The sequence below is a fragment of the Candidatus Paceibacterota bacterium genome (assembly GCA_035452965.1).
GTDB lineage: Bacteria > Verrucomicrobiota > Verrucomicrobiia > Limisphaerales > UBA8199 > UBA8199.
Genome location: DAOTCE010000005.1, coordinates 226865 through 314913, shown reverse-complemented (window position 1 = coordinate 314913; position 88049 = coordinate 226865). Strand labels below are relative to the sequence as shown.

66 protein-coding genes, 1 tRNA gene and 1 pseudogene are annotated in these 88049 nt (G+C 61.1%); 28 read left to right on the top strand and 40 right to left on the bottom strand.

All coding sequences use genetic code 11. From position 1 onward, the window contains the following. Positions 1–98: 98 nt before the first annotated feature. Positions 99–695, top strand: a complete 597-nt coding sequence (locus P5205_07555; protein ID HSA10213.1) for a hypothetical protein — start codon at positions 99–101, stop codon at positions 693–695. Positions 696–728: 33 nt separating this feature from the next. Here the strand turns inward: P5205_07555 and P5205_07550 are convergent, their stop codons facing one another. Beyond that, complete coding sequence (locus tag P5205_07550; protein ID HSA10212.1) at positions 729–1049, bottom strand: hypothetical protein; 321 nt, start codon at positions 1047–1049, stop codon at positions 729–731. Between the two features lie 441 nt (positions 1050–1490). Continuing rightward, positions 1491–2255 (bottom strand): DUF1638 domain-containing protein, encoded by a 765-nt coding sequence (locus P5205_07545; protein HSA10211.1) that lies wholly within the window; start codon positions 2253–2255, stop codon positions 1491–1493. Positions 2256–2640: 385 nt separating this feature from the next. Here P5205_07545 and P5205_07540 point away from each other — a divergent pair, with 385 nt between their 5' ends. After that, on the top strand, positions 2641–4029 hold the full coding sequence (locus tag P5205_07540) for a Gfo/Idh/MocA family oxidoreductase (protein HSA10210.1): 1389 nt from the start codon (positions 2641–2643) through the stop codon (positions 4027–4029). 61 nt (positions 4030–4090) lie between these two features. Here the strand turns inward: P5205_07540 and P5205_07535 are convergent, their stop codons facing one another. Next, the gene (locus P5205_07535) at positions 4091–5368 is read right to left on the bottom strand and encodes an MFS transporter (GenBank protein ID HSA10209.1); all 1278 of its coding nucleotides are present in this window, start codon (positions 5366–5368) and stop codon (positions 4091–4093) included. A gap of 491 nt (positions 5369–5859) precedes the next feature. Between P5205_07535 and P5205_07530 the strand changes: the two genes are divergently transcribed. After that, a complete protein-coding gene (locus tag P5205_07530) occupies positions 5860–6546 on the top strand; it encodes a response regulator transcription factor (GenBank protein HSA10208.1) in 687 nt (228 codons plus the stop codon). Positions 6547–6993: 447 nt separating this feature from the next. On the opposite strand, the gene P5205_07525 is transcribed toward P5205_07530, so the two are convergent. Then, positions 6994–7644, bottom strand: a complete 651-nt coding sequence (locus P5205_07525) for an OmpH family outer membrane protein (GenBank protein HSA10207.1) — start codon at positions 7642–7644, stop codon at positions 6994–6996. A gap of 117 nt (positions 7645–7761) precedes the next feature. Then, a tRNA-Glu gene (locus P5205_07520) sits at positions 7762–7836 on the bottom strand. 491 nt (positions 7837–8327) lie between these two features. Between P5205_07520 and ilvE the strand changes: the two genes are divergently transcribed. From ilvE to P5205_07475, 9 genes are all read left to right on the top strand, one after another. Then, entirely contained in the window at positions 8328–9200 is an 873-nt protein-coding gene (gene ilvE, locus P5205_07515; protein ID HSA10206.1) for a branched-chain-amino-acid transaminase, read from the top strand. A 7-nt stretch (positions 9201–9207) separates the two neighbouring features. After that, on the top strand, positions 9208–9717 hold the full coding sequence (locus P5205_07510; protein HSA10205.1) for a UvrB/UvrC motif-containing protein: 510 nt from the start codon (positions 9208–9210) through the stop codon (positions 9715–9717). A 5-nt stretch (positions 9718–9722) separates the two neighbouring features. Further along, on the top strand, positions 9723–10835 hold the full coding sequence (locus P5205_07505; GenBank protein HSA10204.1) for a protein arginine kinase: 1113 nt from the start codon (positions 9723–9725) through the stop codon (positions 10833–10835). 41 nt (positions 10836–10876) lie between these two features. After that, positions 10877–13357: an ATP-dependent Clp protease ATP-binding subunit gene (locus P5205_07500; GenBank protein HSA10203.1), complete on the top strand. Its 2481-nt coding sequence runs from the start codon at positions 10877–10879 to the stop codon at positions 13355–13357. 266 nt (positions 13358–13623) lie between these two features. Continuing rightward, on the top strand, positions 13624–13836 hold the full coding sequence (locus P5205_07495; GenBank protein HSA10202.1) for a hypothetical protein: 213 nt from the start codon (positions 13624–13626) through the stop codon (positions 13834–13836). 19 nt (positions 13837–13855) lie between these two features. Beyond that, positions 13856–14986, top strand: coding sequence for a class I SAM-dependent RNA methyltransferase (locus P5205_07490; protein ID HSA10201.1), 1131 nt, complete (start codon positions 13856–13858; stop codon positions 14984–14986). A 41-nt stretch (positions 14987–15027) separates the two neighbouring features. After that, on the top strand, positions 15028–17979 hold the full coding sequence (locus tag P5205_07485) for a tetratricopeptide repeat protein (protein HSA10200.1): 2952 nt from the start codon (positions 15028–15030) through the stop codon (positions 17977–17979). Between the two features lie 9 nt (positions 17980–17988). Further along, positions 17989–19149, top strand: a complete 1161-nt coding sequence (locus P5205_07480) for a glycosyltransferase family 4 protein (protein ID HSA10199.1) — start codon at positions 17989–17991, stop codon at positions 19147–19149. Continuing rightward, entirely contained in the window at positions 19146–20195 is a 1050-nt protein-coding gene (locus tag P5205_07475) for an MraY family glycosyltransferase (GenBank protein HSA10198.1), read from the top strand. Before P5205_07480 ends, P5205_07475 begins: the two co-directional genes overlap by 4 nt. A gap of 23 nt (positions 20196–20218) precedes the next feature. On the opposite strand, the gene P5205_07470 is transcribed toward P5205_07475, so the two are convergent. Continuing rightward, complete coding sequence (locus P5205_07470) at positions 20219–22402, bottom strand: chloride channel protein (GenBank protein HSA10197.1); 2184 nt, start codon at positions 22400–22402, stop codon at positions 20219–20221. Positions 22403–22588: 186 nt separating this feature from the next. Here P5205_07470 and lnt point away from each other — a divergent pair, with 186 nt between their 5' ends. Then, positions 22589–24331, top strand: a complete 1743-nt coding sequence (gene lnt, locus P5205_07465; protein HSA10196.1) for an apolipoprotein N-acyltransferase — start codon at positions 22589–22591, stop codon at positions 24329–24331. 456 nt (positions 24332–24787) lie between these two features. Here lnt and amrS read toward each other — a convergent pair whose 3' ends face one another. Both amrS and P5205_07455 read right to left on the bottom strand, forming a co-directional pair. Further along, the gene (gene amrS / locus P5205_07460; protein HSA10195.1) at positions 24788–26056 is read right to left on the bottom strand and encodes an AmmeMemoRadiSam system radical SAM enzyme; all 1269 of its coding nucleotides are present in this window, start codon (positions 26054–26056) and stop codon (positions 24788–24790) included. Positions 26057–26115: 59 nt separating this feature from the next. Further along, positions 26116–26379 (bottom strand): hypothetical protein, encoded by a 264-nt coding sequence (locus P5205_07455; protein HSA10194.1) that lies wholly within the window; start codon positions 26377–26379, stop codon positions 26116–26118. 170 nt (positions 26380–26549) lie between these two features. Here P5205_07455 and P5205_07450 point away from each other — a divergent pair, with 170 nt between their 5' ends. The 4 genes from P5205_07450 (at position 26550) to P5205_07435 (ending at position 31136) form a co-directional block, all read left to right on the top strand. Beyond that, positions 26550–27836 carry a citrate synthase gene (locus tag P5205_07450; protein ID HSA10193.1) on the top strand — a complete coding sequence of 429 codons (1287 nt, stop codon included), beginning with the start codon at positions 26550–26552 and terminating at the stop codon, positions 27834–27836. 58 nt (positions 27837–27894) lie between these two features. Then, positions 27895–29103: an ADP-forming succinate--CoA ligase subunit beta gene (gene sucC / locus P5205_07445; protein HSA10192.1), complete on the top strand. Its 1209-nt coding sequence runs from the start codon at positions 27895–27897 to the stop codon at positions 29101–29103. Positions 29104–29172: 69 nt separating this feature from the next. Then, positions 29173–30063, top strand: a complete 891-nt coding sequence (gene sucD / locus P5205_07440; protein HSA10191.1) for a succinate--CoA ligase subunit alpha — start codon at positions 29173–29175, stop codon at positions 30061–30063. Between the two features lie 215 nt (positions 30064–30278). Beyond that, entirely contained in the window at positions 30279–31136 is an 858-nt protein-coding gene (locus P5205_07435; GenBank protein HSA10190.1) for a hypothetical protein, read from the top strand. Positions 31137–31158: 22 nt separating this feature from the next. Here P5205_07435 and P5205_07430 read toward each other — a convergent pair whose 3' ends face one another. From P5205_07430 to P5205_07395, 8 genes are all read right to left on the bottom strand, one after another. Further along, a complete protein-coding gene (locus P5205_07430; GenBank protein HSA10189.1) occupies positions 31159–32259 on the bottom strand; it encodes a hybrid sensor histidine kinase/response regulator in 1101 nt (366 codons plus the stop codon). A 195-nt stretch (positions 32260–32454) separates the two neighbouring features. Continuing rightward, on the bottom strand, positions 32455–33396 hold the full coding sequence (locus P5205_07425) for a glycosyltransferase family 9 protein (GenBank protein ID HSA10188.1): 942 nt from the start codon (positions 33394–33396) through the stop codon (positions 32455–32457). A gap of 31 nt (positions 33397–33427) precedes the next feature. Beyond that, a complete protein-coding gene (locus P5205_07420; GenBank protein ID HSA10187.1) occupies positions 33428–33991 on the bottom strand; it encodes a hypothetical protein in 564 nt (187 codons plus the stop codon). A gap of 255 nt (positions 33992–34246) precedes the next feature. Beyond that, positions 34247–35599, bottom strand: coding sequence for a tRNA (N6-isopentenyl adenosine(37)-C2)-methylthiotransferase MiaB (gene miaB / locus P5205_07415; GenBank protein ID HSA10186.1), 1353 nt, complete (start codon positions 35597–35599; stop codon positions 34247–34249). A gap of 217 nt (positions 35600–35816) precedes the next feature. Beyond that, a complete protein-coding gene (locus P5205_07410; protein HSA10185.1) occupies positions 35817–36206 on the bottom strand; it encodes a hypothetical protein in 390 nt (129 codons plus the stop codon). Between the two features lie 6 nt (positions 36207–36212). Then, a complete protein-coding gene (locus tag P5205_07405) occupies positions 36213–37025 on the bottom strand; it encodes a type II secretion system protein (GenBank protein ID HSA10184.1) in 813 nt (270 codons plus the stop codon). Further along, positions 37022–38134: a hypothetical protein gene (locus tag P5205_07400; GenBank protein HSA10183.1), complete on the bottom strand. Its 1113-nt coding sequence runs from the start codon at positions 38132–38134 to the stop codon at positions 37022–37024. Before P5205_07400 ends, P5205_07405 begins: the two co-directional genes overlap by 4 nt. Positions 38135–38162: 28 nt before the next feature. Continuing rightward, positions 38163–38915, bottom strand: coding sequence for a methyltransferase domain-containing protein (locus P5205_07395; GenBank protein ID HSA10182.1), 753 nt, complete (start codon positions 38913–38915; stop codon positions 38163–38165). Positions 38916–39754: 839 nt separating this feature from the next. Between P5205_07395 and P5205_07390 the strand changes: the two genes are divergently transcribed. After that, complete coding sequence (locus tag P5205_07390) at positions 39755–40363, top strand: AraC family transcriptional regulator (GenBank protein HSA10181.1); 609 nt, start codon at positions 39755–39757, stop codon at positions 40361–40363. A 38-nt stretch (positions 40364–40401) separates the two neighbouring features. Here the strand turns inward: P5205_07390 and P5205_07385 are convergent, their stop codons facing one another. From P5205_07385 to P5205_07355, 7 genes are all read right to left on the bottom strand, one after another. Continuing rightward, on the bottom strand, positions 40402–42909 hold the full coding sequence (locus P5205_07385; protein ID HSA10180.1) for a hypothetical protein: 2508 nt from the start codon (positions 42907–42909) through the stop codon (positions 40402–40404). A gap of 287 nt (positions 42910–43196) precedes the next feature. Next, positions 43197–45026, bottom strand: coding sequence for a cell wall anchor protein (locus P5205_07380; protein HSA10179.1), 1830 nt, complete (start codon positions 45024–45026; stop codon positions 43197–43199). A 192-nt stretch (positions 45027–45218) separates the two neighbouring features. Next, on the bottom strand, positions 45219–46250 hold the full coding sequence (locus tag P5205_07375; GenBank protein ID HSA10178.1) for a uroporphyrinogen decarboxylase family protein: 1032 nt from the start codon (positions 46248–46250) through the stop codon (positions 45219–45221). A 34-nt stretch (positions 46251–46284) separates the two neighbouring features. Further along, positions 46285–47154: a homocysteine S-methyltransferase family protein gene (locus P5205_07370; protein HSA10177.1), complete on the bottom strand. Its 870-nt coding sequence runs from the start codon at positions 47152–47154 to the stop codon at positions 46285–46287. A gap of 28 nt (positions 47155–47182) precedes the next feature. After that, positions 47183–47821 carry a corrinoid protein gene (locus P5205_07365; GenBank protein ID HSA10176.1) on the bottom strand — a complete coding sequence of 213 codons (639 nt, stop codon included), beginning with the start codon at positions 47819–47821 and terminating at the stop codon, positions 47183–47185. 64 nt (positions 47822–47885) lie between these two features. Next, a complete protein-coding gene (locus tag P5205_07360) occupies positions 47886–49328 on the bottom strand; it encodes a sugar porter family MFS transporter (GenBank protein ID HSA10175.1) in 1443 nt (480 codons plus the stop codon). A 658-nt stretch (positions 49329–49986) separates the two neighbouring features. After that, the gene (locus P5205_07355) at positions 49987–51162 is read right to left on the bottom strand and encodes a uroporphyrinogen decarboxylase family protein (protein ID HSA10174.1); all 1176 of its coding nucleotides are present in this window, start codon (positions 51160–51162) and stop codon (positions 49987–49989) included. 264 nt (positions 51163–51426) lie between these two features. On the opposite strand from P5205_07355, the pseudogene P5205_07350 reads away from it, so the two are divergent. Continuing rightward, a pseudogene (locus P5205_07350) lies at positions 51427–52083 on the top strand (ThuA domain-containing protein). A 42-nt stretch (positions 52084–52125) separates the two neighbouring features. Here the strand turns inward: P5205_07350 and P5205_07345 are convergent. The 4 genes from P5205_07345 to rpsB all read right to left on the bottom strand — a co-directional run bounded on the left by P5205_07345 (position 52126) and on the right by rpsB (position 58283). Then, positions 52126–54030, bottom strand: a complete 1905-nt coding sequence (locus P5205_07345) for a hypothetical protein (protein HSA10173.1) — start codon at positions 54028–54030, stop codon at positions 52126–52128. Between the two features lie 234 nt (positions 54031–54264). Beyond that, entirely contained in the window at positions 54265–56208 is a 1944-nt protein-coding gene (locus P5205_07340) for a putative Ig domain-containing protein (protein HSA10172.1), read from the bottom strand. A 310-nt stretch (positions 56209–56518) separates the two neighbouring features. Beyond that, positions 56519–57358, bottom strand: coding sequence for a translation elongation factor Ts (tsf, locus tag P5205_07335; protein HSA10171.1), 840 nt, complete (start codon positions 57356–57358; stop codon positions 56519–56521). Between the two features lie 103 nt (positions 57359–57461). Then, positions 57462–58283: a 30S ribosomal protein S2 gene (rpsB, locus tag P5205_07330; protein ID HSA10170.1), complete on the bottom strand. Its 822-nt coding sequence runs from the start codon at positions 58281–58283 to the stop codon at positions 57462–57464. A gap of 549 nt (positions 58284–58832) precedes the next feature. On the opposite strand from rpsB, the gene P5205_07325 reads away from it, so the two are divergent. Beyond that, complete coding sequence (locus P5205_07325) at positions 58833–59801, top strand: trypsin-like peptidase domain-containing protein (GenBank protein ID HSA10169.1); 969 nt, start codon at positions 58833–58835, stop codon at positions 59799–59801. A 20-nt stretch (positions 59802–59821) separates the two neighbouring features. Beyond that, positions 59822–61855, top strand: a complete 2034-nt coding sequence (locus P5205_07320) for a hypothetical protein (protein ID HSA10168.1) — start codon at positions 59822–59824, stop codon at positions 61853–61855. A 108-nt stretch (positions 61856–61963) separates the two neighbouring features. Here the strand turns inward: P5205_07320 and P5205_07315 are convergent, their stop codons facing one another. Together P5205_07315 and P5205_07310 are read right to left on the bottom strand one after the other, a co-directional pair. Next, a complete protein-coding gene (locus P5205_07315) occupies positions 61964–63238 on the bottom strand; it encodes an MFS transporter (GenBank protein HSA10167.1) in 1275 nt (424 codons plus the stop codon). Further along, positions 63235–65292, bottom strand: coding sequence for a VCBS repeat-containing protein (locus P5205_07310; protein ID HSA10166.1), 2058 nt, complete (start codon positions 65290–65292; stop codon positions 63235–63237). The genes P5205_07315 and P5205_07310 overlap by 4 nt, the downstream gene beginning before the upstream one ends. 247 nt (positions 65293–65539) lie before the next feature. On the opposite strand from P5205_07310, the gene P5205_07305 reads away from it, so the two are divergent. Together P5205_07305 and P5205_07300 are read left to right on the top strand one after the other, a co-directional pair. Beyond that, the gene (locus tag P5205_07305) at positions 65540–66442 is read left to right on the top strand and encodes a D-hexose-6-phosphate mutarotase (GenBank protein ID HSA10165.1); all 903 of its coding nucleotides are present in this window, start codon (positions 65540–65542) and stop codon (positions 66440–66442) included. Positions 66443–66539: 97 nt separating this feature from the next. Further along, positions 66540–67304 carry a hypothetical protein gene (locus tag P5205_07300; protein HSA10164.1) on the top strand — a complete coding sequence of 255 codons (765 nt, stop codon included), beginning with the start codon at positions 66540–66542 and terminating at the stop codon, positions 67302–67304. A gap of 123 nt (positions 67305–67427) precedes the next feature. Here the strand turns inward: P5205_07300 and mnmE are convergent, their stop codons facing one another. Beyond that, the gene (gene mnmE / locus P5205_07295; protein HSA10163.1) at positions 67428–68798 is read right to left on the bottom strand and encodes a tRNA uridine-5-carboxymethylaminomethyl(34) synthesis GTPase MnmE; all 1371 of its coding nucleotides are present in this window, start codon (positions 68796–68798) and stop codon (positions 67428–67430) included. A 164-nt stretch (positions 68799–68962) separates the two neighbouring features. Here mnmE and P5205_07290 point away from each other — a divergent pair, with 164 nt between their 5' ends. Then, on the top strand, positions 68963–69751 hold the full coding sequence (locus P5205_07290; GenBank protein HSA10162.1) for an N-acetylmuramic acid 6-phosphate etherase: 789 nt from the start codon (positions 68963–68965) through the stop codon (positions 69749–69751). Here P5205_07290 and P5205_07285 read toward each other — a convergent pair. Then, positions 69714–70337, bottom strand: a complete 624-nt coding sequence (locus P5205_07285; GenBank protein ID HSA10161.1) for a YIP1 family protein — start codon at positions 70335–70337, stop codon at positions 69714–69716. The genes P5205_07290 and P5205_07285 overlap by 38 nt on opposite strands. Before the next feature lie 151 nt (positions 70338–70488). Here P5205_07285 and P5205_07280 point away from each other — a divergent pair, with 151 nt between their 5' ends. Next, positions 70489–70812, top strand: coding sequence for a septum formation initiator family protein (locus P5205_07280; protein ID HSA10160.1), 324 nt, complete (start codon positions 70489–70491; stop codon positions 70810–70812). Between the two features lie 65 nt (positions 70813–70877). On the opposite strand, the gene frr is transcribed toward P5205_07280, so the two are convergent. The 6 genes from frr to P5205_07250 form a co-directional block, all read right to left on the bottom strand. Further along, positions 70878–71438 carry a ribosome recycling factor gene (frr, locus tag P5205_07275; protein HSA10159.1) on the bottom strand — a complete coding sequence of 187 codons (561 nt, stop codon included), beginning with the start codon at positions 71436–71438 and terminating at the stop codon, positions 70878–70880. A gap of 47 nt (positions 71439–71485) precedes the next feature. Then, on the bottom strand, positions 71486–73345 hold the full coding sequence (locus P5205_07270) for a hypothetical protein (GenBank protein HSA10158.1): 1860 nt from the start codon (positions 73343–73345) through the stop codon (positions 71486–71488). 196 nt (positions 73346–73541) lie between these two features. Next, positions 73542–74153 carry an RNA 2',3'-cyclic phosphodiesterase gene (gene thpR, locus P5205_07265; protein ID HSA10157.1) on the bottom strand — a complete coding sequence of 204 codons (612 nt, stop codon included), beginning with the start codon at positions 74151–74153 and terminating at the stop codon, positions 73542–73544. An 8-nt stretch (positions 74154–74161) separates the two neighbouring features. After that, positions 74162–75106 carry an aldo/keto reductase gene (locus P5205_07260; protein HSA10156.1) on the bottom strand — a complete coding sequence of 315 codons (945 nt, stop codon included), beginning with the start codon at positions 75104–75106 and terminating at the stop codon, positions 74162–74164. A 244-nt stretch (positions 75107–75350) separates the two neighbouring features. Then, positions 75351–75992: a hypothetical protein gene (locus P5205_07255; protein HSA10155.1), complete on the bottom strand. Its 642-nt coding sequence runs from the start codon at positions 75990–75992 to the stop codon at positions 75351–75353. Further along, entirely contained in the window at positions 75989–76804 is an 816-nt protein-coding gene (locus tag P5205_07250) for an AAA family ATPase (GenBank protein HSA10154.1), read from the bottom strand. The genes P5205_07255 and P5205_07250 overlap by 4 nt, the downstream gene beginning before the upstream one ends. Before the next feature lie 327 nt (positions 76805–77131). Between P5205_07250 and P5205_07245 the strand changes: the two genes are divergently transcribed. The 3 genes from P5205_07245 (at position 77132) to P5205_07235 (ending at position 82785) form a co-directional block, all read left to right on the top strand. Continuing rightward, positions 77132–80365, top strand: coding sequence for a serine/threonine-protein kinase (locus P5205_07245; GenBank protein ID HSA10153.1), 3234 nt, complete (start codon positions 77132–77134; stop codon positions 80363–80365). Further along, entirely contained in the window at positions 80362–81129 is a 768-nt protein-coding gene (locus P5205_07240) for a sigma-70 family RNA polymerase sigma factor (GenBank protein HSA10152.1), read from the top strand. Before P5205_07245 ends, P5205_07240 begins: the two co-directional genes overlap by 4 nt. A gap of 279 nt (positions 81130–81408) precedes the next feature. After that, entirely contained in the window at positions 81409–82785 is a 1377-nt protein-coding gene (locus tag P5205_07235; protein HSA10151.1) for an alpha-L-fucosidase, read from the top strand. 519 nt (positions 82786–83304) lie between these two features. On the opposite strand, the gene P5205_07230 is transcribed toward P5205_07235, so the two are convergent. The 3 genes from P5205_07230 to P5205_07220 all read right to left on the bottom strand — a co-directional run bounded on the left by P5205_07230 (position 83305) and on the right by P5205_07220 (position 87826). Beyond that, positions 83305–84108, bottom strand: coding sequence for a prepilin-type N-terminal cleavage/methylation domain-containing protein (locus P5205_07230; GenBank protein ID HSA10150.1), 804 nt, complete (start codon positions 84106–84108; stop codon positions 83305–83307). A 52-nt stretch (positions 84109–84160) separates the two neighbouring features. Then, positions 84161–87466 (bottom strand): autotransporter-associated beta strand repeat-containing protein, encoded by a 3306-nt coding sequence (locus P5205_07225; protein ID HSA10149.1) that lies wholly within the window; start codon positions 87464–87466, stop codon positions 84161–84163. 99 nt (positions 87467–87565) lie between these two features. Then, entirely contained in the window at positions 87566–87826 is a 261-nt protein-coding gene (locus P5205_07220) for a hypothetical protein (GenBank protein HSA10148.1), read from the bottom strand. Positions 87827–88049 lie beyond the last annotated feature (223 nt).

The window sequence follows — 88049 nt, the reverse complement described above, 5'->3', positions numbered from 1 at the left end:
CGGGTGTGCATTGGACTCTAACCAACTAGTCAGTGCGCCCTGCCGGGCGCACCCAGAAGAGCGCCGCGGCGGGCACGCCGTCGCGCGCCGGCAGCTATATGCATACCCTTCAGGCAATGGCACCGGGCGAGGGATTCGGAGTCGTTTGCACCGCCTGCAACGACGGGGTTGGCTCGGTTTATGAGGTCGCGGTGACTCAGCCCAATTTCCAGGTCGCCGAGGACAGCATCTTCGGTGTCTGTTCCACCAACTGCGCCATCGGCGGCCTGTCGGGCGGCGGCGGTTCCGAAACCAACACCACTGCATTCCAGGCGGCCAACTCAGTGGACAAGTGGGGCGTTGTCTGCTGGCTCACCAACACTGCCGGCGTCCTCAACCCGCAAATCGAGTTCCATTACGTCAGCGGCACTGATCCAGCCAACTCCCTGAAACAATACGCGGATTGTGTGAAGTTCACCCTGATCTCGGCATCCACAAACCCGGCGCCGGTGCGGATCACCGATTTCCGTGGCACCTCGTTAACCTATACCGGCGGCGTGGGAGCGCGGTTTGTCTTGCGCCAGTCCACCAGCCTCAGCGACGCACCGGGTAGCTGGCCGCGCGTCGCAACCAACTTTGTCACTCCCGGCACGTTCGACCCGCTCCCGGTCGCAAACACGCCCGCCCCCTGCTTCTACTGCATCCAGAGCGAATAGCCCGGGATCGGAACGCCGCACTGGAGGTGCAAATCACCTGTCGGTGCACTCGGTTGTGTCGAAATAGACCTTCTTTGACTGGCCCTCGGCCGTGGCAAATTCAACCACGTCATACTTCCTGCTGGCCGTATTCAGCGCCGTTTGGCTCGCCTCGCGGTATCCCGGATAGTTCCTCGTCAGCCACAGCATCTCTGCCAGGGTGCCCGCCTCTCGGCAGTCCATATCGCTGATGACGACCGCCTGCTCGCGCGACGACCCGTCGCCTCCTGAATACGCAATAGGACGCGGGGTAGTTTGGGGCGTTTGACAACCGACCGCCAGCAGTGCGAAGAAGACTATTACTATCAGTTTCATATTTACTTCCGCGCTCGTATTTGTGAGAAATGCATAACCTATGCCACCTGCCTTCAGGTGCAGAATTGCGAGTATTCCGGCCTGTTTCCCCCTCCAATAAGGCAAAGTCACGTGATAATGCCCCGCCTGAACAAGACGGCTGTTCCACCCCAGCCAGGTCAAATCCGGGCAGCCGCCCCGGTGTGACAACGCTGTGACACCCGTTATACCCCGGTGTGGTTCCCATGGGGACCGACCCCCATGGGAACCACACCGTAGTCCCGCCGCATTGGCACCGTCTCATAGCCGTAATTGGCTTGGGCGCGGGGGACGGGCGGAGCCAATGGGGGTGGGGCGGCAGTCCGTGGGTGTGGCCGGTTATACCCGGCTGGCGGCGAGTGTCCTCAGCCCACCAGCCAGGCGAGACAATTCCAGCCGAACCTGGTCAGGTTGGATTCCGCGCTATGGGCCGGCGGATTGAACGCCGATCACCCGCTCGTCGTTGGCGGCAATCACCTTCTGCCCAGGGCGCACGATTAGGAAGTCCGCTTCCGGCCACTCTCCCTCCAGCAGCTTATGGAACAAGCCCAAATCGCCCTGGATTTCCTCGTAATCCCAGCCGCGCTCCCGGCAGATCTCCTGCACCTGCTCGCACAGCCTGAGGTGCTTGACGAAGTCGAAGTCAATCAGGATCCCGTGCGAATAGGATTCCGTCCACCGGTTCATCTCCTCCATGAGGTAACTGGCCTGGTCCTCGCCATATTTCTTCACCCACTCTTCGTAGGCCGCCTTGATGCCGGTGTTGGCGCCGGCCGGCAGGGATGCGCCGCCCCAGATCGGCCCTTGCTGCCCGCGGCGCCTGGCGCACTCGAGCCAGCCGGAGGTGTAATAATAGGTGCCAGGCTTCGAATCAAAGCACTCCCGGTAGCGCTCCTTCGATCCGAGGAAGAAGGTGATGCAGTCATGCGCGCGAGGAATCACCAGCGGGGTATGCGCCGTGGTCAGCCCCGTGAGGATGTTGCTGCATAGCCCGTAGCCGAGCAGGATGGCGTCGTATCGGCCGGCAGGAGCTGCGTCTATTCGCTTCTGAATCTCCGTCCGCCCGGTGCCGGGTATGTCGTGGTAGCCTTGCGTCAGGAAATCGAAGTCAATGAGGTTCTTCGACCGCGCCGCGGCGTGGCACAGTTCGCGGAAGGCGATTTCGCAGGCAATGACTTTGTAGAACATAAGAGCAGCAACCGTTTGGGCAGGGCCCGCAGTCACCTGCGAGCCGCGGCGCGCCTCGGAGTGCGCGCTACCGCAAGCACCGCAGCGAACACCGCAAGCGTCATTTTCATACCTAACCATATATCAAGCACGGACCGGCCGCTCAAACCAATTTGCCGGCAGGAACGGCGCCTCCGTGCAAGCCCTCCGTCCTGCTGGGTGGGGCCGCCTCGCCGAAGCGGCCAAACGGTGGCGCTTTCGGCGAAAGCGCCCTGCCAGACTCAGGGATTACGCCCCCGTCAATTTTGCCCTTCCCACTACTTTGCCTCTCTGCCAATCTCCGTGAGCAGCAAGCGTAGTTCGTCGCCAAATGACCCGCGAGTATAGCCTTTAGACTCCAGTTCTCATGCAAACCAACTCCTCCACCCGACGCCAATTCCTCAAGCAAACCACCACCCTCGCCTTCTCCGCCGCCGCCCTCCCCGTGCTCGCGCCCGCTTCTGCCCTCGGCCGGGCCGGCAAAGTTGCGCCTGGCGGTCGCATAACCGTCGGCTGCATCGGGGTCGGACCGCAAGGCCAAGGGGACATGACCAACTTCCTGAACCAGAAAGACGCCCAGGTCGTCGCGGTCTGTGATGTCTTCCAAACCCACCTCAACCAGGCCCGCGACCGGGTAAACCAGCACTACCAGAATAATAACTGCGCCACCTACGGTGACTTCCGCGAGCTGCTCGCCCGCAAAGACGTTGACGCCGTCCTCATTGCCACGCCCGACCACTGGCATGTGCTCAACGCGCTCGCAGCCGTGCGCGCTGGAAAGGACGTCTATCTCGAAAAGCCCCTGGGCCTCAACCTCACCGAAGACTGGGCCCTGCGCAAAGCCGTCCACCGGACCAGGCGCGTCTTTCAATTCGGCACCCAGCAACGCTCCTCTCGCATCTTCCGCCTCGCCTGCGCGCTGGTCCGCAACGGCCGCATCGGCCGGCTCCGCCACATCAACGCCTGGGGGCCCGCGAGCGCCTCGGGCGGCTCAACCAAAGTCGTCCCGGTTCTGCCCGGGCTCGACTACGAATTCTGGCTCGGCCCGGCGCCATCTCGCCCGCACACGGAGAATCTCGTTGCCGGCCCGGGCGCGAAGAAGACCTGGTGGCATGTTCGTGACTTTGCCGTCGGATTTATCGCCGGGTGGGGCATTCATCCGATGGACATCGCCGCCTGGGGCGGCGGCGGGTTGCTCCACGGACCGATCGAGGTGGAGGGGCGCGGCACCTTCCGCGCGGAAGGCATCTGCGACACCGCCACCGCCTGGAACGTGAACATGAAATTCGGCAGCGGCGTAACTTTGCGCTTCGAGGGCTCGCCCCATCATCCTAATCCAGAGGCGCCGGCATGCGACATCTGGGAGCACGAGCAGGAGTGGAAGCAGCGCTACCGCCGCATCACCGATCACGGCACCGCCTTCGAGGGCACCGACGGCTGGGTCCACGTTGACCGTGCCGGCATCAATCTCCAACCCGAGAACCTCATTGACGAAAATGAAGACGCCTTCCAGGTCCAACTCGCCCGCAGCCCCGACCACGTCCGCAACTTCCTGGATTGCATCAAGAGCCGCGCCCAAACTGTTTGCCCGATAGACGAGGCAGTTCAATCCGACACGCTCTGCCACCTCAGCGAGATCGCCCTGCACTTCAACCGCAAGCTCGTTTGGGACCCGATGAAAGAGCGCTTTCCCTGCGACGAGGAGGCCAACTTTCGTCTCCTCGGCCGCGAGATGCGCGAGCCGTGGGCGATGTAGCAGCCGCGTTGGCGGGCTTGCACCGCACAATTGCGCGCAGGCACGCAGACAGGCATCCCGTTCAGCATCGATCGCTTCCGCCGGATGCCTTGGGGCCGGCACCGCACAACCGCCGGAGGATCGGGACGGTTGTGGCCAGCAGCACCCCGGCGCAGATCAGATAGGGCAGCGGAGGCGAATACGCCAGCAGCGCCGTCGCGAACACAGGCCCAAATATGCGCGCCAGGCTGCCTGCGGCCTGGGCCACGCCTATGGTCGCGCCCTGCTCGTGATCGGGTGTGAGGTTCGAGAGCAGGCCGAACAACGGCGGGCGTGTGAGACTTGTGCCAACCGACAGCAAACCAAGCACCAGCAGGAGCCACACCCAGGGCAAGCCGTCCTTCTGGATGAGCACCTGCCAGGTCAGTTGTGAGCCACCCCCGAGAAACGGAATCAACATGAAGCTGCCCGCGGTCAGCACCAGGCTCAACGCAATGAGCCGGGGCTCGCCCATCTTCTCGACCAACCGCCCGATGACCCCGCCCTGCACCACCGCACCGATCAGCCCGCAATACACGAACAGGTAGGCGACCGTGCTGGCCGAAGTTGCATCGTTCTTGAAGTCCAGGTGGAAATTGGCGCCGACGAGCAAGGGGAGCGTGCTCTCAAAACAGCTGAAGCAGAAGGTCGCGAGAAAAAACACAACCACCAGCAACCCCACCTTCGGATGACGAAGCGTATGCGCCCACTGGTCAAGGTGTGGACGCACAGCCGCCTGCGCCGCACCGGGCCGATGGCTCTCCGCAAGAATGAAGAAGGCCAGCAGGAAGTTGACCGCGCACAGCGCCGCCGCCACCCAGCCAGGACCGGTGTCGCCCAGATGGCGCAGGCTCACTCCCCCGATAAAGGGTCCGAGGATGAATCCCAGCCCGAACGCCATGCCGATGAGGCCCATCTGCTTCGAGCGTTCCGCCGACGTCGTGATATCCGCGATATAAGCCTGCGCCACGGTGATGTTGCCGCCACAAACACCGGCAAGCATCCGCGACACCACCATCAGCCACAAGGCGGCGGTATGGTTCGCAAGGCCGGTGCTGCGCGCGAATAGCACGTAAGAGGCGGCCGCGCCCGCGGTGCTAATGAGCAGTATGGGCCGGCGGCCATGCCGGTCAGACAGTCTGCCCCAGATCGGCGAGAAGATGAACTGCATGATTGAAAACGAGGCGAAGATGACGCCGATCACGATCCCGCGAGCGCCTAGGTGCTCGCTGTAGGACGGGATTAGAGGCACGATGATCCCGAAGCCGATGAGGTCAATAAAGACCGTGAGAAAGATGACCAGTATAGATGGCTTCCTCACGTGGTTACGTCAAATAATCGCCGCGCGGCGTCCGGTGGAACCTCGAAAGACATGGCGAGAATCTAGGGGCAGATTCGCGCCAGTCAAGTGAGTCGGACACCGCGCTTCCCGGAGACCACAATCCCAAGTAAGGCACGGACAACAATTTGTCCCGGCCAAAAAGCAGGCGGCCCCTTCGACCTCTGACGATGGCGTAAAGGCGCCAACATCGGAAAGCGGCATAATCAGATTGACCCAGCCTCTGCCAACATCTGTCCAGAATTGAGGCAACGCAGCGGAATCCAAGCCGGCCTAACTCTGGCAAAGGCGGCTTTATGGCAAAACCGCGAGATTGGCCCATAACCTGCATGGTTTGCTAATGAAATTGCACGCCGTCCACGCCGGTTGCAGAAAGGGCGGGGCGGATGAGGCACTTGGGTGGAGAGGCTTGCTCGCGGTTTCGTTGATGCCCGATGCGAGAACCTTCGCCTTGAACACACTGATAGATGACCATGGCCCACGCCAAACAGAATCAAGTAAAGGACACCCGCAGACGGATACTGCTGGTAGATGATCACGCGGTAGTCCGCTACGGCATCGCCCAGCTCGTGAACCAGCAGAGCGACCTGGTAGTTTGCGGGGAAGAGGAAGACGCTGCCAATGCGCTCAGCGCCATCGGAAAGCTCAAACCGGACCTCGTCATCGCCGATATCTCCCTCAAGGAAAGCAGCGGGCTGGAGTTAATGCGCAACATCAAGGCTCAGCACGCCGGATTGCCGGTGCTGGTAGTGAGCGCGCATGATGAGTCCATATACGCGGAAATCGCGTTTCGCGCGGGGGCGCTCGGGTACCTGATGAAGGGGGATGCGCTGGACCGGGTGGTTACAGCCATCCGCCGGGTGCTAAGTGGGAACATCTACGTGAGCGACACGCTTGCCGCCAAGATGCTGCAGCAGCAGGTCCGAGGGCCAAGAAACATCCAACAGTCCCCCGTTGAGGGCCTCAGCGATCGGGAGTTGGAAGTCTTTCAACTCATCGGACAATGGAAGAAGACGAAGGAAATCGCACACGTGCTGAAATTGAGCGTCAAGACCATCGAGTATTACCGCGAGCAGATTAAACAAAAGCTCAACCTGGCCAGCGCGGCAGAACTCACCCATTGCGCCACGACGTGGGTGAAGCAGGAAAACCCCACATAGATCGGTAAGAAACCTGATCTTCTTCTTGGCCGGGCTTTGGCCCAGCCTTAGCCTTGGGCCACGGCATCGATGAGCATGTTCGCGCCCTTGAACACTACGACTGCATCGCCGGGACGATTGCGCCAATCGAGACGCGCTTAAGGGAACAGATGCAAGAAGTGCTGGGCGCCGAATGGTGCGATCGCTGGCCGGAAGGTTTGCCACCATACGTGGATGTGCCCGGCCAGGTGAATGTGCTGGAAATCCTGCGCCTGTGGACTTTCGCCAAGTCGCTCGACCTGGTCGCATGGGGCAAGATGCGCTACAATCGGCTCGGTCAGGCGGACCATTGGTTTCCCGGCGAGAACGCGGCCAAGGTGGCGGATCTGAAGCTGGACCAATGCGTGGTGCGCAGCCCTTTCGCCGGGCGGGCTCAGCCAAAGCTGAGCTGTTGGAAAAGCAGCGCCGTTACTTCTTATCCTTCTTCTTGTCGTCCTTCAAGTTCAGGCCGCTTGCCTTTTCATCCGACTTCGGCGCTTCAGCGGCCGGCGCTCCAATATTGATCTGGGCAAGGACAGCATCGGTAATGTCGTTCTCGTTGTTCGTATAGAGCACAATCGGGGTGCCATTGGCGCCCTCCGACGCGGTGTCGAGCACCAGCGCATAACCGGCGTCTGTCGCCTTGCCCTTGATCGCGGTGCGGATTTCCTCGACCAGGCTGCCGCGCATGCGCTTGGTTTGTTCGTCCAGCGTGGTGCGTGCCCGGCGGTCATACTGCGTAATGGCATCCTCCTCCTCTTTGATTCGCTTAAGCTTGTCCTCGGCTGTCTTCTTCCGCCTCTCGCGTTCATCGAGGGAGTAAGTCTGGTTGTTCGCCTCTGCCAACAGCGTTTGATAGTCCTCTTTGGACTTCTTCAAATCGTCGAGCATGGTCTTGAACTCCTTCTCGACGTCAGCAGCCTGGTTCTTCAGCACCGCGTCCGCCTGCTTGGTCTTCCAGTAGTTGTCGAAGAGCTTGCGCAGATCAACTGTGGCAATGCGGCCCTGGGCATAAGCGGGGGCGCTCAACAACGAAACCAAGAACAAGCCCGCCACCAATTTGCAAATGAGACTCTTCATAACAATGCCAAAAAATCAGAATTCACTGGCGTGGCCAACTCAAAACTGCACCTGCATAAGTCGCACACGCCCCCTCGTTCGCCGGCCTGCCGTGGCACCAGCACTCCCGGACACAAATGGCGACCCTAACGGGACTCGAACCCGTGCCGCCGCCGTGAAAGGGCGGTGTCCTAACCGCTAGACGATAGGGTCGTCCAAGGGATTCGAAATATAGCTGAGCCAGCTCCCTTGTCACGCAAATAGCACAGAAAAGTGAAGCTTCTCACTCTCTTCTGAAAAGTGCCAACCGTGGTATTCGCCCGCACAACCCGGATGGCCGAGGCACAGGGAATGCAAGGTCATCATTGCTCCCCAGCCGGCACCTGACAGACCCCACCAAGCTCAAACCTGCGCACTGTCCATATTTTGGACAGTAGTGCTGACTGCCTCCTTTCTCTACTCCCCACTCATTTCGGCACCTTTGGCTTGGCTTTACGGTGACGGCACGGTGCTGCTACGGTGTGTATCCCATGGGGATCGCTCCCCATGGGATACACACCGTAGCCTGACCGCACTAACAAGCCATCACCCAGCTATCCTCAAAGCCAACAACGGCGTCTTTGCTCATCGGCGAGGAGGTTTGGGAGAGGGGAGAAGTCTTGCTTTGGCGGCGTGGTTTGCGTAGTGTGCTTCTGATACGAGTCATGAAAATCTACATTGACGGAAAATACCTCCACGAGCGAGACGCCAAGATCTCGGTTTTCGATCATGGCCTGCTCTACGGGGATGGCATTTTCGAGGGCATCCGTGCATACAACGGCCGGGTGTTCAGGCTGAAGGAGCACATTGACCGGCTCTTCTGTTCGGCAAAGGCCATTCTGCTGAAGGTTCCGATGAACCGCGCCGAGATGATGAAGGCAATCGTCGAGACCGTCCGCCGCAACCGGCTTCGTGACGCATATATCCGCCTGGTCGTAACCCGAGGCGTCGGAACATTGGGGCTGAATCCGAATAAGTGCAAGCGCCCTTCCGTTATCATTATTGCCGGGAAGATAACGCTCTATCCGCCGGAGTTGTACGAACGGGGCATGGAGATTATTACTGTGCCTACGACGCGAAACCTGCACAGCGCGCTCAACCCGGCCATTAAGTCCCTAAACTACCTGAACAACATCCTGGCCAAGATCGAGGCGCACAACGGGGGCGCCGAGGAGGCAATCATGCTGAATTCCGAGGGGTTCGTAGCGGAATGCACCGGGGACAATGTGTTCATCGTGAAGGACAGAGAATTGCTCACCCCGCCGCTATCGGCCGGCGCGTTGCATGGCATTACCCGACAGGTGGTGATGGAACTGGCGGCAGAAGCGGGTCTGAAGGTGAGTGAACCCAACCTGACCCGCTACAGCATGTTCAACGCAGACGAGTGTTTCTTGACCGGGACAGCCGCCGAAGTGGTGCCAGTGGTCAAGCTTGACGGACGGGTCATTGGAACCGGCAAGCCCGGGCGCATCACAAAGGATCTGGTAACGCGATACCATGCCTTGACGAAAGCGTCCGGCGAGCCGATATACGGTTAGGCCATTTATGTTGTGCAACATCTGCAAGGAACGAGAAGCCACCGTCCACTATACGAACATCTCGGGGGACAAGAAGCACAACGTGGACCTGTGCGAAGAATGTGCCAAGGGCACGGGAATGAACGACCCTACGGCGTTCAGTTTCGTGGACGAGCTGTTTGGATTGGGCGCCACGCAGGAGATTGAGCAAGCCGGTGGCGAGACCGGGCTGAAATGCCCCGTGTGTGGTTTTACCCAGGCAGATTTCAAGAAGGCGGGCCGGTTGGGCTGCGCGGAATGTTACGTGGCCTTTGCGGAGCCACTGGAAGGCTTGCTGAAGACAATGCACAAAGGCACAAGGCACGTGGGAAAGGTGCCTGAATCGTTGCGCAAGACCCGCGACCTGTCCGACCGCGTAAACAGCCTCCAAAAGAAGCTCGCCAAAGCCATCGAAGCGGAGGATTTCGAGCAGGCGGCCATCCTGCGGGACGAGATTAAGCAAATCACGGCCCGGGCCGCTGAGAAGACCGCTAGTTGACGCACATGGACCTCCACGCCTTCCTTATCCCGCCGGCCGAAAGCGCTCGTCGCAAAGGCCCCCATGACCGGATTGTGATGTCCAGCCGCGTCCGCCTGGCCCGCAACCTCAAGAATGCCGCTTTCCCGGGCTGGGCGAAGAAGCCGGAACGAATGCGCGTGCTGGATCTCATTCAGCCCACGATTGAGGCTCTCCCGGAAATGAAAGGCGCTTTCTCCGGGACCATGGACCGGCTATCCGTCCTGGACAAGCAGATCCTCGTGGAACGCCATCTCATCAGCCGCGAACATGCGGCCAAGAGCGCCGGCAGCGGGTTGGTGCTTAACCGGGACGAAACGCTTTGTTTCATGATCAACGAGGAAGACCACCTGCGCATGCAGGCCCTGTGCCTCGGCCTCCAACTGCGCCGCGCGTGGGCCACTATTGATGCGGCGGATTCCGCATTGGAGAAGAAGCTCTCCTTTGCGTTCGATCCCAACCTCGGCTACTTGACCGCCTGCCCGACGAACCTCGGCACCGGCATCCGGGTCAGCGCCATGCTTCACTTGCCCGGGCTTGTGCTGGCCGAACAAATCAACCCGATTATCCAGTCGGTGAACAAGCTTGGCTTGGCCGTTCGCGGCCTCTACGGCGAAGGCACTGAGGCGCTGGGCAATGTCTTTCAGGTGTCCAACCAGATGACTTTGGGCGAGCCCGAAAGCGCCATCGTCGAGCGCCTCGAAAAAGTCCTCAGCCAGATCATCGAGCACGAGGAAAACGCCCGCGCCAACCTATTGGAGAAGAAACCCAAAATGGTATTCAACCACATCGGGCGCGCGTACGGAATTCTGGCAAACGCCCACAGCATCTCTTCCAAGGAAACCATGAACCTGCTGTCGCTGCTTCGCCTGGGCGTGGACGCGCAACAGTTCCCCGGTGTGGACCGGTCCCTGGTGGACGAATTGTTCATTTTGACCCAGCCAGCACACCTGCAGAAGCAGCATTCAGAGAAGCTCTCCGCCGAGGACCGTGACTTGCTGCGCGCTGATATGCTGCGCGACCGCCTGCGGCCAGTCAGCCGCCCCATCGCCCAGCCGCCCGCACCACCGGCAACGGGATTGGACAAACCGACAGAGTGACTGCATTTTGAGATGAGTAATATATGAGCGATCAGGAAGCCATGAACAACTTCACCCCGCGCGCACAACAGGTGCTCGCACTGGCCCGCAAGGAAGCCGACCGGTTCAACCACAACTTCGTTGGTACCGAACATCTTCTCCTCGGACTAATCAAGCTGAATCAGGGGGTGGCGGTCAACGTCCTCCAGAAACTCGGCCTGGATCTGGACACGGTCCGCCTGGAAGTCGAGAAGCAGGTTGGCACGGGACCCGACCAGAAGATGATGGGCAATATTCCCTACACTCCGCGGGTTAAGAAAGTGCTCGCGCTTGCGCAGAAGGAGGCCAAGGCCCTCAATCATACTTACGTTGGCACGGAGCACATTCTGCTTGGCCTGCTCCGCGAGGGCGACGGCGTCGCCGCCCGTGTCCTCAAGAACCTCGATGTTGATATCGAACAAACCCGGCAGGAGATCCTGAAGGAACTCGATCCCAACTTCGCAGCCCAGGATGAAGGAACGCCGAGCGAGGCTCCAGAGAAGCCAGCGCCTGAGAAGAAGGGCGAAATCAAAACCCCCGCTCTCAAGGCATTCGGCCGCGATTTGACAGAGATCGCGCGGAAAGGGGAAATGGACCCCGTCATCGGCCGCAAGAGCGAGATCGAGCGGGTCATTCAGATCCTGTGTCGGCGCACCAAGAACAACCCGGTGCTGCTCGGCGAGGCGGGTGTCGGCAAGACGGCCATTGTGGAGGGTTTGGCACAGGAAGTCGCCGCCGGCAACGTCCCGGAACTGCTTCGCGACCGGCGCGTCATTACACTCGACCTGGCCCTGATGGTCGCCGGCACCAAATACCGCGGCCAGTTCGAAGAGCGCATTAAGGCGGTCATGGACGAGATTCGGCGCTCCAAGAACATCATTCTGTTCATTGACGAACTGCACACCATCGTCGGCGCCGGCTCCGCTGAAGGCACAATGGACGCCTCGAATATAATCAAGCCAGCCCTTAGCCGGGGTGAACTCCAGTGCATTGGCGCCACCACGCTTAACGAGTACCGCAAGTACATCGAGAAGGACGCCGCGTTGGAGCGTCGCTTCCAGGCCGTCAAAGTCGAAGCACCCTCAATCGAAGAGGCAATCCTGATCCTTAAGGGCCTGCGCCCCAAGTACGAAGACCACCACAAGGCCGAGTTCACCGACAAGGCGATTGAAGCCTCGGTCAGACTCTCCGACCGATACATCACTGATCGCTACCTGCCCGACAAAGCCATAGATGTGATGGACGAGGCCGGCTCCCGGGCTCGCATCAGCACGATGACCCGCCCTCCGGAGGTTAAAGCGCTCGAGACCGAGATTGAGGAGATCAAGGCCAAAAAGGAACGGGCGATAAAAAACCAGGACTTCGAAGGTGCCGCGTCCATGCGTGACAACGAGAAGCAGGCAAAAGAGAAGCTTGAGGCTCTGCTGAAAGGGTGGCGCACAACGCGCGAAGAAAAACGCATCAAGGTGGACGAGGAAGACATCTTACACGTGGTTTCCAAATGGACTGGCATTCCACTCCAACGAATGGAGCAGGGCGAAATGCAACGGCTGCTGCAAGTCGAAAACGAAATGGGCAAAGTTGTTATCGGCCAGCGTGAGGCTGTTTCATCTTTATGCAAAGCCCTGCGCCGCTCCCGCGCCGACCTGAAGGATCCCCGCCGGCCCATCGGCACCTTCGCGTTGCTCGGCCCGACGGGCGTCGGCAAGACCCTGCTCGCCAAGACCCTCGCGGAGCAGCTATTTGGCGACTCCAAGGCCCTCGTCCAGCTCGACATGAGCGAATACATGGAGAAGTTCAACGTCTCCCGCTTGATTGGGTCTCCCCCCGGTTATGTTGGTTATGAAGAAGGGGGCCAGCTGACAGAACAGGTGCGCCGCAAGCCCTACTCGGTGGTGCTCTTCGATGAAATTGAGAAAGCACACCCTGACGTCTGGAACATGCTGTTGCAGATCCTCGAGGAAGGCAAGTTGACCGACAATGTGGGCCGCGTGGTCAACTTCCGGAATACGATTATCCTCATGACCTCAAACGTTGGCTCTGACACGATCCGAAAACAGTCCACGCTCGGCTTCTCGCCGATAACCGACGAGAACAGCTACGAGAAGATGCGTGAGAAGATCTTGGACGAGGCCAAGAAGACTTTCCGGCCGGAGTTCCTGAATCGGCTGGACGACATCATCGTCTTCCGGGCGCTCACCAAGCCGGATTTAATCCAAATCCTCGATTTGGAGATCACAAAAGTGATGCAGCGGCTCAAAGCCAAGAACATTGTGCTGCAACTGGATGACAAGGCGAAGGAGTTCCTGGTCACCAAAGGCTACGATCCGCTGTACGGCGCGCGCCCCATGCGCCGCGCAGTCGAACGCTCTCTCGAAGACCCGCTGGCCGAGGAGATCCTCCGAGGCATATTCCACGAGGGTGAACCAATCCTCGTGACCGTGGACAATGACCACCTGGTCTTCTCGCAGAACGCCGCCCCCGCAGGCGCGCTTTCAAGCTGAGTCATCGCAGGGAATTCGCAGAACAGATCGGCGTCTTGTTCAGGAGGAACACTGGGAAGCGCGATATCATCGTCCTCAAGATAGCCTTAGCAACACAGGGTAGCGTGCCTGCTCCGTATTGCGACAAGGCATCAACGAGAGGTGGAGACAGCCTCGCTCTGAGGCTTCTACTTGCACCGGATGCACTGAACCATTACCGTCTCCGGGCTTGCCGCAAGGCCGCAACTGCGTCGGCGCAGTGACGTTGACCAGACGAAGGATGAACTATGACTTATGAGGAATCGGCGATTGTGACCTTTCTCGCGGGGAGTGCCGACTGTTACGTGGCGCGTAGAGAGATTGCACGGAAGGCCCTTAAACGCAAGGTCTTCGAAGAGAATCCGCACTGGGTGGACGCGCCGTTGGCTTCACTGGTGGAACACGGGTTGGTTGAGCAGGACGACAGCGGACATTACAGGATCAAGAGGGACGAAGGTTAATCCGTTGTCCTCCTTCGGTGTGAGCCTTTCTCTCGGTGACAGGTTAAGCCTAACGGTTGAGGACATCGCCTTCGGTGGCGAAGGGGTGGCCCGCGCGCAAGGTTTTGTCGTATTCGTTGGCTTCGCGGCTCCCGGCGAGGTGGTGGAGGTGGAAGTAACGGAATTGAGGAAGCGCTTTGCGCGGGCGAAGTTGCTGCGCGTGGTGAGGCGTTCCCCGCACAGGGTTGAGCCTATCTGCCCGCTCTTCGGCCAGTGTGGCGGCTGCCAGTATCAACATCTGGCCTACCCCGTCCAGTTGCTGCTCAAGCATAAGCAGATTGCCAACTTGTTCGAACGCGTTGGCCGGCTTGATCCCGGATTGATCGCGCCTGTCATCCCGTGCCCAAAGCCGCACGGCTACCGCAACCGCATTATGGTACGCAGCCAGTGGGACAAGCCAAACCAGCGTCTCAATCTCGGCTTCATCCGTGCGGACAGCCGGTTGGTGGTGGATCTCGAAGAGTGTAAGATTGCCGAGCCAGCGCTTAACGATCAAATCAAGTATGTTCGCGCGCATCCTCCGCCTAGAGGAGGGATTAAAGTAGTCCTCCGCATTCCCCCGGTGGGTTGGGAAGTCCCGCCAGATTCCTTCTTCCAGAACAACTCCTTTTTGCTGCCCACCATGGTTCACGTAGTACGCGAACTCCTGCGAAAGAGCGGCGCGCGTCACCTGCTGGACATCTTCTGCGGCGTCGGCTTCTTCAGCATCGAACTCGGTGACTTGGTCGAGTCATTCATCGGCTTGGAACTGGACCGCCTGGCGGTTCGCGCGGCGCATCGAAATGCGATCGCCCACAGGCTGACCAATGGCGAATTCGTGACTGGGGCCGCCGAAGATGTTCTGCCTGCGCTGCTTGTGCGGTTTGCCGCCCAGACAACCACAGTATTGCTGGATCCCCCGCGCAAAGGTTGCCAAGCAGAGATGTTGCAGGTGCTGCGCCAAGTTCGGCCGGCCCAAGTTGTCTACGTCTCCTGTCACCCGGCCACGATGGCGCGTGACTTGAACGTTTTGTGCGCTGGAGGTGTCTTTGAAGTAGCGCAAGTCGTGCCTCTGGATATGTTTCCGAATACTCAGCATGTGGAATGTGTGGCGGACGTGCGAAGCCGATAGGCGGCATCCGGATCGAAACTAGGCTTGCCAATGTTGTGGGTATGGATTCAACTTTGACCCGCCGCATGATGATGGAATCTGAAGCCAGTCGGAAAGACAAGTTCGTCCCCGCACTCCTGCCTTGGCTGGTAGCGGCGGGTGCCTTGGTTGTTTACCTCATCACGCTGAATCGCTGGGTATCGCTGAGCAGTCTGCAACAGGTGGCCAGCGTTTCCGGTTGGACCTGGCAGCCGGAAGTATATGGACCTCTATTCTGGTTGGTCACTTACCCGTTCCGTTGGCTGCCGGCGCAAGTCATTCCGCTGGCGCTGAATTCCTTCGCCGCTGTTTGCGCAGCTTTATCCTTGGCACTGCTGGCCCGCTCCGTTGCCTTGCTCCCCCATGACCGCACCGACGAACAGCGACGACAGGGATCCGGCCAATCCGGCATCCTTACGATCCCTGCCGCCTGGTTGCCCCCCGTGTTGGCGGCACTAGTGTGCGGTTTACAACTAACGTTCTGGGAATACGCAACCGCCGTCTCCTCCCCGCCCCCTCCATGGGGCTCAGGCTGCGAAATGCTCGACTTGTTGTTTTTCTCGTACGTCCTTCGCTGCTTGCTGGAGTTCCGCGTCGCAGAGCGTGAGTCGTGGTTGCTGCGCGCCTGCCTGGCTTTCGGCGCGGCGATCACAAACAACTGGGCCATGATTGGCTTCTTTCCAGCCTTCCTGTTGGCGCTGGTTTGGATCAAAGGTCTGGGTTTCTTCAACCTGCGCTTTCTCACGCGGGCTTCCCTTTGCGGGGCAGTTGGCCTGTTGCTTTACTTGCTGCTGCCGATTCTGCAGGGCCTAAGCGACTCCGCCCTGCCATTCTGGCCCACATTGAAAGCCAACCTCAATTCCCAAAGAGGCATTCTCATGATGTTTTACAAGTACGGCAGGCAGGAGGTCGCATTGTTGGCCCTGACTTCCCTGGTGCCGGTTTTCATCATGGGCATTCGTTGGGCCTCATACTTCGGCGACACGAGCAAATTGGGAGTCGCACTGGCCACATTCATGTTCCATGTGGTGCACGCCCTGTTCCTGGTCGCCTGCATCTGGGTGGCGCTTGACCCGCCATTCAGTCCCCGGAACAAGGGTTTCGGATCTCCATTCCTCACTTTCTACTACCTGGGCGCGCTGGTCGTGGGTTATTGCAGCGGCTACTTTCTCCTTGTGTTTGGGGGAGAATCCGATCGCCCCCGCCGAGTGACACCTCCGAAGCGCCTGATTAAGAACCTCGTGACCTTCGCCGTCTGGCTGTTGCTGGTGTTGCCGCCAGGGATTCTGATTTACAGGAACCTGCCTCAAATCCGGGCAACCAACGGCCCTATGCTCAAGCACTACACGGCGCAAATGGCGGAGGCGCTTCCCGCCAAGCATGCCGTGTTGCTGTCTGACGACCCTCGCCGCTTATACCTGCTCCATGCCTACACCGCCCTCAGCAAAAAGGATAGGGATTACCTTTTCCTCGACACTAGCTCGCTTGTATATCCTGATTATCACCGCTTCCTCAAGCGACAGTACCCACAAGTATGGGAGAGTAATCCTCCCAAGGGGCTTGCGCAGCGTGCTGAGCCCTTTCTGTTAGTCCAGTTGATTTCCCGATTGGCACAAACCAATAGCATTTACTACCTCCACCCCAGCTTTGGGTATTACTTCGAATTCTTCTACCCTGAATCTCATGGCTTGGTCTACAAGCTTGTTCCGTATCCAACCAATTCACTCCTTGCGCCGCTGCCGGGTAATGCCCTGATCGCCCAGAACGAGAGCTTTTGGGAACGGGCCGATGCACGCGCACTGCAACCGCTGCTTTCTGTCGTCGAGGCGTCCACTCAAAGCAACCAGCCGGGCTTCATGGATATTCTGATCAAACAACTGCATCTTGCTCCGCAGTCAAACCGCGACGCCATCACCCTCGCTGCGTTCTATTCGCGTGCACTTGACTACTGGGGGGTCGAATTGCAGAAGTGCGGTCAGTTGACGAATGCCGCAGCACATTTCGAGCGTGCTCTCGCGTTAAACCCCGACAATCTGGTAGCGCAGGTTAACCTGGAGTGCAACAGGAACCTCCAAGCTGGCCGACGGGCTTCCGTTCAGGTTTCCAAGTCTATCGAAGATGAATTTGGCAAGTACCGAAACTGGGATCAAATCATGGGCGATAACGGGCCGTTTGACGAACCGAACTTTTGCTTTGAACAGGGACGGGTTTTTGTGAACAACAACCTCTATCGCCAGGCGGCGGCGCAGTTCGACCGCGTCAGAGTCCTGGGTCCTGAAAATCTGATCGCCCGCATTTGGCTGGCCCAATTGTATGTGATCAGCCAGCTACCCGGCGAGGCGCTCAAACTGATCGAGCGGATCCGGGCGCAGCCCGACTTGCTCGATGCCGCCCGCACCAATCGGACGGAATTGCTCTATGTCGAAACCTCCGCGCATCTGGCTCAAGGCGACCTGCGGGGCGCGGAGGCAACCGTGCAGTCGGCGTTGGCAAAATATCCCAACGACACAAATGTGCTGGCCACCGCGACGCAGGTATTTATGAACTCCGGGCGCTATTCCAACGCACTGAACATCATCGAGCAGGAACTCAAATTCGCTCCCACCAACATGAACGCGCTCGTGAACAAGGGCTACGCCTGCATCCAGGTCGGCGCTTTTGAGCAAGCGATTCCACCGCTCACCAAAGTGCTGACCATGGACACCAACAATTACTCTGCGCTGCTTAATCGCGCCATCGCCTCCCTGCGCGCCGACCAACTTGAACCAGCCCGCCGCGATTATGAGGTCTTGCAGAAGGCTTTCCCTACCGCCTTCCAAATCTACTTCGGGCTGGGTGAAATCGCCTGGCGCATGCGGGATACCAATGCCGCGGTGCGTTACTACCAACTCTACCTGGTCAATGCTCCGACGAACATCGCCGAAGCCAAACTTGTCTCCGCGCGCCTGGAAGAACTAAAGCCTGGCTCGCCCTGACCGCAGCCAATGCGGGTCATACATGTAATCACGCGCCTGATTGTCGGTGGCGCCCAGGAGAATACCGCCGCATCTGTCCTGGGCTTGCGCGCGAAGCCAGGCTGGGACGTTACTCTTGTTGCCGGTCCCACCTTCGGGCCGGAAGGATCGCTGGAACCTCTTTTCGCCGATTACCCCCAATCTCTCACTGTCGTGCCGGAACTCGTTCGGCCCGTTCATCCATGGAAGGACTGCCTGGCCTGGAGGAAGCTGACCCGGTTGTTTCGCGTCCGCCAACCTGAAGTTGTCCACACTCACAGCAGCAAGGCCGGCATTCTGGGACGCCTGGCTGCCGCCCGGACGGGGGTCCCGACCATCGTTCACACCATCCACGGCCCGTCCTTCGGCTCGTTTCAAGGCCCCCTGGCCAACTCCATTTTTCGGGCCTTGGAACGCTACGCGGCGCGGGTGACTACGCAGTTCGTCGTTGTGGCCCAAGCTATGCAGGAGCAGTACTTAGCCGCTGGGATCGGACGTCCGGAACAATACACGAAGATTCTCAGCGGCTTCACCCTCGAACCCTTCTTATCCTCAACTAACGATCTGCAACTCCGCACTCGGCTTGGTCTCGCCTCGGACGACGTTGTCGTCGGCAAAATCGCCCGCCTCTTCGAACTCAAAGGACACGATGACCTGCTGACCATCGCACCTGAATTGACGCGCAGTTGTCCTCGAATCAAACTTTTGTTCGTGGGTGACGGTCCCTGGCGCGGGCGGTTGGAGAGCCGGGCGCGCTCGCTTGGACTGGAGAAACACGTCGTTTTCGCCGGCCTCGTGCCGCCGAATGCCGTGCCACCGCTGGTAGGCATTATGGACCTGCTCGTGCACCTGTCATTGCGCGAAGGCCTGCCGCGTGCCCTGCCCCAAGCCCTGGCTGCGGCTCGACCGGTTGTCGCTTATGATTGCGACGGGGCCGGAGAGGTATGCCTTGAGGACGAGACGGGCTACTTACTGCCTCCGGGCGATCTGCGAGGTTTGCGCGATCGGCTGCTCCGACTGGCCGAAGATCCCGCCCTGCGCCAGCGTCTTGGCCGGCAGGGCCAACAGTTTGTCCGCGAGCGCTTCGCTGTTCAGCGCATGGTGGATGACTTGCACCAACTTTACCTGCGTCTCGCAGTCCGCCAGGCGTGAGCTTCCCTTTCAACGTTTATCTCTTCGCCATCCTCGGCGCGTTCACTACGGTCCTGGTGGCCCTGCCCCTCTGGCGCAAGTGGTGCCTTCGCACCGGGTTGGTGGACGACCCTGGCCACCGCAAGATTCACGACCAGCCAATCCCTCTCGCTGGTGGTTTGGCCGTTATGAGCGGTTTGCTCCTGCCAACACTGCTGGCTTGCCTGGCGCTTTTGTGGTTGAAGACCGGAGGCGCGGCAACCGTAAATCCTGCCAATCCCAGCAGCGCCTCGGGGAACCCTCCTCCGTTCGTGCTGTTGGACCCAAACTCTGCCTTTCTGCTCCAATATGGATTGGGCCGCCGCGCGACCGAACTGGCGGGCATCTTCCTGGGAGCTTTTGGCATCCTGCTGATCGGCTGGCTGGACGACAAACACGAACTACGCCCGGCCACCAAATTTGCCGGCCAATTCCTCGTCGCCGCCTTAGTTGCTGTCAGCGGCACTCGCATTACCCTCTTCATCCCGAGTCCTCTATTTAGCTACGCCGTCACTATCCTGTGGATTGTCACCGTGATCAACGCATTCAACTTCATGGACAACATGAACGGCCTCTGTGCCGGCCTTGGCGCTATTGGCGCCTGGCACTTCGCCTTGATCGCCGCCGCGGACAACCAATATCTGGTGGGGCTTATCGCTTTCCTCACTTTCGGCGCGCTGCTCGGCTTTTTGCCCTACAATTTCCCCCGGGCTCGCGCATTTCTCGGTGACGCGGGCAGTCACCTCGTCGGCTACCTGCTGGCCGTTCTTGCCATCCTGCCACATTTCTACACCATGCGCCATCCGCGCCTGTGGGCGGTCTTGATTCCCCTGCTGGTCCTTGCCATCCCATTGATGGATCTGGTTTGGGTCGTCCTGCTCCGTTGGCGCATCGGCCAGCCATTCTACCAAGGCGACACCAACCATCTCTCCCACCGCCTGGTCCGCCGGGGTCTCACCACAACGCAGGCCGTAGTGCTAATCTGGATCGCTGCGGAAGCCTTGGCCTTCCTCCTGTACTTCTGCTGATGTTCACATCGCAGTGCCCCCGGCTACGCCTCCGCGGTGCTGCTGGCCGCAATGGCCTCTGAGAATAGCCCCAGTACTTGCGCCCGCGGCAGCGCCCCAACCAAGCGATTTTCCTTGAGCGTGCTAACCACTGGGATATTTCGCTGCTCGCTCGTAAGCACAACCGGCAATATGTCCACCAGGCGTTGATTGGGAGTCACGCACGACGGCGGTGACCGCATAACGTCATAGGCGATCACCCCGCGAAATTCCTCCTCCGCCACCAGATATTCCTTCAAATCCTGGAGCGCCACCAAACCCACCAATTGATTCTTCCCATCCACTACGGGCAGGAAGTTATTGGCCCCCGTCAGGAACCGGTCGGCGATTTCGCGCAGCGTGGCCGTTTCCCGCACTGGCGGCACCGGGGCCCGCATCAGATCGCCGACGGTGCGTTCGGCGGCTGCTTCCGATGCCGTGACCTCCTGCGGCACAATCAATCCCTTGCGCCGCAACGGCTCGGTGTAAATGGTCGCCGGATGCAGCCGCCGGGCCACCAGCATGGACACTACGCACGCCAGCATCAACGCCGGCATCAACGAGTAATCCAGCGAGATTTCAAACACCATGATCATGGCCAGCAACGGCGAGCGCGTGGTGGCAGACAACATGCTTCCCATCCCGACCACGGCGAAGGCTGCCACCGGGAAATCCTCGCCCGCCCCCAGTTGCTGCAGCGCCAAGGCAAATGTCGCCCCCACTCCCGCCCCCAGGAATAGCGTCGGCGTAAACACACCGCCCACGGCACCCGATCCCACGGTCGCCAGCGTCGCCAACAGCTTTGCCACCACCAATCCCGCGAGCAACAGCAATCCTGCCGCCGCTGCCTCGCGCCAGTGTGTGTGCGGAATTTCCTCCACATACACATCCAGCAGCAGCTTCCGGTTCAGTCGGACCAGGTCCGCCCCTTGCGCCTTTTGCGTCAACAGCCGCCTCGTCTTTGCGGATAGCGTAGCGTTCGTGAACCGCTGTTTCTCGTAGAGTGGACCGCTGCGAATGATTCGGTTCAGGTCGGCCGCCAGCGCACGCGCTAACTGCTCGTCCGCGCCCCCCCTGTAATCACTCAGCCGAACAGTCGTTTCCGGCGAAAGCTGCGACGCCACGTACGCGGAAACGCCATTCTCCCGGGCCGGCCTCTTCAACTTCACAGCCAAAGACTCCAGGCCCGCGATGTCCCCCGCCAAAATCACCGGCGCGCCATACTCTCCCTGCAAGATCCGGTTCGTGGCCACGTAGCCATTGCCCCACACTTCGGGAAACCGGGTCGCGATCAGTCCCACCAGCAACCCACCCAGCGCTAACCGAATGTAAATCGGCATCGGCAGTTTCTGGAAAACCGTTTGCGCGCCATTCAGCAGCTTCAGGAACACCGCGCCCGCTCCTCCGGCCACGATTCCCAGGCATACAAACCACGGCAGTTGTGTTACGCGCCTTAGCTCAAAGGCAGGGACCGTGTACCATGGCTCGATCCCAAAAAAGCTCCGTGACACCATCGTCGCCACCACCGATGCGCAGACCAGCGGCGCAAACAGGCTCATGGAGAAATTCCCCATCACGATCAGCGCCGCAAACACCGCCCCGGATATCGGCGCATTGTAAGCCGCCGCAATCCCGGACGCCGCCCCGCACCCCACCAGCAACCGCAGCCGATACGGCTGCCACTTCGCCAACTGGCCCCACTTCGAGGCGAACGTCGCCGATAGTTGCGTGATGCCTCCCTCTCGACCAATGGATCCCCCTGAGCCGATCGTCACCAGCGACGACAGGAACTTCACGATGCCGCTCCGCAACGGCAGCCGGCCATCCCCCGCCACGATCACCTCCAGCAAGTTGCTTGATCGCAGCGGCCCCGCCATTCGCAGACCCCAATACAGCACCAGCCCGGCACACAGCCCCCCCAGCGTCGGCGTCACGACCCGCTGCCAGGGCACCATCTGCTCCGCCACTTCGACCAGCTCCCCCGGCTGCCGCAGACATATCTGCCTCACCATCTCCGTCGCGTAGTAGAAGCAGATGTTCACCAGGCCGCCGATCACCCCCACTCCGCTCGCCAGCAACAAGTGAAATGCGTCCTCGCTAAAGCGCATCCGCTCCCGGATACGCAGCGCCCGCTTCCAGTGCTTCAGGAAAAACGCATGCGCCTCTTCAACAACCTTTTTAGCCCTCAAAAACGGCACAATTCAATATCGCCACAAATCGCCTCTTTGACGAGCCGCAATTCAACACCCGTCCCTCTGCCCCACCAATCCACTACGTCCAATACTCCAGCACCCCATTATGCCGAAACTCCACCATCCGGCCGCCCCATCACTCCGGATCTTGCCATTCCCCCCGTTATCGGCAAGCTGGAGCCGGTGAAGCAATTCTGGGCCAGTCCATTCCCACGCAGTCGTTACTTGATAGCAGTCCTCGCAGGACTCCTTCTGGCCGCCTCGTTTCCCAAAATCTGCTTTGCCGGCCTGGCCTGGGTTGCCCCCGCTCTGATGCTCGCCGCCGCCCTCGGCAAGACCGGCTGGGAGAGCTTCCGAATCGGCTATATCGCCGGCCTGGCCTATTACCTTGCCTCTCTCTACTGGCTGCTCCTGATCCCCTACCGGTGGCATTCAATCCCGCTTGGCCCCGCCGCCGGCTGGCTCTCGTTGAGCGCTTATCTCGCTCTCTACCCGGCCACCTGGGTCTGGCTTCTGTCGCGCAGGGGGCCCTTTGCGCCAACGGACGGCCAGGGACTCCGCTCCTCTGCCCACACAGAAGAGAGCGCCAAGGTACTGGGCCTCCGCTCTCTGGCACACGGCGAAGGGGTCATGGCCCGCGGTTGGACCCGCCGGACCCTCTGGGCCATTTCCGGCGCAGTCTTCTGGGTCGCCCTCGAGATGATCGTCACCCGCCTCTTCACCGGCTTTCCCTGGAACCTCTTAGGGGCCTCTCAATTTGAACTGACTCCCCTGATTCAAATCGCCTCCGTCACCGGCGTACATGGCGTATCGTTCCTCATCGTTTGGTCGTCGCTCTCGCTGCTCTCCGCTGGCCTGATGCTCGTGCTGCGACCTACCACCCGCTCTACCTGGGCCGGCGAGATCATCCTCCCCGTCATTGTGGTGGCTGCCGTTCTGCACTTCGGTTTTCGCCAACTCGCCCGTGACCACGCGCCCGACCGCACTTTGAAGGTCACCCTGGTCCAACCCAGCATCCCACAGACCCTCATCTGGGACACCAGCCGCGACCAGCAGCGATTCCGCGATCTTATCGGCCTTTCCGAACAAGCCCTGACCAACCGCACGGACTTGCTCATTTGGCCCGAGGCCGGCGTCCCCAGCTTCGCCCGCTGGGATACCAACATCTACCCCGCCATCACCAACCTTGTCCGCCAACACCGCGTTTGGCTGCTCCTGGGCTCCGACGATCTCGGCCGCCCCACCCAACCCGCGCATCCCGATGACCTCGAGTACTACAACGCCAGCTTCCTCGTCAGCCCCGATGGCGAATTCGTCTCGCGTTACATCAAGCGCAAGCTTGTCATCTTCGGCGAGTACATCCCCCTGGTCCGCTGGCTGCCCTTCTTCAAATGGTTCACCCCCATCGGCGGCGGTTTCACCCCCGGTGACCGGCCCATCCCCTTCACCCTCACTACCCCCGACGTAAAAGCCTCGCCATTGATCTGTTTCGAGGACACCTTTCCGCTCACCGCCCGCGAGGCCGCCGACGAGGACTCCGACTTCCTCGTCAACCTCACCAACAACGGTTGGTTCGGCGAAAGCGCCGCCCAATGGCAGCACGCCGCCTCTGCCCTCTTTCGCGCCGTCGAGAATGGCCGCCCCCTCATCCGCTGCTCCAACAACGGCCTCACCGGCTGGGTGGACTCCCACGGCCGTTTGCGACAAGTCTTCCGCGACGCCCAAGGCACTATCTACGGTCCCGGCTTCCTGACGATAGAAGTCCCCCTGTTCTCCCCCGGCCAATCGCCCCCACCCACGCCATATAACCGCCACGGCGATTGCTTCGGTTGGACCTGTGTCGCCCTGACCGCCGTAATCCTCCTCGTTCGATTTCTGCGCCGCCAACGCCCCCACCGCCCCGCGTCCAACCCGACCAAATCGTAAGGCGCGCTCGCCGATGGCGCCGTCGTCCCAATGCGGTTCGGCAAGCAGTCCGCTCCGCCATCGGGCCCCGCCTCGGACAATTCCATGCTCCCGGATCGGACAACCAATCAGCACTGACAGCCTGTGGCACCCAGCAGGAGACGAGGCAACTTGCCGCTGCGCGGGGATCGGATCACGGTACAATAGGGAGTCTCACCATATACGCGCCATATCCACACCGTCTCCACACCGTGGATACAGCCTTGACATCGCGAGCTGCATTCGGCGTATCCCATTACCACTGCGGCACTTACATCAAAATCGCCCAAAAAGGCCCACCAGACGGCCATTCCATCATAAGTTCCTCAATGACAGACAGTTACACAACACTGGCAGAAGCTGGCATTCCCCTGCGACCGTCGTCTCTCCAAATCCCGCCGATTTCAACAGTCTTCGCTGGGCCCGCCCAACTCCGGCTTATGCCCACACCCCCGCGATCCTGGTGCCGCAGGAACGGCAGTTGCCATCGGCCAGGTTGACGGCCGTGACGGCATAAATATTACGCTCAACGACAGCTTTCTTACAGTTCGGACACCAAGTCGTCTCAGCGCCTTCGAGACCGGGCACGTTGCCGATATAAACATACCGCAGTCCCTCGCTGCGGCCCGCGTCGCGCGCCCTTACCAGCGTCTCGACCGGCGTCGGGGCGAGGTAGGTCAGCTTGTGCTGCGGATGGAAGCGCGAGAAGTGCAGCGGTTGGTCGGGCCCCAGTTCCTTGGCGATCCAGCCGCACATGCGGCGGATCAAGCCCAGGTCGTCGGTGTAGGTCGGCACAACGAGGTTGATGATCTCGAACCAGACACCCAGTTCCTTGAGCATCTTGAGGGTGTTCAGAATGGGCTGCAGCCTGCCGGAGTTGAGCTTCTGGTAAACCTGTTCGTCGAAGCCCTTCAGGTCCACGTGCGCGGCATCCACCAATTGATAGAGGTCCCGCGCCGCCCGGTCCTCGATCGAGCCGCAGCTCACCACGATGTTCCTAAGCTTGCGCTCCCGCGCCGCCTTGCAGGCGTCAACGGCATATTCGTAAAACGCCGTCGGCTCGGAATAGGTGTAGGAGAGCGATGGGCAGTCGAGCGCCTCTGCAACCGCAGCGGCGTCGGCTGGGAACAGGCTCAGGCGCGCCATCTGGTCGAGCGAGAACCCTGATGGCAGAGGCGGTCGCATCCGCAACTCCGCCCCACGCGGGTCTTTGGTCTCCTCCGGCTTCTTCTGCGAAATCTCCCAGTTCTGGCAGTTCAGGCAGCGGAACACACAGCCGGAGGTAGCGAGCGAGAACGTCCGGCTGCCGGGCAGGAAATGAAACAGCGGCTTCTTCTCCACCGGATCAACATGGAACGTGCAGGGGTTGGCATAGGCCAGCGTGTAGAGCTTTCCGTCGCAATTCACCTTGTTGCGGCAATGGCTGCGGTCGCCGGGTGCCAGCAGGCAGTTGTTCGGGCACACCTTGCACTGGACGTTGCGGCCCAGCTTAAGGTAGTGAGAGCCCTCCCTCACCCAGCCGCGCTTGCGCCACAACTCCCATACCTCTCCCTTCGGCGCATCGCCCTTGAAGATGTCCGCCGGGGCCTCGGACGCGCGCCACCGCGTGAAGTAATCCCACATGGACGCCGCTCCGGCCAAGCCCGCCACGCCCGCCGCCCCGAGCCCGATGGCCGCCCGGCGTGACAAGGCCCGCCGCCTGTGCATTCGGACTTCGGATTTCGATCTACTTTCGGACTTCGGGCTTCGGATGTCGGATTTCGCGGTCACGGCTGTTCGCGGGGCCTGATCCAGCCCCATCGCTGCAAGGCAAGATACGCCGCTGCCAAGCTATGCGCCAGCATGAGGACGATCAGCGGCAGATGCAGCATGCGGTGAATACTGAGCGCCGACCGCTCATCCAGCAACCGGCTCAAGCCGTAACGGCCATCCATGATGTAGCCAGTCAGCAGGAACAACGCGATCAAGGGCAAGAGCGGCCAACCGCTCCAGCGCACCAGCTTGAGGAGGACGTAATTGAGCTTGTTCATGAGCCGAGTTTACGAGCCCCATTTTCTCTCCCGGGGCCTGGGGTACGTCAACGGAATTTGCCTTCTTGTGCTATACTGTAGAAAAGTGCGCCGGATCGCGCGTTTAGGGTTGCCCCAGTGGCTCGCCCTGCATTACTTTTGCCGCTCTGAGACTTTAGACAAAGTTGTTTATGGACAAAATCGCAGAACTGAAACTGGATGGGAAGAGCTGCCAACTCCCCATAATCGCAGGAACGGAACAAGAGCACGCCGTGGACATTTCAGCCCTGCGCGATCGAACCGGCTACATCACGCTGGACGATGGCTACGGCAACACCGGCTCCTGCCAAAGCCAGATCACCTTCATTGACGGCGAACAGGGGATTCTGCGCTACCGCGGCATTCCCATCGAGGAACTGGCGGAGCACTCCACCTTCATCGAGGTCGCCCACCTGATCATCATGGGCAAGCTCCCAACCAGCGCCGAACTGCGACGCTTCTCCGATCTGCTGACCGATAACGAAATGTTGGACGAAGCCATGAAGCACCACTTCGAAGGCTTCCCGGCCCACGCCCACCCGATGGCGATTCTGTCGGCGATGATCAACGCCGCCAGTTGTTTCCATCCCGAGTTGCTGACGGACCAACTGCGAAACAACTTCATTGTCCAGGCGGCGCGGTTGCTGTCCAAGGTGCGAACGATCGCGGCGTATGCCTACCGGAAATCGCGCGGGCTGCCCGCCATTTACCCGAAGCCCGAACTCAAGTACACGGCGAACTTCCTGCACATGATGTACTCCCACCCCAACAAGGATTACGATCTGAAGCCGGAGGTAGTTAAGGCGCTGGATCTGATCTTCCTGCTGCACGCCGACCACGAGCAGAATTGCTCGACCGCCACGGTGCGCATGGTGGCTTCCAGCCGCGCCAACCTGTTCGCCAGCGCGGCCGCCGGCGTCTGCGCCCTCTGGGGCCCCTTGCATGGCGGCGCCAACCAGGCCGTGCTCGAGATGCTCCAGGAAATTCACACCTCGGGCGACGACGGCTCCAGGTTCATCGCGGCAGCCAAGGACAAGCAAAGCGGCAAGCGGCTGATGGGCTTTGGCCACCGGGTCTACAAGCACTACGACCCGCGGGCCAAGATCATCAAGAAGGCCTGCGACGACGTCCTGGCCAAGCTCCACATCAGCGATCCCCTGCTGGATATCGCCAAACACCTGGAGGAGGCCGCGCTGCGCGATTCCTACTTCATCGAGCGCAAGCTCTATCCGAATGTGGACTTCTACAGTGGCATTATCATGCGGGCCATAGGGATTCCGCTCGAGATGTTCACGGTGATGTTTGCCATCGGGCGTATGCCGGGCTGGATTGCCAATTACAAGGAAGTCATGGACGCCCCCACGCGCATCTATCGGCCGCGCCAGATCTACACCGGCCCCGCGCTCAGCCACTACACGCCCATCAAAGACCGGCAATGAGCCGCATCGGGCACAGGTTGCTGGATGCGCGGATCCAGCCGCTCGCTGCTGGCCGTCTATGAACACCCACGAATACCAGGCCAGACAATTGCTGGGCCAGCGCATGGTTGCCCAGCCAGCCTGGGAAGTCTGCGAAACGCCGGACGCTGCCCGGGCTATCGCCGCACAACTGCTAGCCGACGGCGCGACGATTATCGCCATTAAGTCGCAGATTCATGCCGGGGGCCGGGGCAAGGGCACGTTCAAAAGCGGTTTTCAGGGCGGCGTCAGAATCTGCAAGACCGCGGAGGACGTTTACGAGAAGGCTCATGCCATGCTAGGCAATGTGCTGGTCACCAGGCAGACCGGCCCCGAGGGGCGCCTTGTGCGGAAGTTGATCATCGCCTTGGCGCCGGATATCCGGAAGGAGCTTTATCTGGCCGTGTTGCTCGACCGTGAGCTGTCGCGCCCGGTAGTCATCACCAGCACCGAGGGCGGCATGGACATCGAAGAAGTCGCTGCCAGGACGCCGGAGAAGATCATCAAAGAGCCCATAGACCCCGCTCTCGGCATGATGCCCTACCAGGCCCGCAAACTGGCCCTCGCGCTGGGTCTCAAGGGCGATCTAATTGCCCAGGCGGTAAAGGTCTTGCTGGGAGTCTACAAAACCTGGTGGGAATGCGATGCTTCCCTCGTGGAGATCAATCCCCTCTGTATCGTCCGCACTCGCGAAGGCAATGAAGCCTTGCTGGCCGTGGACGCCAAGCTGTCCCTGGACGACAATGCCCTTTACCGGCATCCCGACTTGCAAGCCATGCGTGACCTGGCCGAGGAAGCACCGCTCGAAACCGAGGCCGGCAAGTTCAACCTGAACTACATCCAACTCGACGGCAACATCGCGTGTCTGGTCAACGGTGCCGGCCTGGCCATGGCCACGATGGATATAATCCAGCATTTCGGCGGGCGCCCTGCCAACTTCCTCGACGTCGGCGGCGGCGCCAGCCAGGAACAGGTGGCGGCGGCGTTCCGCATCATTCTGCAGGACCCCAACGTGAAAGGCATCCTGGTCAACATCTTCGGCGGCATCATGGATTGCAACGTGATTGCCTCCGGCATCGTCGCCGCAGTCAAGGAAACCGGTTTGTCCCTCCCGCTGGTAGTCCGGCTCGAAGGCAATAACGTTCAGGCCGGTAACCGGACTCTCGCTGCGGCCGGCCTCACCATCATCCGCGCTGATACGATGGCCGAAGCGGCCCGGAAAGTGGTCCAAGCCGTTGCCACCGGGTAAGCTCTGCCGGTGCCCCGCCGCCATTAGCCGGGTGTGTGCCACTAAAGAAAGAAAGCAAGATCACCAATCATGTCTATTCTTGTGACTCCCAACACCAGGGTTCTTGTCCAGGGCATCACCGGCAGTTTCGGCGCCCGGCACACACAGCTCAGCCTCGAATATGGCACGCAAATCGTCGCCGGCGTGACGCCTGGCAAGGGCGGCCAGATGTTCGACCCTAAAGTCCCGATCTTCGACACCGTGGCCGAGGCCATGCAAGAGACCGGGGCAACGGCTTCCGCCGTTTTCGTGCCCCCGGCCTATGCCGCCGACGCCATTCTTGAAGGCGTGGACGCTGGTTTGGACTTAGTCGTCTGCATTACTGAAGGCATCCCCATCAACGACATGGTGAAAGTGAAGCGGGCTATGGCAGGCAGGAAGACCCGATTAATCGGCCCGAACTGCCCAGGCATCGTCACGCCCGGTGCCGGCGAGGATTCGCGCGGCGGCTGCCGTATCGGCATTGCCCCCGGCTATATTCACAAGCAAGGCCACATCGGCGTCGTCTCGCGCAGCGGCACGTTGACTTACGAGGCTGTCTGGCAGCTCACCTGCCGCGGCGCCGGACAATCCACCGCCGTCGGCATCGGCGGCGACCCCGTCAACGGCTTGACGCACCTGGACGTCATTAAGCTGTTCGAGGCCGACCCGGAGACGCATGGCATCATCATGATCGGAGAAATTGGCGGCTCAGCCGAAGAAGAAGCTGCCGACTGGATTCGCAGAAATGCCCGCAAGCCGGTCGCAGGCTTCATCGCGGGCGCGACCGCCCCGCCCGGACGACGGATGGGCCACGCAGGGGCCATCGTAAGTGGCGGCAAAGGCACCGCAGCAGCCAAAATTGCCGCGTTCAAGGCGGCGGGCATCGGCGTCGCACCTACGCCGTCCGACATGGCAGACACACTGTTGAAGATGATGTGATCGCCGCAGGGGGCGGGACGCGGCGGACACATCTTGTAGGTACCAGCGACCGAACGCTTGCGACCGCGCGCGGCATCCTGCGCGCCCAACCGCCCCTCGCGGGCAGATCTGGTAATGCTGACCACACGCGGCCCTGGCACGTGTTCGGTATTGCGTTCCAGCACAAAAATGCCCAAGGTTTAGTCCTCGGAACACACAACGCGCAATACGTTCACATGGGCCTGATTGACCTCATATTGAACTTCGTTGGAGTGCTGCTTTGGTTGAGTTGGCGTTCCATCCGTTTCGATCCGCTGATCGAGACTACCCCGGCAACGCTGATTGGCACCTTGCGGCGGGCCGGACCGCGCCGATTGCAGGGATGGCAGCTCCTCGCCGGCCTGGCAATGCTGCTCGTGCTGCGCGGAGTACTCTATCAGCAGGTCGGCCCCGAGGCCGATTGGACCCCCAAATTAAACCTCTTTTTCGTCGTGCTGGCCTTTCGCGGCAATCTATTCCTCCCGGCCTTGCTCTTCTCGGTGCTGAGTTTCGCCCGCGTCCTGATCATCTGCTATTTCTGGGTGCTGGTCCTGGTCATCATAAGCCGCCGGAACACTCAGCCAAATCCCGTGCTAAAGTTGCTCCGTCTCCACATCGGACCGGTGGCGCGCTGGCCGTGGCTAGCGCAGGTTCTCCTGCCCCTGGCACTGGTGGCCGGCCTTTGGTTGGCCCTGTATCCACTGCTGGTGCAATTGGAAATCACCGGCCGGGTACGCAGCTTTGCCCATCTGGTCGAACAAAGCGCCCTCGTTGGAACAGCGCTATACTTGAGCCTCCAGTTCTTCCTTCCCGTCGTCCTTTTTCTCCACCTGATTTCCAGCTACGTCTATGTGGGAGCCAATGCCCTGTGGGATTTTGTTGGCGCCACGGCCCGCAATCTCCTCGCGCCGCTTCGCGGACTGCCGCTCCGCGTTGCCCGGTTTGATTTCGCCCCCATCGTCGGAGTTGTTCTGATTTTCCTGCTGTTGCACTGGCTGCCCCGCCTTATCCTGCGTGAATTGGCCGGGCGAAAACTAAGCGCCTGGCCGCAGTAGGTTCCCGCTTGGCACGCCCACTTTAACTCGCGGGCGCCTTCGGCAATCTCACCGTCACAGTGGTCGTGGCGCCCCGCTCGCTTTGGATTGACAGCGCGCCCCCGTGCAGCTCGCTCAGGCGCTTGGCAATAACCAGGCCCAGGCCCAGCCCCTGTTGCTCCAGGACTTTCCGGTCGAACTGCATGAACGCGCCCACCTTGGTGATGTGTTCAGTTGAGAAACCGCGCCCGCGATCGCTAACCGAGAGGACTACGCTATTGGACGACTCGGAGAGCGTCACGGTTACCTGTCGGCCGCGTTCGGAGAACTTGAACGCATTTTGAACCAGCTCATCCACAATCTTGGCCAGGTAGTCCGCGGAGATCGGCACCGGCACGTCAGCCAGGTCCAGAACCAGGTCATCTGACCGGCTGGCCGCGTACGCCTGGTCCCGGGCATGCTCCTCAACCAGCTTGGCGGGTGAGCGCGTCTCCTTCTGACGGAGGGCCGTGACCTTTTGCGCGTCGGCGCCCAGCAATTCAATCTGGGCATAGATCAGGAAGTTCTCCACCAGCCGCTCCAGCCGTTTGCCGGAATCATGGATGACCTGTCCCATCTCGGCGACTTCGCTCGCCGGCAATCTGCCGGCCTCGACGGCAAGCAACTCCCCATAAGCAAGGATGCCATTGAGGGGAGTGCGCAGCTCGTGCGGCAGCATCAGGCTGATATTATCGCGCAAATCGGCCAGTTGCTTCTCCGCTTCCTGGCGCAGCACCTGGGCCTTCTTGAGACGCGTGTTCACCGCTGCGTAAAGACTGTCCAGCGTGAACGGTTTGGGCAGGTAATCATCCGCGCCTAACTCCATGCTGTGTCGCATGCCGGAATGGTCCGGCTGGCCAGTCATGAGAATGACCGGAATTGCAGCGGTGGTGGGCTCGTTGCGCAGCACCGACAGCGTGAGATAGCCGTCCATGTGTTGCATCTGCACGTCGCACAGAATGAGATCGGGCAATTCCTTGCGTGCCTTCTCGATACCGGCCACGCCGCTGTCGGCTTCGAGCACCTCAAAGCCTTTCTGATCCAGCGCCGCGCGCACCATGTCGCGCAGGCTTTCATCGTCATCTATGACCAGGATTCGTTTCATCTGTTGCCGACCGTTACCGACCGCCACGCCGAGCCGTCAAAAACCACGTCACTCACCCCAGGAGTCCCAGCCGACGTCTCAGGCCTGGGCAAGCCTATGACAGCAGTGGGCCATTTGTCCACCGGCATTCGAACATCACCAGTCTGGCCTACCTGGGGCCGGCGACAGGCTGTTCTCCTGCCCGGGAGGCGACCCTCAGCTTCCGGCCAGCACGCTTCGCAGTTCACCCAGGGCTTCATCCACCGGAAGTTGTGCCAATCCTGCTGGATGCCGAAGCACTTTCACTTTCTCACTCGGCGGCCGCCATACTTCCTCAATGGTGTCTCCCCATAGGACCAAGCCCGCCAACCCAACGGCAGCGGCCAGATGCGAGATCCCCGAATCGTGGCCCACAAAAGCTCGGCAACCAGCCAGGCAGCGGGCCAGCTCCGCGAGCGGCAGGCTTTGCGCCAACCGTGTGCGCGCGGGTGGCAGCGCGGCGGCCAGGCGCTGAAGCCGCTCCCCCTCTGCCTCTCCGCCAACCAGAAGCAAATCAAAGTCCGTCGTGTTAGCCAAGTACCGCAGCAACCCGGCCCAGCGCGCCTCCGGCCAGTTCTTACGCTCGCTCCCGCTGCCAGGATGAAGGGCCAGAGCCTCACGCCTTGTGGGGCCAGGGTCGGACACCGGCAACCGGGAAGACAGGAGCAGCCGTGGGATTGGGTCGGAATCAAATATCGCCAATCGCTCGAGAGGCTGGAGATACACCTTCGAAGCATGCAGCCGGGTTCGCTCATCGGCGCGGTGGGGTCCTTGGATAAACTGTGCGCCGGTGCAAAGCCCAACGTTGGTCCTGAAGATCCCGTCCGGGTCGTACAGGTAGGACACCACCAGATCGAACTCCGAGAAGTAATCCGCGAGGTCCGGCGACAGTTCGCCACCGCGAGCGAAGAACCCGGCCAGGGATCGAGCCTCGATGGACTGAACCCGGTTGACCAGGCCCCCGGCGAGCGCCAGTTGGGCAATATGTGGGTAGCCGAGAACCTCGAGGTGAGCCTCAGGAAATTGCCGGCGCAAGGCGGCGATGGCCGGCAGCGTGAGGATGAAGTCGCCGATTGCCCCGCCACGAATGACCAGAATCTTGCCTTGGGGAGAGTTCACCAGAGCGATGCGCGGAAGCCCGCGCCCGAGCCTATGTAACCGACCTGAATGCGGTCAACCCCAACGCCGCTACGAACAAGCCAAACGCCAGGCGCAGCCCGCAACCAACCTTGATACGCGTCTCATTCGCGGTGCCCCAAGCCAGGAGATTGCGCAATCGCCAAGGCGAGATGGTGAACCAGATGCCGGCGAATACCAGCACATACGCCCAGGTCTGGATTACCAGCACCCAGTGCGTCTGCGCCAGCGCGGGACGGCCGGTATCCACCATCAGCTTGGCCAGCAGCAGCAGCACTACCGCCAGGCCTCGCACGGCCAGAAAATCCTGCACGAAAATGCATGTGCCCAGCCCCACGCCGGCAAATCCTGCGAACAGCCATTCCTTGTAGCTGGCGAAATCCGCGATGGACTCCTGGCTCAAGTTCCAAAGGAACCAGACCGTGCCGAGCGCCATGAGCGCAATACCCCAAGGCAGGGAACGGGGAAACTTGCGGACCGCCCCGGCAAAAGCCGCCGGCTTGACGATGCCGTAGATCTGCGGCAATCCCATGCCCAGTCCGAGTAGAATGCTCAGGGTTGAAAGCTTCAAGGTCATCTTAGCAAATGCAGCTGGAGGATGGGAGATAGCCGCGAGCGACGCAAGCCGGGATGTTTGGCGCCCGCTGATTGCGAAGCTTCATCGAGGGTAATGCCTATCGCGCCGTAAAGCCAAGCAGAGTTAGTCCAGGAAGCGCCTCCATCTGGCACTACCGGCTGCCCAATCCCTGGCGCGCCTCCATGAAGCTGTCGGATAGCACCAAGCCGGTTTCTTTGGGTCTGATTGCATTTGTGGATGAACAACCCGACAGCATCAACATCGGCCCTCGTTGACTTCCCCGTATAGCGTGAACGTGCCGGCGCGAGCGACGTTTACGTCCACAAGCTGCCCGAGATGGCGCGGTGAGCCGTTGAATATCACAATCTTGTTGCAGCGGGTCCGCCCGGTCATCCGCGCGGGATTCTTCTTGCTTGGGCCCTCTGCCAGAATCTGCACCCGCCTGCCGACGAATCCCTGATGCTGCCGCGCGCCCAGCTCGTTCACCACCTCCAGCAGCCGTTGATTCCGCTCTTCCCTGACCGCCTGGCTCACCTGCCCGGGCATGTTGGCAGCGGGTGTATCGCGGCGCGCCGAATACTTGAAGACGAAGGCCTGGTCGAAACCGACTTCGCGCACAAGGGAAAGCGTTTGGGCAAAGTCCTCCTCGGTCTCGCCGGGGAAACCGGCGATGAAGTCGGTGCTCAGGCCGATGCCGGGCTGCACTCGACGAAGCTTGTCAATAATGGCCAGGAATCGCTGGCGGGTGTAACCGCGATGCATGAGCTTGAGGACGCGGTCGCTGCCGCTTTGGACGGGGATGTGGGCACTTTCGGCGAGCTTGGGCAGGCGGCCGTAAGCGTCAACGAGGTCGTCACCGTAGCCCTTGGGGTGGGGCGAGGTGAAGCGGATGCGTTCGAGGCCGTCAATGTCGTTAACGGCTTCGAGGAGCTGCACGAAGGGGGATTTGCCGTCGCGCACGGAGATATCACCGCGGCCGTAGCTGGTAACGATCTGGCCCAGGAGGGTGATTTCCTTGACGCCCTGCGCGACGAGTTGGCGGCATTCTGCGGCGATGTCGGGGATCGCGCGGCTGCGCTCCTCACCGCGGGTGTAGGGCACAATGCAGAACGTGCAATACTGGTTGCAGCCTTGCATGATGCTCACAAACGCCGCTACCGACTTCCTGGCGTTACCGTCAAGCAGGTGCTCCCGAATCGCGCTTTCACTCCCCTGCTCTGTCGCAATCTCAACAACCTTGTCGCGCCGGCCCGAGAGAATCTCATCCAAGTACTCCCCGGTCCGATGGAGCTTCTGCGTGCCCACCACCAAGTCCACGTCGGGCAGCCGGTCAATCAGCTCCTGTCCCCGGCTTTGGGCAACACAGCCCATGAAGCCCAGCACCACATTGGGCCGGCGGCGACGGGCCTCGGCTGCAATATTCTCCATTTTACGGAGCGCCTTTTGCTCCGCCTGGTCCCGCACGCTGCATGTGTTGAGCAAAATAATATCAGCGGCAGCTTCGAATGAAGCGAGGCAATAGCCCTTCGCCAGGAGCTGCGCCGCGACGGCTTCGCTGTCGCGCTCGTTCATCTGGCACCCGTAGGTCTTGATATAAACACTCGGCATATTCGGCAGGACCTGTCTCGCAAGCTAAGTCACGACCGGTGGATTGAAAAGTTTGAACTGGGATGCCTCGCTGCTCCCGCGGGGCATTTGGTTGGCACTCAGAGAAAGGCCGTATAGGAGCGTCGGCAACGGTCGTTGCGGAGTAATCATCACGCTCTTGTGCCAGGAGGAAGGACGTCTGAACACGATGACCGCGGTCCGTGAGCCACCTGCCGACCTACTCGCGCCAACGGACCAGAGAGACTTCGACTTGGGCGCGGGCATCAGTCCCTGGTCCGCTGAACCGAACCATAAAGCGCGCCTCCCGTGCGTGGCTTGCGACAACCTCCGACACGCCCGCCAGCGGGTTGACTGCCAGCGTCTGTCCCTGAGCATCAACCAACGCCACCCGCAACACGACCTGTGAGGCGACGCGCGCCGTCGCGTTGCTCACACGGCACGAAACTTCCACCCCTTGCGGTCTGGCCCGCGTGGTCATTACCTCGGCGGTTATTCCACCGGTCTGGCGCAGTTCCGATTCCGAGGGCGCGCCTCCCGGCAAGAGCTGCCAACCCCATACGCCAGCGGCAGCCAGCAAGACAATTGTCGCGGCCCACTTCTTCATCATGGCGAATCAGTAGTAAGGGTTGACCTCACTTGGCTGCGTCATCACGCCACCGTACTGCGTGTCGTAAGCGAACACCCTGACGAATTCCGCGTGGCCGTCCAGATACGCGGCGTTGGCCCACAGCCGCTCTGGGTCGGGTTTATACCATTGGGCGCGACGACTGATGGCCACCACGCCGCTCATAGTGCGATGAATCGGGATGCTGCCAATAACCACCTTCTTCGAGGGCTGGCGGTAATGATCCGTGGTCAAAGACTTGCCCAACCCCAGCGGGCGGGATGCAAACTCAGCGAATGAGAATTCCACGCCGACGAACTTCGCGATGCCCATCGGCGCCACAACGCCGCCAATACGATTGTACCCCGACGCGTAGAAGTAACTGCTGCCGTAGAGTTCGTAGCAGGAGGAGCTGGCCTGATAGTCCTTCGTGTCAAACCACCACAACGGCTCGCCTTTGTCGGCTGGGGAGCAAAACACTTCGCGTGAGCCAAGATACTCTTTCAACGGGCGATCTTCCGCTCGCAGCGATCCGCCGAACATCCGCGCGGGCAGCCACGGGTCGGATGCCGGGACGATACCTTGCGGGCCGCCCAATTCATGTGGAGCGGCCACGGGCATCCGCGCCGCATGATCGTCCGCATACAGGAACATGGCAACAACGACTTGCCGCAGGTTGCTCCGACACTGAGTCTGGCGGGCCTTGCCTTTGGCCCCCGCCAACGCGGGCAGCAGCATCCCCGCCAGAATGGCGATGATGCCGATGACGATGAGGAGTTCAACGAGCGTGAACCCACCGCGTTGGCGGGTGTGGATGTTCATGGAGTCAACAGCCGCACACGGTAGAATTGCCGTTCCGTCGCGGGATTAGAATCGGTCCATTCCAGCACCCCGGCCTCGGGCGAGGTCAGCGCCGGATACGAGATGGTCTGCCAGTCCACCAGGTTCTCGCAGCGCAGGATCTCATAGCCCTGACCCACACTCCCGCCAAAATGGAGAACTGGCAGTCCGTTTGTAAACCGCAGCGAGAGCCCTGGCGGCGCGGAAGCGAACGTTTGCGTAGTGAACGCAATGGTAGTGTTGCCGACCAGCGTGTTGGTGGTGATGGGCAGACCGACTTCCGCGTAGCCGGGTTGGGATTTACCCATTTGCGTGACGAGCAAATAGGTCGCATTGGCAGGCAAACGCGGCGCAATTTGCTCCCGCAGGTATTGCTCGAAGTCTCCGGCATGCCATCCCAGCGGATCATCGAGGGTAACCCCAACCAGACCGTTCGTCGTTAGCTGGCTCACTGGAATCAGGAAACCGGTCTGCGTGCGGTCATTGAACGTCGCGTCAATGTCCTCAGGACTGGGATCGCCGTCGGCGGTGGTTGCCAGATAGAAGTCCAACGTGTACTGAATCGCCCAGTTGTTCGCGGCACTAGCCGTCCATTGGCCGGAGTTGCCCACTCCATCCACGTTAAAGATGCTGTTGACAGTTGCCGGGCTGCCGGGCGTCACCAAGAGCTGGTTCATCGCCTGCATGACATTGGCATGACCCGTGTAGGCCAGCGCGGTCACGCTCGCCGACCAATTCGAGCCTCCTATGGACTCCAGCTGCATTGTTAACACGCCCGAGAGCGACGGCGCGAGATTGTAGCCCACGCCACCCAAGCCGGTGATATCCACGAGATTGTGGCTCACCGCGCCGGCGGGGTTGTTCCCCGCCGCCAGCAGCACGTCGTCGTCGGTGAACACCAGCCAGTCGCCCGCTGTCGGCATCGTGGCGGACGGCTTTCGCCCCGCGGCGGAAGGCAGTTCCGCAGTCGCTTGGGCGTCATTCCATGTCAGGAGCTGGAAACTGAGTGACGCCCCCCGCGCCGGCGAGGCCATAAGCAGTGTCGATAGCCAGAGTCCCGTGAGGATGGAGGCGAAAGGTCTAATGCTCATAATGGACCAATGGTTCCTATGCATTGGTTCAGGGTTTGAGGACGATGAAACAGATGGCGGCCAGATGCCGACGGTGTTTGCGGAACATCCGGCGCATGGACAGTACGCGCCGGCGGGCCTCGGCCGCGCGCATGGTGTTAAACACGAACCGTAGCGCGCGCCACCACCCCTCATCCTGCACCATCCGGCGCGGTTCGAGCAGGTGCATCGGCGCGGTAGCCTCGGATTCAATCTTGAAGCCCGCGCCCCTGAGCAACTCGCGCCATTCACGCGCCGACAGCGGGCGCGCGCCGACGTGGATATTTCGCGACATCTCGCGGCTGATGTCTTCCTGCACCGCTTGCGGCAGGTCGTCGGGCGTAAGGCTTAACTCATGGATGCCGTAACGTCCGCCGGGCTTGAGCAATCGGAAGGCCTCGCCCACAATCCGGCGCTTTTGCTCCGGCCCTTGCATCGTCAGCATGGCTTCGCCATAGACCACCGTAGCGGAATGGTCTGGTAATCCTGTCTGTTCCGCGCTGCCTGACTGACAACGCTGGCGTGGACCGGTGAGATACGCTTGAACCTCGGCCGCGGCGGCTTCGTCGCGTTCGACGGCGATGTAACTGGCCGGTTGCCGGGTCAATGTCATTTTCGCCGTGACGCCAAGACCTGGGGCGAATTCCACCACTGCGTCGCGCGGTTGGATGTTTAGCCGTTCCAGCATAACGCGGGTCAATTCCAATCCGCCGGGCCGCAACACACGTTTGCCCATTTGGGCCAGCAACCAATGGCCAGGCATCTTGTGCGTATGGTCCCGCGGCGGACCTTGGGTTTCGGAATCGGAAGCGCAAACGGCGCAGTTCTTCTTGGTATTGTCAGTAAGTTCCGCGGCTTTGATCTCGCACGGAGCAATGAGCGACAGTTCTTTCATACACCTTCAACATATACTTGCCATCAACCTCTCTGCTATCGGTGGCTTGCGATGAGTTGTCGGCTGGTTGCAGAACCGGCTCGTTTGTTGACTTAAGTCAAACTCAACGCAGAACGGAATTCTCCCAGGTTGCGACGCAGCTCTTTGAATTAGGTTACTTGGGTGTTAGAAAACTCCCATATTCCTGAGTATCCAGTTTATAGGCACCCGCGACGCGATGGCGCCATTGCCGTGATGGCGAGTAGAGCTGGGCTGGAAGGCCTGGAAGTTCGACGCGATTACTACTTGCACATGAGACTCAGTCGCAATACTATCCTTCCCTGTTCGTTATGGCGCATCAGTCACGACAGTTGGACTGGGACAAACAAAACCGTTGGGAAGACAGGACGCCTTCGAAGCTAACCGCCCAAGCTCAGCCTTTGTGCCGGCGGGCCGACGGCAGGACGAAGCTCCTTTATGGCGGAACGCGCCAGGCGGGCGTAACTGTTGAGTGGCATGACTTTGAATCGGGGACCGCTTTTGATTGGGGCCACAGATTTCATTCGGAGAGCCTCGAGCTTTGCCTGAATTTGACCGGTGGAGGTTCGGTCTGTTGCGGCGACAATCGGGCGGACTTCCAACCTCTGACTGCGGGATTTTACCTGCCAGGCAGGGCCGGGCTCCGGGCTTGGCGGCTGCCTGGCCAGCGGCATCGCTTTGTCACTATCGTGTTTTCCGCCACATTTCTGCGCGAGCGCCTGGCCGGTTTCGACGGGGCGCTGCATCCCGCGGTCGAACGCTTCCTGGCAGAGCGCGGCCGCCAGCCTGGCCTGAGCGCCGTGCAACGGCTCAGCGCGAGCCAGGAACAGGACTTGGCGCGACTGCGGCAGCCTCCCTGCCCTGATTGCGCACGTTCTTTGTGGTATCAGAGCCGCATGCTGGCGCTGATGAGTGAGTTCTTCTTCGAACTACGCGGCGAGGATGAACTGCTGTGCGACCGCCAAAAACGCGTGGCGCGAGAGCGGGTGGATCGGGTAATCGCACTGCTGGGCGCCCATCTGGCGGAACCACCCAGTCTTGAGGAAATCGGACGGCAAGTCGGTTGCAGCCCATTCTATCTGAGCCGGACATTCTCGACTGAGATGGGGATGACCATCCCTCAGTATTTGCGCAAGCTGCGCATGGAGCGGGCCGCGGAGTTACTGCGGACCGGCAGATACAATGTCACCGAGGCAGCACTGGAAGTGGGTTATTCCAGCCTCAGCCATTTCAGCCAGGCTTTCTGTCAGACAATGGGCTGTTGCCCCGGACTTTATCCGCTCAAGACTCGTGGTTGAATCTGGAACACGCGCAAATCGGGTTGATTCGCTTCGGCTCAGAGACCGGGTGGTCGGTACCAGAGCGATTCCCAGTACTTCTGCTCGGCCGCGTAGCAATCAACTCGGACGTCGGCGTCGAGGTCCAAAGGCAATACGCCATAGCGCTTCATCTCGCGGACCCAGTCGGCGCGAGGCCTAAACCCGGGCATATCGAAACGGCCGGTGTCATGGGCCAGGGCTTCCTTCCCGGCGACGCACAGGGCCAGCAGCGCCTGGTAGCCGGGATCGGCCGTGTCGGCAAACACCGTCCGGGGGCTGCGCGTCTCCGCGTCGCGGCAAAGGCCCCAGCCCCCAGCCGACTCGGCAAGCGGCGCCAGGAGAATGACGGACCGCTCCGGACGGGAGAGGTTGAAGACGATGTGGCGGCTGGTGAGCAGGCGCGGGTCGTCCAGGCTGGGCTCCCAGAAGGACACCCCGCGCTCGTCGCCCAGGCTGCGCGGCAGGAGCCGGGCGGGCTGCGCATGGCATGCGGCGCAACGCTGCTCGATCACCCCGGCCGCGGCTTGTGCGGCAGGCCAATCGTGGCCGGTGTTGATCTGCTGGTTCTGCAAGTAATTGCCGATCATTCCGCAGCCCAGCGCCGCGTAGGTGCCGGGATAGGCCGCGCCGCTGTCAATCCATAGGCGCAACAGCTTCTTTTGGCGCGGGGTGGCCTGGACGCCGTGATGGGTGCCGTCGAGCCGGGCCAGCAGCCGGCTGGCCGAAGAGCCCAAGGTGCGTGGCGCGTAGTTGCTGCGGGGTTTGTTGCGGCCGTCGGAGACCAACCGGGCGATGGTCAGCATGTAGTAGCTGTGGCTGTAAAGCGGGCCGTGATCACCGGCGAGAATGAGCTTGCCGGCGCGCGGGCCACCCGCCGGAGTCTTCTCGTAGCCGTGGCAACCCACGCAGAGCGCGTCAAGCACGGGCTGAATGTCGCGCGGGAAATCAATCACGTCCGGCACATCGGCGATGGGCTCGATCCGGCTCGGCGCGCGGCGCAGCGCAGCGAGCTGGCTGGCGGTGTGGTGAGGCGTTTGGGTGCGCTGCTCGTGGCAGCCGACGCAACTGCTCGTCTCGCCGGGCTGGAGGGTCAGGAAGCTCTGCATGCGTTTGACCGCAAAGTCGTTCTCATCCAGCGCGACGAAGAAGAAACTGCGCAGCGCGGGCAACTCGAAGCACGCGGAGCCATCCGCCTCGACCGGCACGGTGCCGACAATGCGTTCGAGCGTAAAGGTGCCCCCGTAGCTGATCGGCTCCATGCCACCGGTGTAATGAATCGGCATGGGCAGGGATTCGAGCACGAGCAGTTTCTTGATCTCACCCCGCTGGACGCCCGCCATGTTCCGGCCCGTGTAGATGTCCGCCAGCACCAGCCGTCCAGTGGGAACGCCCGGCCTGGAACGAGTGGGAATGACCGGTTCGCGAGGCCGAGCCTGGAGCGGGCGAGGTTCGTGCAATTCCAGGCCCGCATCTAGGTCGGCCTGAGGCAGATTGAAGATCGTCTGCTGCGCGCCAGTGTCGTCCAAGATGACGAGCGTCGCCTCAACCGCGGCCATGAAGCAGCTCTCCGAGAAAGCCCACGGATCTCGAAACCGATTGCCCTTGCTGACCGGCCGGGCAAAAGACCTGGCGTCAGGACCGGCGGCGGGATCCACGACGGTGATTTCGCCCGCGTGTTCGATGATGCCGTGGCCGGGGGAAAAGCTGGCAACCACCTTGTGCGAACCGGGGATCGGCTTGGCGTCAATCATCACGATGCCCGGGTGAAGATTGCCAAACCAATTCATCTGGCCGGTGCCGTCGGGATTGGCGACCCAGAGATGGTGGTAGTGGACCTGGCTGCGATCCACATACTCCCAGCGCGTGTAAAGAACCCGGCCGTCGGGCATCGGCCATGGCGTATTGTCGTGGTCGTTGTTGCTGGAGAGGGACCGGATGTTCTGGCCATGGGCGTCACAGCGGTAAAGAACTGCCACCTGGGTGAGCCAGCAGTTGACCCAGCGATTGCACCGAGTGGAGACGAAGATGATGTCGCCGTCGGGCAGGTAAGTGGGCTCGATGTCGTCATAGGGCCCGTCCGTGAGCTGGCGCAAACCCGTGCCATCGGCGTTGATCTCGTAGAGGAGATAATGCTCCGTGCCGCCCTTGCGATAGCTGAAAAGCACCTTCTCCCCATTGTAATGCACCTGCGGATCGCGCACTCCGCCACGGGGGTCATCGAGCAGGGTGGTGAGCTGGCCCGTGGCCACGTTCCAACGATAGAGCCGGGTACCTTCACGCCACGCCTTGCGCTCGGGGTCGTAAGCGTAATAGCCAAAGTTGGCGTACCAATGGCCGTCGCTTTCGTTAACTTTGCGCGCGGCGAAGAGGATCTCCTCCACCCCCGCCATCGGCCCCGCTCGGAACCGTTCCAGCAAACCGCCGCCCGACTCCGCGCCGGCAGCCGAAGCGGAGTTCGTCTGCCCGGCCATCAGACCGGCAGCCAGACAACTACAGCCACAGACCAGCAACGCCTTCAGCTTCATGCGCAAAAATACTTCACCAGCCGCCACCAGACTGCGAGTGCAAAATTCCATGCTTCATTGGGGAGTTAGACACGCGCAGGCTATTGCGCAAAGCCCTTGCTGTATGGCAAGCATGACGTCGAAGGACATCCCGCCTGATCTGCACGCCCTGCTCGGACAGGTAGCCTCCCGCGATTTTCGGACGGCGGGTTGGTCATCCTGCGCCACCACCTCCTCTCCAGATCGGCAATCAACACTCCGCTCTCCGATCCCCTTTTCCGCATTCTGCGTGCTTCATCCAACCCTCCCTACGGCGAACGCATGCGGTAGAAACGCTGGAGGATGCCGGCAGCCTGCGAATCGGTGAATTGGTACTGGCCAGGGGAGACTTCCGTCAGGCCGGTGAGCGCGGTCCAGTTGTTCAGCGGCAGGGCGGGGTTCGTGGCAGCAAGCACAGTGAAGGGCTCCCCTGGCGCGCCGGTGAAGGCTAACTGAAATGAGCCATTGGCCAGTATGCTGGCATCCGTCAGTGCGATCGGGGGAGCGGGCGGAGCGGCCACCAGTGCCAACGTGTGGTGGGCCGCTGAACTGCTGGTCACACCAGCGAAACGCTCGCCGTCGGCCAGGGATACGGTGTCTGCCTCCACGGGGATAACACGCGAGGTGGTGGAGTTGTCGCCGAGCTGGCCGTTGACGTTAGTGCCCCAGGCAGCAACCGTGCCGTCCGAACAGAACGCCAAGCTGTGGTAATAGCCTGTCGCGGTGGCCAGCACAGTCTTGCCAGCCAGCGCCGAGATACCCCCGGCGGTGCTTACCGCCACCGGCATCATTCTGCTCGTGGTGGTGGTATCACCGAGTTCGCCCGAGACGTTTCTGCCCCAGGAAGCCACAGTGCCATCCGAACACGCGGCCAGGCTCTGGAACCCTCCCGCCGCAATGGCCGTCACGAACTTGCCGTGCAGTGCCGAGTAGAACGGGTCGGTGTTCACCGCCACCGGCACTAGGCGGGTGCTAATGCTGTAATCTCCCAGCTGGCCATAGCTGTTGTGCCCCCAGGCGGCCACGGTGCCGTCGGAGCACAGGGCCAGACTGTGGCTAAAGCCCGCCGCGACACCGACTACCATCTTGCTTGCCAGCACCGAGAGGATCGGCGTTGTGTTCACCGCCACCGGCGAACTTCGCTGCGCCTCAGTGTGACCACCCGTGTTATCACCGAGCTGACCCTCCACGTTGCGTCCCCAGGCGACCACCGTGCCGTTCCAGCGCAGCGCCAGGCTGTGCTGCCAGCCTGCCACGACAATCACAGCCGACTGGCCGTGGAGCGCCGAACCAGAGTTCGTGTTTACCGCTACTGGGACCTGGCGCGTAAAGATGGTGTTATCGCCGAGTTGACCGTAGTGGTTGCGGCCCCAGGCCGCCACCGTGCCATCTGAGCACAATGCCAGGCTGTGCTCGAGGCCTGCGGATATCCCCACCACCACCTTGCCCGAAAGCGCCGAAACGCCCGCCGCCGTGCTGACGGCTACCGGCACAAAGCGACTCTTCTTGCTGTCATCACCGAGCTGGCCGTAGGTGTTGTCGCCCCAGGCAGCCACCGTGCCATCGGAACATAACGCCAGGCTATGCGAGCCGCCCGCCGCCAAGGCGATCAGGGTCTTGCCCTCCAACACTCCAGTTGCCGTCACGGGCACGGGCAATTGGCGCTGGGTCTGGCTGTTGTCGCCGAGCTGGCCCATATTGTTTTTGCCCCAGGCAAACGCGCGGTTGCCGGTCCAGACCAGCACGAGGTCATTGCCGGTGCCGCCGTAATAGTTAGCCACGAACTTGAACTGTGTGGCTCCATATCCCAATACCACTGCCTGCCGATTGGTGAGGTTGTTGAACGCCCCATTGATAAACCCCGGCCACGTGTTATTCACGACCATCAAGTCCGTGCCGGTGGCGGGGGCGAAGTTGAGCGTGAGGTTTATTGTATGACCCGTGGCCGTATAACCGGTGGCCGTGACCGGCACATCGGCGGCGGAGTTCCAAGTGGCATTGACGGTCGCCGCCGCTGCCACGGTGCAGGCGACGCCGACGCCTGTGAGGAAAACCGCAATGGAGAGCAACCTGCGAAGGAATGGCCGGACTGTTTTCATGCAATGCCGCGTAACCCAGGTCTAAACCTGTTACACCAGCACACAAGTTTATGCGCTATCTGGATGCACAAACCAAGCCTTTTCCACTGCCGTAGCTAAAGTCACTTGCTAATCACGAACCCAATCCGCAAACCTTCCACGGCTCGAGGTTTGGGATTGCGTTTGTCGTTCGGATCAGTGTTCTGCTTTGCGTCAGACCACTGGCGTTCTCGCAGGTGGGTGACTGTGGGCGTAGGCGCAGAGGGCGCGGAGGTTCCCGGCGGGAGTGTCGCGAGGGACTTCGCAGCCGGCACCGACGATGAAGCGGGGGCCAGCCTGGCAGTGGCATTCGGCGATGGCGGCAGTGACGCCCGCCGGGTCGCCATTGCGCAAGATGGCCACAGGATTCAGGTTTCCGAGCAGGACGCTGTCCGGGCCCATCTTCTGGCGCGCTTCGGAGATCGGAGCCAGGGAGTCCAGGTCCACGATGTCGCAGCCGAGCCTGCCCATGCCTTCGAGAATGCGGCGGGTGTTGCCGCAGATGTGCAGGCGCACCTTCCCGCCCAGGGCGTGGATGCCGTCCACGAGCTTCTTCTCAAAGGGCCAGACAAACTCGTCGTAGATTTCAGGGCCGACGAGCGAGGCGGCGGCGTCGCCGACGCCGATGATATCCGCGCCGGCTTTGATCTGCTCGCCGGCGAAGCGCAGCTCCATCTCGATGACGAAGTCGAACAAGTCGCGCACGAAGGCCGGGTCGTCAAAGAAGTCCAGCATCACGGTATTGATGCCGCGCAGGTCGGCGGCTTCGGCGATGGGGCCTTCGATCCAGCCCTCAATAATCATGTCCTTGCCGACACGCTCTTTATAAAGCGCCAGGGCCTTGATGCCATTGTGCATGCGGCCGCCGCTGAGCGGGTCGGGGATTTTGAGGGAGGCGAGTTTCGCTTTGTCGGCCAGGAGGGCCTGGTCCTCCACAATGGCGACGGGCTGGTGGTCAAAGTACTCCACCGTCGCGCCGCAATCGGCCGCCTCCCGGGCCGGGTCGGACATGGTGTTGACGTAGTCGAAGCCAAATGCTTCGGCGGTGCGGATCTGGCCTTCGACCAGGGTGCGGTAGTCGGTGCAGTAATCGCGGTAGCGGGCGCCGATCTGCGCGCAGGCGAACATCATGGTGATGGGCATGCACGGCAGGCGGTCAACGGGCTGGCCGGTCAAGTGTGCGAGGACTCTTTCTCGACTTGTCATAGGCGTGGGACTCGGACGCCTCGGCGAGGCGTCCCTACCTGGAGGAGTGGCGGATGGCGGCGATGAAATCGGGTCGAGTGCCGCAGCAGCCGCCTAGGAAGCTGGCGCCCGCTTTGATCAGTGCCGGGATATAACCGGCAAAATCCGTGGGTGTCGTAGTGTAGCGTGCGCGGCCAGCTACCATGATGGGGAGGCCGGCGTTAGGTTTCATCCAAATCGGCCGGTCAGTCGCGGCGTGGAGGCGCTGGCAGATCGTAATAAAGCCGGCGATTCCCTGGCCGCAGTTGGCCCCGATAACGTCCGCGCCGGCTTCGGTGAGCGCCTTGGCGGCTTGCTCCGGGGTGATGCCCATCATGGTGCGGTCCTTGTCTTTGCCGCTGTCGAACACCATGCAGGCGACGACGGGCAAGCCGGTTTCGCGCGCAGCGCCCACAGCGATCCTGGCTTCCTCGAGGTCCGACATGGTCTCGACCAGCAGGGCATAGGCTCCGGCCTGCGCCAGCGCCCGCGCCTGCTCGCCGAACGCGGCGCGCAGTTCGCCCTCGGTCACATCGCCGTTCGCGAGCAGCTTGCCGGTCGGCCCGAGGGAGGCGAATACGCGGGCCTTGCCGGCTGCCGCCTTGAGGGAAATCTCCACTCCCCGGGCGTTGATCTCGCCCGCGCGGTCTGCCGCAGACTGTTCGCTGAGACGGATGCGGTTGGCGCCGAAGGTGTTGGTGAGGATGACCTGGCTGCCAGCGGCGACGTAAGCCGACGCAACCTCACCGACGCGGTCGGCATGCGTGAGGTTCCAGATATCCGGGAAGTCACCCACGCCGAGTCCGCGCGCCTGCAACTCGGTGCCCCATGCGCCGTCGGTAATCACCGGCCCGCGGGAGACGAGTTCCTGGATGAGCGGGTGCATCGCCGGTAAGGCGGCTAGGCCGCGCGCTTTATGCCGGCGCCACAACCTTCTTGGCCAGGGCCACGGCACCGACGGCGTTTTCGCTGTAGCCGTCCGCGCCGATTTCCTCGGCGTATTTCTGGGTGATGGGGGCGCCGCCGATGAGGACTTTGACCTTGTCGCGCACGCCTGCCTGTTTGAGGGCGTCAATGGTGGTCTTCATGGACGGCATGGTGGTGGTAAGCAGGGCGGACATGGCGATGATATTGGCCTGCTTCTCGTTGACCGTCTCAATGAACCTCTCCGGAGGCACGTTGACGCCCAAGTCAATCACCTCGAAGCCGCCGCCTTCGAGCAGCGAGGCGACAAGGTTCTTGCCGATGTCGTGCAGATCGCCTTTGACGGTGCCGATGGCGACGCGGCCGACCGGTTTGTCGCCGCGGGCGATGAGAAGCGGGCGGATGAGTTCGAGGGAGGCCTTCATCGCGCGGGCGGAGATGAGTAATTCGGGGACGAAATACTCATTGGCCTCGAAGCGGCGGCCCACTTCGTCCATGGCGGGAACCATGTGTTCGTTGACCAGCGTGAGCGGGTCAACCCCTGCGTCCAGGGCTTCTTTGGTGATTGCCTGGGTGGCCTTGGCGTCGCCGCTCACCACCGAGTCATAAAGTTTTTTCAGGTCCGGCATAGCAGTCCTTTCGATACGATTTGCAGACGTTGGCAGGCAGACTAAACGGGGGCGGCAATTCGAGTCAACGGCGAATTGCGGATTTGGCGGCCCAGCTTCGCTCGATTTCCTCCAGGGAGCGGCCTTTGGTTTCGGGCACCAGGCGCCAGAGGACGACAATGAGCGCCACGCAGAAGAGGGCATAGACGTAGAACGGGAAGGCGTGGTTGAAGCGCTGCACGAACCAGGAGTCTTTGGCGTCCATCATCGGGAAGGTCTGCGTGACGGCGTAGTCGGCCATCCACAGGAAGAAGGTGGCCAGGCCCAAGGCGCGTCCGCGGATGGCCGTGGGGTAAATCTCCGATAGGATCACCCATGTCACCGGGCCGACCGAGAGCCCGAAGCAGACGACGTAGATGATGATGAAGAAGAGCATCCAGCCGCTGACAGTGGACGGGTCGGCGATATTCTGGGCCATCAGGCCCATCGCCAGCAGGCTGGTGCCCATGCCCGTCGCGCCGAGGAACATGAGCGGTTTGCGCCCCCATTTGTCCACAGTGGCGATGGCCACCACGGTGGATAGCGCGCTGGCGCCGCCAATAACGATTTGCTGGAGCATCCCGGCATCTACGCCGGTCGAGGCGCTCATGTTCTTGAAGATAGTGGTGCCGAAGTAAAGGAAGACATTGATGCCCGTGACTTGCTGCAGGATGGCCAGGAGAATGCCCACGATCAACGGCAGCCGCAGGGCGCGCGAGAAGAGCTCGGCCCAATTGCCCCTTGCGGTGGACAGTGCCTCGCGGATGCTCGCGAGTTCGGTCCGGGCAAAGTCCGCACCGGCGATTTTGGTGAGGATTGTCTCGGCTTCCGGGGCGCGGCCCATCTCAACGAGCCAGCGCGGGCTTTCGGGAATGCCCAGCAGCAATAGGCCGAAGGCAACCGAGGGGAGGATCCCGCTGGCGAACATCCAGCGCCAGCCGACCGCCTCGTTCCAGGCCTGGTTGCCGGAGCGGGCGATGAAGTAGTTGACGAAATAGACGACAAGAATGCCCCCGACGATGGCGATCTGATTCACGGACACGAGGCGTCCGCGCAAGTGCGCCGGGGCGATCTCGGCGATATACATGGGCGTGGACATGGAGGCGATGCCGATGCCGATGCCGCCCAGCCAACGGAACAGGATGAAGGTCCAGATGTCGCGCGGCAGCGCGGTTCCGACGGCGGAAGCCAGGAAGAGCGCCGCCGCGAGCAGCAGGGCTTTCTTGCGCCCGAAACGATCTGAAATGGGCCCGACGATGAGCACGCCCGTCGCGCAGCCGATCAGCACGCAGCCGGAGGCCCAACCCTTCATCACCACGTCGAGCGCGAAACGCGCCGTCAGGAATTCAATGGCTCCGGAGATAACGCCGGTGTCGTAGCCAAAGAGCAGCCCGCCAAGCGTGGCGACCAGGCAGATGGGGATCAGGTAGGAAAGGTTGGTGCGAACCGTCGGCGACGGCCGGGCAGCAGGCGCGGCATCAACTGGCATGGGCGCCACTCTCTCAGCCAAGAGCGCGGGCGTCAATGGGTTTGCGCCCCGAATGCCAAACGCAACAGGTGGTCGGAATCTGGCGGGCAAGGTAGTTTGCGAGGCCTTTGTTCTTTGCTCCACTACGTGCCATATTGGCACACAACCACATTGGTGACGCCGGCAGGTCGGTTGTTCGATTTGCCTCGCTTGGACTGGATGGGCGCTTGTTGATGATGCAAGGCCGAGTGGAGCCTATTTTCCAGAACTATCATATTTTTAGGCACTTACGGAAGATTTGGGCTCCAGAACGATCTTTAGCCGCTTCATGCGCGTAAGTGAGGCAAAGACAGTGTTTTACGCTGATTCTCCACGACGATGTCAAGGCTGTATCCACGGTGTGGATACGGTGTGGATACGGTGTGCATACGGTGAGGCTCCCTTGTGGGCCTCAACCGGTTGTCCGGTATGGTGGGGTCGAATCGCTTCGTTCTCTGCCTGGTTCCTGAGCGTGGCGCCGATGGCCGGCGGATGTGTCGAATTGCCTCTGGGGACTGGGTAGTCATGTTCTGCCTGCGAATCCAGGCAGGATTGCTTCAAGTGACCAACGTCCTCGGCCAGCTACTCGTTAGAGAGGATGAGCGTTCTGGCGAAAGGGACGGTAGGTTTCGGATTTCCGCTACCGTCCGTAGACGCCGTAGTCGCGGACCGTTTCCCACATCGCCACGATGTTCTCGGGGGGGACGTCGGCCTGGATGTTGTGGACGGTGTTGAAGATGAAGCCACCGCCGGGGGCCAGGTCGTCTACGCGGCGCTTGACCTCGTCGCGGACTTGCTGTGGCGTGCCGTGCGGCAGCACGTGCTGCGTGTCCACGCCGCCGCCATAGAAGGTGAGGTCCTTGCCGAACTTCCTTTTTAGCTCCCGGGTGTCCATGCCCGCGGCGCTCACCTGCACCGGGTTGAGGATGTCAATGCCCGACTCAATCAGGTCGGGGAGCAGCTCGGTGATGGCGCCGCAGGAGTGGTAGAAAATCTGCACGGGCACCTGGGCTTGCTTCTTGATGAAGGCGAAGAGCTTGGTATGCCGCGGCTTGATGAGCTTGCGGTACAGCTCCGGGCTGACCAGGCAACGGTTCTGGCTGGCCAGGTCGTCGGCCTCGGAGATCATCATGACGTTCGGGCCCAGTAATTCGAGCGCGCGGGCCCAATACTTCATTTTGATTTCCATGATGATGTCCAGCAGCGCCTCGGCGAAGGGCTGGTTGGCAACCATGTCGCAGTAGAAGTTCTCGAAGCCGCGCATCCAAAGAGCAATCTCAAAGACGCCGGGGGCGTTGCGGCCGAGGACGTAGGCGACCTGCTTCTTGTTCATCAGCTCGTTGGCGCGGGCGACCATGCCTTCGTAGCGGCCGGGGTCGAGCGGGTCGGGAAACTGGTACTTCGCGAGGCCCTCCAGCGTGTCAATCTCAGCCAACGGATGCCGCCGCATATCGTAGTAGAAGCCGCCTTCCTGCGGCTTCCACCACTCGATGCCCCATTCATCCACCAGCTTGTCGTAGCCGTCCTCGCTCCAGGGCAGCGCGCCGATGCCGCGCGGTTTGGAAGGGTTGACGCCCCACACGTCCACCTGCAGCTTCTTCTTCACATCCTCGTGCACCCGGGCGAGCTGCTGGATCGGGTCCTCGATTTCGATGGCGGCTTCCGGCAGGCCGAGATGCTGCCGCAGCCGCCGATAGGCCCGATGATGTATGCCGGTGAGAATCGTGCCTCCCAGGTCGTAGGGCACACGGTCAGGTTCCTTGTGGTTTAACGCCGCCGTCACGCGCTGGCGGCTGGTCCAGGTTTGAGCAATCATGGCTTTCTGTGTTTTGGAACACGGCGCGCATTCTGCGGATTCCGCTGGCGGAGCCGTGTCCCGCAACTGACCGCGAGACTATTAGAGTGTTTCCCGCCTGCCAAGCCGTAAGGCAATCTCTTCAGGCGCGAAAATTCTTGAGTGCCCGTGGGGGCGCGCCATGCTACGGCCATGACAATTTCCAGGAATGTGCTTGGCATCTGCATAGCGTTGCTGGCTTCAGTTGCCCTGGCACCCGGACAAGATCCGACGCCGAGCCCCGATTTCCACGCGCTGGTGTTCTCGAAGACGCTGATGTTCCGCCATGCCTCGATCACCAATGGCATCGCCGCCATCAGACAGCTCGGGGACAAGCACGGTTTCCGCGTGGACGCGACCGAGGATGCTGGCGCATTCACCGGCACGAATCTCGCCCGGTATAAAGTGGTTATATTCCTCAGCACATCCGGCGATATCCTGAACGAGGAGCAGCAGGCGGCATTCAAGGACTTTATCGAACGGGGCGGCGGGCTGGCCGCGGTCCACGCCGCCGTGGCCGGGGATGCGGCGACGGAAGGCACTTGGCCATGGTACGGCGAGGCACTTTGCGCCCGGTTCACCAACCACTCGGCGATTGTCCAGGCGACTGTCGACGTCGAGGACCGGAAGCATCTTTCGACCGCGCCGTTGCCCAAGCATTGGGTTCGCACCGATGAATGGTACAACTTCATCACCAGCCCGCGTGGCAAGGCTCGCGTGCTGGCAACCTTGGATGAAACCACCTATCAAGGCGGCACAATGGGCGAGGACCATCCGATTGCCTGGTGCAAGCAGGCCGGCAAAGGCCACATTTGGTACACTGCGCTGGGGCACACTGAAGCCAGCTTTACCGAACCGATGTTCCTCAAACACCTGCTGGGAGGTATCCAGGAGGCGGCGGGATTCCCGCAGGCGGGTCTCCGACCGGATTGACCAATTTTCTCGCTAGCGGCCGCGAATGGTGCGTCCGGCTTGGAAGAGTCGTAATTGCGCCGCCAGCTCCCCCGCCAGGTCTCGGTTACCCGCAGCGACCGCCAGGTTCAGCGCCTTCTGCGCGGCCTGGACGGCGGCGGGGAAATCACCCGCCTCGGCACTGGCAATCGCCAGGGTTTCCAGAAGGCGCGGATCCTGTTCGCCCGCCAAAGCGACAGCGCTCCGGGCCAGACGCACGGCTTCGGCTCCATTGCGGACGCTGCTGTTCTCATGCGTAGCCAGAATCAAGGCCAACGAGTCCAGCGCCGACACCATATCCGGTTGCAGTTGGATGGCCCGCCGAAAGTGCGGAATGGCTTCGTCCGTCCTGTTGAGCAAACTGAGGATGTGGCCCGCCCCGTGCTCGGCTGCCGCGTGGTCCGGCTTCCACGCAATCGCCGCCATTTCATGGAACAGCGCTTCATCCAACTTTTCGACCAGGGCGGGGCTTGGGCCATAAAAGCCAGGCGCGCCGACACTGTCGGACAACTCCTGCTGACCCCGGGCAACGAGCAAACCGGCCAGGTTATGATGGGCCATCCAGCACTTCGGATTGCGCTTGAGTGTAGCGCGCCAAAGGGTCTCCTCATCCTGGTAGATCGCACATTGCGCCCAAGTTAAATGGGCCAAGACCGCCACTGCCGCAACGGCCGCCAGCACACCAATTGCGTTTGCCATCCGCGTCCTGGGAGCGGTAGCTGGAAGCGCTGTCCCTGGGGCACCGCGTTTTCGCGCAGAGGCCCCGGAGTGAGTCCGCCCTCGCGCGCTCGGGAAAGCGCGTGACACCGTTGAGAGCCTTTGCACCGCCCACGCGCCGCTACCGACAATAAGTGCGATAATCCCAATCATCGACGGATAGAGCCAGTGGTCAGCCACAAAGGAGTACTTCTGGAAGTAAATCTTGAAGAATCCGAGCACCGGAAAGAGCATCACGAGGAAGTAGCTCAACGCGAAGAAGAACGGCCGACCCCAACGGTTTCGGTACCACCAGCAGCTCCCCCATAGCCCCAGCAGCACCACTCCGGGGAGGTAGTTCACCGCGACATCAGGTGAGAAGTTCCAACGCGGATAGACGAACGTCGGATGAATGGGAAACACAATTCTCGCGAGGTAGAACCACGCCGCCATGCCCGCGCTCACCAACCGCGCGCGGAAGTCGCTGGTCGTGACCACGTCGGTACTGATGCTGCGTTGGTACTGAAACCAGATCGTCACCAGCGCCAGCCCCAGCGCTACGGCAAAGAACGGGACCGTGCGCCACACGTCCCGCATCGCGAGCGACTTGCCGTCCAGCCGGCGAAGCCACCAGACAGATAACAGCAGAACCACGGGCAGCCCGACCACCGAAGTCTTGCTCAGGAGCGCCAGTACAAACGCGCCGAACGAAAGCCCATACCAGAGACGCTGGGAGTTCTGGATTGAGGGCTGAGGACTTTTGGCGTCGGACTTCGAACCGCGGACATCGGCAGCCCGAACCTCCGCGCGCAGGTAAGCCAGCAATGCCAGACCAAAGAAGAACAGCGACAGAGTGTTCTTGCGCTCGGTAATCCAGGCGACCGACTGCACATTGATGGGATGGATGGCGAAGACCAGCATCGCCAGCCAAGCAGCGGGAATTCGCAAATGCCTGAGCACGCGCCAGAGGAGGATCGCCGCCCCTGCATGCAGCAGGATATTTGTAACGTGATATCCCGTGGCATGGAGGCCCCACAGCCGCCACTCGCACCAAAAGGAAGTGAGCGTCATGGGCCAATAGTCGTAAAAATTGCTGCCGCCCCAAATGAGGCGCAGCCCATCCGGCGAGCTGATCAGCGGATTCGCCGTCAGTATATCATCATCATCCCAGATGAAACCCGCCCGAACCGCCGGCCAATACACAGCTACCGTCGCCAGCAGAAGAACGGCCGCGCCTATTAACAGCTCTGCGTTGATCTTGGTCTTGGCAGTAATCGTAATGCTCTCACCTCAAGTCGTTTTGCGCACGGCGCGCTTAGGTCGGGAACGTAATCCCCGCACTTCGAGCGGAGCGCCTTTTCTAATGGTGCTTGCGCAATTGCCACCACGAGTCCGCAACCCCTGAACTTACCCAACAGCCCGGTGCGTCGGGATTTCTCACTGGGCAGCGCTGGGAGGAGCTGCCCGGTAATACAGGCGGCTGGTGCCGGCATCAATGCGATTCGTCAATTGCACCACGCCGTTCGTGTACACCACTTCCGAAACCTCTTCCCAGGCACTGAAGTCAGGCGCCCGCTGGATAAGATATGTCCCGGGCAGGTTCGCTGAGAAGGTCAGTCTGAAACCCACATTTTCAATTTCAGCAGCCGTCTGCGTGGGAGCGTCCAGAGTCAGAACTACCACTTCCACTATCCCCAGGCCCACTTCCTGGCTGACTTGCTCACTGACGGCATCGGTCACGACCACTGGAATGACAAACTGTCCGGCCGTGGAGGGCACGCCCGAAAGCACTCCATTGGTAGCGAGCGTCAAACCGGCCGGCGTGGAGACATTTGTGGCCAGGCCCCACAGATATGGCGCAATTCCTCCGATGGCATTCAGAGTAAACGAGTAGTTCTCCCCCACCTTCGCTGAAGGCAGGTTGGTGGTTGTCACCACCACCGGCGACGGCTTGGAATAGGTCAGTGTGAACACGCAATTGGCAGGGATGGTGGCGCTAAACGTGCCGTTGGTGACCGGCACACGACTGCCCCAGGCGAGATTCGTCGTGGCCGAGGTGTAGTAAAGATCAAGGTGCGGCACAACGAGCAATGAAGCATTCGTGCCTTTCAACGTGGCACCGCTACCCGAGGTGTTGATGCCCACAATGGTCAGCTGATCCAAAGCCGTATGCTTGAACGCCAGCAATGGTGAAAAGGGCGAAGTCGCCCCGGTCACGTTAATTCGTTGGGCGCCGGGGCGCACCCACCTGCTTACCTGGGCGTGGGTGTAAAACTGCTTGCGCGGAGTATAGGTCTTTGGCGTATTAGTGGGATTATCCACTGCAATGAGCCCCCAATAACTCCACTTGTTGGTTCCGCTAACACCATTATATGCCGGGCCATGCGCGTATCTGCTATCGTAACCCTCCCACACTTGGCTCCCAGATGCCCCATTCAAGAGGTGAGCGAGCAGATACTCCACCGTCCCACGAGCATAGCTCCAATCGTTGTTACCCCTTATTCCATCTTCACACGGTTGGCACATCACGCCAAATTCCGTAAGCCAAAACGTGCGATCGGCGTAAGCCGAGTTTGCAATGTAGGAACGCACACCGGACGAGCCTTGGCCGCCCGAATTGTAGCTGTGCACCCCAAAATGCTTCAGCTTTGCCATGATCACCGGATCGGCCATCATCTCCGGCATGTAGGTTGTGCCGCCCGCCGAGACGTCCGGGCCGACAAATCCCACGTCACCAATACCGGCGGAATTCAACCTGATCGCAAGTTTGTGCAGCGCGTTGGCGTATTGGCTCGCCGTTGGTATATGGATGCCCTCCGGGTATGTTAGTAAATCCGGCTCATTATCCGGAGCGACCAGGCTGAATTGCAGCCCCATCGTGTTACGGGCATAGACAAGCATCGAGGCGATCATCTCGGCCCACTCTGACTCCATCCCCGGTTTCAGCGAACCCGAGGTCGTATCGGGTTTCGTCATCCAGCCAGGCCCCCAGCCCATGAAGTTGAAGAAGGCGCCATTGGTGATGCCACGGGAGTTTAGGTAAGCAAATAGATTCCACAGCCGCATGAACTCAGTCGAGCTGTAAATCCCGTTGTAATAGGACCAATTAAAGACATTCGGGTCCGCATCATCGTTGGCAGCCTCCCAGTCGGTGGGCTCGTAAACAACACGGAAGTGCGTCATTCCGGCCTGGTCAATAAGCGCGTCGACTACCGGCTGAAGCTCATTGCCGTTCCAACTTCGGTAGTTGATGTTGACCCCAAATCCGTCAATCACCTGATTGGTCTGCGCGCCTTGAAATGTAACGGCGACGCTGCGCCAGTGCAGGCTAGAGACCAGCACAGTCAGGCAGACCGCGCATTTCAATGTGAATTTACTCATCCGCAATACACCCTAATGAGCTTAACTCCACTTTAACCAGCTAAGCATCCCCTAGTAAAGCCTGTTCTTTCAGCCAATCTCCAGCGCCCCCCTGGACATTTCTGCATGGTGCTCATTCCAAATGGTCCTGCAGGTTGCACGCCGACCGGAGTCCAGCTTTGCGAAATGGCAACTGGTGCTGCCATCGGAAACGCACCCCGCTCCTGAGGTTCACGCGGGCTTATGCTAGCCGCGATAACGAATTCTCAAGAGAGCCAACAAATCAGGGCGCGCGAAGGGAGGCCCGCTACTTGAATTGTTCAATTCCTGGCTAGGCTGCCGCCTCGCCAATCTGGAACCGGACGAACCGGCGAATGGTGATCTCGTCACCCAATTGCTTGGCGACGGAACCCACGTGCTCCTTGACGGAGATTTCGGAGTTCTTCTTCACAAATCCCTGATCCACCAAGCAGTAGGATTGATAAAACTTCTCCAGCTTGCCGTCGACGATCTTGGCAATGGCCTGTGGCGGCTTGTTCTTAAACTGTTCCGCCGCGATCTCTTTCTCCTTCGCGAGCACATCTGCCGGCACCTGTTCGCGTGACACCGTATAGGGATGCCCGGCCGCAATCTGAAGCGTGATGTCCTTTACAAGCTGCTTGAAATCGTCCTTGGCCACAGTCTCCTCTTTGCCCGCGCCGACTTCTACCAGCACACCGACCTTGGCACCGGTATGAATGTAGGCGGCGACCATGCCGTTGCCGGCCACTTCCATTCGCGCGTGGCGTGGGATCTTGATGTTCTCGCGGATCTTCGCCACTGTCGCCTCGCGTTCAGCTTCCAGGTTTGCGTTCGCATCGGCTGCGAGCCGTTTGGCCACTTCGTCGGCAAAACCGCGAAATATCTCGTTGCGCGCGACGAAATCCGTCTGGCAGTTCACTTCCACCAGCAAACCGACTCGGCCGCCCGGGGCTATGTACTGCGTAATGACGCCCTCCCGGGCCTCGCGCGCGGCAATCTTGCCGGCGGTCACCGTTCCCGCCTTCCGCAGAATATCCACCGCCTTGCTGAGGTCGCCATTCGCCTCGGTCAGGGCCTTCTTACATTCCATCATCCCCGCGCCGGTCATCCCGCGCAGCTTGGCCACCAGGGCCGCATTGATTTCAGCCATAGAAATAGCTTTCTGTCTTAAGTAAACTGTTGAAGACTGCTCTCGCTTACAAAGGGAGAACACGGACCCGGCCGCCACGACCGGACCGCGTTCCCAACACGGACTAGGCAGGCGGAACCGTGGTGGCCGTCGGAGCGTTCGGCGCTGCCACAACGGGACTGGCTGGCGCCCCTTCTGCTCCCGCTTCCGGAACCGCTTCCGCGACCTTCTCGACCGTCTTGCGCCGTGCGTACCTGGTTTCGTATTCCGCTTGCGCTTGCGTGACCGTCTGGGAGACCATTGCCAGAATCAAGCGCACCGCGCGGATGGCATCATCGTTGCCGGCAACGGGATAATCCACCAGGTCCGGGTCGCAGTTGGTATCCACCACCGCCACGACGGGAATCTTAAGGCGCCGCGCCTCCGCCACCGCATTGCGCTCACGCTTGATATCCACCACGAACATCGCCCCCGGCAGCTTGTCCATGGCTTGAATCCCCTCAAAGAACTTGACCAGCCGCGCTGCCTCCCGGCGGATCACCGATTGTTCCTGTTTGACGTATTGGTTAATGGTGCCGTCGGCCTCCATCTTCTCAATCTCCTTGAGTCGCGCGATTGAGCGCTTGATGGTGGCAAAATTCGTCAGCGTGCCTCCCAGCCAGCGTTCGGTCACATAGTACTGCCCGCTTTCCTTGGCCGTCAACTTGATCGCCTGTTGCGCCTGCTTCTTCGTGCCCACAAAGAGCACCTTGCCGCCCTTGGCCACCGTGGAACCGAGGAAGTTGCACGCCTCTTCCAGTTGGTTGATCGTTTTGCTGAGATCAATAATGTGAATCCCGTTGCGTGCATCAAAGATGAACGGCTTCATCTTGGGATTCCACCGCCGCGTCTGATGTCCGAAATGGACCCCAGCATCCAACAATTCCTTAACTCCAATACTAATCACAGGTTTCCTTTGGTTAAAAGTCCGCCCACCGGGCGAACCATCCCGCGGAACACGGGATTAATCACAATGTTGTTGTGGCCCCCCGCGCCGACCGGCGCAGGCAATTAAGGCCGTTCACCCCTTCCCGTTCGGCCGGGTGCTTCTCCACCCAACCTTGGAGAAGGGGCTGCGTAAGATACCAACCCCGTGATATGTGGCAATAGCTATTTTTCTGTGAATTCATCTCTTTTTCTCGCATGCCCCATCCAAACTGCTAAAGAACCACAGTCCACTACTCCTGGATCGAATAGCCGCCCCGGTGCGGCAACGCTGCGACACCTGTTATGCCCCGGTGTGGTTCCCATGGGGGCCGACCCCCATGGGAACCACACCGTATACCAGCAGGATTGGCACCGTCCCATCGCCGTATTCGGCTTTGGAGTGGGGGGACCTGCATGCTGTTGCCTTCTTCGGCCGCTGCGAGCCCCTTGCCAAGCCCTGCCGGGCTGCTTGCTTGTCAACGCCGCCCTGCCTGAGTAATTTCTGGTTATGTTACGACCGCGCCAGTTTGTGTCAGCCCTTGTCGCGTGCGGTCTGTCCTGCGCCCTTGCGGACACCATCCAGTTGAAAGACAAAGCCGCGATCACCGGAAAGGTACTGGCGGAGAAGTCCGATCATATCGCCGTGGACATCGGTTATACCGTGTTGGTCATCCCGCGCAATCAAGTGATCAAGATATTGAGGAGCGACAGCCCGGCGCCTGTGCCCCGCTCCAAACGCGGGTCCAAGTCTGCCGTCGCCACCGCCGCCACGGATACTGCCGATCCCAAAGCCGGATTCTACTCCACCCCCGCCAAGCCTACTCCCGCCCGCACCGTGCTCGAACTAGTGAATCAAATCGGCGAAGCCGTGGTCCAGGTGCGCACGCCAGGCGGTCTCGGCTCCGGTTTCTTCCTCAACGAGGATGGCTTCCTGATCACCAACTTCCATGTTATCGAAGGCGAGACCCAGATTACCGTCGAGGTGTACCATCAGAAGGAGGGCCAACTCGATCGGAAGACTTATAAACAAGTGCGTATTATCGCCTTGAACAAATTCGCCGACCTGGCGTTGCTGCGGGTGGAGGACAAGGACGCGCCAAAGTTTCGCTACGTCCCCCTGGGCAGCTCCGATGGACTTTCGGTGGGCGAGCGGGTGTTCGCCATCGGCAGTCCATTGGGGTTGGAGCGCACCGTCACCGAGGGCATCCTCAGCACCAAGACCCGTGAAGTGGGCGGGCTGCTCTACCTGCAAACCACCGCGCAAATCAATCCCGGCAACAGTGGCGGGCCGCTGTTTAACTTGAGCGGGGAGGTAATGGGCGTGACGAACATGAAAGTCACTGCCGGCGAGGGGCTTGGCTTCGCCATCCCGGTCGAGACTGTCAGGTACTTTCTCGACCATCGCGACGCGTTCGCCTATGCCAACGACAATCCCAGCAATCCCTATCGCTATCTCGAACCACCCAGCCGCACCAGGCAAACGCGGGTGGAGGAGTAGGCCCAACCTACGTGGTGCGCGTGCTTCCTGATTTGCCCAAATCGCTGCAGTGCGGCGCTTTGGCCGCCTGCCTGGTCACTTTAACCCCGCCCGCCGGCGCTGCTGTTCCTGCCCCGGAACAACTGCTGCCCGACGACACACTCATCGTGTTGACGGCGCCGGATTTCTCCAGGTTCCGGCAGGTCTGCCAACGATCGCCCAAAAGCCGGCTCTGGAATGACCCCGCCCTGAAGCCGCTCAGGGATAAGTTCCTCTTGCGCTGGCGTGAGGAAGTTGCCAAGCCCCTTGAACGCGACCTCAACTTGAGCCTGGACTCTTGCGCCAGCCTGCCGCAGGGTCAGGTGACATTCGCCGTGACCAGGAACGCCTGGCAAGGAGGCGACGACCAGCCGCTCGGCTTCCTGCTCTTGCTCGATGCCCGGGACAAGGCCGACCTGCTCAGGACCAACCTCGCCGGGTTTCGCAAGCATTGGCTGACCACCGGCAAATCCCCCAGGACCGAGAAGATTCGCGATCTGGAGTTCTCCGTCTTTCCCATTACGAGCAACGATGTCCCCAAAACGCTGGCCAAGTTCCTCTGGCGGCCACCTGTGTTCGCGCCTGTCACCTCAGGACCGCAAATCACTCAGGCCCCGGTCAAATCATCCGGCAACGAGGATATGTTGCTGGACATGCTCACAGTCCTACTGACCGCCAGCAAAGAGCTGGTCATCGGCCAGGTGGGCACGCTGCTGGTAGCGGGCAACTCAACCAAAGGCGTCGAGAAAGTAGTCATTCGGCTTACCGGCGGTTCAGTTCCCACCTTGAGTGAAATACCCGCCTACCAAGCCAGCGGGCAAACTCTGTTCCGTGATGCACCTTTCTACGGCTGGGTGAACCTGAAAGTCTTTGTGGATGCTCTCGGACGCCCGCCCTCGGAATCCAAACCCTCCGAGCCTGCGGACCCGCTGGAACCCATCAAGCGCGAGAAGTTCATTCATGCTACCGGATTGGCGGGCTGCAAGACTCTCGCGTTCAGCCTGCAGGACTCCAACGAGGGTTCCCTCTTGCAGGTCGTCCTCGGTGTGCCGGAAGCCGACCGCCAGGGCATCTTTCAAGTCCTCGCCAGCGCAGCCAAAGAAGCCGGTCCGCCGCCGTTCGTCCCGGCGGATGTCGCGCAGTTCTTCCGGTGGCGCCTGGACGGCTCAAAGGCTTGGGCGACCCTCGAGAAGATGATTAGCGACCTTTCCTCGCAAGCCCTCAGCGCGCTCAGCCTGATCCTCGACACCGCCAGCGCCCGCGCCAAACTCGACGACCCCGGCTTTGACCTGAAGAAGACCCTGCTCGCCAACCTAGGCAACGACATCATCAGCTATGAACGTGCCCCGCGCGGCAATACACCGGCCGAGTTGCAGGCCACCTCCTCCGTGCTTCTTATGAATTCGCCGAACCCCGACCAACTGGCCGTCGCCCTCAGACGCCTGTTTGTAATCTTCCCCCAGGGCGACATGCTCACGGAACGGGAGTTCCTCGGCCGGAAGATCTACTCACTCCCGACGCCCCCACTGCCCTTCTTCGCCCCCAACCGCACCCACGCGACGCCGCCGCGCACCTTAAGCTGGGCTGCCAGTGGCGGTTACGTTGCGCTATCCACTGACACGCCGCTCCTTGAGGAGTACCTGCGCAGCGGCCAAGCCCAGACCAAAGCTCTGCGCGAAACCCCCGGCCTGATCGACGCCGCCCAGAAGGTTGGCGGCTTGGGCACCGGTCTTTTCGGCTACGACAACCTGGCAGACGCCATGCGCGTCGCTTTCGAAACCGCCAGGAATGCCCCGGGGGCTTCCACCAACGGCATTGGCCCCAGCCTCTTCCCCGGATTGCCAGGCATAACCGGCCCGGAAGAGACTCTCAACGGTTGGATGGACTTCTCCCTCCTGCCCGCGTTCAACAAAGTTGCGCATTACTTTTCATTCACTCTTTATGCCGCCAGTGCGAACGTTGATGGTTTCACGTTGAAGGTGTTTGCCCCCCAGCCCCCTGCTCTTCGCAGTCCCCTGCCTCCGCCGACACAGTAACGGAAACGCGTTGCAGGACGGCGACAAGATATTTCAGGACCGCCGGTTCCGCATATTCTCTCTCCCGCAGTTCCCCCGCGCAGGTTCGGGACTGCGCGCGGAAATTGGTCAAGCATCTGCCGATCGCCGGGCGCCCTCAGGTTCACGAACGCTCTGGTTTGGCTCGGCCTTGATCAGCAGCACGATAACGACGGAAAGCAGGGCAACACCGGCAAAGACGCCGAATATGAGGTTGAGCGGGACGTGCCGATCGCGCAACGCGCCGAAAGCCCAGTCCCCGAAACCGCCGCAACTGATGCTGACGAGGTTCATGATGCCGTAACCGGTGGCCCGCCACTCGGAGCGAGCCACCTGGCACAGGATGGGCATGTTGTTGCAGTCAAAGAACCCCCAACCCAGCCCAAAGATGCTGAGGCCGAGGATGGCAACGGCAAGCGTGCCAGCGTAACCGACGCTGAAAAGCGCGGGGAGCAACAGTAGTGTGCCGATGGCGCTCGTGAAGATTCGCCCGCGCGGCGAGGTGCGCATCCAACGATCGGCCAGCGTGCCGCCGAGCAGCGCGCCGACGAGCGCGCCGAATTGCACAACGAGAATCGCGCTCACGCCTGCGCGGCCCTGACCGAGACCAAATTTCTCTTTCAGGATGTCGGGCATCCAATCGCGCACTACCCAACCCGCGATTGCAGGCAGGGTGAAGTAGAGCACGAGCAGAATGAAATTGCGGTTCGTGAGCAGCCCGCGAAAGACGTTGCCGCTCACCACTTGAGTCACGGCATCAGGGGCGGGGCGCACGGGATTGCGCAGAATCGCGAACAGGGGCATCGCATAAACGACACCCACCAGGCCGCACGTCGTGAACGCCCAGCGCCAGCCATGCTCCGGCGAATCTGCAACGTAACCCGCAAACCCGCCGAGAATTTGCCCCACGTAGATGCCGGTCTGATGCACCCCCACCGCCCGTGACCGGGTGAGTCCCGGGTGATAATCTGCGATCAACGCGAGCGCGGCCGGGATGTAGAAGGCTTCGCTAACGCCCATAAGCGCACGGGCAGCCATGAGTTCATGGAACGTGGCGACGTGTCCTGTCCACCAAGTCACCGCCGACCAAACGAGCAGGCTGGCCCCAATGACATGCCGCCGGCTGACCCGGTCAGCGATGAAGCCGCCGAACGGGCTCAGGACCGCATAGGTCCATTTGAAGCAAGCCAGCACCATGCCCCAGTCCGCCTTGTTTGCGATGCTCGGGATGTCCTCGACCATCGAAACCCTCATTGTCGCGAGCATCTGCCGGTCGAGGTAGTTGAGGAGCGCCACCGGAAACAGCAACACGACCACGAACCACGCGTAGCGGAGGGGATGAGACGCTGGAATATCGTCGTTCACGCGCCGGGCTTCCTGCCCGGTTCAAAGTTGCTCCCTCGCTCGCTCGCAGCGCGAGGATTGCGGAGGTAATAGAAACGTCCATCTTCCGCACCGCCGAGGAAGTCCGGAACGGCATCGCCATTGAAGTCCACTACGGTAGGGCTGACGTCGTGGCCTTCGAGGTTCCGCCGCGCGAGCAGCCCCATGTCCTGGAAGAACCACTTGCCATCGCGGGCATCCGCCTGGCGGAGAAACGTCGCATTGGCGGAACTTAAGAGGATGTCGAGGTTGCCATCGCCATCCCAATCCACGATGCAGAGCTTGCGGCGGCCACTCTTGCCCGCGGAGCCTTTGCTAAGCGACAGCGGTTCCCCCCTCTCGTCGCAAAACACGCGCCTGGGCGGGAGCAGCACGAGTTGGCCGACGCGTTTAGCACGCTCGAATAGCGCAAGGTAGCCCTGCTGGTCGAGCATGATGAGGTCGGTCAGGCCATCACGATTCCAATCAACGGCAAATGGCGTCGTGCGCCACTGAGTGAGGAGCGCCTTGCCCTCGGGGCGAAGCCACCCGTAAGCGAGCGAAGGCTGCGGGCCGTTCCATTCGACTTCGATCGGTTGCGCGGCGGCAAGTTTGGGCGCCTTGCGCGTGCCGACGTTCTTGAACCAGACCACTTTTCCCCAAATAGAATTCATGAGGATGTCGGGCAAGGTATTGCCATCCCAATCCGCCACGCTCAACGTCGTGTAGCCCCACTTCGCTTCGGCGGGCCCCTGGATGCTGCCGTTCGGACCCGCCATTACGCGGATTACTTTGCCACCTGCCCGGAGATACTCCGGCCTGGCCCAACCAGGCTTCTCGACCCCGGGCCCGCTGAGGTTCTCGAAGAAGAGGATATAGCCCGCCGTGTTGCCGCTAACGATGTCAATATCGCCATCTCCGTCCCAATCAACGCCTGTTGGCGTCGCCAGCGCGCCACACTTCAACTCGTCTGCCTCCTGTTGGAAGTAAACAGGCGGCAGAAATTGCGGCGTATGGTCAGTCGTGAATTTGCCAGTATTCTCGAGAAAAGCAACGCGTCCATCCTCGTCGCCAACGATGAGATCAAGGTCGCCGTCCTTGTCCCAGTCTATCGCTGTCGGCGTGACCATTTCCAGGTCCATCGCAAGCGGTCTCGGCGAACCAGGAAGGCCAGCGCTCTCCTTCTCCGCCAACCAGGCGAACGGAGGGGCAGACTTATGCGCACCGGGGGGCAAGGTCAGTCGGCAGCTTGGCGCATATTTCGGCGCGGTGCGCGCGCCGATGTTCTCGAAGTAAGTGAAGCCATCGAGGAATTCACCGCACAAAAGGTCCAGATCGCCGTCGCCGTCGAAGTCCGCGAAGTTCGGCGAGGGCCAGCCAAATGTCTCGACCGGTTTGTCGCCCGCTCTGATCTTCACTGGTTTGTCGTAAACAGGCTTCGCCGTCGTGCCATGGTTGCGGATGCAATAAACAAAACCGCGCAGGGGACCGTTGGTCCATTGGCCCTCGGGCGTGTAGGCGTTGTCCCAACCATAATCCGTCCAATCCCCAATCCCCACCACGAGATCGAGCGCGTTGTCGCCGTCGTAATCCACGTAGCGCCACATGTTCGCGCGGACTTTGTTGGGATGGATATTTGCAGAGATCGGGAGTCGCTTCCCGGTCGCAAGGCCGGTCTTGAGAAAGTCGGGATACTCGTGGCCTGGCGAAAGAACGCATGGGCTGCCGTTCAAGTAACTGACCTGGACATTCTGCAACCCCCTGCTGATGCGGCGGCTGGGTTTGAAGACGGGCAGCTTGTTCAATCTGCCGCCGCTGGCAGCGTTCTCGAAGAAATACACACCGTTGTAAGGTACGTCCGGGCAGTTGACGACAAGATCAAAGTCGCCGTCCCCATCAAAGTCCATTGGCAACGGCCACGCCCATAATCCGACCCCCAAGTCCACCACCAGACCGGGATTGTGGTATTTCAGCCGTTCTAATCCTGCCGCCTGGGTATTAACCACTGTGATCGCTAACAGCCAAGTGATGCTAAGAGCGAGATACAGGCATTGCATAGGAATTTCAGTCCACGCGCAGCAAACGTGGAACAATGCGCCGGGCTTGGACGAACACTTCGAAAAGAAAGGTCTCCAGTCTCTCTGTCCAAGCCAGAAGCCATACACGCATGTGTGCTTAGTGTGCCAGCGGCAACCAGGATGGGCAAGTGAATGCCCGAGCGCCTTTTTGAGTGCGCGGCGCGGCGCGTAAAACTACGTGCCCTGCCGATGCCGACTCTGGTATAGTCCCGGTCAGAGGCAAAATATGACAACCAGTCAATCAGGCACAACGGCTGCCCCAGGCGCCCTCGGACGCGTGACGTTTCTCGACGGCCAAGGCGAGCTGCCCATGCTCGAAATCAGCACACCCTGGAGCTCAGCCGCAATCTACCTCCAGGGCGCGCATGTCACCCAATTCAAGAAGAAGGATGAGCCGCCCATGCTTTTCCTCAGCCAATGCAGCCGCTTTGTCGAGGGCCAACCTATTCGGGGTGGCATCCCTGTGGTCTTCCCCTGGTTTGGACAGCGGGAGGGCTTAGGCCAGCACGGCTTCGCCCGCGTCAAGACCTGGGACCTCAAAGAAGTCGCCCCAGCCCCGGATGGCAGCGTCAGTGTGCGGTTCCGTTTGCCTGCCTGCCCTGAGGCTTCGGACTTTACGCCATTCACCGCCGACTACCTTGTCACGGTGAGCCAGTCCCTGACGCTGCAACTCGTTATTACCAACCAGTCCAACGACGCTGAATTCACTTTTGAGAACTGTCTGCATTCCTATTTTGAAGTGAGTGACATCACCGCCATTTCGGTCAGCGGTCTCAATGGCCTTAACTACCTGGATAAGGTCGCCCATTTTGTGGAGCAGACCGAGACCAACGAGACCCTTCGCATCGCCTCCGAAGTGGACCGTGTTTACCAGAACGCCACCGGCACCGTGGAAATTCTTGACCCGCGCTTCGGCCGCATAATCCGTATCGAGAAACATGGTTCCGCCTCCACCGTGGTCTGGAACCCGTGGACTGCCAAGTCACGACAAATGCCTGACTTCGGTGACGAGGAGTTCGAGCGCATGATCTGCGTCGAAGCAGGCAATGTTGCTTCGAACAGCATCAGCCTGCCCCCGGGGGCGACTTCAACTCTCACCGTCAAGCTGGCTACCGAAACGCTCACATAGCAACCGCCGGAGCCCAGCCCCCCCTCCGCTCAAAAGACTTTCCGCTTGAATCGCAGTCGCAGACATTCAAGCCTTAACCCGTTCATTCATGGAAAGCATGACCATTGCTAACGTAGCGCTCGCCTTCGCCCTAGCGGTCGGCGGTGGCGCGCTTGGCGCTTCGCTCGGCACATCGCACCATCGGCTTTGCGCCTTGATCAGCCTCGGCGCCGGCACCCTTCTGGGTGTGACCCTTTTTGCGATTCTCCCAGAGAGCCTCGTGGTGTTGCGCTGGTGGGGCACTCTGATCGCCGCCGGGTCCGGCTACGTCCTTTTCGCCATTATCAGCAAATACGTTTACCATGTCTGCCCAGCCTGCGCGGCCAGCCACTTTGACGAAACCGCCACCCACCATTTCAGCGAGATTGCCACCGCCATGACCTTGGCTCTGACTGTTCACTGCGTGGCCGACGGTGTCGCCCTCGCTGCCGGTCACGAGGCCGAAACCTCCCACGCTCATGGCGGGCGCGTGCTCGATCTCTCCCTCATCCTGGCCATCTGTGTTCATAAAGTCCCGGAGGGCCTGGCTCTGGCCAGCCTTCTGCTGGGCGCTGGCTTCAACCGCGCTCAAACCCTGCTCCGCGTCGCCGCCGTTGAATCCACCACGCTCCTCGGTGGCATCCTCGGGTGGCTCTTCCTCCGACACGCCTCGACCTTCTGGCTCGACGCTGCCGTCGCCCACGTCGGCGGCGGGTTCTTCTTCCTCGCCGTGCACGCGGTCTTCGGCGAGATCCTTAAACACCACAAGGCTCTCGTCCTGACCAATTTCGCCATCGGCTTGAGCGCCATGGCGATTTTCACCTTCCTGTTACGCATGCTTTGAAGCCCCCCTCGGGCCTCAAGGCGTCAAGTCGGGTCACATTTTGCTCCCGCAGGCAGGGGCAGTCCCTGTGCGAATCGCCCCCGCTACTTGAGGGCTCACGGCATGCCCTGTAAATGGCCCCGCCTATTTGCCAATGCAAAACTGGCTGAAGATTGTATCCAAGATGTCGTCGGTAGTAGTCTGGCCGACAATTTCACCAATTGCATTGACTGCGATACGCAGGTCCAGGGCGGGGAGCTCAAGGGGCTGGGCGGCGCATAGGTCTTCTACCGCGCGCAGGGTGGCAGCCCGCGCGCGGTTGAGCGCATCTTGGTGGCGCGAGTTGATCATTACCTGCAACATCTCGGCTCTGATTTCGCCGGACCACACCAACTTCTTCATCTCGTCCTTGAGCGGCTCAATTCCCTGCCCGGTCAGGCAGCAAACGTCCACTACTGGGGCACTTAGGCCTGGTGGCAATTGCAGCCGGACCGGCAGGTCAATCTTGTTCCGAACCAAGACACATTTCTTACCCGAGCACTCCGCCAAACAACTCTCGTCAGCGCGTGTCAGCAACTCGGACGCGTCCAACACGTGCAAGACAAACTCCGCCTGTTGCAGGGCCTCGCGGCTGCGACGAACGCCCTCGGCTTCGATCTCGTCGTCGACCTCGCGCAACCCCGCGGTGTCCACGAGCATGACCGGCAGCCCGCGGATATTCGTAGTTTCTTCGATGGTGTCGCGGGTAGTTCCAGGAATGGCGGAAACGATGGCGCGGTCGCTGCCAAGGAGCTGATTGAGAAGACTGGACTTGCCGGCGTTTGGCCGACCGATAATAGCACCTCGGACGCCACGGCGGAGGATTCGCCCCTCGCCGGCAGTGCGCAGCAGCTCGTCCATGAAGGCAACGCCGCGTTCAAGCCGCGCAACGAGCCGGCTGCGGGTATCCGGCGCGATGTCCTCTTCGGGGAAGTCAATGTGCGCCTCGACGTGGGCAAGCGTTTCGAGCATCTGGTCGCGCAGTTCGCCGATTCGCCGGGAGAGACTGCCAGCGAGTTGCTCGTTGGCGGCACGCAACGCCAACTCGGTGCGCGAATGGATCAGGTCGGAGACAGCCTCGGCCTGCGCCAGGTCAATTCTCCCGTTAAGAAAGGCGCGGCGTGTGAATTCACCGGGTTCAGCCAGCCGGGCGCCGCCCGCAAGCACCGCATCCAGCACCAGCTTCGTGGCCAGGATGCCGCCGTGGCAGGTGATTTCGACCACATGTTCGCGCGTGAAGGTGCGCGGGGCGCGCATCACCGCCAGCATCGCCTCGTCCACCTTCTGCCCGTCGCTCACAATATGACCAAGATGAATGGTGTGGGTCGCCGCGACTGACGGCTTCACGGCATTTTCACGCGCCGGGAGGAAGCAGCGATCGGCCACTGCGAGCGCCTGCGGGCCGGAAATGCGGATCACGGCCAGACCGCCTTCGCCGAGCGGCGTCGCAATTGCAGCTATGGTGTCGTCCAGCATTTGGTTTCCGCTTTTGCACTTCAGGCTTTGAAAAGCCGCAGGCTTGATCAATAGTGGCACCGATGATGGGCGATCCAAAGACGTCAGACGAGAGATATTTGGGCAACAAGGAACTCGTGCGGTCGGCAAAACCATCCCCAACCGAACAGCGCCACCGCCGGTCTATGAACCTGGACAAACTCTCCCTCAGAAAGGCGATCGCGCTGATGCTCTCCGAGGAAGCCCGCGTACCAAGAAAGTTGCTGAACGAACATCGCCGCATAGAGTTGGTCATCCGGGCGATTGTGCGTGCGTTTCGGAGCGGTGGCCGGTTGTTCTATGTCGGCGCGGGCACCAGCGGACGGCTGGGGGTGCTGGACGCCAGCGAATGCCCACCCACATTCCGCACCTCACCAGACTTGGTTCAAGGCATCGTGGCAGGCGGACAGAAGGCGCTGTGGCAGTCGGTTGAAGGCGCGGAGGATAACGTGAGGGCCGGCGTCCGGACCATCAAGGCACGCGGCATCAACCGCCAGGACGTGGTAGTAGGCATCGCGGCGAGCGGCACCACGCCATTTGTCTGGGGCGCGCTACGAGAGGCGAAACGGCGTGGGGCAACCACCGCTTTGGTGTGCTTCAACCCTTTTCTGGAGATACCGCGTGCGTTGCGGCCCAACATCGTCATTGCTCCCAGCCTCGGGCCTGAGTTGTTGACTGGCTCGACCCGCCTGAAGGCGGGCACGGCGACGAAGCTGCTCTTGAATCTACTCACCACACTCTCGATGGTGCGCCTGGGCAAAGTGCGGAGCAATTTGATGATCGATTTGAACCCCTCGAACGTAAAGCTGCGGGGCCGTGCGGTGCGCATCGTGCAAGAACTGACGGGGCAGGATTACGAGGCGGCGCTGGCGATACTGAAGCGCCGCAGTTGGATCGTCAGAAAGGCAATTGCGCGGCCAAGTCGGAAACAATGACCTGAACCTTGGTGAACTTCCCCTGCAAGTAGGCAGCGGTGGCAAACCGCACCAAGCCGGTGACCAGCACCAAGAGCAGGGCGCTCATGAAGAACTGCCCAAAAGCGTGCGCCGGGTCAGTCTCCATCATCCGCGGCAACCCATGATACAGCACCCCGATAGACAGCAGAATTCCAATCGCCCAGCTCACCCAAGGTGAAATCCCGCGAAATGCATCCAGCAGGCGCAGCAGAAAAAGCGGACTCAGGCTGTAAGCGACCGTAGCGAAAGCTTGCGCGTACGAATGCCGGCCGCAGAACGTCTCACCCACCAACTTGAGGAAGTAGGCGCCCATAAGCACAACAACCAGCGAAAGCACGATCTGAGCAGTTTGGACCACTAAGGCTTCGGCCGCCGAGAATTTCTTCAGGCGGCCAAAATCCTGCCACTTTCCCCAGTTGACCAGCCCGTAGCCCTCCCCAACCGACGCGAGCAACAATAGTGGCAACAGAAACGCGACCAGGACAAAAGGCACGCTGCGCCGGGCACGGGAGATGCCCTCCCAAGTCGTGGCCGGCTCAATAATTAGCAGCAGCGTTTTGATCATCCTGAGTCTAGTCTTACCGGGCGGCTCGCCGCCTGACAAGCGAATAGAGAGCCCACGTCGTGGTTCGTTCCTAACCAGCGCGCTGTGACGTGCTGTCGCGCGCGCATTTATTCGCTTCCGTTCGCGCGTGACGCGTGTTTAACTCAGCGCGATGAAAGTGAACCTTAGTATCTGGGACAGGCTGACCCCAGTGGTGATCTTTCTCGTCTTTGTGGCTGGCGTTCTACTGGTCGGATTTTGGTATCTGCCCCTTATCAAGCAGAATCAACGGATGCGGAAGGAAGTCTACCGGCTCCAGAAAATGATACGGGAGCATGAGGAAACCGCCAGGCAATTGCACACCTCCATTGACGCCTTGCGCTTCGATCCGAAGGCCGTGGAACGGCTGGCCCGAGAGACATTGGGTTACGCCAAACCAGGAGAAACCGTCGTTCGCTTCGAAGAACCCCGGACCAACAGCGCTTCGAAACGCTGAGTCGTCCGATAGGGCCGCACATGCCGGCACTGCCCGCCGCCCCATTGTCCCGGCAATCCCCCGCCCTATACGGTCATGATTTCTTTTTCCTTGTGCGCCACGTGGAGGTCAATCTTGCCGATGTACTCGTCCGTCAGCTTCTGCACTTCCTTCTCGGCATGCCTGACGTCGTCCTCGGTTACACCGCTATCGTGGGTGTGTTTCTTCAGTTGGTCCAAGGTGTCGCGCCGCACATGGCGGATGGCCACGCGCCCGTCCTCGGCCATTTTGCGGACGATCTTCACGAATTCCTGGCGCCGTTCCTCGCTGAGTTCGGGGAAGAACAGCCTAATGGCCTTGCCCTGAATGGACGGCGTGAGCCCCAGGTTGCTCTTGAGAATGGCCTTCTCGATCGGATGCAGCGAGTTGGCGTCCCAGGGCTGGATTGTCAGGGTGCGCGGTTCGGGGGTAGTGATACCAGCAAGTTCGCGAATGCGCATTTGCGAGCCATAAGCCTCCACAAGGATGTTCTCGACCAACGCGGGCGAGGCTTTGCCGGTGCGCACACCGGCAAACTCCTTCACGACCACCTGCTCGGTCTTGCTCATCTTGTCTTCCGCATCAAGTAGAAAGTCGTCGAGTGTCATAGGTGCCCCGAAGCGTAGTAAGATCCGGCGAACGTGTATAGCCCAACTTACAGCTCCGCCATCAGTCGCTTCTCGGCTTCCTCGTTGCTGAGCTTATGTCGGACCCGCATCACGGACACGCCGACTACCGGCGGATAAGCCTGGTCGGCTTTCATTCGCGGCTCGACATATTCGACGACCTCAAACAGTAATTGGTTGGCTGCCTGGTAGTCGAGGCCCGTAAGTCGCTGGATGTAGCGAGTCGAGCGGTCAATGAGTTTCAGGTTGCTGGGCACGACCCAGATCATGTAATTACCCATCACCCGCCCCAATCGCACCATGGTGCAGGTCGAGAGGGCGTTGAGCATCATTTTGAGGCCCACGCGTGTCACGCCGTCCAACAGGAAGTCCGCGGCCGGCACCGGCACCAGCACTTTAACGCACTGAGGGTTCCACTTGGAGACGAAGTCGTTGATCTCCCGGAAGGACTCATTGCGCCCAATGAAGATTAACCCGATCTGTGCGCCAACCTGCTGCGCGGCTTCGAGCTGCCGACGATGAAAACCGTCCGGGGCAAGTAACGAGGCCTTCTCGGTCTCGGAAACGATGCCCACCGCACTGTCGCCCTCGCCCAGCGGCCGATATTTCAAGCCGTCCAGGCCAACCTTGAACCTCATCAACTCTGCGGCGCTGATCTTACGCACGATTTCGTAGGTGCGCGCCACTTTGTCCTCACTCACCAGCGCCCGGACCTCCTGCTCGGTCCATTCCACGCACTTGGGCTGACGCTTGATGATCCGCTCCCAGGCCTTCGGCGTATCCGCGTAAGGCATGAACAGGAACGACCACGACTCGGTTGCCGTCGTATCATCGAATTTGCGGAATGGTGGCGAGCAATAAGTCGGCGAGCGCTCGGTGGTGTCCGTCAGCACATCAATACCGAAACGGTCGGCGTAGTAATTGTTCTTGTGCTTGGACCGGTAAACGGACTCTTCGAGCGACACGGCCTTGGCAAGCTGCGACCGGAATTCGGGTGCGATCAGGTTGCCATGCATCTCGGTCAGTTTGCGCAGGAACTCGGCCGGCACGGAATTCGAGTCCAGCGCGCATGGGCCGTTGGGCTCCAGTTCCTTCATCAGATCGCGCAGCACCATTTCCAGCACGGTCAGCATCACGCAGAGCTCAATGGTCGTCGCCTGCATGCGAGTCGAGCCGGTGATGGACATCGGGCCGGTAGTCAGGTTGATCTTCTCGATGCGCGGCTCCTGGATGACTTCGCGGCTGCGCTTGACGTGCTTGCAGAGAATGTCGTCGGGATTGTTATAGACGAAATAGACCTTGGCGCCGACCTCAAAGCCCTTCCAGGCGGTGCCGATCACAAACGACGTCTCGCCGCCCTCCGTGATAGCGAAGACCACGTCTTTGGCCGACACCCCGAGGTCGCCGATCTGCTTCTTGCCGAACTCCGTGAAGTCCTCGAAACCCTCCACCGATTTGATGAGGGCGAAATCCCCACCGGCCATAACACTGAACGCACGGTTCTCAAACTCCTCCGCCGACGGCGAGCACTTCAGACCGCGCGCAGCCTGCTTCTGCCAGAAGTCGCGCCAGATGGACACCAGTTGGATGCTCAGCCGCCCGGTGGAACCGCAGCCGGTACAAAACACCTTCCCGCCGCCCTTTACCACGCGCAGCACCGTGTCTGCAATACCCCGCGCCCGGCCTGACTCCACAAACTCCTGGTACTTGCGGACATTGTCCCTGTCCGCCTCGAACAACAGCCCCAGCCCCGCACTCACGTCACCTTTGGCAGTTTCGCTTAAATTCGCCGTGACGGGGTGGGAGGATTCGGTTGTCAGAACGCCGAGCTGGAATTGGTCGCTGATCTTGAGGAATTCTTCGGATCGCCGGTTGGATGTATCACTCATAGGGTATGGTCGTTGTAATCGTTTAGTTCACTCGCAGCAAAACGACAGCTTGCCCACCGTCGGAAATGAATCAAGCCAAATCAGGCCAAATTAGCGGGCGATTAGCGCGTATGCCTGAAGGCGCGCGGGCATCTGGCCCGCTGGTCTGGTCCGCCATCCGCAAAGCGGTCAAGATGCTCGCGCTCCCCCGGCAGCTTCATGCATACGCGCTGGCGGGCGATTCGGTCAGCGCAATCGTCGCCAGCGGAGTGTGCCGGGCGCCCTGCGGTAAGAGTTCGCTCCGCATTAGCTCGATCTTATACGCTGTCCAATGGCCAAAAAGGCGGTCCTTCATGCCTGCCACCACCCCGCTCAACGCCTCTGCCTCAGCGCGTTTAATGCCCTTAATGCGCGCCAGCGTCACGTGGCCAGTGAAGCGTTCTTCCTTGGCTTCGGTCGTGAAACCCCGGCTTGCGAGTTCCACCGCCGCGTGCAGCCGTGGCAACTGCTCCTCTTCATCGCGCACGCCGGTCCAGAGGACGCGTGGATACCCGTGTTCCGGGAAGCACCCAACGCCCTCGCCGCGCAGCCGCAAAGGCTCAAAGCCGTGGCATGCCCTGCGCATCGCTTCCCCCAGCGAGTCCACCCGCGCCGCCTCCACATCCCCCAGGAACCTAAGCGTAAGGTGGAACTGTTCACGCCGGGTCCAACGGACATTGCGCGCCGGCAACACACGGCGCAACTCCGCCTGAGCAGCCTCGATCTTTGATTTGATTCCGTCTGGAATCCCCACCGCGATGAACAACCGGAATCGTTCGCTGTCGGCCATGGGATTTCTCAAGGCATCGGCTCGCCACGCGCCGCGATGAGCAGGCGGTACCATTCTTCGCGTGTCAACTCCAACCCGTCGGCCGTGGCGGCGGCGCGAATCCGCTCCGGGTTGGTGGTGCCAACGATGGGCTGGATTCTGGCCGGGTGCTTGAGCAACCACGCAAGCGATACCGCAACGCGACTGACGCCCCGCGCCTGGGCGATGGCGTCCAACTCGGGCAGGAACCGTTTGGCGCAGTAGGTTTGCTGGGATGGCAAACGGCGGTTGGCGCCGTCGCCCATCAAGCCAGCGGCGAGCGGGCTCCAGGCCATGGGAGTAATCCGCTCAATCATGCACTGATCCAGCGTGCCGTCGGTGAGAGCGTCCAGCTTCGCCAGGCTGATCTCGACCTGATGCGCCACCAGCGGCATCGGGCAAGCGGCCTGGAGGGCGGTGACCAGCAGCGGGCGGAAGTTGCTGACGCCGAAGTAGCGCACCTTGCCCGCGGCCTTCAGCTTCCTAAACGCCTGGGCCACTTCCTCCGGATCAGCCAGGAAGTCCGGCCGGTGCAGCAGGTAAAGGTCAATCATCTCTATCCCCAACCGCCGCAGCGACTGCTCGCAAGCGTTGATGAGGTGAGGAGCGGAGAAGTCGTAGCGTGCGGGTGCGTCAGGATCAGGGTCCCCGGCCGGGCGTATGCCTCCCTTGGTCACAATCACAACACGGTCGCGCATGCCCGCCACCTCCCTGAGCGCCTCGCCCAGAATGCGCTCCGTTTCCCCGTGGCAGTATATGTCCGCGTTATCGAATAGTGTGTAGCCGGCTTCATATGCGGCGATAATCGCGCGCCGCCCCGCCGCCCGGCTTGCGGGGGTAACCTCGGCCGGGTTCCAGGTTCCCGCCACCCGCCAGCAACCATAGGCCAACCGACTGCTCCTCAGTAAACTGACTCCCAGTGGAATGGATTGCATATGCCCAAGAATGCTGAACCTAGAATAGCCCCCGCTCTTCGCCAAGTGAAAACCGACGGCATGAACAAGGCAGATTCACATCGTAGCCGCCAGCGTGAAGGCACATAACCCAACTCGCTGAGACGGGAATAGGCGGCTGTGATCTCCGCTGCGTGTTGTTGGCAGGGTCCGCTCGCCGAGGTGACCTTCGTGCGGTCGTCTCGGAGCGACCACCCCACCATGTCACGTGCGCGCGGTGCGCGCGTTAGTCGATCAGGCTCAGAACGGTGGTTGTGCCCGCGCCGGACAGCGAGACACTTTCCTTGTCTATCGCCATCACACGAAGGTCACGGATTCGGTCACCGACAAAGACAGTCTTGCCGCTGATCATGGCCGAAGGACGCTTGGGATTGAACAAAATCCCCTGCAGTCGCAGCGGAGCGGGCTTGGGGGGGGTAGGCACCACTACCGGCGTGGCGTTGGTAGGCTCGATTACCGGGGCATCGGCGACCACAGAATTAGCTGGTTCGACAACGATGCTTGCCGGCGTGACGGGCGAAACTGGCTCGGGAGCCTCATCGGGAGGAAGCGCCGCAGCGGGCGCGGGAAGTTCGGCGTTTATCGCAGTCGGGACCGCTGGTGCCGCGGTTGTGACACCCGGGGCGGGCGCGGTGCGCGCGGCCACTTCGTTTGGCTTTGACGCCTGAATACTCTGCGCCCATTGCCAGACAAACGCCAGCCCAAGCAGGGCGACAACGGCCAATGCGACCGGCAGCAGCAGGCCGAGGCTGTGCCGGGCGCGCTGTTGCCCGGGTTCAACCGGACGCAGCGGCAGATCAGGCGGAGGCAGGGGGACTTGTTGTTGCGTTTCTTTGGCCCGCTTCAGGGCATCGTTGATTAGACTCATGCGTTGACGTTTCCTTCGAGTTCGCGGATGGCTTGGCCGACCATTCGAAAATCAATCTGCTCGCGCTGATGAACAAAGCCCGCCAGCAGGGCTTTGTCGCAAACCGCGTTCACCAACCGCGGAATGCCCTGGCTGTAATGATGGATCCGCCACAACGCCGCGCGGGTGAAACAGGGTGTGCCGTTGCCGCCGGAAACATGGATTCGGTGCCGAACGTATTGGGTAACTTCGCAGCGGCTGAGCGGCGGCAGATGGTAGCGCACGGTGATGCGCTGGCGGAGTTGACGGAGCCGGGGGTTGTTCAGCCGGTCGCGCAGTTCCGGCTGGCCGAACAGAATAATTTGCAGCAGCTTGCGGTCGTCCGTCTCCAGGTTGGAGAGCAAGCGAACCTGCTCGAGCAGTTCATCGGTCAGGTCCTGCGCTTCGTCAATGATCAACAGTGTTTCCTTCCCAAGTTCGACCTGATGCAGCAGAAAGTTGTTGATGACCGCAAGGGTGTCCAACCGGTCCAGGCCATTGACGGGGAGGCAGAATTCCTGCGCAACCAACTTGACCAGTTCGTCGGCGCTCAGGATCGGGTTGAGGATGAGGCAAGTGGAGTAGTGTTTGTCCAGTTGCTCGAGCATCGCGCGGCACAGCGTGGTCTTGCCGGCGCCGACTTCGCCCGTCATCTGAACGAAGCCCTTGCGCTCACGGATGCCAAAGAGCAAGTGGTTGTAAGCCTCCCGGTGCTTGGCGCTGTAGAAGAGGAACCGCGGATTCGGCGTAATGTCGAACGGCGGCTCGGTCAGGCCATAGTAGTCCAAGTACACGCCGTTTTTGCAGCACAAACGGTGCCTGAAGCCCCAAATGGACGCATCCTGCGGGGCCTGGCGGGCAGGTGTCTCAAAGGAGGACGGTTATCTCCGTGTAATACAAAGGCCGCTAGTGCCGGGGAGTTTCATTTGGTCGCAATCGGCCAAAACCTTAGAAAGGAGCTAACCGATACCCCAGTGATCCAGAACGCGCCCACACAGAACATACCAGCGGCCGTTCCGACGCTCTCAGCCTCAATTGCCCAGCCTTTCCAATTCCGCTATGGCAGCCACCTGCCGATTGCGTGTAACCTCCGCCAACGAATTCCTCAGGAAACCGGCAGTATGAATACTGAGCCAGTGCCAAATCGCTGCCCCAAATGTCAGGCGCCGCTGCGGGCTGACGCGCCTCAGGGCCTTTGCCCGAAGTGTCTCCTGGCGGCTGTTTCCACTCCGACCGAGGCCGGCCAAGCCGCCACGCAAAGCTCCCCGCCGCCCATTGAGGAAGTCGCCGCCGCATTCCCGCAGCTACAGATCCTCGAACTCATCGGCCAGGGCGGCATGGGGGTGGTCTATAAGGCGCGCCAGCCACGACTGGATCGCCTGGTCGCGCTCAAGCTCCTGCCGCAATCGCTCGCCGCCGACCCGGCCTTTGCTGAACGCTTCAACCGCGAAGCCCGTGTGCTGGCGCGGCTCAGCCACCCGAGCATCGTCACGGTCTACGACTTTGGCCAGTCGGGCGGCTTCTTCTTCCTGCTCATGGAGTTCGTGGATGGCGTCAATTTGCGTCAGGCCATGCAAGCCGGCCGCTTCACGCCGCAGCAAGCGATGATGCTTGTGCCGAAGATATGCGAGGCCCTGCAGTTCGCCCACGACGAGGGAATCCTCCACCGCGACATCAAGCCGGAGAATATCCTGCTGGATACGCGGGGGCGGGTGAAGATCGCCGACTTCGGCATCGCCAAGCTGCTCGGAGAGACCAAGGAGAAGATTACGCTCACAGCAAGCGGCCATGCCATCGGCACGCCGCATTACATGGCGCCGGAACAACTGGAGCATCCTCAAGACGTGGATCAGCGCGCGGATATCTATTCGCTGGGCGTAGTTTTCTATGAGATGCTCACGGGCGAGCTGCCCATCGGCCGCTTCGCGCCGCCCTCGACCAAGAGCACTGCGGACCCGCGTGTCGATGAGGTTGTGCTTCACGCGCTGGAGAAGGAACGGGAGAAGCGCTTCCGCACTGCCGGCGAAGTCAAAACCAGCGTGGAAGCGATTGCCTCGTCTCCGGCGGTACTGCCCGGGCAGGCCGCAACAGCGAAGCCCAGCCCCAGTCCGGCTACCTCCGAGCGTCGTATCCCCTGCTACATTTCCACACCGGAGCACCTGGGCACATTCACCGGCCAGTTTCTTTATATCTACACGGGCAAGGGCGAACTCAGGCTCGACGGGGAGTATCTGACCTTTGACAAAGGCTGGCAATCCACCGTCATCCCGCTGCGGGACATCCGCGAACTCGGCATCGGCCACTACTCGCGGCTGGCAAAGCCGCTCCGGCTCGACTTCCTGGCGGTGAGATTTGAGCAAGCCGGCCAGCCCCGGACACTGCTCTTCACGCCCTGCATTCGAAGCGGGATATCATTGCCATGGGAAACAAATCCACTCGTCGCCGACTGCTTGCAGGCGGTGCGTGAAGCGGTAATTGCCCGGACCGGTCAAGCGCCGCGCGGGCCAGCTCCAGCGGAATTGCCAGGCTCGTATCCCCCTGATGCCCTGTGGCGCGCTATTAAGATCGGGCTGCCAATCGCTGTTGCAGCCGGGGCAGTAGCCGTAGTGACGATCCTGGTGCGACGGCACACGCTGCCGGCAACTGACGATACCACGGGCGGCTGGTTTATCTTCTGGGTGGTGTGCGGTCAGGCGCTGGTGGCCTTCATAGTCATAAGAATCCGTCTTTGGCGGCTGCGCCAAAACCTGGACCTCCGCCAGAGGACATGCCCCAGCGAGCCACCCGCGAGTCTACTGCCCCGGCACGGCCATTCCCACAGCACGGGAATGCCGCCGGCGGGCCCAAGTAGTCAAAGCGCAAGCGCGTCAGCCACCGCCGTATGCGAAGCCCGAGCGACCTGTTACTTCAACACCCCGGCCAGGATGCGCGACTGCTTTCCCAGCGCCGCCGCGCGCGTCTTCACCTGCCGGGGCGAGCTGGCGCTGGACGCCGAGGCCCTCACGTTCACCAGCACCTGGCGCAGCGCCATCACCATCCCGCTCAAGGACATCCACGATCTCAGCATCGGCCAGTTCCAGATGTGGACCACGCCCTGGGTGATGAAATACGCCCGCATCAACTTCCTCTCCGTGACCTTTCGCCGCGAAGGTCAGTTGCAGACCGTGCACCTGACGCCGGTGGAACCCAGCGCAGACAACCCGGCGCGCATCAACGACTGCGTGGGCCGCTGGTTCGAGCTCGTGAAGAAGGCCGTCGTCGCGGCCACCGGCTCGGCGCCGCACTTCACCGAACCGGAGCGGCTGACCGTGCAGGCACAGAGGGCATGGGGGAGGAAAGGCTGGCCGGTGTTCTTCCTTTTCATGGCGGCCTGGTTCATTGCCTGGTTCGTGATGCCCGGCATGACTGGCTGGCATCCGCCTCGATTCGTATGGCCGATTATGGCCATCACCACGGGTGTCCTCCTGGCGGCGACGCTCTTCTCCGGCGCGGGCTTCATCAGGGCCGACCGTGCCTTGAAGCGCGGCGATTTGGACGCGGTCACCAGCGATGATCCTCCGGCACCCGAGCCGGCGGCTGCCGATGGCGGAGGAGGGCGCGGAAGCCGCCGCGTGGTCCTGCTCTACCCGATATTGGTGGTTGCCGTGCTTCTGGTTTGCATAGCCGGATGGTGGAGTTCCAGCCAACGGGCCTCCTCGCGCGACACCAGCCGCAGCAGGCCCTCCACAGCCGGCAGAGAGTGGCCAGTCGAGCGACCCGACCCAGGCACCAACGTGGTGCTCCTGACGACGCCGTTTCCTCGCGCACCGGAGAATGCTTTCATGGCCTCCCGATTTCGGTGCCTCCTCCCGGCGCACTATCTGGCCCGCGTGCTCTTTGTCCGCTGGACCAATGGCGTGCCAGAAGTCTGGCCCGGCCTGTGTGGCTACTTCAAAGTGGGCGTCGCTTCTATCAATGCAGACTTCGCCTTAATCTGCACCAGCCTCACCGGAGCCCCCGCTACCAATGCAGCCAATGAGGTGCAGTGGACGGTGAATTTCTTCGGCGAAGAGGATTGCAGTTCGCGCTTCCCCGGCGAACCGCGTTACCGCGCTGTGGAATTACCCACGCAACTGGTCGTTGGTCCCGGCCGCCAGGGCATCGTGCGCCTGGCGGATCATCTGGGACCCGGCGGCAAGCCCGCTCCTGACCGCTCAGGAATTGAACTGCGCATCTTTCTCGAGCCACTAGAACATACTCCGCTGCGGATCAACCCTTCAGAGCTGGGGAGCCCCAACTATGTCGCCGAGGTCGGGCCCGGCTGGACAACGGCAGAGGCGGTCAAGGCCATCAGGGAGTGGCCCATCGACAAATGAGCGAGGAGACCTCATCAGCCGACTCGACGCCGCGCCCGGCGGGATTCGCGCCCACCCGCTGGACGCTCGTGCTGCGGGCGCGCGGCGAATCGGCCGCGGCGCAGGCGGCGCTGAGCGAGTTGTGCGAGTCGTATTACGCGCCGGTGCTGGCATTCGTTCGTTGCACGGTGCGCGATGAAGAAGCGGCGCGCGACCTCACACACGAGTTCTTCGCCCGCCTGCTGGCGCAGCACGGGCTGGACACCGTGGAGCCGGGTCGCGGCCGGTTCCGCTCCTTCCTGCTCGGCGCGGTCAAACACTTCCTCGCCAACCAGCTCGACCGAATGCAGGCACAGAAGCGTGGCGGCGGCCAGGCGCCCATCTCCATCGACGCGGGTGACGCCGCACACACTACCACCACAACTCTGCAAATTCCTGACCCCGCCGGCCCGGCACCCGACGCGCTCTTTGACCGCCAATGGGCGCTGACAATTACGGGGCGCGCGCTGGACACGCTGGCGGCGGAGTTCAACGCGGCGGACAAGGCGCAGCAGTTCGAGACGCTCAAACCCTGGCTGCTGGGCGACGTTGAATCGGTGTCGCAAGCCGAGGCCGCTGCACGCCTTGGCCTGTCCGAAGGCGCGGTCAAGGTCGCGGTGCATCGCCTGCGTCGACGCTTCCGCGAACTGGTGAGGACGGAAATTGCGCAAACCGTCGCCGACCCGAACCACGTGCAGGAGGAACTGCGTTACCTGGTGGAAGTGCTGGCACAACCGGACACCTGACCAATCCTCAAGGGCTTCTTCCTCACTCACACCGGCCGCCAGCATCTCTGGCACATCGTTCACCCGCAGCCGACAGGGTCGAATAAAAGGGCACTCGGCGCGCTGCTCCGCGTCGAACGTAGTCCGATCTGCGTGTTTCATGCCCGCTCTCCGTGAGCCGGCGAATCCATTGCGGAAAAGTGCTTGTTCCGCCACCGTGACCGCGAGACTCTGGCGCGCGCAATGACAACTCTCTACGGTCTTTCTGCAATGGCTGTGCTGGCTGCATGCTTATCCGGTGTGACTCCAGCCTCCGTGAGCCTGGCCCAGAGCACCGAAACCCCAGCTCAACGCGACGCCCGCATGGCATGGTGGCGCGAGGCGCGCTTTGGCATGTTCGTGCATTGGGGCCTCTATTCGGGCCTGGCGGGTACCTGGCAGGGTAAAGCGGTCGGCACCAGCGGGGGCATGGAGTGGCTCCAGCAGCGGGTCAAAGCCGATACGGAAACTTACGCCAAAGCCTCCCTGCCATTGTTTCAACCCCGGGCTGATTTTGCCCGCGACTGGGCGCGCCTGGCCAAGCAAGCGGGGTGCCGTTATCTTGTGTTTACCACTAAACACCACGAAGGCTTTGCCCTGCACCATTCCAAAGCCGGCGACTTCAATGCCGGGGCCGTGCTCCATCGCGATTTGGTCAAGGAGATCGTCAAGGCGGCTCGCGCTGACGGGCTGCGAGTTGGCTTTTACCATTCCGTGATTGATTGGCACCACGACCAATACGCTTACGCCAAATCGCAACAACTCCCCCATCCACTCAGGGGCCAGCCGTATCCCAACGGCCAGCGGGACCATGCCCAGTACCTGGCCTACCTGCATCAGCAGGTCAATGAACTGGCTTCAAACTACCCGGTGGACATCCTCTGGTGGGACTACAGCTCCCAAGATTTTCAAGGCGACGAGGCCTGGCGCGCCAGCGAACTGATGCAATTGGTGCGGGCCAAACGGCCCAACATTATCATGAACAACCGGCTCTACCGCAGCCGCGAAGCTGGGTGGGCCGGTATGGGGACCCAGGGTTACCTGCCACAGCTCGATCCCAAATACGGCGACTTCATCACCCCCGAACAGCATATCCCCGATACCGGCATGCCGGGCGTGGACTGGGAAACCTGCATGACTCTCAACACCACCTGGGGTTACAGCGAACACGACCATGCCTGGAAATCCGACCAGACCCTCATCCGCAACCTCGTAGATATCGCCAGCAAGGGCGGCAACTACCTGCTCAACATCGGTCCCAAAGCCGACGGCACCGTGCCCGAGCAAAGCGTGAAATCGCTGCGCGCGATCGGCAACTGGATGCAGGTAAACGGCGAGTCTATTTATGGCACTACAGCCAGTCCATTCGAGAAGCTGCCTTGGGGGCGCTGCACGCAGAAGAGGGTCTCCGGCAATAGAACCCGGCTCTACCTGCACGTCTTCGACTGGCCACGGGATGGCCGGCTCACGGTGCCTGGCCTGCGGGCCAAGCCGCTGAAGGCCACGCTCCTTGCCGGGGGCAAGAGGCTCTCAATGGCGGGCGACGAGACTGGCTTGACCATCAATCTGCCGGTGGCAGCCCCAGACCCCATCGCCAGTGTAGTCGTGTTGGAGGTACGGGGGAGCATCAGCCGCTGAATCCAGGGCAGGCAGCCGTCGAATCCCTCTTCCTCAATCCTCCGTGTAACCCCCTATCGCGGAAAGAGGCGCAGGCTATGGACCTGCGCCGCAAGCCTGAGGCACCCCACGCCCCGGCCAAGTCTGGCGATGGAACGGTGCCTATCCAGCGGAACTACGGTGTGTATCCCATGGGGAGCGATCCCCATGGGATACACACAGGGATAACACGGGCTTCACCTCGTATTCGCCCCGGCATTTCCGGCTGTCGGGGCTGTGCTCGGGAAGCATCACTGTCTCAAAATTGGACACAACTCCAGTTTCCACCGGGATGGCCATTCGGTTCATGGAAATAGGACTGTCTTGGTGGGTTGCGGCACCTTGGACTGAATGGAGGCCTATCTAACCGCCATGCGGGGCTGACCCCTTCTACGAAGGACGGTGAAATGTGACTTCGCAGTCAGGGGCAGCAGGAACCTTCAGGACGTTTCCAGCAGATGTTCTCGGGCAGTAGCAGCCGGGCAAACCGGCTTGCATTGGTCAGTTGTAAGGCTTGGTGGTCCGGCCTGAATCCTCTGAGAACTCGTAGCGGTAGTTCCACTTAGCTTTGCCGATCCACTCCGAATGCCCATCGGCAAAAGCCACGTTGCCCCCATCCTTGCCATGGTTGTCGTACGGGTTGGGCCAGTTCTCGTGATCCCAGGGATCCGCATGAGGTTCCATCATGTCTATCAGGATAAAGGTCTGGCTGGGACCTGCGACCATGCCCTTGAAGGCGCCTTTTTGATGGGCATACGTCACCACGGAGTTCTGGGTCTTTCTCGGGTAACTCGGGCTGTTGTGCCAGCAACCAAACACTTCGTAGCTGTGGCCTGTGGTGTCATCCTTGTTGGAGGCATTATTGTCCAAGTCTCTTAACTTCTCCAGCACCTGCCCGTTCACCAGGACTGTGTACTTGTTGGTGACCTCCACCTGATTCCTGGTGGTTGGACAGACGAAGGTTCTCGCGTTCCGGATGTAGCTCTGGGAGCTGCCGCCAAACCCGTACAGCCAATTCAGGTCGTCATCGCCTTGCTGGTCAATGGGAGCGTACTTGAGCGTTCCTGTCAGCCGGCGTTTCGAGTCATCCTCCGCGTAGAGTTGACTGCCGATGGCGATTTGCTTGGTGTTGTTGAGACAACTGATCCGCAACGCCTTCTCCTTGGCCCGGGCCAGCGCCGGGAGCAGCAGGGCAGCGAGGATGGCAATAATGGCGATGACGACCAGCAGTTCGATCAGGGTGAACGCCCGAGGCGGCTCCCCCGGCCGCAGAGGCTGGCGCTTAAAACAGAATGCTCTTCTCATGGGACGAGGTTCACTGCGACCGGACGCTTGGGAGCTCACCGGGCGATCCCTATCACGGCGCGGGGATGACCACCTGATAAAACCGGCGCGGGTGGTTGGTTGCCTCAAGGTCCGTCCAGTTGAACACCCCTCCCGTGAAGGTATTGGTGGTCAAGGGCATCCAATTGCTCAGGGGCTCGGCAACATCTGATGTGGCCAGTATCCAGTATGTCTGATCCGCGGGGCCAGTGCCGCTCAACTGGAAGTTGTTGTCGGGCAGTATGGTCGCAGTCGCGATCTGTGGCCTGTTCGAACCCGCCACGCGCAGCGTGCCATCCACCGGCACCGAGGTGGTATCCCAGGAAAGCGGACTGTTCAGCGCGGGCAGTTCGTAGCTGGCGAAGTCGCCGCTGTACGAGGCGGCTTCAAACAGCCGGAAGGCCTCGCCGCCCACCAGTGTGTTTGTCACGGTAACGCGGAGCGTGCCGCCCAGCGCCACGCTGCTCAAGCCGGTCACCCGGTCATGCGCCGATTGGGACACCTGCACGGCGGCAACGGCATTATTGCTGAGGGTCAACGAGTTGTTGATGGTCAGCGTGCCAATCGAGTCTCCGGCGGGGGACAGCGTGCCGCCGACGTTAACCGGGGCGTCCACCAGTCCGGAGCCAGCGAGCGTGCCGGCATTGACGGAGATGCCGGTGCTGCCCGACAAAATGCCGTTGACCACGAGCCGGCCGTTATTGATGTTCACCTTGCCGCTCAGGCTGTTGTTCCCGGAGAGCGTCCAGGTGCCGGCGCCGGACTTTAGCAGCCAAGTGGTGCCGGGATAGCCGGCAGGAGTAATGATATCGCCTTGCCAATCGCAATCACCATTGCCAATCACGCGAAGGATCGTCTGGCCGGAGCCGGCATCCGCAGTGAACGACCCTGTAACCACCAGCACGCCGGCATCACTCTGAAACGTCCAATAGGTGCCTCCGCCAACGCCAGTGATGGGGCCTGCCAGGATGTTGGTGCCGTCCAGATTGATAATTGCCGGCACCTCACCAGCCGCGGACGGCTTCTGCGATACGCTTAGCGGCTTGGAGAGCGTGATGCCACCCGGAAGCTCCAGCGCCGTCGTGGCGCCATTAGCGATGGCAACCACCCCGGTGGTCCCGAGGGCGCCCGAATCGGTGAGATGCAGGATCCCACCATTGATATAGGTCGGACCGGAGTAGTTGTTCGGGGTTGAGGCTGTCAGCTTGTTGACGTTGTACTTGGCGAAACCGCCGGAACCGGTCATGAGCGTCGTCCAGGTCAGGTCGTCGCTGCGATCCAGCCCGACTAAACCGTCGTTGACGATCGTGCTCGCGGCGATGCTGCCGTTCGCGCCACCGTCGCCGATGCGCAATGACCCGTTGGTTCCCACGACCACACTGCCCGGGCCGACCCCACTGCCGTCCGGGTTGGCGAGGACCAGCATCCCTCCGCTAACGATGGTTCCGCCGGCGTAGGTGTTGGCCGCGGTGAATTTCTGTGTGCCGGAGCCGCTCTTAACCACTGCCCCGTCGCCGCTGATGACACCGCCATAAACCCCTCCATTCCCGCTGATGTCCAATGTCCCGGTTCCCAATGAGACACTGCCGCCGCTGGCGCCACCACCCGAGAGGGAACCAATCATCTGGTTCTGGCCGTTCAAATCCAGCGCGGCGCCACCAACGTCGGCCAGCGTGACCGCTGCGGTGGTGGGCAGCCGGTCGGCGCTGCCGGAGAGCAGGACCTTGCCGCCGTTGATCGCCACCGGGCCGGTGAAGTCATTTGTGCCCGTGTTGGAAATGGTCAGCATCGCAGCGCCGATCTTGTTCAAAGCGCCCGGGCCGCTGAGCCGGCCGCTCCCAGTGAAGGTGTAGTTCTTCGACGGGTTGTTGACGGTGACGCTCGAGGGAGAGAGCGTCGTGGTCAGGTTCACGGTGGTCGTGCCGGTGGCGGAGTCATCGAAAAGCGCTTTGTCGCCGGGGACCTCCGGTTCCGAGTAGGTGATCGGCGCGCCGCCGGTAACGGGCACCCAATTGGCGGTGGCGTTGATGTCCCAATCGCCGCCCGCGACGTTCCCGTTCCATTTCGGCGAGGAGTCAGTGGTGATGACGAGATCAACGGTGGAGCTGGCAATATTATTCGAAAGGTAGCCGCCCAGGCGCCCCGGCAGGCTGCCCAACTGCAACGCGTTGAAGCCGTCCCCGAAGATGCCAAACGGGCAACTGATGAGCGGGAACTGCCCCAGCGTCAGCCCGGCGCCCTCGACATTGTTGGTGACTGTGCCGGTGACGCTGAAGTTGGCTACATGCCAAAGGGGCGCGGTTGGGTTGGCTGCCCCGCCGCGGTCAAAAGTGATGCTGGCGTTGTTGATGGCCATGTTCTGCAAGGGCTTGTCAGCCTGGCCGAGGGTGCCGCCCACTTTCAGGCTCCCGCCAGTCAGCCAGATGTAATCACCCGTGCCTCCCCCTTCCACCACGTTACCCTTGACCCACACCGAACCGCCCGGGACCGTCTGGCCGATGTTCAGAACGCCCGTACTGGGGGCGCCGGCATCTATCGTGAGACCCAGGGTAAGGTCCCCGTTAACGGTCAACTGGGCGCCGTTGTCCACGTTCACGGTGCCTTGGCCGGGAGCAAAGGCCGACCGCTGGAAGCCGACATAAAGGGTGTTCACGTCAATGAGGCCATTGGTAAAGGACAGAGTGCCTCTGCCCGCCGCCGACCCGCCTTCGGTCTGGCCACGGCCAACATACATGACATCAACCAGGGCATCCACGGTGCCGTAGGAAAAATCCACTGTGCCTCGGTTGCCGGTTGTCGTTGAGCCGGTGGCATGTTCGCCGATGAGCCATTGGGCCTGGCGGCCGGTGCCGGCATTGTCGCGAAACAGGGCGACAGGATTCTCCATGACGATGTTAGTATTAAATCCGAGCCAGGCGGTGCACTTCTGCCGGCCCACTGTCAGGCCAGCGTCAGAGAAGATTGCGTTGGTCTGGCCCAGGTAAAGCGTGCCATTGCCCGCCTGGGATTGGCCCTGGCCAATAATCAGGTCCGTGGCCGTCGCGCCCCTGAAACAGGAGATGAAGTTGGTCTTCGCCAGCATCACGGTCGCCACCGGCCTTGTGTTCTTGCCGGATCCGGTAGTGTCCCCGATCGAGACGCGGTTGACCGAGGCGTTGAAGGTATCCAGGCCGGACATATCCAGGGTGGCGCGGTGCGTCCCGGAGTTGGCGGAGGTCTGGCGCACGATGAAGTCGCCACCAGGATTCACGACCGACAACGAACCGTTGCCGTAAATGGTCGTGTCGTTGATAGCATCCTTGCCCCAATCTATGACGATGCCGGCACCGACCCAAAACACCTCTGTGAGGCTGCCGGTGATGACCAGGCTGACCCCGGGGTTGATCAGCGTGGTGTGCCCTGGGCCGGCTGGGGCATTCGTGTGCAGCGCGAAAAAGCCCTAGATCGTTTGGTTCTGATCCACAATATTGTCGGGCGTCCCGCCATTGCCAATCCCGCCTGCGACAGCGATGTTTGTGAACACAATGACGTCCTGGCCCGTGAGCGCGCCGCCGTCCCAATTGGCGGCGGTGGACCATTTGTAGTCGCTGCCTCCGTGGATCCAGTTATTGGTTACAGTAGCTGCTCTGGCCACTACGGCCATCAGGCCGACGGTCGCGAGGATGGCGACGATTTTCCTGTTGGAAGCGATGCGTTGCATGATGTTTTTGATCTGTTTTAGGTTGCGGTTGTATCTAACTAAGGGACTACACAAGAATGCACGGGCCACTCATGGGTTGAACTGAACTGACAGGGATATGCTTTTCGCAGCGCTGGCTTCTACGGAGCGCTAGGCGGGTGAGGGAGCATTGGTTTCTACGCTCACCAAGCATGTGCCGATCTTATCGGGAGCCGGCTTGGGCGTCAACACCTGCCTTGCGGGA

Bases quoted from the DNA above. Each gene is read 5' to 3' on its own strand.
- P5205_07555 (HSA10213.1), top strand. From the start codon at position 99: ATGCATACCCTTCAGGCAATGGCACCGGGCGAGGGATTCGGAGTCGTT.
- P5205_07550 (HSA10212.1), bottom strand. From the start codon at position 1,049: ATGAAACTGATAGTAATAGTCTTCTTCGCACTGCTGGCGGTCGGTTGT.
- P5205_07545 (HSA10211.1), bottom strand. From the start codon at position 2,255: ATGTTCTACAAAGTCATTGCCTGCGAAATCGCCTTCCGCGAACTGTGC.
- P5205_07540 (HSA10210.1), top strand. From the start codon at position 2,641: ATGCAAACCAACTCCTCCACCCGACGCCAATTCCTCAAGCAAACCACC.
- P5205_07530 (HSA10208.1), top strand. From the start codon at position 5,860: ATGGCCCACGCCAAACAGAATCAAGTAAAGGACACCCGCAGACGGATA.
- P5205_07525 (HSA10207.1), bottom strand. From the start codon at position 7,644: ATGAAGAGTCTCATTTGCAAATTGGTGGCGGGCTTGTTCTTGGTTTCG.
- ilvE (HSA10206.1), top strand. From the start codon at position 8,328: ATGAAAATCTACATTGACGGAAAATACCTCCACGAGCGAGACGCCAAG.
- P5205_07510 (HSA10205.1), top strand. From the start codon at position 9,208: ATGTTGTGCAACATCTGCAAGGAACGAGAAGCCACCGTCCACTATACG.
- P5205_07505 (HSA10204.1), top strand. From the start codon at position 9,723: ATGGACCTCCACGCCTTCCTTATCCCGCCGGCCGAAAGCGCTCGTCGC.
- P5205_07500 (HSA10203.1), top strand. From the start codon at position 10,877: ATGAACAACTTCACCCCGCGCGCACAACAGGTGCTCGCACTGGCCCGC.
- P5205_07495 (HSA10202.1), top strand. From the start codon at position 13,624: ATGACTTATGAGGAATCGGCGATTGTGACCTTTCTCGCGGGGAGTGCC.
- P5205_07485 (HSA10200.1), top strand. From the start codon at position 15,028: ATGGATTCAACTTTGACCCGCCGCATGATGATGGAATCTGAAGCCAGT.
- P5205_07480 (HSA10199.1), top strand. From the start codon at position 17,989: ATGCGGGTCATACATGTAATCACGCGCCTGATTGTCGGTGGCGCCCAG.
- amrS (HSA10195.1), bottom strand. From the start codon at position 26,056: ATGCACAGGCGGCGGGCCTTGTCACGCCGGGCGGCCATCGGGCTCGGG.
- P5205_07455 (HSA10194.1), bottom strand. From the start codon at position 26,379: ATGAACAAGCTCAATTACGTCCTCCTCAAGCTGGTGCGCTGGAGCGGT.
- P5205_07450 (HSA10193.1), top strand. From the start codon at position 26,550: ATGGACAAAATCGCAGAACTGAAACTGGATGGGAAGAGCTGCCAACTC.
- sucC (HSA10192.1), top strand. From the start codon at position 27,895: ATGAACACCCACGAATACCAGGCCAGACAATTGCTGGGCCAGCGCATG.
- sucD (HSA10191.1), top strand. From the start codon at position 29,173: ATGTCTATTCTTGTGACTCCCAACACCAGGGTTCTTGTCCAGGGCATC.
- P5205_07435 (HSA10190.1), top strand. From the start codon at position 30,279: ATGGGCCTGATTGACCTCATATTGAACTTCGTTGGAGTGCTGCTTTGG.
- P5205_07430 (HSA10189.1), bottom strand. From the start codon at position 32,259: ATGAAACGAATCCTGGTCATAGATGACGATGAAAGCCTGCGCGACATG.
- P5205_07420 (HSA10187.1), bottom strand. From the start codon at position 33,991: ATGACCTTGAAGCTTTCAACCCTGAGCATTCTACTCGGACTGGGCATG.
- miaB (HSA10186.1), bottom strand. From the start codon at position 35,599: ATGCCGAGTGTTTATATCAAGACCTACGGGTGCCAGATGAACGAGCGC.
- P5205_07410 (HSA10185.1), bottom strand. From the start codon at position 36,206: ATGATGAAGAAGTGGGCCGCGACAATTGTCTTGCTGGCTGCCGCTGGC.
- P5205_07405 (HSA10184.1), bottom strand. From the start codon at position 37,025: ATGAACATCCACACCCGCCAACGCGGTGGGTTCACGCTCGTTGAACTC.
- P5205_07400 (HSA10183.1), bottom strand. From the start codon at position 38,134: ATGAGCATTAGACCTTTCGCCTCCATCCTCACGGGACTCTGGCTATCG.
- P5205_07395 (HSA10182.1), bottom strand. From the start codon at position 38,915: ATGCCTGGCCATTGGTTGCTGGCCCAAATGGGCAAACGTGTGTTGCGG.
- P5205_07385 (HSA10180.1), bottom strand. From the start codon at position 42,909: ATGAAGCTGAAGGCGTTGCTGGTCTGTGGCTGTAGTTGTCTGGCTGCC.
- P5205_07380 (HSA10179.1), bottom strand. From the start codon at position 45,026: ATGAAAACAGTCCGGCCATTCCTTCGCAGGTTGCTCTCCATTGCGGTT.
- P5205_07375 (HSA10178.1), bottom strand. From the start codon at position 46,250: ATGACAAGTCGAGAAAGAGTCCTCGCACACTTGACCGGCCAGCCCGTT.
- P5205_07370 (HSA10177.1), bottom strand. From the start codon at position 47,154: ATGCACCCGCTCATCCAGGAACTCGTCTCCCGCGGGCCGGTGATTACC.
- P5205_07365 (HSA10176.1), bottom strand. From the start codon at position 47,821: ATGCCGGACCTGAAAAAACTTTATGACTCGGTGGTGAGCGGCGACGCC.
- P5205_07360 (HSA10175.1), bottom strand. From the start codon at position 49,328: ATGCCAGTTGATGCCGCGCCTGCTGCCCGGCCGTCGCCGACGGTTCGC.
- P5205_07355 (HSA10174.1), bottom strand. From the start codon at position 51,162: ATGATTGCTCAAACCTGGACCAGCCGCCAGCGCGTGACGGCGGCGTTA.
- P5205_07340 (HSA10172.1), bottom strand. From the start codon at position 56,208: ATGAGTAAATTCACATTGAAATGCGCGGTCTGCCTGACTGTGCTGGTC.
- tsf (HSA10171.1), bottom strand. From the start codon at position 57,358: ATGGCTGAAATCAATGCGGCCCTGGTGGCCAAGCTGCGCGGGATGACC.
- P5205_07310 (HSA10166.1), bottom strand. From the start codon at position 65,292: ATGCAATGCCTGTATCTCGCTCTTAGCATCACTTGGCTGTTAGCGATC.
- P5205_07305 (HSA10165.1), top strand. From the start codon at position 65,540: ATGACAACCAGTCAATCAGGCACAACGGCTGCCCCAGGCGCCCTCGGA.
- P5205_07300 (HSA10164.1), top strand. From the start codon at position 66,540: ATGACCATTGCTAACGTAGCGCTCGCCTTCGCCCTAGCGGTCGGCGGT.
- mnmE (HSA10163.1), bottom strand. From the start codon at position 68,798: ATGCTGGACGACACCATAGCTGCAATTGCGACGCCGCTCGGCGAAGGC.
- P5205_07290 (HSA10162.1), top strand. From the start codon at position 68,963: ATGAACCTGGACAAACTCTCCCTCAGAAAGGCGATCGCGCTGATGCTC.
- P5205_07285 (HSA10161.1), bottom strand. From the start codon at position 70,337: ATGATCAAAACGCTGCTGCTAATTATTGAGCCGGCCACGACTTGGGAG.
- P5205_07280 (HSA10160.1), top strand. From the start codon at position 70,489: ATGAAAGTGAACCTTAGTATCTGGGACAGGCTGACCCCAGTGGTGATC.
- frr (HSA10159.1), bottom strand. From the start codon at position 71,438: ATGACACTCGACGACTTTCTACTTGATGCGGAAGACAAGATGAGCAAG.
- P5205_07270 (HSA10158.1), bottom strand. From the start codon at position 73,345: ATGAGTGATACATCCAACCGGCGATCCGAAGAATTCCTCAAGATCAGC.
- thpR (HSA10157.1), bottom strand. From the start codon at position 74,153: ATGGCCGACAGCGAACGATTCCGGTTGTTCATCGCGGTGGGGATTCCA.
- P5205_07260 (HSA10156.1), bottom strand. From the start codon at position 75,106: ATGCAATCCATTCCACTGGGAGTCAGTTTACTGAGGAGCAGTCGGTTG.
- P5205_07255 (HSA10155.1), bottom strand. From the start codon at position 75,992: ATGAGTCTAATCAACGATGCCCTGAAGCGGGCCAAAGAAACGCAACAA.
- P5205_07245 (HSA10153.1), top strand. From the start codon at position 77,132: ATGAATACTGAGCCAGTGCCAAATCGCTGCCCCAAATGTCAGGCGCCG.
- P5205_07240 (HSA10152.1), top strand. From the start codon at position 80,362: ATGAGCGAGGAGACCTCATCAGCCGACTCGACGCCGCGCCCGGCGGGA.
- P5205_07230 (HSA10150.1), bottom strand. From the start codon at position 84,108: ATGAGAAGAGCATTCTGTTTTAAGCGCCAGCCTCTGCGGCCGGGGGAG.
- P5205_07220 (HSA10148.1), bottom strand. From the start codon at position 87,826: ATGCAACGCATCGCTTCCAACAGGAAAATCGTCGCCATCCTCGCGACC.